This is a genomic window from Nocardia sp. A7 (assembly GCF_046549215.1).
GTDB lineage: Bacteria > Actinomycetota > Actinomycetes > Mycobacteriales > Mycobacteriaceae > Nocardia.
On sequence record NZ_JAJPWE010000004.1, the window covers coordinates 627,168 to 738,491 of the forward strand.

Annotated in this window: 110 protein-coding genes, 1 tRNA gene and 1 other RNA gene (2 of these 112 running past the window's edge); 65 read left to right on the forward strand and 47 right to left on the reverse strand. The window is 67.1% G+C overall.

Annotated elements, in window-relative coordinates; genetic code table 11:
• The 4 genes from ACLJPD_RS24865 to ACLJPD_RS24880 form a co-directional block, all read right to left on the reverse strand.
• A protein-coding gene (locus ACLJPD_RS24865) for a tetratricopeptide repeat protein (protein WP_410875209.1) crosses the window boundary here: on the reverse strand, positions 1 to 1,009 show its 5' portion. 1,073 nt of this gene lie to the left of the window's left edge; 1,009 of the gene's 2,082 nt are visible here — the first part of the coding sequence; its start codon is at positions 1,007 to 1,009; its stop codon lies off the left edge, out of view.
• A gap of 107 nt (positions 1,010 to 1,116) precedes the next feature.
• The gene (locus tag ACLJPD_RS24870; protein WP_410875210.1) at positions 1,117 to 1,578 is read right to left on the reverse strand and encodes a hypothetical protein; all 462 of its coding nucleotides are present in this window, start codon (positions 1,576 to 1,578) and stop codon (positions 1,117 to 1,119) included.
• Between the two features lie 308 nt (positions 1,579 to 1,886).
• On the reverse strand, positions 1,887 to 2,363 hold the full coding sequence (locus tag ACLJPD_RS24875; RefSeq protein WP_410875211.1) for a DUF1772 domain-containing protein: 477 nt from the start codon (positions 2,361 to 2,363) through the stop codon (positions 1,887 to 1,889).
• 121 nt (positions 2,364 to 2,484) lie between these two features.
• The gene (locus ACLJPD_RS24880; protein ID WP_410875212.1) at positions 2,485 to 3,057 is read right to left on the reverse strand and encodes a TetR/AcrR family transcriptional regulator; all 573 of its coding nucleotides are present in this window, start codon (positions 3,055 to 3,057) and stop codon (positions 2,485 to 2,487) included.
• 122 nt (positions 3,058 to 3,179) lie between these two features.
• Here ACLJPD_RS24880 and ACLJPD_RS24885 point away from each other — a divergent pair, with 122 nt between their 5' ends.
• A complete protein-coding gene (locus tag ACLJPD_RS24885; RefSeq protein WP_410875214.1) occupies positions 3,180 to 4,199 on the forward strand; it encodes an aldo/keto reductase in 1,020 nt (339 codons plus the stop codon).
• A gap of 59 nt (positions 4,200 to 4,258) precedes the next feature.
• On the opposite strand, the gene ACLJPD_RS24890 is transcribed toward ACLJPD_RS24885, so the two are convergent.
• Entirely contained in the window at positions 4,259 to 4,501 is a 243-nt protein-coding gene (locus ACLJPD_RS24890; protein WP_410875436.1) for a nitroreductase/quinone reductase family protein, read from the reverse strand.
• Positions 4,502 to 4,640: 139 nt separating this feature from the next.
• Between ACLJPD_RS24890 and ACLJPD_RS24895 the strand changes: the two genes are divergently transcribed.
• From ACLJPD_RS24895 to ACLJPD_RS24920, 6 genes are all read left to right on the forward strand, one after another.
• Entirely contained in the window at positions 4,641 to 5,567 is a 927-nt protein-coding gene (locus tag ACLJPD_RS24895) for an ABC transporter ATP-binding protein (RefSeq protein ID WP_410875216.1), read from the forward strand.
• Positions 5,564 to 6,376, forward strand: coding sequence for an ABC transporter permease (locus ACLJPD_RS24900; protein ID WP_410875218.1), 813 nt, complete (start codon positions 5,564 to 5,566; stop codon positions 6,374 to 6,376). The genes ACLJPD_RS24895 and ACLJPD_RS24900 overlap by 4 nt, the downstream gene beginning before the upstream one ends.
• Positions 6,376 to 7,518, forward strand: a complete 1,143-nt coding sequence (locus ACLJPD_RS24905; protein WP_410875219.1) for a sensor histidine kinase — start codon at positions 6,376 to 6,378, stop codon at positions 7,516 to 7,518. Before ACLJPD_RS24900 ends, ACLJPD_RS24905 begins: the two co-directional genes overlap by 1 nt.
• A complete protein-coding gene (locus ACLJPD_RS24910) occupies positions 7,515 to 8,135 on the forward strand; it encodes a response regulator (RefSeq protein WP_410875221.1) in 621 nt (206 codons plus the stop codon). Before ACLJPD_RS24905 ends, ACLJPD_RS24910 begins: the two co-directional genes overlap by 4 nt.
• 51 nt (positions 8,136 to 8,186) lie before the next feature.
• Entirely contained in the window at positions 8,187 to 9,413 is a 1,227-nt protein-coding gene (locus ACLJPD_RS24915; protein ID WP_410875437.1) for a vWA domain-containing protein, read from the forward strand.
• 97 nt (positions 9,414 to 9,510) lie between these two features.
• The gene (locus ACLJPD_RS24920) at positions 9,511 to 9,999 is read left to right on the forward strand and encodes an FBP domain-containing protein (RefSeq protein WP_410875223.1); all 489 of its coding nucleotides are present in this window, start codon (positions 9,511 to 9,513) and stop codon (positions 9,997 to 9,999) included.
• Between the two features lie 158 nt (positions 10,000 to 10,157).
• Here the strand turns inward: ACLJPD_RS24920 and ACLJPD_RS24925 are convergent, their stop codons facing one another.
• A complete protein-coding gene (locus ACLJPD_RS24925; RefSeq protein WP_410875224.1) occupies positions 10,158 to 10,430 on the reverse strand; it encodes a hypothetical protein in 273 nt (90 codons plus the stop codon).
• 207 nt (positions 10,431 to 10,637) lie between these two features.
• Between ACLJPD_RS24925 and ACLJPD_RS24930 the strand changes: the two genes are divergently transcribed.
• The gene (locus tag ACLJPD_RS24930) at positions 10,638 to 10,928 is read left to right on the forward strand and encodes a hypothetical protein (RefSeq protein WP_056821229.1); all 291 of its coding nucleotides are present in this window, start codon (positions 10,638 to 10,640) and stop codon (positions 10,926 to 10,928) included.
• On the opposite strand, the gene ACLJPD_RS24935 is transcribed toward ACLJPD_RS24930, so the two are convergent.
• Positions 10,925 to 12,691, reverse strand: a complete 1,767-nt coding sequence (locus ACLJPD_RS24935; RefSeq protein WP_410875225.1) for a TerD family protein — start codon at positions 12,689 to 12,691, stop codon at positions 10,925 to 10,927. The two genes, ACLJPD_RS24930 and ACLJPD_RS24935, sit on opposite strands and share 4 nt — an antisense overlap.
• A gap of 439 nt (positions 12,692 to 13,130) precedes the next feature.
• On the opposite strand from ACLJPD_RS24935, the gene ACLJPD_RS24940 reads away from it, so the two are divergent.
• Entirely contained in the window at positions 13,131 to 13,625 is a 495-nt protein-coding gene (locus tag ACLJPD_RS24940) for a hypothetical protein (protein ID WP_410875226.1), read from the forward strand.
• A 3-nt stretch (positions 13,626 to 13,628) separates the two neighbouring features.
• On the opposite strand, the gene pabB is transcribed toward ACLJPD_RS24940, so the two are convergent.
• On the reverse strand, positions 13,629 to 15,677 hold the full coding sequence (gene pabB, locus ACLJPD_RS24945; protein ID WP_410875228.1) for an aminodeoxychorismate synthase component I: 2,049 nt from the start codon (positions 15,675 to 15,677) through the stop codon (positions 13,629 to 13,631).
• Between the two features lie 70 nt (positions 15,678 to 15,747).
• Here pabB and ACLJPD_RS24950 point away from each other — a divergent pair, with 70 nt between their 5' ends.
• From ACLJPD_RS24950 to ACLJPD_RS24960, 3 genes are all read left to right on the forward strand, one after another.
• Complete coding sequence (locus ACLJPD_RS24950) at positions 15,748 to 16,812, forward strand: phosphotransferase family protein (RefSeq protein WP_410875229.1); 1,065 nt, start codon at positions 15,748 to 15,750, stop codon at positions 16,810 to 16,812.
• Positions 16,813 to 16,883: 71 nt separating this feature from the next.
• The gene (locus ACLJPD_RS24955) at positions 16,884 to 17,408 is read left to right on the forward strand and encodes a DinB family protein (RefSeq protein WP_410875231.1); all 525 of its coding nucleotides are present in this window, start codon (positions 16,884 to 16,886) and stop codon (positions 17,406 to 17,408) included.
• Positions 17,409 to 17,512: 104 nt separating this feature from the next.
• Entirely contained in the window at positions 17,513 to 18,643 is a 1,131-nt protein-coding gene (locus ACLJPD_RS24960; RefSeq protein ID WP_410875233.1) for an NDMA-dependent alcohol dehydrogenase, read from the forward strand.
• Here ACLJPD_RS24960 and ACLJPD_RS24965 read toward each other — a convergent pair whose 3' ends face one another.
• Both ACLJPD_RS24965 and aztA read right to left on the reverse strand, forming a co-directional pair.
• Positions 18,644 to 19,000, reverse strand: a complete 357-nt coding sequence (locus tag ACLJPD_RS24965) for an iron chaperone (protein WP_410875235.1) — start codon at positions 18,998 to 19,000, stop codon at positions 18,644 to 18,646.
• 10 nt (positions 19,001 to 19,010) lie between these two features.
• Positions 19,011 to 19,688 (reverse strand): zinc ABC transporter ATP-binding protein AztA, encoded by a 678-nt coding sequence (gene aztA, locus ACLJPD_RS24970; RefSeq protein WP_410875237.1) that lies wholly within the window; start codon positions 19,686 to 19,688, stop codon positions 19,011 to 19,013.
• A 48-nt stretch (positions 19,689 to 19,736) separates the two neighbouring features.
• On the opposite strand from aztA, the gene aztB reads away from it, so the two are divergent.
• Genes aztB through aztD form a run of 3 tightly spaced genes read left to right on the forward strand, consistent with a single transcriptional unit; the run spans position 19,737 to position 23,989 of the window.
• Positions 19,737 to 21,833, forward strand: coding sequence for a zinc ABC transporter permease AztB (gene aztB, locus ACLJPD_RS24975; RefSeq protein ID WP_410875239.1), 2,097 nt, complete (start codon positions 19,737 to 19,739; stop codon positions 21,831 to 21,833).
• Positions 21,830 to 22,801: a zinc ABC transporter substrate-binding protein AztC gene (gene aztC / locus ACLJPD_RS24980; RefSeq protein ID WP_410875241.1), complete on the forward strand. Its 972-nt coding sequence runs from the start codon at positions 21,830 to 21,832 to the stop codon at positions 22,799 to 22,801. Before aztB ends, aztC begins: the two co-directional genes overlap by 4 nt.
• A 27-nt stretch (positions 22,802 to 22,828) precedes the next feature.
• Entirely contained in the window at positions 22,829 to 23,989 is a 1,161-nt protein-coding gene (gene aztD, locus ACLJPD_RS24985; RefSeq protein ID WP_410875243.1) for a zinc metallochaperone AztD, read from the forward strand.
• Between the two features lie 12 nt (positions 23,990 to 24,001).
• Here aztD and ACLJPD_RS24990 read toward each other — a convergent pair whose 3' ends face one another.
• On the reverse strand, positions 24,002 to 25,201 hold the full coding sequence (locus ACLJPD_RS24990) for a serine hydrolase domain-containing protein (protein ID WP_410875245.1): 1,200 nt from the start codon (positions 25,199 to 25,201) through the stop codon (positions 24,002 to 24,004).
• A 39-nt stretch (positions 25,202 to 25,240) separates the two neighbouring features.
• Here ACLJPD_RS24990 and ACLJPD_RS24995 point away from each other — a divergent pair, with 39 nt between their 5' ends.
• The gene (locus tag ACLJPD_RS24995; RefSeq protein WP_410875247.1) at positions 25,241 to 26,056 is read left to right on the forward strand and encodes a serine hydrolase domain-containing protein; all 816 of its coding nucleotides are present in this window, start codon (positions 25,241 to 25,243) and stop codon (positions 26,054 to 26,056) included.
• Positions 26,057 to 26,159: 103 nt separating this feature from the next.
• Positions 26,160 to 26,696 carry a DUF3145 domain-containing protein gene (locus ACLJPD_RS25000; protein ID WP_410875249.1) on the forward strand — a complete coding sequence of 179 codons (537 nt, stop codon included), beginning with the start codon at positions 26,160 to 26,162 and terminating at the stop codon, positions 26,694 to 26,696.
• Positions 26,697 to 26,757: 61 nt separating this feature from the next.
• Here the strand turns inward: ACLJPD_RS25000 and ACLJPD_RS25005 are convergent, their stop codons facing one another.
• Positions 26,758 to 27,129: a nitroreductase family deazaflavin-dependent oxidoreductase gene (locus ACLJPD_RS25005; RefSeq protein ID WP_410875250.1), complete on the reverse strand. Its 372-nt coding sequence runs from the start codon at positions 27,127 to 27,129 to the stop codon at positions 26,758 to 26,760.
• A gap of 93 nt (positions 27,130 to 27,222) precedes the next feature.
• Between ACLJPD_RS25005 and ACLJPD_RS25010 the strand changes: the two genes are divergently transcribed.
• Entirely contained in the window at positions 27,223 to 27,876 is a 654-nt protein-coding gene (locus ACLJPD_RS25010) for a TetR/AcrR family transcriptional regulator C-terminal domain-containing protein (RefSeq protein ID WP_410875252.1), read from the forward strand.
• Positions 27,877 to 27,887: 11 nt separating this feature from the next.
• Here ACLJPD_RS25010 and ACLJPD_RS25015 read toward each other — a convergent pair whose 3' ends face one another.
• Positions 27,888 to 28,775 carry a ribonuclease Z gene (locus ACLJPD_RS25015; RefSeq protein ID WP_410875254.1) on the reverse strand — a complete coding sequence of 296 codons (888 nt, stop codon included), beginning with the start codon at positions 28,773 to 28,775 and terminating at the stop codon, positions 27,888 to 27,890.
• A gap of 152 nt (positions 28,776 to 28,927) precedes the next feature.
• Here ACLJPD_RS25015 and ACLJPD_RS25020 point away from each other — a divergent pair, with 152 nt between their 5' ends.
• Complete coding sequence (locus tag ACLJPD_RS25020; RefSeq protein ID WP_410875255.1) at positions 28,928 to 29,689, forward strand: class I SAM-dependent methyltransferase; 762 nt, start codon at positions 28,928 to 28,930, stop codon at positions 29,687 to 29,689.
• A gap of 175 nt (positions 29,690 to 29,864) precedes the next feature.
• Entirely contained in the window at positions 29,865 to 30,131 is a 267-nt protein-coding gene (locus tag ACLJPD_RS25025; RefSeq protein ID WP_410875256.1) for a hypothetical protein, read from the forward strand.
• 43 nt (positions 30,132 to 30,174) lie between these two features.
• Here the strand turns inward: ACLJPD_RS25025 and ACLJPD_RS25030 are convergent, their stop codons facing one another.
• The 6 genes from ACLJPD_RS25030 to ACLJPD_RS25055 form a co-directional block, all read right to left on the reverse strand.
• The gene (locus tag ACLJPD_RS25030; RefSeq protein WP_410875257.1) at positions 30,175 to 31,503 is read right to left on the reverse strand and encodes a hypothetical protein; all 1,329 of its coding nucleotides are present in this window, start codon (positions 31,501 to 31,503) and stop codon (positions 30,175 to 30,177) included.
• Positions 31,500 to 31,886 carry a hypothetical protein gene (locus ACLJPD_RS25035; RefSeq protein ID WP_410875259.1) on the reverse strand — a complete coding sequence of 129 codons (387 nt, stop codon included), beginning with the start codon at positions 31,884 to 31,886 and terminating at the stop codon, positions 31,500 to 31,502. Before ACLJPD_RS25035 ends, ACLJPD_RS25030 begins: the two co-directional genes overlap by 4 nt.
• On the reverse strand, positions 31,883 to 32,077 hold the full coding sequence (locus ACLJPD_RS25040; RefSeq protein WP_410875260.1) for a hypothetical protein: 195 nt from the start codon (positions 32,075 to 32,077) through the stop codon (positions 31,883 to 31,885). The genes ACLJPD_RS25035 and ACLJPD_RS25040 overlap by 4 nt, the downstream gene beginning before the upstream one ends.
• Positions 32,074 to 33,933 (reverse strand): hypothetical protein, encoded by a 1,860-nt coding sequence (locus ACLJPD_RS25045; protein WP_410875262.1) that lies wholly within the window; start codon positions 33,931 to 33,933, stop codon positions 32,074 to 32,076. The genes ACLJPD_RS25040 and ACLJPD_RS25045 overlap by 4 nt, the downstream gene beginning before the upstream one ends.
• 233 nt (positions 33,934 to 34,166) lie before the next feature.
• On the reverse strand, positions 34,167 to 35,369 hold the full coding sequence (locus ACLJPD_RS25050) for a lipid-transfer protein (RefSeq protein WP_410875264.1): 1,203 nt from the start codon (positions 35,367 to 35,369) through the stop codon (positions 34,167 to 34,169).
• Positions 35,362 to 35,808, reverse strand: a complete 447-nt coding sequence (locus ACLJPD_RS25055; RefSeq protein ID WP_410875266.1) for a Zn-ribbon domain-containing OB-fold protein — start codon at positions 35,806 to 35,808, stop codon at positions 35,362 to 35,364. Before ACLJPD_RS25055 ends, ACLJPD_RS25050 begins: the two co-directional genes overlap by 8 nt.
• A 122-nt stretch (positions 35,809 to 35,930) precedes the next feature.
• Here ACLJPD_RS25055 and ACLJPD_RS25060 point away from each other — a divergent pair, with 122 nt between their 5' ends.
• Positions 35,931 to 36,692, forward strand: a complete 762-nt coding sequence (locus ACLJPD_RS25060) for a GTP-binding protein (protein WP_410875268.1) — start codon at positions 35,931 to 35,933, stop codon at positions 36,690 to 36,692.
• Here ACLJPD_RS25060 and ACLJPD_RS25065 read toward each other — a convergent pair.
• Positions 36,689 to 38,755, reverse strand: coding sequence for an alpha/beta fold hydrolase (locus ACLJPD_RS25065; protein WP_410875269.1), 2,067 nt, complete (start codon positions 38,753 to 38,755; stop codon positions 36,689 to 36,691). The genes ACLJPD_RS25060 and ACLJPD_RS25065 overlap by 4 nt on opposite strands.
• Before the next feature lie 63 nt (positions 38,756 to 38,818).
• On the opposite strand from ACLJPD_RS25065, the gene ACLJPD_RS25070 reads away from it, so the two are divergent.
• The 16 genes from ACLJPD_RS25070 to ACLJPD_RS25145 all read left to right on the forward strand — a co-directional run bounded on the left by ACLJPD_RS25070 (position 38,819) and on the right by ACLJPD_RS25145 (position 52,904).
• Positions 38,819 to 39,850, forward strand: coding sequence for a helix-turn-helix transcriptional regulator (locus ACLJPD_RS25070; RefSeq protein ID WP_410875438.1), 1,032 nt, complete (start codon positions 38,819 to 38,821; stop codon positions 39,848 to 39,850).
• 665 nt (positions 39,851 to 40,515) lie between these two features.
• Positions 40,516 to 41,607: a tyrosine-type recombinase/integrase gene (locus tag ACLJPD_RS25075; protein WP_410875271.1), complete on the forward strand. Its 1,092-nt coding sequence runs from the start codon at positions 40,516 to 40,518 to the stop codon at positions 41,605 to 41,607.
• 54 nt (positions 41,608 to 41,661) lie between these two features.
• Positions 41,662 to 42,492: a hypothetical protein gene (locus tag ACLJPD_RS25080; RefSeq protein ID WP_410875273.1), complete on the forward strand. Its 831-nt coding sequence runs from the start codon at positions 41,662 to 41,664 to the stop codon at positions 42,490 to 42,492.
• Positions 42,493 to 42,587: 95 nt separating this feature from the next.
• Entirely contained in the window at positions 42,588 to 43,268 is a 681-nt protein-coding gene (locus ACLJPD_RS25085; RefSeq protein ID WP_410875275.1) for a GntR family transcriptional regulator, read from the forward strand.
• A 372-nt stretch (positions 43,269 to 43,640) separates the two neighbouring features.
• Positions 43,641 to 43,790, forward strand: coding sequence for a hypothetical protein (locus tag ACLJPD_RS25090; protein ID WP_357373104.1), 150 nt, complete (start codon positions 43,641 to 43,643; stop codon positions 43,788 to 43,790).
• Positions 43,787 to 44,185, forward strand: coding sequence for a hypothetical protein (locus ACLJPD_RS25095; protein ID WP_410875277.1), 399 nt, complete (start codon positions 43,787 to 43,789; stop codon positions 44,183 to 44,185). Before ACLJPD_RS25090 ends, ACLJPD_RS25095 begins: the two co-directional genes overlap by 4 nt.
• Positions 44,182 to 44,490: a hypothetical protein gene (locus ACLJPD_RS25100; RefSeq protein WP_410875279.1), complete on the forward strand. Its 309-nt coding sequence runs from the start codon at positions 44,182 to 44,184 to the stop codon at positions 44,488 to 44,490. Before ACLJPD_RS25095 ends, ACLJPD_RS25100 begins: the two co-directional genes overlap by 4 nt.
• Positions 44,487 to 44,903: an RRQRL motif-containing zinc-binding protein gene (locus tag ACLJPD_RS25105; protein WP_410875281.1), complete on the forward strand. Its 417-nt coding sequence runs from the start codon at positions 44,487 to 44,489 to the stop codon at positions 44,901 to 44,903. Before ACLJPD_RS25100 ends, ACLJPD_RS25105 begins: the two co-directional genes overlap by 4 nt.
• Positions 44,900 to 45,685, forward strand: coding sequence for a hypothetical protein (locus ACLJPD_RS25110; RefSeq protein WP_410875282.1), 786 nt, complete (start codon positions 44,900 to 44,902; stop codon positions 45,683 to 45,685). Before ACLJPD_RS25105 ends, ACLJPD_RS25110 begins: the two co-directional genes overlap by 4 nt.
• Entirely contained in the window at positions 45,682 to 47,772 is a 2,091-nt protein-coding gene (locus ACLJPD_RS25115; protein WP_410875284.1) for a hypothetical protein, read from the forward strand. Before ACLJPD_RS25110 ends, ACLJPD_RS25115 begins: the two co-directional genes overlap by 4 nt.
• 28 nt (positions 47,773 to 47,800) lie before the next feature.
• Positions 47,801 to 48,310, forward strand: a complete 510-nt coding sequence (locus tag ACLJPD_RS25120; RefSeq protein WP_410875286.1) for a hypothetical protein — start codon at positions 47,801 to 47,803, stop codon at positions 48,308 to 48,310.
• A 172-nt stretch (positions 48,311 to 48,482) separates the two neighbouring features.
• Positions 48,483 to 50,255: a hypothetical protein gene (locus ACLJPD_RS25125; RefSeq protein ID WP_410875288.1), complete on the forward strand. Its 1,773-nt coding sequence runs from the start codon at positions 48,483 to 48,485 to the stop codon at positions 50,253 to 50,255.
• Positions 50,252 to 51,259 carry a hypothetical protein gene (locus ACLJPD_RS25130; RefSeq protein WP_410875290.1) on the forward strand — a complete coding sequence of 336 codons (1,008 nt, stop codon included), beginning with the start codon at positions 50,252 to 50,254 and terminating at the stop codon, positions 51,257 to 51,259. Before ACLJPD_RS25125 ends, ACLJPD_RS25130 begins: the two co-directional genes overlap by 4 nt.
• Complete coding sequence (locus ACLJPD_RS25135; RefSeq protein WP_410875292.1) at positions 51,256 to 51,579, forward strand: hypothetical protein; 324 nt, start codon at positions 51,256 to 51,258, stop codon at positions 51,577 to 51,579. The genes ACLJPD_RS25130 and ACLJPD_RS25135 overlap by 4 nt, the downstream gene beginning before the upstream one ends.
• Complete coding sequence (locus tag ACLJPD_RS25140) at positions 51,576 to 52,367, forward strand: DUF2637 domain-containing protein (protein ID WP_410875294.1); 792 nt, start codon at positions 51,576 to 51,578, stop codon at positions 52,365 to 52,367. Before ACLJPD_RS25135 ends, ACLJPD_RS25140 begins: the two co-directional genes overlap by 4 nt.
• A gap of 81 nt (positions 52,368 to 52,448) precedes the next feature.
• Complete coding sequence (locus ACLJPD_RS25145) at positions 52,449 to 52,904, forward strand: hypothetical protein (protein ID WP_410875296.1); 456 nt, start codon at positions 52,449 to 52,451, stop codon at positions 52,902 to 52,904.
• A 1,330-nt stretch (positions 52,905 to 54,234) separates the two neighbouring features.
• Here the strand turns inward: ACLJPD_RS25145 and ACLJPD_RS25150 are convergent.
• Positions 54,235 to 55,035: a hypothetical protein gene (locus ACLJPD_RS25150; RefSeq protein WP_410875298.1), complete on the reverse strand. Its 801-nt coding sequence runs from the start codon at positions 55,033 to 55,035 to the stop codon at positions 54,235 to 54,237.
• 899 nt (positions 55,036 to 55,934) lie between these two features.
• Between ACLJPD_RS25150 and ACLJPD_RS25155 the strand changes: the two genes are divergently transcribed.
• Positions 55,935 to 56,153, forward strand: coding sequence for a hypothetical protein (locus tag ACLJPD_RS25155; RefSeq protein WP_410875300.1), 219 nt, complete (start codon positions 55,935 to 55,937; stop codon positions 56,151 to 56,153).
• 89 nt (positions 56,154 to 56,242) lie between these two features.
• Here the strand turns inward: ACLJPD_RS25155 and ACLJPD_RS25160 are convergent, their stop codons facing one another.
• The 5 genes from ACLJPD_RS25160 to ACLJPD_RS25180 all read right to left on the reverse strand — a co-directional run bounded on the left by ACLJPD_RS25160 (position 56,243) and on the right by ACLJPD_RS25180 (position 58,906).
• A complete protein-coding gene (locus ACLJPD_RS25160) occupies positions 56,243 to 56,986 on the reverse strand; it encodes a DUF4145 domain-containing protein (protein ID WP_410875301.1) in 744 nt (247 codons plus the stop codon).
• A 179-nt stretch (positions 56,987 to 57,165) separates the two neighbouring features.
• A tRNA-Val gene (locus ACLJPD_RS25165) sits at positions 57,166 to 57,237 on the reverse strand.
• Between the two features lie 32 nt (positions 57,238 to 57,269).
• Positions 57,270 to 57,734 (reverse strand): peroxiredoxin, encoded by a 465-nt coding sequence (locus ACLJPD_RS25170; RefSeq protein ID WP_056821170.1) that lies wholly within the window; start codon positions 57,732 to 57,734, stop codon positions 57,270 to 57,272.
• 73 nt (positions 57,735 to 57,807) lie between these two features.
• Complete coding sequence (locus ACLJPD_RS25175; RefSeq protein ID WP_410875303.1) at positions 57,808 to 58,230, reverse strand: DUF3052 domain-containing protein; 423 nt, start codon at positions 58,228 to 58,230, stop codon at positions 57,808 to 57,810.
• 127 nt (positions 58,231 to 58,357) lie between these two features.
• Positions 58,358 to 58,906: a hypothetical protein gene (locus ACLJPD_RS25180; RefSeq protein WP_410875304.1), complete on the reverse strand. Its 549-nt coding sequence runs from the start codon at positions 58,904 to 58,906 to the stop codon at positions 58,358 to 58,360.
• A 317-nt stretch (positions 58,907 to 59,223) separates the two neighbouring features.
• Here ACLJPD_RS25180 and aceE point away from each other — a divergent pair, with 317 nt between their 5' ends.
• The 7 genes from aceE to ACLJPD_RS25215 all read left to right on the forward strand — a co-directional run bounded on the left by aceE (position 59,224) and on the right by ACLJPD_RS25215 (position 68,140).
• Positions 59,224 to 62,004 (forward strand): pyruvate dehydrogenase (acetyl-transferring), homodimeric type, encoded by a 2,781-nt coding sequence (gene aceE, locus ACLJPD_RS25185; protein ID WP_410875440.1) that lies wholly within the window; start codon positions 59,224 to 59,226, stop codon positions 62,002 to 62,004.
• Between the two features lie 44 nt (positions 62,005 to 62,048).
• Positions 62,049 to 63,350 carry a PucR family transcriptional regulator gene (locus ACLJPD_RS25190; RefSeq protein ID WP_410875442.1) on the forward strand — a complete coding sequence of 434 codons (1,302 nt, stop codon included), beginning with the start codon at positions 62,049 to 62,051 and terminating at the stop codon, positions 63,348 to 63,350.
• A gap of 127 nt (positions 63,351 to 63,477) precedes the next feature.
• Positions 63,478 to 64,392 carry an ACP S-malonyltransferase gene (locus ACLJPD_RS25195; protein WP_410875305.1) on the forward strand — a complete coding sequence of 305 codons (915 nt, stop codon included), beginning with the start codon at positions 63,478 to 63,480 and terminating at the stop codon, positions 64,390 to 64,392.
• An 81-nt stretch (positions 64,393 to 64,473) separates the two neighbouring features.
• On the forward strand, positions 64,474 to 64,779 hold the full coding sequence (gene acpM, locus ACLJPD_RS25200; protein ID WP_056821158.1) for a meromycolate extension acyl carrier protein AcpM: 306 nt from the start codon (positions 64,474 to 64,476) through the stop codon (positions 64,777 to 64,779).
• Between the two features lie 9 nt (positions 64,780 to 64,788).
• Positions 64,789 to 66,045 (forward strand): KasA/KasB family beta-ketoacyl-ACP synthase, encoded by a 1,257-nt coding sequence (locus tag ACLJPD_RS25205; protein ID WP_410875306.1) that lies wholly within the window; start codon positions 64,789 to 64,791, stop codon positions 66,043 to 66,045.
• Positions 66,046 to 66,166: 121 nt separating this feature from the next.
• Complete coding sequence (locus ACLJPD_RS25210; protein WP_410875307.1) at positions 66,167 to 67,597, forward strand: acyl-CoA carboxylase subunit beta; 1,431 nt, start codon at positions 66,167 to 66,169, stop codon at positions 67,595 to 67,597.
• A gap of 78 nt (positions 67,598 to 67,675) precedes the next feature.
• Positions 67,676 to 68,140, forward strand: coding sequence for a winged helix-turn-helix transcriptional regulator (locus ACLJPD_RS25215; protein WP_410875308.1), 465 nt, complete (start codon positions 67,676 to 67,678; stop codon positions 68,138 to 68,140).
• A gap of 14 nt (positions 68,141 to 68,154) precedes the next feature.
• On the opposite strand, the gene ACLJPD_RS25220 is transcribed toward ACLJPD_RS25215, so the two are convergent.
• On the reverse strand, positions 68,155 to 68,850 hold the full coding sequence (locus tag ACLJPD_RS25220; RefSeq protein WP_410875310.1) for a nitroreductase: 696 nt from the start codon (positions 68,848 to 68,850) through the stop codon (positions 68,155 to 68,157).
• Positions 68,851 to 68,954: 104 nt separating this feature from the next.
• Positions 68,955 to 70,775, reverse strand: a complete 1,821-nt coding sequence (locus ACLJPD_RS25225; RefSeq protein WP_410875311.1) for a vWA domain-containing protein — start codon at positions 70,773 to 70,775, stop codon at positions 68,955 to 68,957.
• Between the two features lie 173 nt (positions 70,776 to 70,948).
• On the opposite strand from ACLJPD_RS25225, the gene ACLJPD_RS25230 reads away from it, so the two are divergent.
• Positions 70,949 to 72,730: an Eco57I restriction-modification methylase domain-containing protein gene (locus tag ACLJPD_RS25230; protein WP_410875313.1), complete on the forward strand. Its 1,782-nt coding sequence runs from the start codon at positions 70,949 to 70,951 to the stop codon at positions 72,728 to 72,730.
• On the opposite strand, the gene ACLJPD_RS25235 is transcribed toward ACLJPD_RS25230, so the two are convergent.
• The 4 genes from ACLJPD_RS25235 to sigJ all read right to left on the reverse strand — a co-directional run bounded on the left by ACLJPD_RS25235 (position 72,698) and on the right by sigJ (position 75,351).
• Positions 72,698 to 73,321 (reverse strand): TetR/AcrR family transcriptional regulator, encoded by a 624-nt coding sequence (locus tag ACLJPD_RS25235; protein WP_410875315.1) that lies wholly within the window; start codon positions 73,319 to 73,321, stop codon positions 72,698 to 72,700. The genes ACLJPD_RS25230 and ACLJPD_RS25235 overlap by 33 nt on opposite strands.
• A 7-nt stretch (positions 73,322 to 73,328) precedes the next feature.
• Positions 73,329 to 73,517, reverse strand: a complete 189-nt coding sequence (locus tag ACLJPD_RS25240) for a hypothetical protein (RefSeq protein ID WP_410875317.1) — start codon at positions 73,515 to 73,517, stop codon at positions 73,329 to 73,331.
• 118 nt (positions 73,518 to 73,635) lie between these two features.
• Entirely contained in the window at positions 73,636 to 74,151 is a 516-nt protein-coding gene (locus ACLJPD_RS25245; RefSeq protein ID WP_410875319.1) for a gamma carbonic anhydrase family protein, read from the reverse strand.
• Positions 74,152 to 74,424: 273 nt separating this feature from the next.
• Positions 74,425 to 75,351 (reverse strand): RNA polymerase sigma factor SigJ, encoded by a 927-nt coding sequence (gene sigJ, locus ACLJPD_RS25250; RefSeq protein ID WP_410875320.1) that lies wholly within the window; start codon positions 75,349 to 75,351, stop codon positions 74,425 to 74,427.
• Positions 75,352 to 75,467: 116 nt separating this feature from the next.
• Here sigJ and ACLJPD_RS25255 point away from each other — a divergent pair, with 116 nt between their 5' ends.
• Positions 75,468 to 76,400, forward strand: coding sequence for a cobalamin biosynthesis protein (locus ACLJPD_RS25255; protein WP_410875322.1), 933 nt, complete (start codon positions 75,468 to 75,470; stop codon positions 76,398 to 76,400).
• Positions 76,401 to 76,445: 45 nt separating this feature from the next.
• On the opposite strand, the gene ACLJPD_RS25260 is transcribed toward ACLJPD_RS25255, so the two are convergent.
• Together ACLJPD_RS25260 and ACLJPD_RS25265 are read right to left on the reverse strand one after the other, a co-directional pair.
• The gene (locus tag ACLJPD_RS25260; protein WP_410875324.1) at positions 76,446 to 77,294 is read right to left on the reverse strand and encodes an SURF1 family protein; all 849 of its coding nucleotides are present in this window, start codon (positions 77,292 to 77,294) and stop codon (positions 76,446 to 76,448) included.
• Complete coding sequence (locus ACLJPD_RS25265; RefSeq protein WP_410875326.1) at positions 77,294 to 77,797, reverse strand: low molecular weight protein-tyrosine-phosphatase; 504 nt, start codon at positions 77,795 to 77,797, stop codon at positions 77,294 to 77,296. The genes ACLJPD_RS25260 and ACLJPD_RS25265 overlap by 1 nt, the downstream gene beginning before the upstream one ends.
• A gap of 44 nt (positions 77,798 to 77,841) precedes the next feature.
• Here ACLJPD_RS25265 and cobC point away from each other — a divergent pair, with 44 nt between their 5' ends.
• From cobC to ACLJPD_RS25290, 5 genes are all read left to right on the forward strand, one after another.
• Positions 77,842 to 78,927 (forward strand): Rv2231c family pyridoxal phosphate-dependent protein CobC, encoded by a 1,086-nt coding sequence (cobC, locus tag ACLJPD_RS25270; RefSeq protein ID WP_410875328.1) that lies wholly within the window; start codon positions 77,842 to 77,844, stop codon positions 78,925 to 78,927.
• A 66-nt stretch (positions 78,928 to 78,993) separates the two neighbouring features.
• Positions 78,994 to 80,109 (forward strand): Nif3-like dinuclear metal center hexameric protein, encoded by a 1,116-nt coding sequence (locus ACLJPD_RS25275; RefSeq protein WP_410875329.1) that lies wholly within the window; start codon positions 78,994 to 78,996, stop codon positions 80,107 to 80,109.
• A 142-nt stretch (positions 80,110 to 80,251) separates the two neighbouring features.
• Positions 80,252 to 80,989 (forward strand): zinc ribbon domain-containing protein, encoded by a 738-nt coding sequence (locus ACLJPD_RS25280; protein ID WP_410875330.1) that lies wholly within the window; start codon positions 80,252 to 80,254, stop codon positions 80,987 to 80,989.
• 16 nt (positions 80,990 to 81,005) lie between these two features.
• Positions 81,006 to 82,136, forward strand: coding sequence for a bifunctional RNase H/acid phosphatase (locus tag ACLJPD_RS25285; protein WP_410875331.1), 1,131 nt, complete (start codon positions 81,006 to 81,008; stop codon positions 82,134 to 82,136).
• 141 nt (positions 82,137 to 82,277) lie between these two features.
• Complete coding sequence (locus ACLJPD_RS25290) at positions 82,278 to 82,967, forward strand: S1 family peptidase (RefSeq protein ID WP_410875333.1); 690 nt, start codon at positions 82,278 to 82,280, stop codon at positions 82,965 to 82,967.
• Positions 82,968 to 83,033: 66 nt separating this feature from the next.
• On the opposite strand, the gene ACLJPD_RS25295 is transcribed toward ACLJPD_RS25290, so the two are convergent.
• Positions 83,034 to 84,245, reverse strand: a complete 1,212-nt coding sequence (locus tag ACLJPD_RS25295) for a polyketide synthase (RefSeq protein ID WP_410875334.1) — start codon at positions 84,243 to 84,245, stop codon at positions 83,034 to 83,036.
• Between the two features lie 160 nt (positions 84,246 to 84,405).
• On the opposite strand from ACLJPD_RS25295, the gene asnB reads away from it, so the two are divergent.
• Positions 84,406 to 86,253 carry an asparagine synthase (glutamine-hydrolyzing) gene (gene asnB, locus ACLJPD_RS25300; RefSeq protein ID WP_410875335.1) on the forward strand — a complete coding sequence of 616 codons (1,848 nt, stop codon included), beginning with the start codon at positions 84,406 to 84,408 and terminating at the stop codon, positions 86,251 to 86,253.
• Positions 86,254 to 86,267: 14 nt separating this feature from the next.
• On the opposite strand, the gene ACLJPD_RS25305 is transcribed toward asnB, so the two are convergent.
• Positions 86,268 to 87,155 carry an alpha/beta hydrolase gene (locus ACLJPD_RS25305; RefSeq protein WP_410875337.1) on the reverse strand — a complete coding sequence of 296 codons (888 nt, stop codon included), beginning with the start codon at positions 87,153 to 87,155 and terminating at the stop codon, positions 86,268 to 86,270.
• A gap of 36 nt (positions 87,156 to 87,191) precedes the next feature.
• Between ACLJPD_RS25305 and rnpB the strand changes: the two genes are divergently transcribed.
• An RNA gene (gene rnpB, locus ACLJPD_RS25310) (RNase P RNA component class A) lies at positions 87,192 to 87,599 on the forward strand.
• Positions 87,600 to 87,664: 65 nt separating this feature from the next.
• Here the strand turns inward: rnpB and ACLJPD_RS25315 are convergent.
• Positions 87,665 to 88,036 (reverse strand): hypothetical protein, encoded by a 372-nt coding sequence (locus tag ACLJPD_RS25315; protein WP_410875338.1) that lies wholly within the window; start codon positions 88,034 to 88,036, stop codon positions 87,665 to 87,667.
• Positions 88,037 to 88,447: 411 nt separating this feature from the next.
• Here ACLJPD_RS25315 and ACLJPD_RS25320 point away from each other — a divergent pair, with 411 nt between their 5' ends.
• Both ACLJPD_RS25320 and ACLJPD_RS25325 read left to right on the forward strand, forming a co-directional pair.
• Positions 88,448 to 88,780, forward strand: coding sequence for a hypothetical protein (locus tag ACLJPD_RS25320; RefSeq protein ID WP_410875340.1), 333 nt, complete (start codon positions 88,448 to 88,450; stop codon positions 88,778 to 88,780).
• A 19-nt stretch (positions 88,781 to 88,799) separates the two neighbouring features.
• On the forward strand, positions 88,800 to 90,284 hold the full coding sequence (locus tag ACLJPD_RS25325) for an RNB domain-containing ribonuclease (protein ID WP_410875342.1): 1,485 nt from the start codon (positions 88,800 to 88,802) through the stop codon (positions 90,282 to 90,284).
• Between the two features lie 3 nt (positions 90,285 to 90,287).
• Here ACLJPD_RS25325 and ACLJPD_RS25330 read toward each other — a convergent pair whose 3' ends face one another.
• The 4 genes from ACLJPD_RS25330 to panB form a co-directional block, all read right to left on the reverse strand.
• On the reverse strand, positions 90,288 to 91,145 hold the full coding sequence (locus tag ACLJPD_RS25330) for a CHAD domain-containing protein (RefSeq protein ID WP_410875344.1): 858 nt from the start codon (positions 91,143 to 91,145) through the stop codon (positions 90,288 to 90,290).
• A 4-nt stretch (positions 91,146 to 91,149) separates the two neighbouring features.
• Positions 91,150 to 92,112: a prolyl aminopeptidase gene (gene pip, locus ACLJPD_RS25335; RefSeq protein WP_410875346.1), complete on the reverse strand. Its 963-nt coding sequence runs from the start codon at positions 92,110 to 92,112 to the stop codon at positions 91,150 to 91,152.
• On the reverse strand, positions 92,112 to 92,453 hold the full coding sequence (locus tag ACLJPD_RS25340; RefSeq protein ID WP_410875348.1) for a hypothetical protein: 342 nt from the start codon (positions 92,451 to 92,453) through the stop codon (positions 92,112 to 92,114). Before ACLJPD_RS25340 ends, pip begins: the two co-directional genes overlap by 1 nt.
• A gap of 198 nt (positions 92,454 to 92,651) precedes the next feature.
• On the reverse strand, positions 92,652 to 93,518 hold the full coding sequence (gene panB, locus ACLJPD_RS25345) for a 3-methyl-2-oxobutanoate hydroxymethyltransferase (protein WP_410875349.1): 867 nt from the start codon (positions 93,516 to 93,518) through the stop codon (positions 92,652 to 92,654).
• Positions 93,519 to 93,716: 198 nt separating this feature from the next.
• Between panB and ACLJPD_RS25350 the strand changes: the two genes are divergently transcribed.
• The 3 genes from ACLJPD_RS25350 (at position 93,717) to ACLJPD_RS25360 (ending at position 99,761) form a co-directional block, all read left to right on the forward strand.
• Positions 93,717 to 95,249 carry an alpha/beta hydrolase gene (locus tag ACLJPD_RS25350; RefSeq protein ID WP_410875351.1) on the forward strand — a complete coding sequence of 511 codons (1,533 nt, stop codon included), beginning with the start codon at positions 93,717 to 93,719 and terminating at the stop codon, positions 95,247 to 95,249.
• Between the two features lie 121 nt (positions 95,250 to 95,370).
• Positions 95,371 to 96,711, forward strand: a complete 1,341-nt coding sequence (glnA, locus tag ACLJPD_RS25355) for a type I glutamate--ammonia ligase (RefSeq protein ID WP_410875353.1) — start codon at positions 95,371 to 95,373, stop codon at positions 96,709 to 96,711.
• A 38-nt stretch (positions 96,712 to 96,749) separates the two neighbouring features.
• Positions 96,750 to 99,761: a bifunctional [glutamine synthetase] adenylyltransferase/[glutamine synthetase]-adenylyl-L-tyrosine phosphorylase gene (locus ACLJPD_RS25360; RefSeq protein WP_410875355.1), complete on the forward strand. Its 3,012-nt coding sequence runs from the start codon at positions 96,750 to 96,752 to the stop codon at positions 99,759 to 99,761.
• Positions 99,762 to 99,819: 58 nt separating this feature from the next.
• Here ACLJPD_RS25360 and ACLJPD_RS25365 read toward each other — a convergent pair whose 3' ends face one another.
• Positions 99,820 to 100,023, reverse strand: a complete 204-nt coding sequence (locus tag ACLJPD_RS25365) for a cold-shock protein (RefSeq protein WP_056821080.1) — start codon at positions 100,021 to 100,023, stop codon at positions 99,820 to 99,822.
• Between the two features lie 221 nt (positions 100,024 to 100,244).
• Here ACLJPD_RS25365 and ACLJPD_RS25370 point away from each other — a divergent pair, with 221 nt between their 5' ends.
• Both ACLJPD_RS25370 and ACLJPD_RS25375 read left to right on the forward strand, forming a co-directional pair.
• Positions 100,245 to 101,258, forward strand: a complete 1,014-nt coding sequence (locus tag ACLJPD_RS25370) for a hypothetical protein (RefSeq protein WP_410875357.1) — start codon at positions 100,245 to 100,247, stop codon at positions 101,256 to 101,258.
• A gap of 103 nt (positions 101,259 to 101,361) precedes the next feature.
• Positions 101,362 to 103,878, forward strand: coding sequence for a DUF262 domain-containing protein (locus ACLJPD_RS25375; RefSeq protein WP_410875359.1), 2,517 nt, complete (start codon positions 101,362 to 101,364; stop codon positions 103,876 to 103,878).
• Here ACLJPD_RS25375 and ACLJPD_RS25380 read toward each other — a convergent pair.
• The gene (locus ACLJPD_RS25380) at positions 103,875 to 104,147 is read right to left on the reverse strand and encodes a hypothetical protein (RefSeq protein ID WP_410875361.1); all 273 of its coding nucleotides are present in this window, start codon (positions 104,145 to 104,147) and stop codon (positions 103,875 to 103,877) included. The genes ACLJPD_RS25375 and ACLJPD_RS25380 overlap by 4 nt on opposite strands.
• A 76-nt stretch (positions 104,148 to 104,223) precedes the next feature.
• Between ACLJPD_RS25380 and ACLJPD_RS25385 the strand changes: the two genes are divergently transcribed.
• Complete coding sequence (locus ACLJPD_RS25385; protein WP_410875363.1) at positions 104,224 to 105,174, forward strand: endonuclease/exonuclease/phosphatase family protein; 951 nt, start codon at positions 104,224 to 104,226, stop codon at positions 105,172 to 105,174.
• Positions 105,175 to 105,248: 74 nt separating this feature from the next.
• Positions 105,249 to 106,694 carry a metallopeptidase gene (locus ACLJPD_RS25390; RefSeq protein ID WP_410875364.1) on the forward strand — a complete coding sequence of 482 codons (1,446 nt, stop codon included), beginning with the start codon at positions 105,249 to 105,251 and terminating at the stop codon, positions 106,692 to 106,694.
• A gap of 1 nt (position 106,695) precedes the next feature.
• Here the strand turns inward: ACLJPD_RS25390 and ACLJPD_RS25395 are convergent, their stop codons facing one another.
• Genes ACLJPD_RS25395 through ACLJPD_RS25405 form a run of 3 tightly spaced genes read right to left on the reverse strand, consistent with a single transcriptional unit; the run spans position 106,696 to position 109,444 of the window.
• Positions 106,696 to 107,157 (reverse strand): 6,7-dimethyl-8-ribityllumazine synthase, encoded by a 462-nt coding sequence (locus ACLJPD_RS25395; RefSeq protein ID WP_410875366.1) that lies wholly within the window; start codon positions 107,155 to 107,157, stop codon positions 106,696 to 106,698.
• Between the two features lie 35 nt (positions 107,158 to 107,192).
• Positions 107,193 to 108,029 (reverse strand): alpha/beta hydrolase, encoded by an 837-nt coding sequence (locus ACLJPD_RS25400; protein ID WP_410875368.1) that lies wholly within the window; start codon positions 108,027 to 108,029, stop codon positions 107,193 to 107,195.
• Entirely contained in the window at positions 108,026 to 109,444 is a 1,419-nt protein-coding gene (locus ACLJPD_RS25405) for a M20/M25/M40 family metallo-hydrolase (RefSeq protein ID WP_410875370.1), read from the reverse strand. The genes ACLJPD_RS25400 and ACLJPD_RS25405 overlap by 4 nt, the downstream gene beginning before the upstream one ends.
• Before the next feature lie 120 nt (positions 109,445 to 109,564).
• Here ACLJPD_RS25405 and ACLJPD_RS25410 point away from each other — a divergent pair, with 120 nt between their 5' ends.
• Positions 109,565 to 110,308 carry a DUF4191 domain-containing protein gene (locus ACLJPD_RS25410; protein ID WP_410875372.1) on the forward strand — a complete coding sequence of 248 codons (744 nt, stop codon included), beginning with the start codon at positions 109,565 to 109,567 and terminating at the stop codon, positions 110,306 to 110,308.
• A 55-nt stretch (positions 110,309 to 110,363) separates the two neighbouring features.
• Here ACLJPD_RS25410 and ACLJPD_RS25415 read toward each other — a convergent pair whose 3' ends face one another.
• A complete protein-coding gene (locus tag ACLJPD_RS25415; protein WP_410875374.1) occupies positions 110,364 to 110,819 on the reverse strand; it encodes an RDD family protein in 456 nt (151 codons plus the stop codon).
• Between the two features lie 287 nt (positions 110,820 to 111,106).
• On the opposite strand from ACLJPD_RS25415, the gene glnA (ACLJPD_RS25420) reads away from it, so the two are divergent.
• On the forward strand, positions 111,107 to 111,324 hold the 5' end (the start) of the coding sequence (gene glnA, locus ACLJPD_RS25420; protein WP_410875375.1) for a type I glutamate--ammonia ligase. It continues 1,219 nt past the right edge of the window; the window shows 218 of its 1,437 coding nt (coding positions 1-218); the start codon lies at positions 111,107 to 111,109; the stop codon falls past the right edge of the window.

The window sequence follows — 111,324 nt, forward strand, 5'->3', positions numbered from 1 at the left end:
GAACTGGGCGAGCGGAATGGTGTTGTCCGTCGTCGGCAGCGACGAGGTAATCGAATGGTCGATACCCACGAACCCCTTGGTCATCGAGGTTGGCAGTAAGCAGTGCGGCAGTGCGGCCGGCACCTGGTGAAGGAGTGCGTGCGTGGGTGATAGCTGCGGTAACGGCGCCGTCGTCGACGTCGAGTTCTGGGCGCGTGTTCCGTAGTCGTTGCCTCACAAGGGCGAGCAGGACAGGTTCTGGTATCGGGTCGACACGTCCGATGCGGGCCCAGTCCACCGCCGTCGAGATCACCGTGTGCAACACGGGGTCGGCAGCTCGGGCATCGTCGTAGCATGTGAGCAGCTCCGGGGCCCCGGCAAGTTCCTCGCCCAAGCCATATCCGGCGCGAACCTGTTCGGGGTAGGCGTAGTTGGCCGCCGCGGTCTCGACCGGATCCTCAGCGGTCGATGCCATCTCAATTGTGCTCGCCTGACCCAGCAACCTCCGTATATCGGCGTGGAGTTCGCCGCCGCCACGCAGTTGGGAACGCATCTCCGACCGCAACGTCGCCACCACGATGGTGCGCCCGGGCCGGGACATCAGTTTCGACAGCAACCCAGGAGTCAAAGCGGCGGTGCCGGTCAAATATTCGTGGAGGTCGTCGAGCCACACCACCAGCACGCCTTCGAAGCCGTGGATCCGCTGATCGGCGACGAACACATCGAGGGTGCCGATACACGGCCACGCCACCCTCGCGGTGGGGTACACAGCCCGAACCGCTTCGTAAAGGCTGCGCGTTTTCCCAGCCTTCGACGGGCCGACCACCACCACCAACCTGTGACCGGTCAACTCCCGCGCCAGTCGGCGATCGACCTCGTTAGCGGTGCGCGCGACGTAACCATCACCGTTGCCGTAGTGGCCGTCGCGGCCGAAGACCGAGTTGGTCGCTCCCAAAAGGTAGGGATCGAGATCGCAGACTCGGGGTAGCTGTTCTGCCGAGGATGAGGCGACCTTGATCAGATCGGACAAGGCCAGCGAATTATGCCCGCCTGCACCAGTGTTCAGGTGGACAGGACCTTCGAACGTGTTCCCAGAGATGTAGGCGCCATACGCCGCGAGCGCGGGACTGTCGGGATTCAGTCCTGCGCCGAGGGAGGGACCTGCTGCGAGAATCCCGCCCGCACCCTGGAGAACTCCGCGGCACCGGTGATCTTGCTGTTGCGGACGCGCACCCCGTCACCAGCGGACTCGATGTCGGTGACCTTGAGTGCCTCAGCTACCAAGTTGTCGATATCCAGGCCGACCACGACCTGCGGTGCGTGCTCACGGGCAGCTTCGAGTACCGCCTGCGCGGGCGCAAGCAGCTCATCGTCCCCGGCAGCGCCGGCATCATCGAGATCCTCGGCCAGCGAGTTCCGCTTCGATTCCGAATCGGGTTTACGCTCCACCGGCGAGATATCCACATCGGCGTATTTGCGTGATAGCAGGCTCTTCAACCCGGCATAGGCGTCCTTGACAGCCTGAGACGCAGTGTCACCCACCCCGACCAAAGCGCCGGTTGCGATTGCTGAAACCACCAGGGCTGTCACAGGATCCATGACTGTAGATCTTTGCACGCAAAGGTTTCGCTCCCGCACCCGGATCAGCAGCCAGATGCGGAATGATGTGTGGTGAGTTGATCGCCGAGCTTGTCTATGTCAACGACCAACAGATTATGCTCAAATGCTCCGCTACTAGCAGTGTTTTTGCAGGTCAGCACAGCGCTGAAAGTGTTTGATCTCATAATCCGCTGGTCGTGGGTTCGAGCCCCACCCGCCCCACTCCTTTGAACAGTGAATATTCTGCTGTCGGCCGGCTCGGTCACCTCGATCCCGGCTTCCGCGAGCAAAGGCATCGGTACGCCGGGTCAGAACAGGATCAGCGCGGCGCACAGTCCGGCGATGGCGATGAACTGCAGGGTGACCCGGTACTTCAGGATGCTGTCCCACTTGTCCTGCAGCGCACGGGCATCGGCCGGAATGATGCCGCTCAGCGCGGCGGCGGTCTGCTGGGAATTGATCGGCTTGGCGATACGGACGTAGAAGGCGAGCCAGGTGAGCAGTGCCGCCACCGTGATCCCGGCCGCGACCGCGGCGCCGATCTGCCCGGCCACCAGCGCGATCAGCAGTGTGAGCACCGCGGTGACCACACCGCTCACACCGACGATCGGCATGCGCTTGTCGCCGTAGTAGTGCCCCCACCCCGCGCTCACGGTCACGGTCGCGTCATCGAGCTTTCGGTACACCGACCGCATGATCACGGCCCCGCAGACATCGGTGCCATAGACGACGGCATTGGCGAGAACGGCGATGGTGGCAATGATCTGACCGGTGAAGATGAGCATTTCGGCTTCACTTTCTTGAAAACTAGCGGCGCTAGAAACTGGAGCAACGGTAACACCCCGCCCGCTCGCATGTCTAGCGTTGCTAGATTTTGGATCGGCAACCCGCCGCCGTCGCGATCGTCTACTTCACGCCCAGCCCCGCGATGAGGAGGGCGACCATTCGACGCGGGTGGTAGCGGGGAGTGTCGCCGCCGATGCAGAGATTGCCGACGGCGCGCAGAAGTTCGTACGGGTCGGTATCGGGGCGGATTTCGCCTGCCGTGGCGGCGGCGGTGAGTAGGCCTTCGCAGGTGGGAACCAGGCGGTCGAGGAAGTAGGTGTGGAGGGTTTCGAAGGCGGTGGCGTCGGATTGAAGTGCTGCTGCGAGACCGTGTTTCGTGGTCAGGAAATCCGCGAAGAGGGTGATCCATTCGCCGAGGGCGGCGTGTGGGGAGCTGTGTGCCGCCAGGAGGGTGGGGCCCGCTTCGGCGCAGGCTTCGACCTGGTGTCGGTAGACGGCCACGATGAGGTCGGCTCGGGTGGGGAAGTGGCGGTAGATGGTGCCGACGCCGACGCCGGCTCGGCTGGCGATCTCGCGGACGGGGACATCCACGCCGGAGGCGATGAAAGCCGCGGCGGCGGCGTCTAGTAGCGCCTGTTGGTTGCGGCGGGCGTCGGCGCGTTGTCGCGGGGCCTCGGTCGGGTTGTCGACCATCGTGCACCTCCCTCTTGGCAAACGGAACCATGTTCCGTATGTTGATTAGCGGAACAACGTTCCGCTTGGTTGAGGATGCCAGAACCGGCGAGCCGAACCAAGCTCATCTGGGAGGAACCGCCATGCAGTACCGCACTCTGGGCCGTACCGGCGTTCAGGTCAGCACCCTCGTGCTCGGCGCGATGAACTTCGGCAAGCTGGGGAACTCCACGCAAGACGAGGTCACCGCCATGATCGACGTCGCCATCGACGGCGGCGTCAACCTCATCGATACCGCCGACATGTACGGCCACGGCGAGTCGGAGGAACTGGTCGGCAAAGCCATCGCGGGCCGTCGCGACGACCTCGTGCTGGCCACGAAGGCGAGCATGCCGATGAGCGAGGACCGCAACCATCGTGGGGGCTCACGTCGCTGGCTGACCACCGCGCTCGACGACAGCCTGCGCCGCCTCGGCGTCGACCACGTCGACCTCTATCAAATCCACCGCTGGGACCCCGAAACCAGCGACGAGGAAACCCTCTCGGCGCTGACCGACCTGCAGCGCGCAGGCAAGATCGGCTACTTCGGATCCTCGACGTTCCCGGCCTACCGCATCGTTCAGGCGCAATGGGCAGCCACGAGTCACCACCTGAGCCGATATGTCACCGAACAGCCCAGCTACTCGATCCTGCAGCGCGGCATCGAAACCCACGTCCTGCCGGTCACCGAGGAATACGGACTCGGCGTGCTCGCCTGGAGCCCCCTGTCCTCGGGCTGGCTCTCGGGCGCCATCCGCGCCGACCGCGAAATAGCCACCAGCCGTTCGACATTCATGCCGGACCGCTACGACACCACCATCCCGGCCAATCACGCCAAGATGGCCGCCGTCGAACAACTCGCAGCGCTGGCCGACCAGGCAGGCCTGACCCTGATCCAACTGGCCCTGGGTTTCGTCACCGCCCACCCCGCCGTCACCAGCGCCATCATCGGCCCCCGCACCATGAACCACCTCCACTCCCAACTAGCCGCCGCCGACACCGTCCTCACTCCCGACCTCCTCGACGCCATCGACGCCATAGTCGCCCCCGGCACCGACCTCGCCCCCCACGAAAAGCACGACACCCCACCATCCCTACTCGACCCCACCCTGCGCCGCCGCTGATGCGCAGGGTGCTTCCGTCATGAGGCGCGGCTGGGGTGCACCGGGAAGACCCGAGCCGGTCACCTACGTGGTGTGAGGATGACGATCGGGATCGTTCGGTTGCCTGCGTGGCGTTGGAAGGAGCCGTAGCTCGGGAAGGACTCGATGAACTGCGGCCACAGTCGATTGCGTTCGGCATCGGTTGCTACGCGGGCTCGGACGGGGTGCAGGTCGGCGCCGATTCGAATCGTGTTGTCCGGGTTGGCCTCCCATGCTTGCTCGTGAAGGTGGAGCCCGCTGCCACCAGTCGAGCCATCGGCGATCGTGTGGTGGCTCGTCCGGGATAGTGGTTAATTGTCAGGCTCCGATGACTTTTGTCATGCCCGACCCGTGCGAATCCCATCGGGAATCGGTGACTGCGCTTACTACTGGTGGCGCCCCGCGTCGAGCACCGTAGAAGGTATGAGAAACACAGATGTCATCACCGCACGCGGGTTGCGGCGAACGTACGGCCGTGGTGACGACGCGTTCGAAGCCGTTAAAGGCGTGGACCTCGAGGTGTGCGAGGGGGAGGTGTTCGCGCTGCTCGGGACCAATGGTGCGGGCAAGACTTCGACGCTGGACATGATAGAAGGGCTGGTGGCACCGTCGGCGGGCGAGGTAGAAGTGTTCGGCCTCGATCCGCTGCGGCACCGTGATCAGGTTCGGCCGAGGGTCGGCATCATGTTGCAGTCGGGTGGGTTGCCCGCCGAGTTGACCGTGGCCGAGACGCTGGAAATGTGGCGCGGGACGTGCACCGATCCGACCACCACCGAGGCTGTGTTGGCGCAGGTCGGCCTGACCGATCGCGCGGGGGTGCGGGTCGGCTCGCTGTCGGGTGGCGAGAAGCGCCGGGTCGACCTGGCGTGCGCACTGCTCGGACAGCCCCGGTTGCTGTTCCTGGACGAGCCGACCACCGGCCTCGATCCGGAAAGTCGGCGTGGGACATGGCAATTGCTCGCCGACCTCAAAGCGTCGGGGGTGACCATGGTGCTCACCACGCACTATCTGGACGAGGCCGAAGCGCTCGCCGATCAGATCGCGATCATGCACAAGGGCGCGATCGCCCGCAGGGGCACGCTGCGCGACATCGTCGACGACCACCCGGCGCGGATCGCCTTCGACCATCCCGGCCTGCCCGTGCCGCAGTTCCGTGGCGCCAGTGTGGAAGCGCAAGCGCGAGTCGTCATCAGCACCAACGACTTACAAGGCCACCTGTTCGAGCTGCTCGGCTGGGCGCGCGAAGCGGGGGTGCAGCTGACCGGGCTGGAGGCGCGCGCCGCATCGCTGGAATCGGTCTTCCTCGACATCGCTGAGGCAACCACTCCCACCTTGATCGGAGCACGATGACCACCACCATGCCCGCCAACGGATTTCGCCGCCGACCACTCACCGCGCTCGCCAAGGCGGAGTGGTTGCAGTTCCGGCGCAACAAGACTCTTGTCTACATGGCGACCGTGTTCCCGATCGGAATTCCGGTGGTCACCTTCTTCATCGCCCGCAAAGACGCCGAGCCGACAGCGGCGATGGCGGCGGTGACCTTCGAATTGCTCGCGCTGCTCGCCTTGCTGTTCGTGCAGTACTACTCGGTGCTGTCGATGGTGACCACTCGCCGCAGCGAAGGTGTGCTGAAACGGTTGCGCACGGGTGAGGCCACCGACTGGCAGATCCAGCTCGCTCCGGCCGTACCCGGTGCGATCATGACGCTCGCGTGCACTGCTGTGGTCACCGCCGTGGTCTACGGAACCGGCACACCCGCGCCGGTCAACCCACTGGCGATCGTGGTCGCGCTCGTCGGTGGAACGGTGCTGTTCTCACTGCTCGCCCTGGCGACCAGCGCCTACACCAAGAACGCCGAGGCCGCGCAGATCACCTCGCTGCCGGTGATGATCATCGCGATGCTCGGCATGTCCTCGATCCGTGGTGTGCTGCCCGACCGGCTGGCCCAGGTGGCCGACTGGACCCCCTTCGCCGCCGTCTCCGACCTCATCTCCCTCGGCACGGCGGGCACGCTGTCCGCGGTCGCCGAATCCGACGCCGCGCTCGGCTTCGCCGACACCGTCACCGAATCCGGCCGACCGTTTGCGACACTGGCGCTATGGACCGTGCTGGCGCTCGCGCTGACCCGCAAGAGCTTCCGCTGGGACGATCGCGGGTGATGCGTGCGACCGCCTGGTGGCACGAGTTGTCGGGGGCCGCCAAGTTCCGGCTCTACACCCGGCTCTCGTTCCAGGCGGTGATCGTCGTGCTGGTCGTCGTACTGGCGGTCAGCGCCGCGTCGGTGGTGCCGGTGCTCGGGATCGTCGTCGTCGGCATCGCTGCCTCGGCCGCACTGGAGGCGCAACCCGATTTCGCCACCGTCCCCGGGGTGGTGGCGCGGCCGCGGATGTTGCCGGTCGCCATCGTGGTGCTGGTCGCGCTGTGGGCGATCAGTGGAGTCGTCGCGCGCTGGGCGTCCGACGAGTCGACTGTCCTCAGCGCGCGCGCAGTGGGCTTGTCCGCGGTGTTCATGGCGATCTTCGCCGTCATCCCGTTCACTCGCCACAAGTGGTGGATCCTGATCGGGATCAGCGCGGCCACCCCGCTGCTGGTTTTCGGAACGCCGCTCGGTGCGGGCCTGCGGGGGGCCGTGGTGTGTCTGTTCACCGGGATATTCGCGATCCTGTTGACGCGGATCACGGTGTGGGGGCTGGGCATCATCGACGAGTTGGAACGAACCAAAGGTGTCGAGGCGCAACTGCAGGTCGCCGAGGAACGGCTGCGGTTCTCGCGCGACCTGCACGACGTCGTCGGCCGCGGCTTCTCGGCCGTCGCGGTGAAAAGCGAACTGGCGGTGGCACTGTCGCGAGCCGGTGACACCGATCGCGCGGTCGCGGAGATGGAAGAGGTCCGAACACTCGCGGTCGAATCGATGGGGCAGATGCGCACTCTGGTGCGTGGTTACCGCAATATCGATCTGCGCGGTGAGGTAGCGGGGGCGCGGTCACTGCTGTCGGCGGCGGGATGCGAACTCGTCGTCGAGGGCGATGCGGCCAAGGTGCCCGCGGCGTTCCACGAAGTCGCGGCCTGGGTGGTCCGTGAAGGCACAACGAACATCGTCGAACACTCGGCGGCGACGACCGCGACCCTCACGCTCGGGGGCTCGGGTATGTCGCTGCGCAACGATCGCCCGCAGGGCGCGATCGGTGAACGATCCGGGCTGCGCGGGCTCGGCGAACGTCTCGCGGCCGTTGGCGCGACTCTCGACATCGCCACGGCCGGCGACGAATTTGCCCTCGAAATCCATTGGGAGAAAAAGTGATTCCCGTATTCCTCGCCGATGACGAAACCCTCATCCGCGCCGCCATGGCAACGATGCTCGGCCTGGAACCCGATCTCGAGGTCGTCGCCCATGTCGGCTCCGGCGCGGAACTCGTCAGCGCGTGGCGCCACCGGGCCGAGGAGGGTGAGCCCGTCGCGGTCGCCGTCATCGATCTGCAGATGCCGGGCATCGACGGCATCGACACCGCCGTCGAACTGCTCAGAATCACGCCTGGCGCAGGCACTTTGATCGTCACCAGCCACGGCAGGCCCGGCTATCTCAAGCGCGCCCTCGCCGCGGGTGTGCGCGGGTTCCTGCCCAAGACGACCTCGGCGGCGACACTGGCCGAGGTGATCCGGTCGGTGCACAACGGTGGCCGCTACGTCGATCCCGAACTCGCGGCCGAGGCCATCAGCGCGGGGGATACCGTGCTCACCGCCCGTGAGGCCGACGTCCTCGAATTCGCCGCCGACGGAGCGTCGGTGGAGGACATCGCCAAACGCGCGCACCTCTCCCCGGGTACCACCCGCAACTACCTGTCCTCGGCGATGACCAAGCTCGGCGTGTCCAATCGCTACGAAGCTGCCCTCAAAGCCCGTGAGAAGGGTTGGATCTAGCTCGATTTCGCCTAGGGTGTGGGGCATTACGGTGCGATGAGAGGGATGGCGATGGCTGCTGCGCTGGTCAAAGGGCAGAACGCGGGCTTGGATTCGGACGAGGTGGTGCTGTCGGTTCGGGGCGGGGTCGCGGCCGACCTTTCGGCATTGTTGGTGACCGAAGCGGGCAAGGTTCGCTCGGACGCGGACTTCGTGTTCTTCAATCAGCCACAGGCGCCCGGTGTTCGGCTCAGCGGTGCCGGACTCGAGGTTTCACTGGCAGCAGTGCCGCCTGAGATCGCACAGCTTCGTGCGGTGATCACCGTTGCGGTGGACGGGGATACGTTCGGTACCGCAGGCGCTCCGGTGGCCTCGATAGCTGATCGCGCGGGAAATGTGTTGCACGAGTATGTGATCGACGGACTCGACAGTGAGTCGGTGGTGATCGCGCTCGAGTTGTATCGCCGGGGCGAGCAGTGGAAAGTCCGTGCTGTCGGGCAGGGATACGCGGGCGGGTTCGCAGACCTGGTCACCGACCACGGGGTGAGCGTCGACGGCGAGCCGGACGTGGTCCCGGAAGTTCGGACGGTTCCCGGCGAGGCTGCGCTGTCGTTCGAGAAGCGGCAGCAGCTGGACCTGCGCAAGCGTGAAGTCGCGAAGGTGCTGATCGACAAGAGCGCTTTCGGAACCAGGGCGCGGGTGGTGCTCGTGATCGACAAGACCGGCAGCATGGAGAAGATGTATCGCGGTGGGACGGTGCATCGGGTCGTCGAGCGAATGATCCCGGTCGCCACCCAACTCGATGACGACGGCACCCTCGAGGCCTACCTCTACGCACTGACCTACGTGAAACTGCCCGACATCACTGTCGCGGGCGGGGAACAGTGGGCGCAGACCTACCTCCACCTCAAGGGCACCCACCAGGGCATCGACTACAACGCCATCGGCGGCCGCAACGACGAACTGCCGATCATGCGCGCGATCATCGACACTCTCACCGAGCCGACCCTGGTGCTGTTCTTCACCGACGGCGGCTTCGCGAAGAAACGTGAGATCGCCACCCTGATGCGCGAGGCCGCCCACCTCCCCGCCTTCTGGCAGTTCATCGGCCTCGGCAAAGCCAACTTCGGCGTCCTGCGCACCCTCGATGAACTCGACGACCGCGTCGTCGACAACGCGGGCTTCTTCGCCCTCGACGACATCGACCAGGTCGACGACGCCGAACTCTACCGCCGCCTGCTCGGTGAATTCCCGGACTGGCTGCGCGCCGCCCGCGCCGCGGGCATCGTGAACTCGTAAGTTGTGGACCGCGCGGTCTTAAATCAGGTTGTCACTGACAGAGGGGATCGTTAGCGTGTCTACCGTTTGCTGTTCGGCAAACTGAAAGGACGAGCTCATGGAACCCCTAACCGAACGCGACATCAGGTCGTCGTTCGTCAATTGTTCGAAGGGTGACGCGAAGCGGTTGAATGTGCCGCGTGACCTGGCGGAACGGCCCTGGGAGGATCTCGACTTCCTCGGCTGGACCGATCCGTCGTACGCGGGGCGCTGTTATATCTCGGTGCCGCGGGAGGACGGGCTGGTGAGTGTCGCGTTGCGGCACGAGACCGGTGGGTCGGGCAAGACGCAGATGTGCACGATCTGTCTCACCACGCATTCCGGTGGTGGCGTTTCGCTGATGACCGCGAGCAAGGCGGGCGAGTCGGGCCGCAAGGGCAACACGGTCGGCAGCTACATGTGCACCGATCTGGCCTGCTCGCTGTATGCGCGCAACAAGAAGCGGCCGTCGATGGGTAGCCGGTATCGCGAGGACTTGACGCCGCAGGAGAAGGCGCAGCGGGTGGTGGAGAACCTGAACGCCTTCGTGGATCGGCTCTACACCTAGCCGACCCGACCCACTGATCGACAGGAGGTAGATGCTGTGCGCCGACACTCGATAGCCCACGGGACCCGAGTTCTGTTGAACACCAACAGAACTCGGGTGTTCCTAGCCGGTCGAGTGGGCCCGGGCCGGTCCCGGTCCCACTCGAGCGGAGCAGGAACCTAGAGCATTGCGTTCATGATGGTGCCTGCGCTGGTGGCGACCACCCCGCCGATCATCGCGCCCGCGACCATCTTCGGTGACTGCATCGACCCGCCGGTCCATTTCTCCCAGGCGAACTTTCCGCCCGCGACAGTGATGGCGATGATGCCGGACAACAGGATGAACCAGGTCAGATAGCTGACCATCTGCATGATCTTGTTCGCCAGTGGAGGTGCTTCGGGGGTCGGATTGCCGATCTGCGCCAAGGTATCGGTGACGGCGGCCAGAAACATGGGGTCTCACTCGGTATCTCGGAGGAACGGGAACGACGATGAACTCTGCACTGATGGTATCCGGTCATGTGCGACGATGTCGGCGCCCAGCTGGACCGAACCGATCGGTTTTGTTGGTGTGCAGGGGGTTCGCGCCCGTATCCTGGACCACGATCCAATACGGCAGGGCTGGAACGCAGTTCGCGTCACGCGATAGGGGAGCAGGCTATGAGCATCATTCTGACGTCGATGGCCGACACCATCACCACGTATGCGCAGATCGGCAACCCCACGCCGGAGGCGCCGCCGCTGTCGGACAAGATCATGAAAATGGTTCAGTACCTGACCTGGTTCATGATCCTGTCGGGTGTGCTCGCGATCACGGTCGCCGGTGGAAAGTTCGCCTGGGAGAAGTGGAACGGCAGCGCGATGGAGTCGCCGAAGATGATCGCGGGCGCGATGATCGGCGGCGTGGTCGCCACCAGCGGCGGCACCATCATGAACGCCATCCTCAGCTAGATCCGCGCGCCCTTGGCGCGATTGCAGGCCCGGCACAGGATCTGTAGGTTCGTCGCGCTCGTCGCACCACCGCGGCTGAGCGGGATGATGTGGTCGAATTCCAGGTAGTGGCCGTCGCCGCATTCGACGCACGCGCCACCGTCGCGTTGCCACACCTGGGCTTTCACGTCCTGGGGGATGCTGCGGCTGTCGAGCTGGCCAGGCGCCAGGACCAGGCGTTTCGACACCCGCAGCGCACCTTCCAGCGCCGCCGCCACATAGTCGGGGTCGGCGACGCCGAAGGTCGCACCGCCGCGCGCGGAGGTCGCGGCGAGTATTACAGTGCCGTGCTCGGGATGTACTGACACCACACGATTCCACAGCAGTTCGATGCCGGTGCCGTGGCCGACGAAGCGCAGCTTCTTGGAACTGCCGATCAGGCGGCCCTCGGTGTTGCGCGGGCCGCGCGCGAGCATGCGGACGTGGACGGCGGGCAGGTCGAGGTGCACGCGTTCGTCGGGGTCCAGGTGCAGGCCCGGGGTGTTGACGGTGGGCAGTTCGCCGGCGCGCAAGCGGGACAGCGTGCGGCCGCGGTGCATGCGGCGGCGCAGATCGTCGACGATGCCGCCCGACAGTGCCAGCTCGCTCACGACATGTTCGAACGCCGCCAGCTCCTCGGCGAACACCTCACCGTCGGCGAACGCGAAGGCGACCATCCGTTCGACCTGGGTCAGGCCCGCCTCGTGCAGCAGTGCTCGGCCGCGCTCGGCGTCGATGCGCTGGAAGCGCAGGGCGGCCCACACGTCGGTCCATTCCTGCGACATCGTGCCGGGGCCCGCGAGGACGCGCCTGGCTCTGTTGCGCCAGTGGGTGAGGAATTCCTCGATCTCGTCGGCACAGTTCTTGCACGGTCCGTGGCCACCGAACAGCTTGCGCCGCAGGGGATTACCGCAGCGGGTGCAGCGGGTGCGCTGATCGTGGACGTAGGGGTGGACGCTGGCGGTCCACTCGTCGCCGTCCCACCAGCGGAGTTGATCGGGGGTTTCCGGATCGGGGTGCCAGTCGGCGAGCTCCGGGTCCTCCGGTGGTGGCGGTGGGACGTCGATGACGCGACGGGTGAGTGCGGGGGCGTGGGTCGGCGGCGGGACTTCGTCGAGTGGGTATGCGGCAGCGGGCGTGATGGCTCGGTGTCGATGGTCGGGCGAGCCCTCGAACTGCCCCATGGCGGCGTGGGTCGGCCGCGTGGGGATGCTCGATCCGGCGTTGGCACGTCCGGCAGTGGGTTCGTCCACCGTCACCCCGAATTCGGTGGCCAACCCGGCCAGCCCGCCTGCCCAACCCTGGCCGATCGCGCGGAAACGCCATTGGCCGTCGCGGCGGTAGAACTCGCCGAACATCATCGCCTGGACATCCTCGATGCCGTCGATGGTGAACTGGGCGATCGGGCCGTCGGCGGCGTGCACGGTCAGGGTGAGTTCGGGGAGCTGGTCGAAGGTGGCATCGTCGAGGGATGCGCTGATGACGATGCGTGCGACGTCGGGTTCGGTGCGGGGCAGGGAGATGCTCAGGCGGGCGGTGCCGGGGGTGGGCTCCTGGTCCAGGGTTACCGCCTGGGAGGCGTGGCGGGGGGCGTTGAAGAAGACGAAGTCGCGGTCGCCGCGGACGAGGCCTGATTCGGTGACCAGCAGGGCATGCGCGTCTACCGTATGCGTCGATCGCCATGAAACGACCACGGCGAGAAGCGATGTCGGGACCGGCGCGTGCGCACCCTTGCGTAGTTCCATGGTGTTCGCATGATGTCATGTGGGTCTGACAGAGTTATTGGCGCGCTGGCGCGCGCGTGTCCGCGGCCCCAAGGGGCCGCCGGTTAGCCACCGGTGCTTGCTCCTTCGTCGCCTACGCACCGGCGGCTAACCGGCGACCCGGCCGCGGACCGGCCACTTCGTGGCCGTCCCTCCCTAGGGGTCGGGAGTGCGGGGGGTGGGTTTGGGTGGGTGTTGAAGACGGGACAGGCTGGGTGAACGGTGTGGGCGGGAGTGTGGTGGTGTGGAAGACGGGGACAGGCTGGGTGGAGGGTGTGGTCGGAGGGGTTTGGTGGATGTGGGAGGTGGGGACGGGCTGGGTGTGCGGTGTGGTTGGGGAGGGTGGCGGGGCTGGGGTGACACGAGGGGGTGTGGGGTGTTCATCCCTGCGTCCAGGGCGTGGTTGCGGCACAGTGGTGTTATGACGAACCCGAGGAGACGGGGGCGCGCGGCGGAGGTTGCTCCGGCGGCGCAGGCGCGGAAGGTGCCGGGGGCTGACTTGTTGTCGGCTGCTCAGGCTGCGGTGGGGGCTGCGCAGACGGCGGCGGGGCAGGCTATCGATGCTGCTCAGCAGACTGCGGGGTATGCCTTTGACGCGGCGGTTCGGTTGCCGCCCGCTTCGGCGCAGTTGGCGGCGCAGTTGCCGGATCTGGTGGAGAACTTGTCGATCGCGGTGGATCGGCTCAACAGCACGATCGATCGGCTCGATCGGACGTTGGCGCTCGCCGATCCGGTGTTCGCCACCTATGACCGGTTGTTGCCGCGGCTCGAGGCGATGATTTCGCTGGGGGAGGACGTGTTCGGCGCGGTGGCGAAGCTGCCGGGTGTCGGATTGCTCGGTCGGATCACGGGGCGTGGGGGTGAGGAACCCGCGCCGGAACCGGAGCCGGACAAGCGCGGTCGCCGCCGACGCTGACCCTCACGTCCTTGGCGTCAGCGCACGAAACGTCGCTGCCGCCTTGAGTACCATCTCCGCGTACTCGTCCTCGGGATCGGAATCGAGGACGATCGCGCCGCCCGCACCGATCCGCCACTCGTCGTCGTAGCGGACGGCGGTGCGGATGACGATGTTGAGGTCGGCGGTGCCGTTCAGACCCAGGAAACCGATGGTGCCCGAATAGATGCCGCGCGCTTGGGTTTCCAGTTCGTCGAGGATCTCCATGGTCCGCAGCTTCGGCGCTCCGGTCATCGAACCACCGGGGAAGCAGGCGCGCAGGCAGTCGATCACACCGGCGTCGGGGCGCAGCGTGCCACGCACGGTGGACACCAATTGGTGCAGCGTGGAGTAGGTTTCGGTGTCCATCAGCTTCGGCACGTGCACGGAACCGACTTCGCAGACGCGGCCGATGTCGTTGCGCAGCAGGTCGACGATCATCAGGTTCTCGGCGCGGGTCTTCGGGTCGTCGGCCAGTGCGCGACGCAGGCGCTCGTCCTCGTCGGCCGTGCGTCCGCGCGGGGCGGTGCCTTTGATCGGCTTGCTCTCGACCAGCCGGTCCCGGTCGACCTTGAGGAACCGTTCCGGCGAGGAACAGGCCACGTCCAGGCCGTCGAAGCGCAGGTAGGCGGCATACGGTGCCGGATTGCAGCGGCGCAGCCGACGGTAGAAGGCGAGCCCGTCGTCGGGTGCGGCGGCGACGGCGACCGCGTCGGTGAGGCAGATCTCGTAGGACTCGCCCGCGTGCAGCCGATCCTGGCACACCGCGATGTCGGCCAGATAGCGGTCGCGGCCACGCACCAGATGCGCCTGCACGGCATCGGGATCGGCGGGGACGGGCAGGTCGGCGGGATTGACCCAGGTCGGCAGATCGTCGAGGGCTGCAGCGGTCGCGCGCAGCCATTGCTCGGCGTCCTGCTCGCCCTCGGTCAAGGCGAGCAGGAAGGTGCGCCCCGCTTCGTGATCGACCACGATCAGACGGTCGGCGAAAATCCACTGGGCGTCGGGGGTGGGGGAGCGGTGGGCGGTATCCGCACCGCAGTCGGCCTTCACCTCGTAACCGAGATAGCCGACATAACCGCCCGCGAAATCGAAAGGCAGCGGCGGGGTTTCGCACTGCCTGGCCCGGAGCTCGCGGTCGAGATAGTCCAGGACGGTGCCCGTGACGGTGCGGGTGCCCGCGCCGTCCGTCACGGTGACGGAGCCGTCGCCCACCCGGTAGCCGACGATTTCGGCATGTGGCCCGCTCGCGTCACCGAGGAAGGAGAACCGGTCGAGGCCGGGTTCGACGTGTTCGCTGTCGAGCCAGAACGCGGTCGGCGCGTGGGCGTACAGGCGAAGGAAGATCGCTTCGGTGTCGATCGCGCGTTCGATCACCTTGTGCTGCAAGCGAAATGAGCGTTCAGGTGACACGGGGGCTGCTGTCGCGGGTCCGCGCACGAGCACCGGAGCGGAAACCTGGACCCGCGCTTTCGTCAGATCGGCGAAGTTGCGCAGCAGCGCGGCCCCGAACTCACTCGACACCGACTCGGGATGGAACTGCACACCCCACTGCGGCCGCTCGCGATGCCGCACGCCCATGATGACCCCGTCGCTCGTCGACGCGGTCACCTCGAGCGAGGCGGGCAGCGGCTCCCGCGCCGCGAGCGAGTGATACCGCACGACGGTGAACCCCTGCGGCAGACCCGCGAACAGATCCCGATCGTCATGGGTCACCTGATCGAGAAAACCATGCCTGGCCTGCGGCGCACGCTCCACCGTCCCGCCCGCGCCGAGCACGATCCCCTGATGGCCGAGGCACACGCCGAGCAGCGGCAGGTCCGTCTGCGCGATCAGCGCGGTCGACACCCCCATGTCGCGGGCGCGATCCGGACTCCCCGGTCCGGGCGAGATCACCACATTGTCGAAGTGCGCGAGATCCACCGGGCCCTCGTCGTTGCGCACGACGGTCGGCTCGCTCCCGTTGACCTCGCTGATCAGCTGATAGAGGTTGTAGGTGAACGAGTCGTAGTTGTCGATCAAGAGCGTGCGCATCGTGGCAGAGACATTACGCCGGGCGTGCGCGCACCCATTCCCGCGCAGCCCCCTCCGATGTCGGGGCACAATGTGCGGCATGGCTGTTTCTCAACCTGTCGATGTTGACCCGGCGATCGCCGATTTCGCGGCGATCGGACGGTGGATGGACGAACAGGGCTTGCCCGGGACGGAATTCGGCGCGGTCACCGCGCTCGGCGGCGGCACGCAGAACGTGATGCTGCGCTTCACCCGGAGCGGGCGCGAGTATGTGCTGCGGCGCGGGCCCAAGCATCTGCGCGCCAAGAGCAACGAGGTGATCGGCCGGGAATCGCGACTGCTCGGCGCGATCGCTGACACCGAGGTCCGCTCGCCCCGGGTGATCGCCGCCTGCGACGACGAGTCGGTGATCGGCGCGGTGTTCTATCTGATGGAACCCATCCGCGGCTTCAACCCGCAGACCGAACTGCCCGACCTGCACGCCGGGGACTCCGAGATCCGGCGCCAGATGGGTCTGTCCGCGGTCGAGGCCATCGCCCGCCTCGGCTCGCTCGACTATCAGGCGCTCGGCCTCGACGACTACGGCCACCCCGCGGGCTTCCTCGAACGTCAGGTCCCGCGCTGGCTGCGCGAGCTCGACTCCTACAGCACCAACGCGGGCTACCCCGGCCCGCAGATCCCCGGGCTCGAGCGGATCGGTGACTGGCTCGAACGGCACCGGCCGACGGACTGGACGCCCGGCATCATGCACGGCGACTGTCACCTGGCGAACATGATGTTCGACTACGACAGCCCCGAGGTGGCGGCGATGGTCGACTGGGAGATGTCGACGATCGGCGACCCCCTGCTCGACCTCGGCTGGCAGCTGGCGACCCGACCCGAAGTCGGCACCGTCGGCGCGGGCCTGATGGGCACGCTCGGCACAGTCGGCGGCCTGCCGAGCGAGGCCGAGATGATCGAGCACTACGGCAAGTTCTCCGACCGCGACCTCAGTGCGGTCACCTGGTACACCGTGCTGGCCTGCTTCAAGCTGGGCATCGTCCTCGAGGGCACCTACGCGCGGGCGTTTTCGGGCAAGGCGCCCAAGCCGGTCGGCGACTTCCTGCACGCGGTGACGCTGGAACTGTTCGAGCAGGCGAATCAGCTCGCCGAATGATGCCCGGATCTCGCCGATACTTGGCTCGATATTGATGGAGCGCAAGAAGAAGACACTTTAGGCTGACTCCCATGATCGTTCCCGACACCAAGAACTGGACCTGGGTCCTCGAACGTCCCTGCTCGGAGTGTGGATTCGACGCCGAGGCCACCGCGTACTCGGCCGTTCCCGAGATCGTCCTCGACAGCGCCACCCGGATCGGCTCGGCGCTCGAACGCGACGACGCTCGGGTGCGCCCGGACGAACTGACCTGGTCGGTTCTCGAATACGGCGCCCACGTGCGCGATGTGTGCCGGCTCTTCGACACCAGGCTCGCGCTGATGCTGGCCGGCGACGGTGTCGAGGCGCCGCGGTTCGAGAACTGGGATCAGGACGCCACCGCGATCGCCGACCGCTACGGCGAGCAGGACCCCGCGGTCGTCGCGCGGGAATTGACCGTCGCCGCCGACCAGGTGGCGGCCGCGTTCGCCTCGGTGCCCGCGGATCGGCTCGACCTGCGGGGTGCGCGCAGCGACGGCTCGCTGTTCACGGTCGATTCGCTGGGTCGGTACTTCCTGCACGACCTCGTGCACCACGTCCACGACGTGCGGGGATAGAAATTTCTCGATAAATTTCTAGAACGTGTTTCAGAAATCGGTCATTTGTCGTTAGGGTGAGTGCAGTCACAATGAGGCACGAGCTTGGCGAGAGGTCTACCGGCATGAAGACGAAGGGCGCGATCCTGTGGGGCACCGATCAGGAATGGTCGGTCGAGGAGATCGAGGTCGGCGACCCCGTCGCCGGTGAAGTGCAGATCCGGATGGAAACGGCGGGCATGTGCCACTCCGACCATCACATCGTCACCGGCGCGACGCCGATGCCGTCCTATCCCGTGATGGGCGGGCACGAGGGCGCGGGTGTCATCACCAAGCTCGGGCCGAACTGTCCGGCCGACCTGGCCGTGGGCGACCACGTCATCCTGTCGTTCATCCCCGCCTGCGGACGCTGTCCGTCGTGCGTGTCGGGCAACATGGCGCTGTGCGACCTGGGCGCGGGACTGCTGATGGGGCAGGCGATCTCCGACGGCACCTACCGCATCCAGGCGCGCGGCGAGAACGTCATCCCGATGTGCCTGCTCGGCACCTTCGCCCCGTACATGACGGTGCACCACACCTCGGTCGTGAAGATCGACCCCACCATTCCGTTCGAGGTGGCGTGCCTCGTGGGTTGTGGTGTACCGACCGGGTTCGGTTCCTCGACCCATGTGGCGCAGGTTCAGCCGGGTGAGACCGTGGTGATCGCGGGCATCGGCGGCGTCGGCATGAGCGCGCTGCAGGGCGCGGTGCTCTCCGGTGCGTCGAAGGTCATCGCCATCGACCCGAATCCGTGGAAGCTGGAACAGGCGCAGAAGTTCGGCGCCACCCACACCTACGAGAGCATGGCCGCCGCGATCATGCCGATGATCGAGGCCACCGAAGGGCGGATGGCCGAGAAGGTCATCCTCACCATGGGTGAGATGCACGGCGACTACGTCGAAGAGGGTCTGATCCTCACCGGCAAGGCGGGCACCCTCGTCGTCACCGCCATGGGTCGCATGGAGGCCAGCGACGTGAAGATGAACACCTTCCTGCTGTCGATGCTGCAGAAGACGGTGAAGGGCACCATCTTCGGTGGTGGCAACGCGCGTCAGGACGCGCCCCGACTGCTCGCGCTCTACAAGGCGGGCCAGCTCAATCTCGACGACATGGTCACCCGCAGCTACTCGCTCGAAGAGATCAACCAGGGCTACCGGGACATGCTGGACGGCAAGAACATTCGCGGGATCATCCGCTACACCGAAGCCGACTGGTAGTCAGCTCTGGCCCACCCGCTCGGCGAGGTGAACCGCCACCTGCGCGATCAGGTCGTACGGGATCGGTTCGCCGAGTGGGAATCTCAAGGTGCCACGGCCCGAGTCATAGGGCTCGATGGCAGTCGCGAGCGCCTCGTCCTCGTCGGGGGTGGGGTACACGCTCACGTGGGCTTTCCAGCCCGCGAAGAAGATGAACACCCGGCCGTCGATGGTGGCGGCCGGGATGGCGTAGCTGATCTTCTCGCCCGTGTTCGGCACCGCGCGGTGGATCGTGTCGCGGATCTGCTGCAGCACGGCGCGTTGGGCCGACGGCTGGGCCGCCAGATAGGCGTCGACGGAGTCGAATTTCTCGGTCATGCTCTCGACTTTAGGCTCTGACCAGCACTTTCTTCGGGTGACCCGCGGCCTTCAGCCGACCGTCGCGCAGCAGCAGGCAGTGGTCGGCCCTGCTCGCCTCGTCCAGGTCGTGGGTGGCTTGCACCACGGTCACGCCCGCCGCGCTGATCTGCGCCAGGGCGCGCGAGATCTCGGCCTGAGAGGTCTCGTCCAAGCCGGCCGCCGGCTCGTCGAGCAGCAGTAGATCGGACTCCTGCGCCAGCGCCTGCGCGAGCAGGGTGCGTTGGCGTTGTCCGCCCGACAGGGTGTCGAGTCGCCGAGTCGCCAACTCGGTGAGCTCCATTCTCTCCAGGCAGGTTCGCGCTATCTCGCGATCTGCGCGGGTCAGCCGCCGCCACGGCCCGCGGTGCGCCCAGCGCCCCATCGCGACCACCTCCCGCACGGTGATCGGCAGGGTCGGCGGAATCGCCGTGTGCTGCACCACGAAAGCGGGACGCCGGGCGGTGCCGCGGTGCACTGTCCCCGCCTGTGCCGTCACGGTCCCCGCGAGGACGCCGAGCAGAGTCGATTTTCCCGAGCCGTTGGGTCCGACGATCGCTGTCACCTGCCCGCGCGGGATCGTCGCCGACACCTCGCAGAGCACGGGCCGCCGGGGGTAACCGGCGCTCAGGTGCTCGATCCGGATTGCTACGTCATCTGTGTGTTGCATCTCACCTCAATTGAAACGATAATCATTTTCAGTATATCGTTCCGCGCTATGGATTGGCTGATCGCCCCGTTCGAGGTGGCATTCGTGCAGCGAGCGCTGTGGGGTGGGCTACTCGTTTCCTGCGTGTGTGCCCTCGCCGGGACCTGGGTGGTGGTGCGCGGCATGGCATTTCTCGGTGACGCGATGGCGCACGGAATGCTGCCCGGCGTCGCGGTCGCGGCCTTGCTCGGTGGGAATCTGATGATCGGGGCCGCGATCAGCTGTGCCGCCATGGCCGCCGGGGTATCGCTGCTCTCGCGCAGTAAACGGTTCGCGGCCGATACCGCGATCGGGCTGTTGTTCGTGGGGATGCTCGCGGCCGGTGTGATCATCGTGTCGCGATCGCAGTCCTTCGCGGTGGATCTGACCGGGTTCCTTTTCGGTGATGTGCTCGCCGTGCGCACCGTAGACCTGTGGTATCTCGTTGCGGCGCTGGCTGTTTCGCTGGTGATCGCTGTGTTCGGGCATCGGGCGTTCGTCGCGCTGACCTTCGATCCGCGCAAAGCGCACACGCTCGGGTTGCACCCGAAAGCGGCGCAGGTGGCGCTCGTCGGGTTGCTGACGCTGGCGATCGTGGCCTCGTTCCACGTCGTCGGGACGCTGTTGGTGTTCGGGTTGCTCATCGCCCCGCCCGCGGCCGCGGTGTACTGGTCGGATCGGATTCCGGTGGTGATGCTGATCGCCGCGCTGGTCGGCGGGTTCTCCACCGCTGCGGGACTGGTCGTTTCGTGGCATGCGGGGACCGCGGCCGGTGCGACCATCGCGGCCGTGGCGGTGGGGTCGTTCTTCGTGTCGGCAATTCTCTCGGCGGTACGGGAGCGGTTCGGGAAGGTCGGGGCGGCTTCGGTGGCCGCGCTGGCAGCGCTGCCGCTGGTCGGATGCGCACCGGCGGCGGAACCAACGGCGGTCGAGGAGACTGCGCACGGGTTCGTCGCCGGTGCGGAGGAGATGAGTGAGGCGCAGACGCGCCTGGTCGTCGCCGATGCGGCGAGCGCTGTGCGGGTGATCGATCTGCTGACCGAGAAGGTCACCTCGATCGACACCTCGGCGCCGGAAGGTGATCGAGCGCAGGTATCTCCGGGCGCGGGTTCTTCGCCGAGTGGCGGTGACCAGCGGGTGCCGACCGTGGGGGCAGTCGGTGACGGGCGGTTCGCATATCTGAGTTCGGGTGCGTCCGTTCGGATCGTGGACAGCGGGGGGTGGACGGTGGATCACGACGACCACCGGCACTACTACCAGGCACCGGTCCGAGACGTCGGTGTCGTCGCCGCGGCTGAAGGTGGTGCGCCCGGCGCCGGAAGTGCGCCGCCCGGACCGGGTGGTGCGGAGAGTGCCGGCGTCGTTGGTGCGTACAGTGACGCCGCCATCGCGTCGGTGGTGCTGGATTCCGGGTCGACGATCTTGTTCGACCGTCCGGCACTGGACGGCGGTGTCGCCGGGACTCAACGCCGGGTTGATGGCATCGCCGTGCCGTATGCCGAGCGGATCGTGGTCGCCGATGGGTCGGGTCGCGTCGAGGTGCGCGGGCGGGACGGCGCGGCGGGACAGGTACAGACCGCCACCTGTCCGCAGCCGAAGGGGCAGGCGGTGACCCGGCGCGGAGTTGTTTTCGGTTGTGCCGACGGCGCGCTCGTGGTGGCCCAGCGAGAGGGTGATTTCGTCGCCGAGAAGATTCCCTATCCGGCACCGGCCTCGGACCGGGCGAGCGCCTTCACCCACCGGCCCGGCAGCACCACACTGACCGCCCTCGCGGGTCGCGACGGTGTGTGGACGCTCGATATCAGGAAGAAGACCTGGACGCGGACCGCGATCGTCGACCCGGTCGCGGTGAACACCGCTGGTGAAGGGTCGTCGCTGCTGGTGCTCACCCGCGACGGGGTCCTGCACGGTCTCGACCCCGTGTCCGGCACGGAGACAGCGCAACTCGCTGTTTCCAGCGGGCCCGTCGAAGGGCAGCCGGTGATCCGGGTCGACCCGGATCGCGCTTACGTCAACGACATTCGTGGGCGCAAGGTCCACGAGATCGCCTACAACGACAACCTGCGTGTCGCTCGCACGTTCGAGTTGGACGTCGCGCCCTCGCTGATGGTGGAGACAGGCCTGTGAAGCGCACATCGAAAGCCCATCGAGCAGCACGGATGCCGGGCGCGGCGATCCGCCGGGCGATCCAAGTGCTCTGCGCGCTTGCCTTGCTCGTGCCGTCGGTGAGCGCCTGCACAGGCGGGACCGAGCGGTCCGGGATCGTGGTGACCACGAACATTCTCGGCGATCTGACCCGGGCGATCGTGGGTGACGCGGTGCCGGTGACGGTGTTGATGCAGGCGGGAGCCGATCCGCATTCGTTCGCTATTTCCGCACGCCAGGCGGCCGATATCGAGCAGGCCGCGCTGGTGGTGCACAACGGGCTCGGGCTCGAGGAAGGCGTGGCCCGGCACGTGCAGGCAGCAATGGCGGCGGGTGTGCCCGCGCTCGCCGTCGCCGAGCGGGCGAACCCGATCCGGTACGCCTCCGATGAGTCCGCGGGACAGCCTGATCCGCACTTCTGGACCGATCCGGCACGGGTGCGCACAGCTGTCGAGGCGATCAGCGCCGAGGTGCTCGCCCAGGTCGACGGCATCGATGCCGGCGCGGTGCAGGCGAATACACAGCGCTACCTCGGCGAAATCGACCAGCTGGATCGGTGGATGACCGACCGGTTCGCCACGATCCCGCCCGAGCGTCGACAGCTGGTCACCGACCATCACGTCTTCGGATATCTCGCACAGCGTTTCGGGTTCCGGGTGATCGGTGCGGTGATCCCCAGTGGCACCACCCTCGCCTCGCCGAGTGCGTCCGACCTCGACGGACTCGCCACCGCGATCCGGACGGCGGGCGTGAACGCGATCTTCGCCGATTCCTCGCAGCCCGATCGCCTTTCGCGGGTTCTCGCCGAACACACAGGCCTGCGGGTGCAGGTAATCGCCTTGCACACCGAATCCCTCACCTCGCCCGGCGAGGGCGCGGCGACCTATCTGGAGATGGCGCGCGCCAACACCGAGGCGATTACCCGTGGTCTATCCGGGCCCACACCGTAATTCACGCACGAAGAGATGGAGCAACACATGAACAGGTCGCGAACCAGCACGATGGTGGCGATGTCCGGAGCACTCGCCTCGGTGGTAGCGCTCAGTGGTTGTGGCGCGGACGACGCCGCTCCCGACCACGACCGCACCCCGGGCGCCGAACCGATCGCCCTCACCTATGACGGCGGCATCTACGTCCTCGACGGTGCCTCGCTCGCCCAGGAGGGTGAGGTGAAGCTCGAGGGGTACAACCGCCTCAACCCGGCAGGCGACGACGACCACCTGATGGTGTCGACCAAGGACGGCTTCCGCGTCTTCGATGCCTACGCCGCGGAGTTCACCGGAACCGACTATGCCGCAGCCAAACCCGGGCACGTCGTGCGGCACGCGGGCAAGACCGTGCTCTTCGCGGACGGTACCGGTGAGGTCACCGTCATCGACACCGACAAGATCGACAGCGGCAAGTCGTCCGAGGTCTACCGGGCTGCCACCGCGCACCACGGTGTCGCGCTCGAGCTGAGCAACGGGAACCTGCTGGTCACCCTCGGCACCGAGGACGCGCGGGTCGGCCTCGTGGCCCTCGACAAGGACCGCAAGGAGATCGCCCGCAACGAGAACTGCCCCGGCGTGCACGGTGAAGCGGCCGCCCAGGGCGAAGCCGTGGTCGTCGGCTGCCAGACCGGCGCCGTCATCTACCGCGACGGCAAGATCACCAAGGTGACCAGCCCGACGCCGTACGGCCGGATCGGCAACATGTCCGGCAGCGAGGTCTCCCCGATCGTGCTCGGTGACTACAAGCAGGACAAGGAAGCCGAACTCGAACGCCCGCAGCAGATCTCGCTGGTGAACACCGCCGACGGGAGCCTGCGCCTGGTCGATATCGGCACCAGCTACACCTTCCGATCACTGGGTCGCGGCCCGCAGGGTGAGGCCTTGGTGCTCGGCACCGACGGCAAGATCCACGTGATCGACCCCGTCGCGGGCAAGGAAGTGCGCGCCATCCCGGTGATCGGTACCTGGCAGGAATCGCTCGACTGGCAGGACGCCCGCCCTGCCCTGTTCGTCCGCGACGGAATCGCCTACGTGACCGATCCGGCGTCCAAGCAGGTGCACCGCGTCGACCTGGCCGATGGAAAGGTCACGGCCACAGCCACCCTCGCCGTCGCACCGGACGAGATCACCGGCGTCGCCGCACACTGAGAGATACTGGACCTACCGGTCGGCGCACCGCACGACGACCTCGCGCAGGTTGCGGCTGCGCACATCGTCGAGAATCGCCATACCGAGGCGGTTCATGCTGTAGCCGAAGCCCAATCCCGTTGTCGGGTCGGCGAATCCGAACGAGCCGCCCAAACCGGTAGTGCCGTAGGCGCGCTTGTCCGAACCGAAACGGAAAGTGCCGCGCGACTTGCGGAAACCGAGGTGGTATCGGCTCTTGGTGTGTAACACCAGGTCGTCGGCGGGCACATCGTCGGCGGTGTCGGCGGCGGCCAGCGAGTCGAGAACCTCGTCGCTGATCGGCAGCGCGCCGGTGCGGCCCGCGGCGGCGCCGTAGACCTTCGCCAGCGCGCGGGCATTGCCGACGCCGTTCATCCCGGGCCACTCGATTTCGAGGAACTCCCGCCGGGTGGCCCGGGCGGGGGCGCCGGGACGTGGATTGGTCAGTGCCGCATAGGAGTACCCGCGCTTGGCATAGACCTCACCGCCGATGCGCAGTGGCAGATCGCGGCGCTCGTAGCGCCAGATATCGAGTCCCTTGGTCGCCGAGAGCTCGGCGATCCGCTCCATCGACTCGGTCTCGGGCAGTCCGATGAACAGATCGGCGTCGACCGGGCCCGCGATCTCCTCGGCGAAGAAGCGCCCGAGGCTGCGGCCCGCCGGATCCACCCGCCGCAGCAATTCGCTCTGATACAGCCCCAGTGTGAGCGCGTGGTATCCGTGCCGGGTACCCGGCACCCATGCCGGTTTCTGCGCGGCGAGCAGCTCGCCGAGGGCGTCCCGGTCGATGAGCTCGCGCAGTTTCACGGTCCGGTCCAGCCCGGACAGCCCGGCCTGGTGGTCGATCAGCTGGCGCACGGTGATCCGCTCTTTGCCGTGCGCGCCGAACTCCGGCCAGTACTTCGTGACCGGCGCCTCGTAGTCGAGCAGCCCGCGCGAGACCGCCGTCGCCAGGGTGAACGCCGCCATCCCCTTCGACGAGGAGAACACCGGCACGATCGTGTCGCGCTCCCACGCCACCTCGCGCTTGCGATCGCGATGGCCCGCCCACAGGTCGACCAGCGGCTGGTCACCGGCGTAGACGGCGACGGCGGCGCCGATCTCGCCGTGATGGGTGAAGTTGCGTCGGAAAGCGTCGGCGACGGGGCCGAAACCGGCCGCCACGTCGCCGTGGATCGATGGTGCGGAACTCATGGTGTCCTCGATCGTAGCCGCGTCTCGTACGCTGCCGATATGCGATCGTTGCAGCAGGTTCAGGACTGGCCCGTCAAAAATGCCGCCGCCGCCGTGGTCACCGCGGGCGGTGTGTCGAGTATCGGCGATACCGAGCGGGTCTTCCGGCTCGCCTCGGTCACCAAACCGCTCGTCGCCTACGCCGTGCTCGTGGCACTCGAGGAAGGCGCCGTCGAACTCGACCAACCCGCTGGTCCGCCGGGTTCGACCGTGCGGCATCTGCTCGCCCACACTTCGGGCGTCGGGTTCGCTACTCCCGAAGTACTCGCCGAACCCGGCGCCCGCCGCATCTACTCGAGCGCGGGCTTCGAACTGCTCGCCGATTTCCTCACCGCGCAGACCGGAATCGAGTTTCCGCGGTATCTGCACGAGGCCGTTTTCGAGCCGCTCGGGATGAGCACCGCGGTCCTCGACGGATCGGCGGGCCACGCGGCCAGCGCCTCCCTCGCCGACCTCACGCTATTCGCCGGCGAGTTGCTGGTACCTCAATTGATATCTCGGCAAACATTGGACGACGCAACGGGTGTGCAATTCCCCGACCGCGACGGAGTACTGCCCGGATACGGCTCCCAGCGCCCCAACGACTGGGGTTTGGGATTCGAAATCCGTGACGGGAAAACCCCGCACTGGACGGGCACAGCCAATTCCGGCCGCACCTACGGGCACTTCGGCCAAACCGGCACGTTCCTCTGGGTCGACCCGGAAATCGGGGTGGCGACAATCGCGTTGAGCGACGAGAATTTCGGTGACTGGGCCAGAACAGCGTGGCCGAAATTCAGCGATTCCGTTATCGCAGAGACACATAACACGCAGTAAAGTAACACGCGCAACACCGCACACTTCAGTACACTCGTGCCACGCCAGACCACGACGGGCCGTTGGGGAAGACGTTCCTTGTCGAGGCTGGAGGTGTTGGTAAGTGCGCGCATCGAGTCAGTTCGCTGACGCGACGGCGGGTGTGGTTTACATCCACTCATCGCCCGCCGCGTTGTGCCCTCACGTGGAATGGGCGCTGTCCACCGCGCTCTCGTCGCCCGCGAAATTGCGCTGGAACACTCAACCGGCCGACGGACAACTCCGCGCCAGCAGCGATTGGGTAGGCCCCGTCGGCACGGCGGCCCGGATAGCCCAATCATTGCGCACCTGGCCCGTCCTGCGCTTCGAAGTCACCGAAGACCCCAGCGAGGGCGTCGACGGTGAACGCTACAGCTTCGTCCCCGCCCTCGGCCTCTGGCACGGATCCACCGGCGCCAACGGCGACGTGATGCTCGGCGAAATGCGATTACGCGCCTTGCTCCAAGCCGCCGCCGAACTCGACTCCCACGGAACCTTCGACCTCGCCACCGAACTCGACCGCGCACTCGGCTCACCCTGGGACGAGGACCTCGAAGCATTCCGACAGGGCACCGACAGCGTCGGCGCGGAAGTCACCTGGTTGCGACGGGACGTGGGTTGACCGCATCGAGTCCGAGCTCGTGAAGGACTGGCTCGGCCGGGCATGACGAGGTGGCCGGGTGTCAGTCGGCGAGGTCCATGCGGAGAAACTCGGTGATGCGCAGGAGTTTGGGTGGGCGGGCGATCTCCGGGGCCAGTGCCTCGAAGGCTTCGTCTCTGCCGACGACGCGGGGTGCGGTGAGAGCCACGTCCCGGCCGTCTTTGCGGAGTTGCGCGGTGCCCGCGGCGAGAATGTTCTGCACCCAGTCGGCGGCCGATCCGTAGACCAGGATGAAGAGGTAGCCGCCTTCGACGGGGTGGGCGTCGAGGGGGGTGTGGAAGGCCTTGCCGGAGGTGCGGCCGGTGTGGGTGAGAACCGGATATTTTCCGCCTGCGATCGCGCGGGGGTTGAAGACGCGCTTGTTGATGTGGCCCCACCAAAGCGGCATGGGCATGGGGTGCTCCCTTTTCGGGTCGGCGTGGCTTACACCTGTAAGGGTGACTTACGCTTGTAAGCTTGTCAACACTTTCGCCACCGAGGAGGTCCCATGCCCGTACGCCAACCACTCAGCCGTGAGCGCGTGCTGGATGCCGCGATTCGGGTCGCGGATCGTGGGGGAGTGCAGGCCGTCACGATGCGGCGGGTGGCGCAGGAGCTGGGGGTGGAGGCAATGTCGCTCTACAACCATGTGCCGAACAAGGACGCGATACTCGACGGGGTCGTCGACGTGGTGTTCGCGGCGATCGAGCTGCCGAAGACCGGCGGTGCGCACTGGCGGAATGCGATCCGGGACAGGGCCTGCTCGGCCCGCTCGGTGCTTGCCGGACACAGTTGGGCGCTCGGGTTGTTGGATTCTCGCCGCAATCCCGGATCGGCGACGCTTCGTCATCATGACGCTGTCCTGGGAGTTCTCCGGGAGGCAGGGTTCTCGCTGTCGATGGCCGCGCATGCTGTCTCACTGATCGACAGTTATGTCGGCGGGTTCGTCCTGCAGGAGGCGAACCTGCCGCTCTCCATGCCGGAGGACGTCGAGGAAGTCGCGGGCGGGATCCTCGCGAACCTTCCGGGGGACGAGTTGCCCTATCTCACCGAGATGATCGTCGACTACGCGCTGCAACCGGGGTACGACTACGCGAGCGAGTTCGGTTTCGGTCTGGATCTGATCCTGGACGGGCTGGAAGCGCGCAGAGGTCAGCGTTGAGGGCCAGCTCGTCAGACCGTGCGTCGTGCGGGGAGTGGGACGCGGTCGAGATCGTGGGCGAGGACGGCGCCGGGGAAGGCTGCCTGTTCCGTGAACAGGTGGTCCTCGCTGGCCGTGTAGCGCTCTGAGAAATGTGTCAGAACAAGGGTTTTCACGCCGCACGTGCGAGCGACCTCGCCCGCCTGACGTGCCGTGAGGTGGCCGCGTTCGTGTGCCTGCTCTGTCTCGGAGTCAAGGAAGGTGGACTCGATGATCAGCATGTCGACGCCATCGGCGAGCTCGAAGACGTTGTCGCACAGGCGAGTATCCATGACGAAGGCGACCTTCTGGCCCGGCCTCGGTGCCGAGCACTGCGCCAGCAGCGGCCCGGACAGGTCGCGAATCGCAGCGCCGGAGATGCCGTGCTCGCGCAGCTTCTCGGGCAGAAATGTTCGGCTGTCCGGTTCGGCGAGGCGATAGCCGTAGGTGGGGATGCTGTGGTCCAAGGGCAGCGCGGTGAGGGTGAAACCGTTGCCCTGCAACGTTTCACCGGGGCCGCTCACCGGGTGCTCGACGATGGTGGGCGAGCCGAAGTAGCTCGTCGCGTACCTCAGCCGTTCCCAGTACTCGGCGCCCTCTGCGGGGTAGACGGCGTGCACGTCGTGGGGCACTCCGTCGCGGCCGAGCCGTTGCACGATGCCGGGCACTCCCAGCGAGTGGTCGCCGTGGAAATGGGTGACACACAGCCAATGCAGTTCGGTCGCGGAAGCGCCCGCGTGCGCCATCTGGCGCTGCGTGCCCTCGCCGGGATCGAACAGCACACCCTGGCCGTCCCAGCGCAGGAGGTAACCGTTGTGGTTGCGGCGGCGGGTGGGCACAGCGCCTGCTGTACCGAGGACGACGAGTTCTCGTGTCGACATCGCCCCATCCTGGTCAATCGCCGCGTCGGTGTCACGTCGATAGCCCGCTGCCGCGATGGGGAGGGTGCGCGACAGCGGGGAATGGTGAGATGGATCGAGCGCGTGCCGCTCGCCGAGGCTCGCCCTGATGACCCGACTTCCGGAGGACGACAATGGCTCTGTTCGACTACGACGCCGAACTACGACTGCACAATGCGCACTTCTTCGCGGCTGCGCGGGTCGGTGCTGGTGATCGGGTCCTCGACATCGGTTGTGGGACAGGTCAGACCACGCGCGAGGCGGCCCGCGCGGCCGTCGACGGGAGTGCGCTGGGGGTCGATATCTCGGAGGTGATGCTCGACCAGGCCCGGCGGATCAGCGGCGACGAAGGACTGTCGAATATCGGTTTCGAGCTCGCGGACGCGCAGGTAACGGCTTTCCCGCCAACCACTTTCGATATCTGCATCAGCAGGTTCGGGGTGATGTTCTTCGCCGATCCGGTCGCCGCCTTCACCAATATCGCGGGCGCACTGCGTTCAGGGGGTCGTCTCGCGTGGCTGGTCTGGCAGGGCCGCGACCGCAACGAATGGGCATCGGTGTTCGGCGACGTCCTCGCCGCGCCGATCGCGACACCCGGTCGCGGGCCGTTCTCGCTCGCCGACCCAGCCGCCACCGAATCCATGCTGCTGGCAGCAGGTTTCATCGATGTCGGCTTCACCGAGATAGACGAGCCCGTGTACTACGGCCCCGACAGCGTGGCCGCCTACGACAACCTGCTCCGACTGACGGGATTCACTACCTTCCTCGCCGACCTCGAGCCCGCGAAAGCCGAGCGGGCCCGTGCGCGGCTGCGCGAAATCCTGGCCGACCATCAGACCGACAGCGGTGTGTATTTCGACTCACGCGCTTGGCTCATCACCGCGCGCCGATCTTGATCAGGGCGAGCCGATAGCGGTACGGCGGTCCTTTCGCCGGCCGGTACCGAGGCGGTCGGTTGTCCGCGGCGATGCTGGTCGGTACCGTACGGGACAGGGGGCGGGCAATCGGTACGGCGTGCAAGAGCCGTCCTCGCTGTCGTATTCACTTCACTTGTCGCACGGGGGTTTTCGAATGGCTCAGATCAATGCGCTGCTACCCGGCGTCCCCGCTCTCAGCTTGCTCATGGGATCGCGGCGGATTCTGCGCGGAGAGATCAACGGCACCGCCAGGGCGATGGGGATGTTGGTCGCCATCATCGGCCTCGTCTTCCTGGGGACGGTGGGCGCCATCATCGAAGGGCCTTGGCTTGCCAAGATTCTGATGGTCACGCTCGCAGGCGGGACTGTCGCTACCGCGGTCTTCGTCGACCGGGCTGACCGGGCGTTGAAGGGCCGATAGGGGAGGTATCACCGGCGCCTCCGAGTGGCCGGTGATCGGGCGGCTATCCCCCGAACAGCAGATACAGCCCGGTGAAGGTGAAGCCGACCATGGTCAGCATCAATGCCAGCTGGCCGGTCAGGCGGTGACGCGGGGGGAGAAGTAGCAGGCAGCGGTCGTGGGCGGCGGCGACGCCGAGGATGTGGCCGATCAGGACCGCGAGCACCTTGCAGGTGGCGAGCACAGTCGGATGACTGGACAGCACGTAGGCCACGTCTCGATCGGCCAGACCCGCGATGTTCCATCCGCGGTCGAGTGGGTCCGCGAACAGCAGCACCGTCGCCTGCCCTTTCTCGAGGAGGAACGTGAGGTAGTGGGCGACCAGGTAGCCCGCGACGATCGGGGTGAGGCTGAGCGCCAGCCGCCGGGGCAGCAGTGCTCGATCGGCGGGGGAGACACCACCGGTGGCGCGCGCGGCGACGGCGAACAGCCCGCCTACCACTCCGATGAAGACCAGCAGGCCGCCCGTGCGCACCAGTGTCGCGTCGACGAACGGAGCCAGGTCGTCGACCAGTTCGCGCCACTGCGGGAACATCGAGAAGCTGTCGAAGGCGGTGGATCCGAGCAGCGTCGCCGCGACCGCTACGGATCCGGCGATTCCGGGAGTCCCCGCGAGATTGTTCAGCGGCATCCGCAACACCGGCTGTCCCGCGCGGTCGCGGCTGAAAGGGCTCAGGTGCGCCAGCAGCGTGCTGTACACCTCGAGCGGGTCGGCCCGCTCTGCCCAGACGGTGCCGAACAACGCGAGCCCGATCGAGGTCACGACCAGATATCCGAGCAACCAGGTCAGCACCGAGCTCACCGATCCTGGTGCCCGCCAGGCCAATTCCAGCCACACGAAGGAGAACAGGCCGAGAGCCGCTGGGAGGTGACCCCATTCCTCGCGATAGCGGAGAAGTCCGTGCTCCGGGGGGCGTCGTAGGAGGAGGCAGCCGAATCGGTGGATCGCCCGCGCCGGGGAGATGACCTTCCAGACGGGTCCGATCAGCAGCGACGCCACCATGACCCCGACCCAGACGCCGATGTACAGCACTCCTGGCACCGGATTCAGGGCCGGATCCGGGGAACCGAACAACGCGACGACGAGCACGCAGGCGGTGACCACCACGCTCGCCACCGCGATGACCGTCCGTGTCACGCGTGCGTCGATCACCCGGCGCACCGGCGTGGGCAGCGGGAATCCCGGCGAGTCGGGGTCCAGCCGGGGCTGACGCCAGGCGAGGAACAGCAGCGCGAACGAGAAGGTCAGCGCCCACGCCGCACCGATCAACGCGTAACTGAGCGGAATCGGCAGGTCCGCGGCGCCGTTGAGGCCATGGGCGAGGGGACTCACCGGCGGACCAGCAGCGTCGTCACCGTCCGTCCGAGGTGGTGCAGTTCGATCTCCACCTGGCCCGGCACCGTCACCGTGAAGGCGAACTCCTGGCCGACAGCCGCGGCGACGGGAAAGGTGTGCGCGGGGGCGGAGTGGACATGCAGTTCGTCGGTGGTGTCACTGTCGACCCGCAACACGATGCGCTGCCCGACCTCGGCCTCGGTGCGCGTATTGGCCGGGGACACTGCGCCGTTCGCGATCCGGATGTCGATGGTGCGGGTACTCGCGGGCTCGTCGGCCGGGCCGGTCGTCGCCGCGGGCTCGTCGGCCGATGCGCAGCCCGTCAGCAGCGAAACCGCGGCGACCATCACAAGGCCGTACCGGAGCCGACGATGGGTCACGGATTCTCCTCGGTGCGGTCGGTGTGCGCGGATTGTGCTTGTGCGTCTTCGTTTTCGCGCTTCTCCGCGCGCCGGTCGCGCATCGCGATGAACAGCACCAGCCCGACCAGTGCGACGGCGGGCAGGAAAGCCGGGATCGCCAGCAGAATGGAGTGGTCGGCGAGAATGTCGACGTTCTCCTGGCGAATCACGGTTCGACCGTTGCCTTCTGGTCCGGTGTGCGGCCCGCCGCCAGATAGCGGTCGTTGACGCGGGCCGCGCCCCACGCCATCGCCGCGATCAAGGCCAGGCTGCACGCCAGCACCACCAGACTCGCGAGGCCGATCAGCCAGGACGGGTGGTCGAAGGACCGCTCGCGCTGCAAGACCGAGATCTCCTCGACGAACGGCCGCGTGAAGCTCGCGGGTGCCGACACCTCCGCGGCGCCGATGCCGGGATCGAGCGGCATGAAGATCGGGAGCGCGGATTGCATGCGCCCGTCCTGCAGGCGCAGCAACGTTTTCCAGCTGCCGTGCACGGGTACCGGCCGGGTGGAAACGAAGTGGTCGTCGCCGACGCGGACCAGTTTGTCCACGACGAGGCCGTGGCCGGGACTGCCGTCGCCGGTACCGCCCTGCCAGGCGAGGATTTCCACCCATTCCGGATCGGAACCGATCAGATCCGCGGGGGAGAGTCGGATGTCGGCGGTGACCATCCGCCCGCCCTGTTCGGGTGCGGCATCGGTGAGCGCGATGGTCGCCGACGCGTTCTCCGGCACCCGGATGATCAGCCCGTTCGCGGTGGCCGCGGCCGCGATCACCACCGCGGCGACCACGAGGCCACGCCGCACCGCGGGCTTGGGCAGCGCCTCGCCGCGCAAGACGGTGCCGAGCATCGCGCCGATCACACCACCGGCCACACCGACCGGCACCGCCATCGCGAGCAGTTCCGGCCACATCCCGCCGACCCAGGGATTGACGAACATCCGCTCGATCCACAGCGATTCGAGCCAGATGCCCACCGTCGCCACACCGAGCCCGGTGAGCGCACCCCACCAGAGCGGTCGCCGAATCAGCGGCAGGAGAGCGAGCAGTTCGACCACGATCGCGGCACCGAGGTAGAGCGGAAACACGTTGCGCGGCGCCTCGAATCCGGTGCCGACGAGGACCGCGACGATGTACCGCACGCAGAAGGCGAAGGCCACGAGCAGCAGCGTGCTGAACGGTCCGAGCGTCAACCGCGCCGAGATCAGCGCGATCGTGGCGGCGAAGACGATCAACATCGGTTGCAGGACCAGCCGGAACTGCTCGACGCCGAAGTCGAACTCGACCTGGAATACCGACAGTCCGATCACCAGACCGCCGAAAGCGAAGCCCTGAATCGCCCACAGCACCCGGCCGTCGGTTCGTTCGGGGTCGGGTCGGTTGTATCGGCCTTCGAGTTCGAGCAGCAGCACGCCGATCAGCGACAGACCCGCGCCACCGATGAGCATCAGGTGGGTGGGTCCCCAGAGGGTGACATCCTGGCCGAACAGCCGGTGCCAGATGTCGTCGAGCGGGAAACCGATCAGCGCGTAGAACCCGGCGCCCGCGATCAGGATGCCGCCGACGGGGGCGTACCAGTCGCGGGTGATCTTCACCGCCGCCCTACCCGGCTTCTCGTCCAGCGGCAGAATGACGGCCAACATGCCGGCCATGAAGAGGAAGAACAGGCCGACCAGGATGAAGTAGTGCGCCGGGTTGGCCAGCGGTCCGGCGTCGCGGCCCTTGCCGACGTGCAGGCTCACATCCCAGATGAAGCCGAGAAACGCGGTCAGGATGGTCGCGAGGAACATCGCGATCGGCAGCGCCACCCACCCGGGGCGGTTCATGAGGCGACCGCTGAAGTCGGCCAGCCGTTGCAGCCAGGTGATGCGTCGCGTCCGGTGCAGGTAGGCCACCCACAGCAGCACCGCGCCGACCACCGCGGCCGCGCCGGTCATCAGCGCGACCTGATCGAGGGCGGCGCCACCGCCTTCGGTGCCCTGCGCGACCGTGATCGTCGACGGATCGGTCATCGCTGTGGCCATGGCAGTCCTCCGATGTGTCGAAGCGCCCCGTCCGGGTACCGAACAGTATCCCGGATCTCGCGCGGCGCCGATACCCCCGCGCGCAGGGTATGCCACAATTCCGGTCTTCTGAAACATTCGCCGTCGACTGTCGGCAGCACGTCGGCTCAGTGGCGAAAAGCTGCGCGGTGATTCCGAAACCCCGGGCAGAAGCCGGGGTTTCGGAAAGCCGATCCGGGACGAATCCCCCCAGTTCAGCGCGTGGCGATGATGGCCGATCCATGACCGAAGAGGCCTTGATTCACCGCGATGCCCGCGCGGGCGTTCTCGACCTGGCGCCCGTCGGCCTGGCCGCGCAACTGCCAGGTGAGTTCGCAGATCTGGGAGATGGCCTGTGCGGGGATGGCCTCACCGAAGCAGGCCAGGCCACCGCTGGGGTTCACCGGGATTCGTCCGCCCAATGTCGTTGCACCACTGCGCAACAGCGTCTCCGCTTCGCCTGTCTCGCAGAGGCCGATGTCCTCGTACCAGTCCAGTTCCAGAGCGGTGGACAGGTCATAGACTTCGGCGAAGGACAGGTCGTCGGGACCGAGACCGGCCTCTTCGTAGGCGGCGTGCGCGATCGCCGACCGGAAGGTGCGCGACGGGGGCTCGACAGCCACGGCGGAATCCGTCGAGAAATCCGGCAGATCGAGCACCGTTTTCGGGAACGTCGGCGTGACCGTCGACAGCGCTGAGATACGCACCGGATCGGCGATGCCGTGGCGACGGGCGTAATCCATCGACGTCAGCACCAGTGCGGCCCCGCCGTCGCTGGTCGCGCAGATGTCGAGCAGCCGCAGCGGGTCCGACACGATCGCCGAGGCGGAGATCTCCTCGACCGAGACTTCCTTGCGGTAGCGGGCATTCGGGTTGTTCAGGCCGTGCCGGGAGTTCTTCACCTTGACTGCGGCGAAGTCGTCGAGGGTGGCGCCGTGCAAGGCCATGCGGCGGCGGGCGTAGAGCGCGAAATAGATGGGGTTGGTGGCGCCGAGCAGGTGGAAGCGCAACCAGTCCGGGTCGTCGCGGCGTTCGCCACCGACCGGCTGGAAGAAGCCCTTCGGGGTGGTGTCGGCGCCGACCACCAGCGCCACCTCGCACAGCCCGGCCAGGATCTGGGCGCGCGCGTTGGCGATGGCCTGTGCACCGGAGGCGCAGGCGGCGTAGCTACTGGAGATCTGCGCACCCGACCAACCCAGCGCCTGCGCGAAAGTCGCGCCCGAGACGAACCCGGGGTAGCCGTTGCGGATGGTGTCCGCGCCGGCGATGTAGCCGACGTCGCGGTGGTTCAACCCGGCGTCGGCCAGCGCCGCACGCGCCGCCACCAGGCCGTATTCGACGAAATTTCGCCCCCACTTACCCCACGGGTGCATGCCCGCACCGAGGACGGCGATGTCGCGACCATTCGTATCAGTCATTGACCGGCCTCCACATCCACACCGTGTGTTCGGCGTCCTCGTCCTCGTACAGCGTGCCGACGGTCAATTCGACCGGCATGCCCACGGCCAGATCGTCGACCGTGAGACCGCGCACGACCTGCCCGAGAATCACCATCTGCTCGACCTCGAGCTCCACTGCCGCAACGACATAGGGCTCGAAGGGATCGGCGGAGACGTAGGGCGCGGGTGGTTTGTATCGCGCGTCCGCGTACGACCAGATCCGGCCACGCGTGGAGAACAGGTACTCGACGAGCTCGGAGCCGTCGTGCGCACCGGTGCACTGGGGGTTGCGACAGGCGAGCGTGTTCTTCGGGAAGTACGGCGTGCCGCAATCATCGCAGCGGGTTCCCTTGAGGCGTACCTGGCCGTCGTCCGCAGTGAACCAGTCAGCCACGGCGGGGCGTTGTTCTTTCTGCACCTGGCCGACGGTATAGGAACACGTTCTACTTTGGGGCGGAATTCCGTTCCGGCGCCGATCGGGCGGAGGTACGGTGTGCGGATCGAGGATGCGATGACGTCGATCTGGAGTACCGCAACGCGATGGGCACCAAAGCTATTGACCCGCAGTCGATCCGCAATGTGACGATCATCGGCGATCCCGACGAGACGACACGAGTGGTCCACCGACTGCGCCGATGCTTCGGCGCCACGGAGAATACGGTCCACTGGTCGACAGACGGTCTCGAGCACACGATTCGCGTCGCCGCGCTATCGAGCGACGCACGCATCGCCGACCTGGAACGCTCCATCCGCGTAGCCGACGGCGTCATCGCGGTGGTGAACGCCGCCGTATGCGGCACCGCGCGGCTAGAAACCATGTTGCGCGTCGCCGACGATCACCAGGTCGCCCGCTTGTGCCTGGTCAACGGGCTCGATCAACCCACTGCCGACTTCGATCGCTGTGTTCGCACGATCGCCGAGACTCGCGGGGCAGCGCCGTTGGTACTGCAGATACCCATCGGCAGCGGCGCCGACTTCGGCGACATCGTCGACCTGGTCCCGGCACTCGACTCCGAGGCGACCGACCCCTCCGGAAGCCAGGGGAAAGCCGCCGAGTGGTGGTACCGCAAACTACTCGAGACCCTGGCTGAACAGGACCCCGCGGATTCGAACCCCCTCACCCTCCGGGACCTGCACAACCGCATCCGCCGCCTTACCCGCAATGGTGACATCGTCCCCATTCTGTGCGGCGCACCCCTCGCGAGCGACGACATCGCCTCACTCCTGGACGCCATCGTCCGCTATTTGCCGTCCCCCATGTACGTCTGCCAGCCAGAACACGCTCTCGACTGGCCAGGCTAGCGAGTCCCGTTCTCCCGCTGGGCTTTGCGCTTGGCCCGCGCCATCTGCAACAGATAGACCGGGGTCGGTGGCACCCATCCGAGCTGTACCGCCTGCCCGAGATCATCCCGGTTGGCCCAGTGCTCGATCACCTTGCCATCCGCGATCCGCAACCAATGCGACTGTGTGGCTGCGAAAGTCTTACCGGTCGGTGGGAACACCTGGTCCACCTGACCGTCCTCGCCGTAGGCCACGAACGGCCCGACGTGCCGCCCGCGCATAGTGGTGTGCAATGCCACCAGATCGCCTTCTACCGCCGCGGCTTCGATGGTGTGGTGCAGCTCGGCGTACGCGGCGCGCAGCCAGAGCGCCGTGGCGTAGAACGCGGCGGGTCCGCGTCCCCGGGCGGCGGGGGGCTCGGCCCGGGCTTCCCGGTTGGTCGCCGCAGGGTGGACTATCGCGTCGAAATCGGCGCGCTCACCGTCGGCGATGAGTTGCACCGAGCGGATGGCCAGGCCGCGCGCGGTATCGGCTGCTGTCAGGGGAATACGGTCCATGGGGACCTCGCAATCGAAGTGGTGCGAACTTGTCTCCCATTGTGTATCGAGCGCGAGGGGCTTCGGGTTCAAACCCGCGGGCTCCCTTTCGCTGTGCGCGGTGATCTTGCCGATTATGTGGGGATGACAATGGACCCGCAGTAGTTGCCGACGGCGCAACTGAGGGCAGCGATCGCGGATTCCACCAGGGTGGAGGAGCCGGAACCCAATGAGCTGCTGCCCGCCTCCGGGGCTTCCGCAGCGGCGGGACCGGCGGCGGTGACCAGTCCGGCGGTAATGGCGAGGGCTGCGGTTCCGGTGCGCAATGCGCGGGTGGTGAGAGTCATAGCGGAATCGTACGGTCGATCTGCGGGGACCGAACGCCCTCGAATCCTGGGGCACATGAGTCAGGAAATGCCGAGGAAGAAGGTGCGGATGTCGTCCGCCAGCAGGTCCGTCTCCTCCATCGCGGGGAAGTGGCCACCCTCGGTGAACTCGCTCCAGTGGCCGATCGCTTTCCCTGGGTCCATCGTGCGGCGGATGAGCGGGTGCGTGTCGAACACTGCCCAGCCGGACGGGACGCTGGAGGCCATGATCAAGTCGAGTTCGGAGTGCTCGCCCTCGTAGTAGAACTGCGCGCTCGACGCCACTGCGAGTGAACCAGTACAGGCTGATGTTCGTCAGGAGCTGGTCGCGGTCGACCGACTCGTCCGGCGTCCGATAGTCGCCGTCGACCCTGGTCTTGAACTTCTCGGCGATCCACGCGAGCTGACCGACCGGCGAGTCGGTGAGCGCCGCGCCGATCGTGTCGGGACGGTGGTTCTGCATCAAGAGATACCCGTGATCGGCCGCATCCTCGGTGCGCACTGCCTCGAGCTCGGCGATCTCGACTTCGGACAGACCTTCGGGGTAGGGGAACTTGTCCCCGACCAACCCGAGCAATCGGGGATCGCAGCCGATGTGCGTGCCGATGACGCGCTCCGGGTATAGCGCCGCGAGTCGCAGGGTCGTGCCCGAACCGATGTCGGTGCCGTGGGCCGCGAACCTCTCGTAGCCCAGACGCGTCATGATCTCGGCGTAGGCCTCCGTCGTCCGCGCCAGCTCCCAGCCGGTTCCTGACAGCGGAGTGGAGAAGCCGAAGCCGGGCAGCGACGGGATGACCACGTGGAACTCGTCGGTCAGTAGCGGGAGGAGTCGCTGGTACTCGACGAACGAGCCCGGCCAGCCGTGGTTCAGGATCAGCGGGGTCGCCTGCGGATTCGCCGATCGCGCGTGGACGACGTGGAACTTCTGGCCGTCCACGACCGTCGTGAACTGTTCGTACTCGTTGAGTTTCGCCTCCTGCGCACGCCAGTCGAACCCGTCGCGCCAGTACTCGGCGAGCTCCTTCAGGTACACCAGCGGGATGCCCCGGCTGAAGTCGGTGCGCTCGTCTCGGCCCGGCACGGGGAGCGGCCAGCGCGTGTGTGCCAGCCGGTCGCGAAGGTCGTCGACGTCGGTCTGCGGGATGTCGATGCGGAACGGGGTGAGTGCGGTGTTCTCGTTCATGACACCCACGATCGCGGGTAATGCGGCAGGCTAGCTTCCGCAATTGCTGAAATGATCGAAAACATGTTGGAGACCTCGGCCCGCCTGCTCGAACTGCTGTCGTTGCTCCAGCTCAAGCGCGACTGGACGAGCTCCGAGCTCTCGAGTCGCCTCGGTGTGAGCACGAGGACTGTGCGCGCCGACATCGGCAAGCTGCGCTCGCTCGGCTATCCAGTGGACGCGCGCCCCGGCGTCGCGGGCGGGTACCGGCTGGCCGCCGGGACAGCGATGCCCCCACTGCTGCTCGACGATGACGAGGCTGTCGCCGTCGCTGTCGGACTGGGTGCGGTCGCAACCCAAGGGCTCGGAGTCGAAGAGACATCGCTCACCGCGCTCGCGAAGCTGGAGCAAGTGCTGCCCGCGCGCCTGCGTCGGCGGGTCGAGGCGGTACGCGAGGCGACGAGCGTTGTCCCATCGACTCAGCCGCCGCTCGATCTCTCGGTTCTCGGCGCAGTCGCCGCCGCGATCCGCGGCCACGAACGGCTCCGGTTCGGATACACGAAGCCCGGACATAGCGAAGAGGCCCGCCACGCTGAACCACAACGGCTGGTGAGCTGGGGGCCGCTGTGGTACCTGCTCGCATGGGATCTCGACCGTGACGACTGGCGGATCTTTCGTGTCGACCGCATGGTTTCGCGCGTACCGACGGGTGCGCGGTTCCAGCCGCGCGTGATCCCGGCGGACGATGCCGTCGACTACGTCGTCAGACGCGTCAGCAAGGCAACCTGGCAGTACCGCGCCCGAATACTCGTACACGCTCCCGCCGCCGAGGTCGCCGCGAAGATCCCAATCCCGGTCGATATCGAGGTGGTCGACGAGTCCACCTGCCGAGTCGAGCTGGGTTCCGACGACCCGGACCGGCTAGCGCTGTGGATCACACAGCTCGACGTCGACATCGAGGTGATCGACGGAGACGAGCTGGCGGTGGCATTCGATCGCCTCGCGACGAGGCTCCGCCGCGCGGCGGGACGGACATGGGGCCGGTCCGAAGACAGTCTCGCGGGCGACAACGAAGAGGTCGGGCTCAGCCGGGGTCAGCGTCAGCGCGGGCACTAGTGCTCGCAGTCGGTGTGCATCGGCGGACTGTAGATCGTGGTGCTGCAGGCAAGACAGGTGTGGGTCCGATGGTGTCCGCCGATCCGGACGCATGGCAGGACGCTGACTATCGACCGACCCGTCCCGAGGCGGTGTCCATTGGGACAGAAGCGCGGAGCGGGCTCCGTCCAACGCCCATTGCGTAGGTAGAGCCTGATCGAATCGCACATACGTTCGATTATCCACGCTCGACGCCGGGCAGGCACACCCCGATGAGCAAAATCTGGTCGGCTGGGTCAGACACACGGCCAGGCCATATTCAGAACGTCCGGTTGCCCGCCGGAGCTGCATACGTCCAACGCATACCCGGTCAAGGGGCAGCTGACGAGCCGATGTGGGCGCAGAGGGGATCGAACCCCCGACCGCTGGTGTGTAAAACCAGAACGATGGCCCCGAGTCGGAATCGGGTTACACCAGCAAGGATGCGATCGAGAATCGCCGCAGGCCAGGCAATATTGCTGGTTTTGCGTAGTGACATTTGAGACTCAAGAAGACACGGAAATACATCTGTCTGCCCCACGATTTGCCCCATGTTGACCCACGGGCTGCCCCACGTAGAGTTGGTCCAACAACATGATCTGGGACGCCGAGCGCCAGCACCGAAGTGGCGGGGACAGGAGAGCGCGATGGGTTGGGCAGAGAAGTTGCCGAGCGGGCGGTATCGCGGTCTCTATCGTGACGCGGCCGGTGCGAAGCGAAGCGCCGGCATCTACACGAGCAAGGACATCGCGAAGCGCAAGGCCACCGCGAAGGAAGACGCCGAGCGCGAGAACCCAACGAAGGTCGCGCCTGCAATGACGTGGGGGGAGTGGCTTCCGAAGTGGACCGCGGTTCGGACGGTTGAGGAAGGAACCCAACTGATAGACACGCAGCGGATTCGGAAGCACCTCACTCCGCATTGGGGCCCGAAGCTCTTAAAGGACATCGACCAACAGGACGTTCAGGAATGGGTCGCTGACCTCCGAGGGCGGATGGCACCCACAAGCGTGGCGAAGTGCTACCACTTGTTGAGTTCGTCGATGAAGGCGGCGCGAAAGGCCAAGCTGATCGATGAAACCCCATGTCAGGACATCGACCTCCCGAAACCAGGGCCGTCTCCGGAGCGGTTCCTCGAGGACGAGGAGTTTATGGCGCTGCGGAAGCCATTGGACGATGCGGACCAATTGATCGTCGATGTCCTGCTGGGCGCAGGATTGCGGATGGGCGAAGCGCAGGGCCTCCACAAGGAGCACATCGATTTGAAGCGGAAAACGGTGTCGGTTGAGTGGGCCTGGGACAAGGCGGCGAAACGACTGAAGCCGCCGAAGGATGCCGAGAAGCGAGTGATTCCTATCGGGGAGACTCTCACCCGACTGCTCACGGAGGCGATCAAGAGAGATGGCCCGGGGAAGCCCGCGCCAGTGCCCTACGTCGCAGGACGTGCGGTGCGCACCGGTCTGTTGCTCGCGCACGTCGACGGGCGACCCTTTGACGCCGACAACTTTTCGAAGCGGTTCCAAGCGGCGGTTCGCGTTGCTCGAGTCGGAGAACGAGAGGAGCGACTGGGAAAGGTTCGGCCTCACGATCTTCGGCACACATACGCGGGTCGGCTTGTGCGTGCGGGTGTCCCGATCCAGCAGGTGCAGCACTTGCTGGGCCACGCATCGCTTCGTACCACCCAGCGATACGCGAGCCTGGCAGACAGTCAATGGGAGAGCGTCCGCGACGTTCTGGGCTGACAGCGCGCCCGTCGATCGGCTTCACCTCCGGTCGAATCCAGTCACAATCGACTGGTGACTGGATTCGTGCTGACGCCCGAGCGTCGAGATGAGCTAGCTGACCTACTCGAAGACGACAAGCACTTTCGCACAAGCTATCCCGCCGTTGCCGACTACCTGGATACGGCGCCCATGCTCAAAGGCACCGATGATGCCGCCGCCGACCAAGCTTTCGATCTTCGGATGCTCCACTTCATGGCGGGTGGCGAGAGCCGTAATCCACTGTGGGACATCGTTGGTCCGTTGGCACGCGTCGATGCTGAAACCGCCCGGCGGGTTATCCACGGCTCATCGAGACTCGCATACGCCCAGACTGTGCTCCAGGAAGCTTTCGCCTACGCCGTGCCATCGCCGGAGACAGTCAGCTGGGTTGTCGACCGAGTGGAAAGCCGCGGAGTGGTCGAGATCGGTGCGGGCCGCGGCTACTGGGCGAACCAGCTCCGAGCCGGAGGACTGGACGTTCTTGCATTCGATTCGCAACCTCCTGACCGACATGACAATCCGTCGTTCAGTAGGCAGCCCGAGGCTTCAGCGGTCTGGGGGCACGTCGGCGATCTCGATGAGCTCGCGGCAGCAGACGCGGCGGGTGCGCTCAAGAACCGCGTGCTGTTTTTGTGCTGGCCACCGGGATGGGACGACGCAATGTCACTCGATGCGTTGCTCGCCTACGAGCGCGCTGACGGCGATCGTGTGATCTACATCGGCGAACCGAGGGGTGGTCGAACCGGCTCGGAAGACTTTTTCGACAGGCTGTCATCTACCTGGGAATTGGTGGACGAAGACCCGCACTTCGTCACTTGGTGGAACTTGTCTGACCAGGCGCAATGTTGGTCGCGGCGGAAATGAAGTCGAACCGGCGAGTCGCATCGAAACAGTTGTGTGTATACCTAATACCCCCTACAAAGGGTTAGACAGTCCAGAGGCGACTACAAGGGGATGACATGGCTGAACCGGCATATGTGAAGATCGCGGGCGACTTGGCGCGCCAAATTCGAAACGGGGAGATTCCGCCCGGATCTCAGCTCCCGAGTCTCGACGACCTGGCGGAGATCAACGGTGTCTCGCGGATCGTTGCTCGGCAGGTATTCGAACTCCTGGTGAGTCAGGGTCTCGTTCGCACGGTGCGTCGGAAGGGGGCATTCGTTGTCGACAAGCCGAATCTGATTCGGGTGTCGCCGGAGCGCCAATACGAGGATCCTGAGGTGACCTTCCGGAACGAGGCCGTGGAGGAGGTCGAGGTGGCGCGGGATACCGAGACCCTCGCGGCCGATGTTCCGCTCTCGGAGGAGCTCGGTGTCGAAGTCGGCTCTGACGTTGTGCACGTGACCACTCGGGCAAGTATCGGTGGCCGCCCAGTGTCGATCTCGGAGTCATACCAGCCTGCGGGCGTTGAAGGCACGGAGTCGGCGGCGTTTTTGGAGGAGACTCTTTCGGACGTCGTGCCCCGACCGGATCATGCCGAGTGGCTCCAGCTGTCGCCGGCGGATGTCGTCAAGTCGGTATATCAGCGGTTCCTGGGGCCGTCGGATGACGTCGTGATGGTGTCCACGATCTCGTACCCAAGGGACCGCTATTCGGCGATGCGATTCCGCATGGCTCTCGGTAATTCCGCAGTCGAGTAGCAGCTTCTAACTCTCCGTAAAGGGGTCTGGCCTTGCTGGTCAGGCCCCTTTTCGCTGTCAATTTGAGAATAGGTATACCTAGACTCTTGTGCGCGCTCCTATCTAGGTCTACCGTCTTAGGTATACCTAGTGACACAACGTCAAAGGAGTGACATTCATGACCAGACGGAACAACGGCACCAGCGCCGATCGTGGGCTGATCAGTCTTCGAGATGCGGCAGAACTGGCGGGAGGCGTGCATCCCAGAACGGTCCGCAGGTGGGTTGAGAGCGGGCTCCTCGAGGGATTTCGAACCGGACCGCGGCTGATCAAGGTCGAGCGGAGTCAGGTTCTGGCTTTGGTTCGCCCCTTGCACGTGGAGGGGGTCGCCTGATGCGCGCAAAGACGTTCATGACCGCCGTCGCGCTGCTGTCGGTCGGGTGCATGGTGCTGATCGCGCCGGATGTCCTGGGGTTCGTCCTGATGGTCGTCGGTGCTGTGTGGCTGTGGCGTTCGTCGAAGCGGGCGGGGGTGCGGCGATGAGCATCGACGAACCGTTTTTCGATCCCGAGGACCTGCTCGACGAGTTGGACTCGATCATCCGCGAGCAGTCGATGTTGGAAGCCCGTACGACGGCGCTGCGAGCCCGCTACGCGGCACTGGAGCCCTTCGCGGACCGCTACAACGAGCCGAGCGGTAACCCGTTCATCGTGAAGGAGCACGGCTGCATCAATGTGGAGTACGCAGCGAAGTACCTCGACGACGCATCGCAGCATATGCAGCTCACCACGAAACACGGCCTGAAACCTGCTCGCAGGCTCGCGGAGAAGGTACGCGAGTACCCAGCTCCGGAGCGCGAGCAGGTCGGCCCCGGGACAGGCAACGCGTTTGCCGATGCGATCGCCCGCAGCACTGAGCGGGACGGCGTCGAGCGATGAGCGGCGGAGTGTTCCGGGCGGCTCATGAGGACCGCAACCAGGTCGGACGCAGCGCGCTCGGGTCAATGTCTCGGCCGGAGTTCGCAGGAATCGGCGCGGTCTACGCCCCGGTGAACCACCTGCCGCCTGCTCTGCGTCTGATCGTGCTGACCGTCTGTGTCCTGATCGGGATGGTCGGCTGCTCGGTCGCCTGGATTGACCAGCAGTCCTATGTCGAGTCCCCGAATATCTGCCGGGCACACGAGGTAGAGCGCACCGATTGCGTGCACGTGCAGCGTGTTCTGCCCACTCAGGTGACGCGATGAGCGAGGGAATCCCGACCTACGAATGGCGAACCGCCCCAGGGCATTTGCGGACCCGTCGCCAGTTGGCTGCTGAGGGTTTGCGCCCCAATGGCCAAGACATCGCGGGGCGGATCACCCGCTCGCGCGGCAGCCGTAAAGAACCGCTGGTGGCGCACCTTTTCGACGTGGAGAAGGCCGCGCCGAAGCGTCGGCCGAGTGAGGCGCAGCGAGCGGCGCTGGCCAAGGCCACCCGCGAGCACCAGCTGCGGGCCGCGGAACGCCGAGGTGTGGCCCGGGCCGAGTTCGACGAGCCGACCGGAGATCCCGGACCGGCCTGGACCACCAACGAGCCAATCAACGCGTTCACCGCGGCGCCGATAAACGCGTTCGCAGCCGTGATCGAGCGCAATCGAGAAGAAGGGATGGAGAGGTGAACCTGACCTCGCGCGAGATGGTGCTGCTGACGGTGCTGTCCGACATGTACGGCGCCCCACTGGATTTAGTGGCGCAGATGCTGGGCGTGAGCGAGTCCCGCGCGTACCGCATCGTCCGGAAGCTGCGCAAGGCCCGGATGGTGTCGGAGCTGGGGATGCGCCCGGTTCCGGGCCCGTCGTGGATCACCCCGACCAGGTCGACCGCTGACGCGCTGCTCGGCCGCTCGACGAAGTACTGGATGCCCAGCCCGAAGATGGCCGCGCACACCCGCACGGTCCTCGAAGTACGGCTCGCGCTGGTCGGCATGGACCTGGAGCGCTGGATTTCCGAGCGTCAGCTGCGGTCGGAGATTCCGATGGCGATGCCGGGTGAAACCCGCCCGCACATCCACGACGGCCGATACATCAACGCCAACGGCGAGCTGATCGCGGTCGAGGTCGAGCTGACCGCGAAGAACCTGCGCGCAGCGAAGTCCGCGATTGCCCAGGCAGTTCAGTCGGCACGAGCGGCCGAGTGCGCCGGGCTCACCTACTACTACCGCGGTGCTGGCGTGAAGTCGGTCATCACCAAGGCCGCCAAGGAACTGCGCGACGCGGGCCACTTCGAGAACGCCGGTCTGCGGATGCGGCTGGCCGACGTCGACGCCGAGCTGCTCAACAAGACCAAGCCTGTCGCGTCCGATCTGCGACCCGGTCTCCGGGTGATCGCGGGCGGCGCCGCTGATCACGAAATCCCCCAGGTCACAGACCCGAACGAGCATGGAGAGGCGGTGTCGTCATGACCTGCACCCCACTGATTACCCCAGCCGATTGCGCACCGTACGCGCCGACGCCGGTGCTGTCGGCTCAGCCGACCCCGACCGGATCCCCCGAGATTCACATCGATCCGAAGATGCCGCCGATCGGCCTGGACAACGACCCGATCGGGTGGATTCCCAACCTGTCCGAGATCTCGCTCGATGGCGTCGCCGATGGTGCGCTGCTGCTCGCGGCTGTCGTGGTCGCGATTCTGATCATGACGATCATGATCCTGGTCCCGGCGACCGCGCTGGGATGGAAGCCCATCCGCCTGCGGAACTGGCTGATCGGGTCGCTGCTGGCGATGCCGGGTGCGACCGCGTTGTGGGCTTGGGATGTGCTGGCGCCGGGCACGATGGCTACCGAAGCCAGCCGTCAGTTCATGGATGGGCAGTACACGGCCGGGATGCTCGGCATGGCCGTGGTCCTGGTCCCCGCGGCCTGGTTCGTCGCGACCGTCGCTCACGCCAACCGGCGTGTACAGCTGGCCACGGTCGGGTTGCAGTCGCCGGCGCGGACCGAGCGCGCTTTGTGGGCCCAGGCCCAGCGCGAGCAGCGGGCCGCGGCTCGCCTGTCGCGTCGCCGTCTGCCGTTCACGTCGGGCTACTGGTCCCCGCAGTTGGTGATCGGTCGGTTGGCGTCGGAGCAGACCCAGGCCCCGACCAAGTCCATGTTCCGGATGCTGTTGGGCCGCGCCGAGACTCGGCTGATCCTGCCGTGGATCGCGCTGGCCGAGCACGTCACCACGGTGGCGTCGTCCGGATCGGGTAAGACCACGCTGCTCAAGCGCACCGCGGTGTCGTGGTTCGTGACCGGGTGGACTCGTCACCGGCAGTGGTGGCGTGCCGACCGGCCCGGCCGCCCGCAGGTGATCATCGTCGACTGCAACGGTGGCCCCGAGTCGCGCAAGCTCGCCGAGAGCTTGGCCCGGTGGTTCATGGCGTTGGGTGTGCCCGCCGAGCGGATCGGCCGTTTCCCCGAGATCAAGTTGAACGTGTGGGGCACCAAAAACGTCGATGACCTGCGTTCGATCCTGTCGTCGATGGTGTCGGGCGGCAGCACGCCGACGACCGACACCGAGAAATATTTCTACGAGCTGCGCGAGACGTTGATCCACCTGATCGTCGATGCACCGGCGAAGGTCGAACTCGTCGACGGTGTGCCGACCGCGATCGGGTCGAACCCGCCACGCGATTGGGTCGAGTTCCTGCGCAGGTTCGACGAGCGGGTGCTGGCCCAGCTGTGGGGCGGGATTTACGACCCGAAGGTGCTGTGGGCTGGTGTGCCCGGGGTGGACCGCGAGATCGCGTCCACGATCGAGGGCAAGCAGCCGGTGATGTCTTCGGCGCGAGGCGAATTCGGCAACCTCTATCGCTCGCTCGGTGACGCGTTCGACGGTGACAAGGAGTTGACCGACTACGACCTGCTCTACATCACCTTGGAAGGCGTCAAGACGCCCGACCGTGCTCGTGCGCAGTTCGGCGCGATCGGGTCGATGCTCGAACAGCTCGCCGACAAGAAGCACGGCCGCAGCATCTTGATGGTCGTCGACGAGTTCTCTGCCGTCAGTGACGGAAAGACCCGCGCCGTGAAATGGGTCGAAAGGTTGCGCAAGGCCGGGATCGGGTCGTGGTGGATCGCGCAGTCCTGGCAGGGCTTGGGCCACGACGAGGACTCGCGCATGGGTCTGGTGTCGGCGGCGTCGGGTGGTTCGCTGCTGGGCCGTACGACCAACCCCGAGCAGATCTCCAACATTTACGGATCGCGCAAGAAGTTCGACCTGTCTCGCAAGCTCATCGGCGGTTCCTCGCTCGGTGACGAGGGCAACGTGCAGGCCGCTGATGAGCACCTGGCCCCGCCGAACAAGTTGCGCTCGATGGAGAAGGGCGACGTGGTCCACGTCGCAAACGGTCGCGCCGCTTGGGGTCGGGTGTCGGTGCTCAACGACACCGACCTGCCCCGTGTGCGCCCGCTGCCGGGCATGGCCGCCTCGCTGGCCCCGGCGCCCACCGAAGATCCCGACGCCGCTGTGGCGCCGGTGATCCCCATTACCAAGCGCCGCCTGGCCTGAAACCCGCTACACGGCAAGGAGATTCATCATGACTACCCCGAACCCGCTACCCGATCCGGACGAGCACGGCGAAGACTTGCTCGGCGGCGGCGGACTCACCCCCGCCCAGCAGGCGAACCTCGCCGATCTCGATGCCGACATGGACGGCACCGCAGCCGCGCAGCTGGCAGCGCAGTTGGTGCCGGTCAAGCAGGACGGCGGCCAGTTCGGTCGTGTCGCCAAGCCGCACGTCGACCGGGTCACCAAAGCCCGTGACTGGGCCCGGATCTGGGGTCCGGCCGTCGCCGGAACCGCGGTCGCTGGCACGGCGGTGGCAGTTCTGCCACTGCCCGGCCCGCTGTCGCTGTACGTGCTGGCTGTCGGCGCTTTCGGGTGGTGGCACTGCGCAGGCCGCCCCGGCGTCATCGAGTCGATCCAGATGTTCGGCTACGCCCTCGCCGATACCGGCAGCTGGATCCGCCGGCATGTCGAGGCGCTGGCGCACCGTCGCGCGCGCTACGAGACCCGCCGCACCACCAACAACCCCAAGGAGAACTGATGCCCGACAACAACATACAGCGCACATGCCGCCGCCAGTGCCCGCTCGATGAGTGCTACTGCGCCGAACCGACCTACCGCGACGCCAACTCCGTCTGCGCCAGCTGTGGCGGACATGACGGCGACTGCTACTGCGACGAGTTCTAACCCATCCACAAGAAGGAGATTCACAAATGTTCAATTTCACTGGCAGCCACACCGATACCGGCTCTGGATCGGCCACCGAGGACGAGATCGTGCGCGACACCAGTCGGGCACTGGGCCAGATCATGACCGCGGCCCGGTCCTGGATCCACACCCATCGCGGCCGTCGCGGCGCCGACGGCGTGCCGAAGCTTTCGCGTAAGGAGCGCCGGGATCTGGCCGAGTCGATCCGCGTGCAGGTCGGCGAGCAGAAGATCGCCGCGGCTTGGTACACCAAGCGGGTCAACGACTTTCACGCCGAAGTCGTGGCTTCGAACCTTCGTCGCGAGGAGCCCGGTTTTAGCGCGGTCGACGCCAAGATCGACCAGGCGCGTCTGGCCGGTATCCGGTACTCGATCGAGTCGACCCTGCACGAGACGCAGGCGCTGCCGCTAGAGCGTCGCGGGCAGGTCGCGATGGCGTTGGTCGAGGCTGAACGCAACCCGGACCGCCCCTACGGTGCGGTCTTCAAGCCGATGGACCGCGATCAGGAGCGGGTCGCGCGGTCGGTAGCGGTGCGGTCAGAAACCTGGGTCGCCGGGCGCCGCGAGGACAACGTCCGCCTGGTCGCCGAGCAGCGAGCCCTGGCCACCAAGCGTGCCGAGGAACGCCGCGAGGCCCGTCCGGCCCGCGACTACGAGGAGCTCACCTGGGCTCAGCGTGACGCGGTGCAGCTGATGCGTGCCACGCACCTGGGTGTCGATCGCAGCGGCAAGCAGATCCCCGCTGACCGTGTCGAGGCCGAGCAGGAGCGGTCCAAGGCCAAGGCCCGCGACTGGGGGCTGACCAAGAAAGAAATCGGCGAAGAGCTCGCCTACATGGCCGAAAACACCTGTTACGTGGCCGAATACGGCGACGATAAGAACTCGGTCCGGTCCTACTACCCGTTCCGGGATCAGGCGACGGCCGATACGAGACGGAATATGTCTGCCGATCCGCTGCTCAGTGGGGCCAACGTGTTCGCCGGCGTTCAGGCTCGTCCCGATGGTCTCGAAGCGTCCGATCCCGAGGTGCGCCGCACCTTCGGCGTCGAGCGTGCCGATGCCATCGCGACGGTGTCCCGCTGGGAGCGGGATCCCGAGCCCGAGGTCTCCGATCGTGGCGAGCCGTTCGAGGTGGCGGTGGCCCGGATCGAACCCGGTACCGGGCGGGTGCTGCACAGCGAGGTGTCCACGCTGGGCAGTGAGCAGGCCGCGATGGACCACGCGCACCGCGGCGTCACCGATGCGGGGCCCGAGGTCGCACGTATGCGGGTCGAGATCACCGATCCCGCGCGTCCGGAGACTCCGCGCTACCAGGACTACAACCTGCCGAGGACGCTGGCGGACAGTCTGTCTGATCTGCGGGTCGCTTCTCGTGAGCGGCTGCTCCACAAGGCCGATCGCGATCAGGCCGGCATGTCCGAGGAGTACCAGAGCTTGGACCAGCGTCACCGGTTGTCGATCGAGCACAACGCCGAGCTGACCGACCGCAACGGGGACCTGACGCGGCAGTTGGCGACGCTGCTCGCCGAGCGGGACCAGGCCCTCGCTGACCGGGACAAGTTCCGTGGTGAGCGCGACGAGGCGGTGCAGAAGGTGGTGTCGATGACCCCGCCCGAGAAGCGGTTCGGTAGCCCGGAGCGTCAGGCCGTGCAGGCTCGCGCGACAGCGACGAAGTCCATGCAGGAGCGTGCGGGGGCACCGGTGAATGCGTTCTCCAACGCCAATGCCTCGGTGAACGCGTTCGCCGCCGAGACCGAGCGCGAGGGGATGGAGCGATGAGTGTCGACGACTTGGACGACCCGTTCATCGCCCGCTACGCCGACCGAGTCGACGACGAGAACGAGGTGCTGTGGCGAGCCGACTTCGCCCGACTCACCGCAGACCCGAGGCTGCCGGAGTTGCAGGCAGCCGAGATCCGCGCCCGATGGGCCACCGATGCCGAAGTCGGGCCCCGGTGGCAGGAGCTCGACGAGATCTACAGCGCGTGGACCTTCGCGCCGGAAGCGATGCACCGCGCGCACGAGGTGACCATGCCGGGCGGATTGCGGCCGCCCGACATGGACAGCACCCGTTGGTCCTCTCACATGCAGGCACGCGAGCTGGCCGCCGAGGGCTACTGGCCCGGCTTTGAACCCACCTATTCGACAGACAGTTTCGAAAGGCACGAACCGATGAACGACATTACCCGCGCCGCTCACGTCCTCGATTCCGAGACCGAGACCGACATCGAGCGCCAGATGCGCACTGACTACGAACGCGCCGCGCAGCTCTACCGCGGTGACCCGGAGGAGTACGACCCCGCCGATCATCTCGACGCCGAGGAGTACACGGCGACGTGGACGAACCACACCGACCACCGGTTCGGCGACGAATGGGTCGCCATCAGCGAGGCCGAGAAGCTGTGGCGCACCGATCCCGACACCGCGGCGGCCCAGCTGGCCGACACCAGCACCACGCCGTTGCAGCGACGCACCCTCGATCAGGCTCGCGACATATCGCGCGGCATCTACGCCCGCGATGTCGACGAGGTCATCGACCGCGTGACCGACACCGCCGACAGCAGCTCCCCGCTCCCCGAACTCCCGCCGACCACGAACCCGCTGACTCACTTCGAGGCAGGGCTACCGAGCTGGGACGCCGCCCGCAACGATCCAGCACGCCCGGTACCGGTCTTCGCGGCCAGCGTCGCCGACCGCACCGGCGCGGTGAACGCGTTCAGCAACGCCCGCGCTTCGGTGAACGCGTTCGCACTCGACGCCGAGCGAGACGGGATCGAGCGGTGAGCGCGGCAGCGGTCGAGTCGACGATGCCGGCGACCGCGGTCGCCGAGCACGGCCAGGCCGTGACGCTGGCCAAGGTGATCCCGCTGCACCGCACGACGCAGGCCGAGATCGCCACCGACCAGACCGATCCGGCGGCCCGCATCGAGGCCTTGGAAGCACTGGTCGCCGATCTGCAAGACCGTAACCGCGAGCTTGCCAGCGACCTGGACGACGCCCTGGATCAGCTGTCCGGGCATGCCCTGCACGACCACCAGGAACGCCTGGTGCACATGCCTGTCAACGCGTTCAGCGCGATCGAGTGGGAAGGACACGACCGATGAGCACCATCCGTCCAGCCGCTGTACAGCCCGTCAAGCGACCGTCTACCGGTGGGATCGATTGGGCCGAGGGCACCGCGTTGGCGATGACCGTCGTGATCGCGTTGGGCGCGTTCGCGTGGTCTTTCGCGGCGCTGGCGGATCTGGCTGTCATGGCCGGGATCGACAGTCGTCTAGCGTGGATCGGCCCGATTTTCGTCGATGGCGCCATCGTCCAGTCCGCTGTGGCGTTGGTTTCGCTCCAGCGCCGGGCGCAGCAGGGCATCACGATCCCGATCGGGACGAAGGTGTTCTTCTGGGCGGAGCTGTTCGCCGCCGAGCTGATCTCGGTGGTCGGAAATGGGTTCCACGCTGCGGAATCCGATCAGCTGAAGATCCCCGCGATCGTTGCTGCGGTAGTGGCTGGCGCGGCCCCGCTGGCGGGTCTGGCCGCCACGCACGGCCTGACGGCGCTGATCGAGGTTCCCCGGACTCCGCCGAGCCCGGTAGACAGCCCCCGGACCGGACTAGACGGTGACTCGACACCGGTAGACGCCGAGTGGACAGCACTGGACAGTGACCGGACAGCACTGGACAGCGGGTCGACGACCGCGCTGGCCGCACTGGACAGCGCCCCGGTGTTGGACCCGCTCGCCGCGCGTGATGCCGAGATCCGGCGCCGCCATGCTGCGGGCGAGTCGTACCGCGAGATCGCTGACGCGGTCGGTCTGTCCAAGGCCCGGGTCGGTCAGATCCTGGCGTCTACCGAGCCGGTGGATACCGGAGCGGAGGTGTTCACGCTCATTCGCTGACCGGTTACTGCGGGGCGGGTGTCGAGCCTGCCCCGCCCTACTTCTCGCCTCAACCAACATACGAACGAAGGAACGAACATCATGACGAACGCACTGACCGACCTGGACCAGATCAACGCCGAGCTGATGGGCCAGGGCGCGACCAATCCATTCGGCAAGGACGTGAAGGTCGGCGACGGAGTTTCCGGCGAGATCGTCGCCGTGGTCCGTCGCCACCGCCACAACAGCCAGGGAATGCCGCTGTACTGGATCAACCGCAAACCGCAGGTGTCGACCGGTGGTGATCCGGTGATCGACTCGCAGCTGATCATCGAGATCGACGCCGCGGCTCGCGTCGACGAGCAGGACGAGGGTTTGCGCGCGGTCACGATGGACCGCGATGTACAGCGCGCCATCTCGGCCGGGGTGCGCCGGGCCCGCGCCGGCGGCGTCGCACTCGGTGGCCGGATCGAGGGTCTGCTCTACGTCGGCCCGCTCGCGAACAGCAGCTACGGCCGCGTCTACGACATCGGCAGCTACACCCCGCCCGCCGCGTAACCGCACCCCTCCTCGAGGAGCCTCCGACCTACGGGTCGGGGGCCTTTTCGTGCCCTCAGCCGTTCGGCAGTCGTGGAACTGCCCATCGGCCAGCTGCTCCCCCAACTGTTCCCCTGGCCCTTCCTCCGAAGGCCAAATGAGTTCGGATGCCGGAGCGGTCAAGGGTGGCCGCAGGCCATCGGCGCAGCCGACGCGCAGCGCCCTTGAGGGGTTCGGGAGCCGGACTCACGCTGAATGCCGAGGAAGGGCGGTCCCCGTCGTGTTTCGGCTCTCGGCTGGTTCGTGGCCGGGTTTTTGGTGCTGCCGCACTCGCTGCGCTCGATTGCCACGGAGATTCGATCTTGGTGCAGGTCAGCGGTGCGAAAAAGTAGCCAAAACCTCAGCAAACGTCGAGACAATAAGTGTCAGGAGTTGTGGCTAGTTTTTGGCGGTACGCTACTGACCTCGCAAGGCTCTGACCTGCGCTTACGCGCATATATTTTTGCTCCATCCCCCCCACCCCCTTCCACATCTCACTTCCACTACGTGAAACGAAAGTGAGATGTGGAAGGGGGTGGGGGGGATAAATCAAAAATATAGAAGAGAAAAAAAGAAAGAGAAAAGATAAAAGAAAAGAGAAAAAGAAAAAGACAAAAGAAAAAGACATGGGTTGCGTTAGGAGTACAGCGGTGGGTTATGGCGTGGTGCGTTGGGAGTCGGTGACGGTGGTGTCGTGTGCGCGGGGCGTTGGTCTAGTGCCGCGGCTGCTCGTGGTGGCGTGGCCGGTGTAGCGCGTGCACGGTGAGTGCGTGGTGCGCTGGCTCGTGTGACAGCGGGAGCTGTGCGGCGCGGCCTGGCGTCGGGTGGCGGGTATCGCGACCGAAGGTCGCGCGGTCCATCGCGGTGGCGTGGTGTCTGTCCCTCGCGGCGCGGCCTGCTCGATGGCTATCACGACGACAACGAGCATCAAGGGCGCCTGCGGCGTCGCTACGCGATGGCTGCGCCACCCTTGACGCGCGCCGCCGTCGTGATCGAGTCGCCATCAGGCCACACCGAGAGGGACAGACACCACACAGGCCGAGCAGCGCTCAGGACCGGGGAGATCGCGGCCGAGGCCGCGGAAAGATATCCGCTCGCCGCGGGGGCAGGCCGCCCAAAAGGGTGGGCAAGGCAAGGACCGATAAGCGGTCTACCGCAGCCCACAGGTAGGCGGGCCGATCCCGATCGGGCGAGGTAGCGAGCCCAGCAGCAACTTCACAGCACCAAGCAAGGTTACCGATGAGCGATCTACCGCAGCGCTACCGATCCGGCCCCGCCGACGAACCTGGGCGGCGGACCGGTCCGGCCGCCGTTAGTTCCCGGCGGGGAGGGCTGCCCACGCGAGCAGGACGGACGCGGGCCAGTAGTTCCGACCGAGAAACTGGCTGGGCTTTGGGAACGGTCGCGACTTCGGCTTGTCTCTCGCCAAGTAGCTTGTGATCGTTTTGGCCGGCAGTCCGGTGATGACGGTAGCACCGGCGATGTCGGCCCATACGTCGCCGTCCAACAGCGCGGGAAGCCCGAACAGGGCGCCGCCGGTGAGCGGTTGTCCGGACGCCCAGGACGCGCGCAGCGCTGCGACGCGGTCGGTAGCGGACACGGTCTCGGGTGCGCGGTCGGTGGTCACGGCCGCGACGGTAGCAGTCGCAGGACTGCCGAGAGCGTTGCGCCAAGGCATATCGCACGGCCCGGCCGGGGTCTTCCGGTAGGAAGACATCGGCGGTCGGCGTTCCGCCGGCGGGTGTCCGAGGCCGAGGGCCCACCAGATCAGCCTGGTCGTCTCGGGGTAGGTGCGGCCGCGCCGGTCGGCGCGCAGCTGCTCGCGCATGTCGGCGGGCAGCGTCGCGGCGTAGGCAGCGAGTCGGTGGCGGGTGACCTGGACGACGGGTGGAATGTCGGTGCGGCGGCGGCCGATCCACAGCGAGCCCTTGTGAGTGTCGTACCCGCATCCGCGCCAGGTGGGGCGCAGCATGAGCGCCAGGTCGTCGAGTGACCCGCCGACGTGGGAGTCCCACAGGGCCTCGTCGTAGCCCGCGAGGGCGTCGGCGATCATCCAGCCGCCCGCGGCGGCCAGCGCCAGGCGCTCGTCTTCGGTCAGTGTCGCAGTGGCCACGGTGCGCTCCCCGAATCGTGGGCAGTTCTAGAACTGCCCACAGGCTAGCAGTTCTAGAACTGCCATGGTGGCCGGATGAGATCAGTGCTCGCAATCCGCGTGGAGCGGTGGGCTATAGATGGTCGTGCCGCACGCGCGGCATGTGTGGATGCGGTGATGTCCGCCGATCCGCAAGCAAGCTATCGCGCCGACGAGAACCCGACCGGGGCCGAGGCGGTGCCCGTTCGGGCAGAAGCGAGGCGCGGGTTCAGTCCAGAGCCCGTTGCGTAGGTAGAGGCGCCTGGATTCGCACATACGTTCGATTATTCACGCGGGCGGAGGCGATGCCAATTCGACCCGATGATGCAGGACGCTGTCCGAAGTGAGGGTAGGACAATTTCCGGAATGTCAATTAGAGTTGACGTTCCGGAAATGATCTTGTCCTCTCGGTGGTAGTTCGTCCAGGCCAGGGCACCTAGCCGTTCGGCCGGTCTACCGCAACGCACATACAAATTTGTGTGTAGCCGCGAGCGCCCGCGGCTGCCTACTTTGGCTGCATGGGTATTCGCTCAGTGCGCGCTTCCACCGAACGTGATTCGGCTCCTACGCGCGACGACGTGGTCCGTCGCCGTGCGCGTTGGACGAGTGGTCTGACGGGCTGTCGCAACCGCTTCCGAAGGCTATTTGTCCCAGCCCGGAGCGGGGTAGGACAGCTCTGGACGACGAGCGACGGCTCTGGCTCCTCTTGTCCGAAAAGGAGTCACACCGGCTGTGGGAGTCCCGGTCAAACGCGGATTTTTGGCCCTACGGTCGAAGGTATGGATCACAACGCCGTCGAAGCACCGGCCCTGCCACCTGGCTACTGGACCAGTCAACACCGCTGCGAGGTGCGGTATTTCATACGAAATGGAACGTTTTGGGTGACCGACGGCGTCGACGTCGAGGCTGCGGGACCGAGGGAGATCGAGGTCATTCTCGCCGAAGGAACGACGCTGTCCGACGGGTGGATTGTGTTCCCGACGGAGTCTGGTGGGAAGACCGGCACTCGAAAGATCTGCGGTTGCCGCGCCGCGGAGCTGGACCTCGATCTGTGGTGCGTCGTTGTCGCCAATTCGCCGCGAGAACACCGCGAACCGTAGTAGCCAAAATGCCTGGCAGCCAGCGTTATTTGACCGGACTGGAAGTCGCAGAACGAGAGCGGTCGATTACCCACTCAGGTCGGCTCCGTCTAGTCGACCAGCCTCTTTGACGCCAGGATGCGTTCGATTCGTTCACGGACAGCCGAGGTGTCGTGTTGATAGAGCAGGTCCAGCGCAAGCTCGATGAATTCTGCGACATCCAAAAACGTCTCGATCGACATGTCAGCTGGGAGGTGGATGCCCTGGTTGCCGACCCACTTTGTGGCCAACAGTGGTTTGGCTGCCTCAGGTTCCTTCGCCTTGAAGTCTTCGAGGCGGGCGTGAAGGCTTCGGTAGCGGCCGTCCTGGTTCTGTGCCGGTATGGCGTATGCGTCCATCAGTCGTTCCACACTCGTCCGCAAAAGGCCGATGGCAGCCGATGGGTTCTGCCAGGCAACGGCGGCAGCGTCGACCAGAGCGGCGTCGACTGATTGGGGCGTCCCGTCTGGCACGTCCACTACGCGAATTGCCGGGTACAAGACGCGTACCTGGTAGAAGGTCTGGAACAGGTCGGCGTAGTTGTAGACGGTTTCATCAGTGAGGTCAACGGACACGTCGCCGCCGACCGCAACCGCGTCACCGCAGCTCGGATTGGTGCAAGTGAGGTGACCCCACATCGTGCCCCGGATGGTCGTCGGGTCTCCGTCTGCGTAGCGCACGGACTCTGCGCTGTTGTGGCAGGTTATGTCGCTGGGCTTCGCAGCTAGATGTCCGACCCGGCAGACAGGGCAGTCCAAAATGGGCCAGTCGTCGGCCAGGAAACGTGTGGCGAGGCGCCTGACCTGCTCCTTCATGGACTTCTCCTGAAGTGACCGGGATCGAGTGGTGTTCGCATTGCAGCCATGAACTGTTCGACGGTAGCGACTCACGGCCAAGCTAGAGAAGTGTTCTGTGCCCCATGTTTGCCCCACGTAGCTAGCGTGGGGCAGTCAATCTAGAACAGTTGCAGGCTGTCTACCTGCAACTTCTTCGGTGGGCGCAGAGGGGATCGAACCCCCGACCGCTGGTGTGTAAAACCAGTGCTCTACCGCTGAGCTATACGCCCTGGCACCGCCGGGGAGTACCGGCGGTGTCGGGTTATGAATCTAGCGCGGCGAGGGCTTTCTCCCAAGCCGCCTGGTCACGGGCTTGTCCGGGGCCGTTCATCTCCGCGAAGGTGATGTAGCCGGACTTGTCGACGACGAAGGTTCCGCGGTTGGGGTAGCCGGATTTCTCGTTGAAGACGTCGTAGGACTGGGTGACAGCGCCGTGCGGCCAGAAATCTGACAGCAGGGGGAACAGGTAGCCCTGTTCGGCGGCCCAGATCTTGTGGGTGGGTGGCGGGCCGACGGAGATCGCGATGATCTCGGCGTCGTCGTTCTGGAACTTGGGCAGTTCGTCACGGACCTTGCACAGCTCGCCCTGGCAGATGCCGGTGAAGGCGAGAGGATAGAACACCAGCAGTACGTTCTTCTTGCCGCGATAATCCGACAGCGTGACGGGCTGGTTGTTCTGGTCCTTGAGCGTGAAATCCGGCGCGAGAGTGCCAACCTCTAGCGGCATACTACGAATCCTCCGTCGTGTCGGGTCTCAGCCGGGCATGCGAGCCCAACTGAGACCCTAGCGAACGGCGGATTCAGCGCTGTTTCGATGGTGCCTTCGGCTGAACGAGCCGTGAGGCCGTCCAACTGCCGAGGCTGATGGTGGATGTCTGGGTGAGGCCGGCCGTGGGTGCGGCTTCGGCGATCTCGCTCGGATCGACATGGCCTCGTTGACCGGTTTTGGGGGTGAGGACCCAGATGAAGCCTTCATCGGCCAGCGGGCTGATGGCGTCCATCAGCTCGTCGGCCAGATCGCCGTCACCTTCTCGCCACCACAGCAGGACGGCGTCGACGACCTCATCGGAGTCTTCGTCGACCATTTCGCCGCCGCTGACCTCCTCGATCTCGGCGCGCAATGCGTCGTCGGTGTCCTCGTCCCAGCCCAATTCCTGAACAACCAAGCCGTGAGAAATGCCAAGCTTCTGAGCGTAGTTCTGCGCGTCCGCCGCGGCGACCACGGTGGTGTCCTCCCTAACTTTCCGACAGTAAGATAGGTGCAAGCGAACATGGTTATCGGCCGCAGCGCAAGCTGATCGGATGAATCGGTACCGTATGCCGCGTGTCGGAAGGGCAAAATCGACCCCCTCAACAGGCGTCGTGGACTGCGGTCCGAGCCTGGTTGATGGCGCGGCTGGCCTCGTTGAGCTTGCCGACGGGTGAGTTGTAGGTCATCTTTCTGGTCTGCGCGGAAAGCTCGCGCGCGGCGACGACATAGGCGGTGAACTTCTCGGCCAGCTCGGTCGGCAGCGCACCCGCCGCGGCGATGACGCCCGACTCGACTTTGGCCGCGGCGTTGTCCAGAGTGGTCGCCGCGGACTCGCGCTTGGCCGCGTAGTCGGGTGCGTTGGCGTCGTGCGCGGACACGAAGTCGTTGTAGGCGGTGACGCCGGCGCCGGTGGTGGTGGGGAACTGGCCGCAGTTGTCGGTGACCGCCCGCTCGCGCGCCGCGGCGGCGCGCGAGGACGCGGCGGCCGAGGACGACGCGGCGGCCGCGGTCTTGTAGGCGGCCACTTCGGCCGCGTCGGTCGTCGGTGAGCCGGGAATCTGCTCGGCGCACCCAGCGATCACCGAACCCGCGGTCACGGCGGCAAAGGCGCAGACCAGCCCCAGCCGACGCGCGTGCAGCACCCTCATCGTTCGGCGTTCCCTCTCCCTCACGTGCGCGACTGGTATTCCCCGCAGAACCTACCTAATGGTATTCCCGCTGAGGTGATGACCTCGGCACCCGTTTCGGTAAGGATGGGGGGTGCACCCGAGCCTTTCGTAACGGGTGGTCCGCACACCAAGCGGGCAGGCCCGGGGATAGCGACGCCGACCAAGCAGTTCAGCCCCCATCACGAGGAGCAGATTTGACCGACCTGATCCACTCTGCAGCTTCCAACGATCCAGTAGCGACCCCCACCGAGGGCGGTGAATCCACCACCAAACCAACCGGTGAACGGGTACGGGTCATCCGTGAAGGAGTGGCGTCGTACCTTCCGGACATCGATCCCGAAGAGACCAGCGAATGGCTGGAATCCTTCGACGACATGCTCGACCGGGAAGGCCCGGGTCGCGCCCGCTACCTGATGTTGCGCTTGCTCGAGCGAGCGGGTGAACGCCGTGTCTCGATTCCGGCGCTCACCTCCACCGATTACGTCAACACGATTCCCACCGAGAACGAGCCGTGGTTCCCCGGTGACGAGGAAGTCGAGCGCCGTTTCCGCGCCTGGATCCGGTGGAACGCCGCGATCATGGTGCATCGTGCGCAGCGCCCCGGAATCGGTGTCGGCGGCCATATTTCGACCTATGCGTCCTCGGCGGCGCTCTACGAGGTGGGTTTCAACCACTTCTTCCGCGGCAAGGACCATCCCGGCGGCGGCGACCACATCTACATCCAGGGCCACGCCTCGCCCGGCATCTACGCGCGCGGTTTCCTCGAGGGTCGCCTGAGCACGGACCGCCTCGACGGATTCCGTCAGGAGTACAGCCACGGCGGCCTCGGCAAGGGCCTGCCGTCCTACCCGCATCCGCGGCTGATGCCGGACTTCTGGGAATTCCCGACGGTGTCGATGGGCCTCGGCCCGATGAACGCGATCTACCAGGCCAGGTTCAACCACTACCTCACCGATCGCGGTATCAAGGACACCTCCGACCAGCACGTCTGGGCGTTCCTCGGCGACGGCGAGATGGACGAACCCGAGTCGCGCGGCCTGATCCAGGTGGCCGCGAACGAGGCGCTCGACAACCTGACCTTCGTGATCAACTGCAACCTGCAGCGCCTCGACGGACCGGTGCGCGGCAACGGCAAGATCATCCAGGAACTGGAATCGTTCTTCCGCGGCGCGGGCTGGAACGTGATCAAGGTGGTCTGGGGTCGCGAGTGGGACGCGCTGCTCGGCGCCGACCGCGACGGCGCGCTGGTGAATCTGATGAACTCCACCCCCGACGGCGACTACCAGACCTACAAGGCCAACGACGGCGCCTACGTGCGCGACCACTTCTTCGGCCGCGACCCGCGCACGAAGGCGCTGGTGCAGAACATGTCCGACAGCGAGATCTGGAATCTCAAGCGCGGCGGCCACGACTACCGCAAGGTCTACGCGGCCTATTCGGCAGCGATGGCGCACAAGGGTCAGCCGACGGTGATCCTGGCCAAGACGATCAAGGGCTACACCCTCGGCAAGCACTTCGAGGGCCGCAACGCCACCCATCAGATGAAGAAGCTGGCGCTGCAGGACCTCAAGGACTTCCGCGATCTGCAACGCATCCCGGTCAGCGATGCCGAGCTGGAGAAGGACCCCTACCTGCCGCCGTACTACCACCCCGGCATGGCCGATCCGGCCATCGAGTACATGCTGGCCCGGCGCAAGTCGCTCGGCGGTTTCGTGCCGGAGCGGCGCTCGGCCGCCAAGCCGCTGACGCTGCCGGGCGACGAGGCCTACCGCTCGGTGCGCAAGGGCTCGGGCAAGCAGAAGGTCGCCACGACCATGGCGCTGGTGCGCCTGATGAAGGAACTGTTGCGCGACAAGGAGATCGGCAAGCGCATTGTGCCGATCATCCCCGACGAGGCCCGCACGTTCGGCATGGACTCGTGGTTCCCGACGCTGAAGATCTACAACCGCAACGGCCAGCTCTACACCTCGGTCGACGCGGAACTGATGCTCGCCTACAAGGAGAGCACTGTCGGCCAGATCCTGCACGAGGGCATCAACGAGGCCGGTTCCACCGCGTCGTTCACCGCGGTCGCCACCTCCTATGCCACTCACGGTGAGCCGATGATCCCGCTCTACATCTTCTATTCGATGTTCGGGTTCCAGCGCACGGGCGACAGTTTCTGGGCCGCGGCCGACCAGTTGGCGCGCGGATTCGTGCTCGGCGCGACCGCGGGCCGTACCACCCTCACCGGGGAGGGTCTGCAGCACAACGACGGGCAGTCGCTGCTGCTGGCGTCAAGCAATCCCGCTGTGGTGACCTACGATCCGGCGTTCTCGTTCGAGATCGCGCACATCATCCGTGACGGTCTGCGCCGGATGTACGGCGGCGGCGAGGCACCGACGAGCCTGCTGCCGGGTACCGACGTGCCAACGGTCGGCACGTTCGGCGGGGAGAACATCTTCTACTACATCACCCTGTACAACGAGCCCTACCAGCAACCGGCCGAGCCCGACGACCTCGACGTGGCGGGTCTGCTCAAGGGGCTGTACCTGTACGAGCGCGGCGGTGAGGGTGAGGTTCGTGCCCAGATCCTGGTTTCCGGCGTGACCGTGCCCGACGGCCTGCGCGCGCAGGAGATGCTGGCCGAAGAGTGGGGTGTGGCCGCGGATGTGTGGTCGGTGACCTCGTTCGGCGAGCTCCGGCGGGAAGCGCTCGACAAGGAGATCACGGCGCTCAAGCACCCCGATGCCGATCCGGGTTCGCCCTACGTCACCCAGGCGCTCTCGGCCGCGCGGGGGCCGGTGGTCGCCGCGACGGACTGGATGCGCGCGGTGCCCGATCAGATCCGGCAGTGGGTGCCCGGCGACTACATCACCCTCGGCACCGACGGGTTCGGCTTCTCCGACACCCGCACGGCCGCGCGCCGGGTGTTCAACGTCGACGCGCAGTCGATCGTGGTGGCGGTGCTCGAAGGTCTCGTCAAGGACGGCACGTTCGACAAGGCCAAGGCGGTGGAAGCGGCCGCGAAATACGGCATCGACAGCGTGGCCGCCGCGCCGAAGCCGAGTGCGGACGCGGCAGAGGAACTCGCGTAGCGGACTATTGGACTGTGGAGCGCAAACCGCCGCGGCCCCGTCGGATCACCGAGGGCACCAGCGAACACGAGGTCTATCTGCCGACGGGGGCGCTGTCCCCGAATCGGCAGACCCGTGATCCGCTGCCCGACACGCTGCTCAGGCGGGTCAAGCAGTTCTCGGGCCGGCTGTCCACCGAGGCGGTGGGGTCGATGCAGGATCGGCTGCCGTTCTTCGCCGATCTGGACGCCGCGCAGCGAGCGGGCGTGCAGATGCTGGTGCAGACGGCGGTCGTGAACTTCCTGGAGTGGTTGCAGGATCCCGATTCCGACATCCGCTTCAGCCTGGACGCGTTCCAGGTGATTCCGCAGGATCTGGCGCGGCGGCTCACGCTGCGCCAGACGGTGGACATGGTGCGGGTGGCCATGGACTTCTTCGAGCAGTGGCTGCCCGCGCTGGCGCGCAACGATCGTCAGCTGGTGGCGCTCACCGAGGCGGTGCTGCGATACGGGCGTGAGCTCGGCTTCGCGGCCGCCTCGGTGTACGCCAGCGCCGCCGAGTCGCGTGGCGCGTGGGATACCCGCCTCGAGGCCCTGGTGGTCGACGCGGTGGTTCGGGGCGACACCGGTCCGGACATGCTGTCCCGGGCCGCCACGTTGAACTGGGACGCCACGGCGCCCGCCACGGTCCTGGTCGGCACGCCCCCGCTGGACCAGGGGGTGTCGACGGTCGGCGCGGTGCACACCATCGCGACCAAGCACGGCAGGGCCGCGCTGGCGGTGGTGCAGGGTGCGCGACTGGTGATGGTGGTCAGCGGGCACCTGGGGGAGTCGGGCATCGGCTCGCCGTTCCTCACCGATCTGCTGGCCGAGGTGTTCTCCGAGGGTCCGGTGGTGATCGGTCCGACGATGCGCACTCTCGGCGCGGCCCACGCGTCGGCGATCGAGGCGCTGGCGGGTATGGAGGCCGTTGTGGGCTGGCGTGGCGCGCCAAGGCCCGTTCACGCCACGGAGTTGTTGCCCGAACGCGCGTTGCTGGGCGATCGAGCTGCGATAGAGGCGTTGAACGAGTATCTTGTGCTCCCGTTGGCCGCTGCCGGATCTTCGTTATCCGACACACTCGACGCCTATCTGGATTGTGGCGGAGCAGTAGAAACTTGCGCTCGGCAGCTGTACGTCCATCCAAATACCGTCCGGTACCGACTCAAACGAATCGGCGAAGTCACCGGCCGTGATCCGATGAATCCTCGCGACGCGTATGTGCTCCGGATTGCAGCAACAGTGGGCCGTTTGACACGAACGCATAACGAATCGTCTCCTACTGTCACAGAAACCCCGCCCATCCCATTGGCTCACGACCCCCTGTAACGGGATCGGTGAATCGGTCGATCCCGACACCCCACCTCGGATTTTGTGGGACCCCTACAAAAGCGATCGGAAAGCTTCATTCGCGCCGACATCTCATGCGGCGGGGGTCACAGTGTTGTCTTAAGGGGTGATCGCGTTGCTTACCCCTGGACAGGGGTCCCAGACACCCGGCATGCTCACGCCGTGGCTCGCACTTCCCGGTGCGACTGATCGCCTCGAGCTCTGGTCGAAGGCCGCAGGCCTCGATCTGGTCCGTCTCGGTACCACCGCGACAGCCGAGGAGATCGTCGACACCGCGGTGACGCAGCCGCTCGTGGTCGCTGCCGCACTGCTCGCGTTCGCCGAAATCGCCCCCGGGTCGATTCCGGCGGATACAGTCGTCGCCGGACACTCGGTCGGCGAATTCGCCGCAGCCGCTGTCGCCGGTGTCATCACCGCCGACGAGGCCGTCGCCCTCGCCGCCATCCGCGGCCGGGAGATGGCCAAGGCCTGCGCACTGGAGCCGACCGGCATGTCCGCGGTGCTCGGTGGCGACGAAGCCACCGTGCTCGCACGGCTCGCCGAACTCGATCTCGTCCCGGCAAACCGCAACGCGGTCGGCCAGATCGTGGCAGCGGGCCGCCTGGAAGCTCTGGCGGAGCTCGCCGCGAACCCGCCGGAGAAGGCACGGGTCCGCGCGTTGCCCGTCGCCGGTGCGTTCCACACCGTCTTCATGGCCCCGGCACAGGAAGCTGTCGCCGATGCCATCGCCCAGATCTCGCCGAGCGACCCGATCCGGACGCTGCTGTCGAACTTCGACGGGCAGCCGGTCACCTCGGGCGCCGACGCGATCGAAAAGCTTGCCGCTCAGGTCACGCGCCCCGTGCGCTGGGACCTGTGCAACGAGACCATTCGCGCCGCGGCCGTCTCGGCCGTGGTCGAGTTGCCGCCGGCGGGCACGCTGGTCGGCATTGCCAAGCGGGAACTGAAGGGCACGCCCAATCTGGCCCTCAAGACCCCGGAAGACCTCCCCGTGTTGGCCGACCTGACCACCTCGGGCTAGCTTTCCCCCCGGCGGTCATGCACACCGAAGTGCGGGCCGTTCACGAACCCTACAAATAGAAACAAGAAGGGAGCCACCAAAGTGGCCGCTCTGACCCAGGAACAGATCGTCGAAGAACTCGGCAAGATCATCGAAGAGGTTACGGGTATCGAACCCTCCGAGGTGACCCTCGAGAAGTCCTTCGTCGACGACCTGGACATCGACTCGCTGTCCATGGTCGAGATCGCTGTGCAGATGGAAGACAAGTACGGCGTCAAGATCCCCGACGAGGATCTGGCCAGCCTGAAGACTGTCGGTGACTCCGTCGCTTACGTCCAGAAGCTCGAGGCCGAGAACGCCGACGTCGCCGCAGAGCTCAAGGCCAAGTTCGACAGCGCCGGCGAGTAGGGCCGAACTTTGACCACTCCTGCTCCCAGTACTTTGAACGGGAACTTCCCCAACGTCGTCGTCACATCGATGGCGGCGACCACGTCGATCGCTGGTGATGTCGATGCGACGTGGAAGGGGCTCCTCAACGGTGAGAGCGGAATCGACGTTCTCGAGGACCCTTTCATCGAGGAATACGACCTGCCGGTGCGAATCGGCGGTCACCTGAAGGTCAGCCCCGACACCCTGTTGACCCGGGTCGAGATCCGCCGCATGGCGTATGTCGAGCGCCTGGCGACCGTCCTCGGTCGTGAGGTGTGGAAGAACGCGGGCAGCCCTGAGGTCGACAACGACCGTCTCGGCGTCGCGATCGGCACCGGACTCGGCGGTGGCGACGCACTGATCGACTCGGTCGACAAGCTGAAGAACGGTGGCTATCGCAAGATCTCGCCGCTGGCTGTTCAGATGGTCATGCCGAACGGTCCGTCGGCGGTCGTCGGTCTCGAGCTGAAGGCTAGGGCAGGAGTGATCACTCCGGTCTCGGCGTGCTCGTCGGGTTCGGAGGCCATCGCCAACGCGTGGCGGATGATCGTGATGGGTGACGCCGACATCGTCGTCACCGGTGGTGTCGAGGGCTACATCTCCGATGTGCCGATCGCGGCGTTCTCGATGATGCGCGCCACGAGCACCCGCAACCATGATCCGAAGGGCGCGTCTCGGCCGTTCGACAAGGACCGAGATGGTTTCGTCTTCGGCGAAGCAGGTGCGCTCATGGTCATCGAGACCGAGGAGCACGCCAAGGCGCGCGGGGCGACCATCCACGCACGCCTGCTCGGTGCGGGTATCACCTCCGACGGGTACCACCTGGTGGCACCTGATCCCGCAGGGACCGGTGCAGGACGCGCGATGCAGCGCGCGATGCAAACCGCCGGCTTGTCCCCGCGTGACATCATGCACGTGAACGCGCATGCGACCGCGACTCCGATCGGCGACCTCGCCGAGAAGAACGCGATCCATTACGCCGGGGTGCAGCATGCCTCGGTGTACGCGCCGAAGTCGGCACTTGGTCACTCGATCGGTGCCGTCGGCGCCCTCGAGTCGATCCTCACGGTGCTCGCGATCCGGGACGGTATTGTTCCGCCGACACTGAACCTGGACAACCAGGATCCGGAGATCGATCTCGATGTGGTGCACGGGGAAGCCCGTCGCCAGGAAATCGAGTACGCGATCAACAATTCCTTCGGTTTCGGTGGGCACAACGTCGCGCTCGCCTTCGGTCGGGCGTAAACGCCGCAGACTGCACATCCGATCCCCGGGTGGGGGTCGTGCCAACTGAATGGTTCGACCCCCAACCGGCGGTTCGCCACAGCAGCCGCTGTCGCGGCAATTTTACGAAGGAGTGAGCGCGATGACCATCATTGCTCCCGCGTTTCAAGACACCACCACAGATCCGCGCGACCCACTGGGTCGGCTCCAACGTTTCTTCGATCCCGGCACCGTCCTGCCGCTGCATCCGCGCGACCGCTCCGGCGTGCTCGCCGCGATCGGCGAGGTCGACGGTGTCCGTACCGTGGCCTACTGCTCCGACGCCACCGTGATGGGTGGCGCGATGGGCGTGGAGGGCTGCAAGCACATCGTCGACGCGATCGATACCGCGATCGAATCCGGCATTCCCGTCGTCGGGCTGTGGCACTCCGGTGGTGCGCGCCTGGCCGAGGGTGTCGAGGCGCTGCACGCGGTAGGCCTGGTCTTCGAGGCCATGGTGCGCGCGTCCGGCCTTGTTCCCCAGATTTCGGTGGTGCTCGGCTTCGCGGCCGGTGGCGCCGCCTACGGTCCCGCGCTGACCGATGTGGTCATCATGGCGCCCGAGGGCCGCGTGTTCGTCACCGGACCCGACGTCGTGCGCTCGGTGACCGGCGAGAACGTCGACATGGCGACCCTCGGTGGTCCCACCACACACTTCAAGAAGTCCGGCGTCTGCCACATCGCCGCCGACGACGAGGCCGATGCCATGCACCGCGCGCGTCGACTGGTGTCGATGTTCGCCGAGCAGGGCGAGTTCGACCTGGTCGCGGCCCAGCACGGCGATGTCGACCTCAAGGCGATGCTGCCGGAGTCGGCCAAGCGCGCCTACGACGTGAAGCCGATCGTGCACGAGCTGCTCGACAATGTCGACGGTGAGTCCTCGTTCGAGGAACTGCAGGGTGGTTACGCCCGCAGCATGGTCACCGGCCTCGGTCGTCTCGGCGGTCGCACCGTCGGCGTCCTGGCCAACAACCCGCTGCGCCTGGGCGGTTGCCTCAACTCCGAAAGTGCCGAGAAGGCTTCCCGTTTCGTGCGTCTGTGCGACGCGTTCGGCATTCCGCTGATCGTGGTCACCGATGTCCCCGGCTACCTGCCCGGCGTCGGCCAGGAACTCGAGGGCGTGGTCCGCCGTGGCGCGAAACTGCTGCACGCCTTCGCCGAAGCCCGCGTTCCCCGCGTCACCCTGGTGACCCGCAAGATCTACGGCGGCGCCTACATCGCGATGAACGCCCGTTCCCTCGGCGCCACCGCCGTCTACGCCTGGCCAGGCTCCGAAGTAGCGGTCATGGGCGCCAAGGCCGCCGTCGGCATCCTCCACAAGAAGGCTCTCGCCGCCGCCCCCGAAGCCGAGCGCGAAGCCCTGCACGAACGCCTCACCGCCGAACACGAGCAGCTCGCGGGCGGCGTCGAACGCGCCGTAGCCATCGGCGTCGTCGACGAGATCATCGACCCCGCCAAGACCCGCAGCACCATCGCCGCGGCCCTGGCCTCGGCCCCCGCTCGCAAGAGCCACCACAAGAACATCCCGCTGTGATCTGACCTGCCACCAGGTCTCGGCGCAGTGCCGGGTTCGACTTGTGGCTCGGCGGTCGCTCACGCGCATAATGGCAGGGTGCGCTATGAGGAACTCGCAGACGTCCCGTGCTCGATCACGCGACCGCTGGTGCTCTTCGGGGATCGCTGGACCTTGCTGATCCTGAAGTACAGCTTCGCCGGAGTGCGCCGGTTCAACGCGTTCCAGGGCGCGCTGGGGATTTCACGCAGTCGGCTGCGCGACCGCCTCGATCGGCTGATCGAACACGAGATCCTGGTGAAACGGCCCGCCGACGACGGCGCCTACGAGGAGTATCGGCTCACCGAAAAAGGCCATGCGATCTATCCGATCCTGATGGCGATTCGCGACTGGGGCGATGCGTACATGGCTCCGGATGGGCCGCCGGTGGAATACCGGCATCGCGGCTGCGCGGGTGAAGCGCACGCGCATCTGACGTGCGACAAGTGCGCCGCGGAGGTCACCGCTCGCGATATCGAGCTGGAAGCAGGCCCCGGAATGACCTCCGCCGCGCGTCCCGCCTGACCTGGCCGCCCGGCTCAGGAGGTGTGCCAGGTGACCTGGTCCTCGAGCGGTGCTCGGGCGGTGCGGAAGGTGTTGATCGGGTGGGTGGTGTCGGGGTGGCCGAACGAGATGCCGAAGACGACCTTGCGGGTGTCGGGGATGTCGAAGTACTCGCGGATGAACGGCGCGTAGGAGGCCAGGGCGGCTTGGGGCGCGGCGCCGAGGCCGAGGGCTTGGGCGCCGAGGAGGAAGTTCTCGAGCCAGAGGCCGCAGTCGATGGCGCCGTAGATGCCGAGGTCGGCTTCGGAGGTGACGATGGCGACGTGCGGTGCGTCGAAGAATTCGAAGTTGCGCACCATCTGGCGCATGGTCTTCTCGTGGTCACCCTTGACGATGCCGACGCTGTCGTAGAGCTGGAACCCGCAGGCCCGGCGACGGTCGCGGTAGACGCCCTCGTAGGCGGCAGGGAACTCGAAATCTGGTGTGTTGCCCGCAGTTTGGATGTGGTCGAGCAGTTGCTTGCGGAACCGTTCGGTACCTTCGCCCGCGGTGACGACGACCTGCCACGGCTGGGTGTTGCACCACGAGGGAGTGCGCTGCGCGAGGGTCAGCAGCTGTTCGATGGTCGCGCGGTCGACCGGTTCCGAGGTGAACTGGCGGCAGCTCCAGCGTTCGTCGGCCAACCGCTGGAGGGTGGCGAAATCGCTGCTGTCGTGGTCGGTCTGCGCCATCGCGCGGCTCCTAGGGTGCGGCAAACTGGTCTCATTTTGAGACTAATTTAGCAGTTGGGTCACGGCGACGGAACCCACGAATCCGGTGGTCGGCGCAGCCTGACTCAGCCGCGTCGACGGGCGACAACCACTATCGCGATACCGATCCCGACCGCCACTGCCACGCCCGCGCCGATCAGGACATAGAAGGCCCACGGCCGGGCGACCGTCGCCGGTTCACTCACGGCCACAGGCTGTTGTGTCGGCTCGGCACTGGCACCGACGTAGGTCGGGCCGGGTTCGGCCGCACCCGACACGGTGACGTCGAGCTGTACCGGCGTCGGCGGCAGGGCGTCGGCGCCGGACGGGATGCCGACCTTCACGGCGAGGTGATACCAGCCGGCCATGGACTGCATGCGAACGTTGTAGCTGTCGCGGTTGGCGTAGCGGATCGGCACCGATGCCAGGCGGAGTTCGGTGCTCGAGCGGCCGGTATAGGCGTTGGTATCGTAGCCGATTTCAATGCCGAGCGGGGCGTACAGCGTGGTCGTCACGTTCGAGGCCGCAGTGCTGTTGGCGCCGCCGGTCTCGGCGAAACGTACCCGGTAGGCCAACCCCTGCCCCCACTCGAGTCGAACGCGGTAGAAGACGTACTCGCCCGACTGCACGGTGTCGGTGTAGCTGCCGCCGCCGGGCAGCGTAGCGGCGGTCGTGAACGAGCCACTGCCGCTGATCGTCTGGGCAGGCGACGTCGGTTCCGTGAACGTGGTTTTCGCGGTCGAGGCCGCCGGGCCGGGATCGGTGACGCCGGGTTCGATGCCGACGAGAATCTCCACGGGCAACCGATCGGGCGAACCCTCCGACACCAGATCCCAGGTCAGCTCGAAGGTGTAGCGACCGGCGCCGGTGCACTTGTCGGACTCGAACAGCGGTTTCGCCGCGCCGTCGAAGGCCCTGGCGACGGTGAGGGTGGCGCCGTCGCTCGACCTGGACTCGAGTTCCCGTTCGCGAGTGCCGCATTCCACGCTCTCGCGCCCGAAAAGGCGAAGGTCGAGTGCGTTCATGTCGTCGGTTGTCGAGGTGCTCCGGCCGCGGGGGAACGAGACGATCCCGGTGAAGTAGGCCGTGGCGCCCTCGGGCACGTCGACCGCGTAGTACCGCTTCTCCCGCTGACCGAGGGTGTCGAGGTACTGACCGGGCTTCGCGAGCGGTGCGGTGCCGATGGTGCCGGTGCCGGTGATGGGCGTGCCGGTGGCCTGGTAGTTGCGCAGCGCGGCCGAACTCACCCGCGGCAGAATGCGTTCCAGCGCGGCGCCGTCGTCGGCATCGCTGTAGGTGCCGCCGGTCGCCTGCGCCACGCAGGTGAGCTGGGCGCGCGCCTTGTCATCGACGGCGAACCCGATCGAATGCACGATCAGGTCGAGGCCGTGCTGCTTCAACTCCTTGGCGACCTCACACGGGTCGGGCGGTGAACAGGTGTCGTCACCGTCGGAGACGAGCACGATCGAGCGCGGCCCGGAATCGGGCAGCGCGTCGGCGGCCTGGCGCAGCGCGGTGCCCATCGGGGTCCAGCCGCGCGCGTGGATGCCGTCGACGGCGGTGGTGAGGGCGGGCTTGTCGATGGTTTTCGGCGGCGCCAGCACCTGGACGTCGCGGCAACCGGCCACCTTGTCGGCCTCGGCATTGCTGGTGCCGGTGCCGTAGGTGGTGAGTCCGACCGAGGATTCGGCGGGCGCCGAGGCGACGAACGAACGCACGGCCCGCTTCGCGGAATCCATCATGGTGCCGCCCTGGTCGGGCCGCTCCATCGAGCCGGAGGCGTCGAGGATGAGCATGGTCGGCGCGTACTGTCCTGGGTCCGCCTGCGCCATGGCCGGTAACGAGGCGGTCAGCACGGTGAGAGCTACGGCGGTGAGTGCGGCGGTCAGCGTGCTGAATCTCGGCATCGTCCTCGTCTTCGGTGCAGCGGGGTGAAACCGGACAGACGTTACCCATCGCCCTATTCCTGCGGAAGTGGTGCACACCATCGTTTGAAACACTCGATCACGTTCGGGCAGGTGAGGGCGTATCAGCTCGCGCCTGCGGCGGATCGGGACAGTTCCGGGGCACAATCGACCGCATGGCTTTGCAGGCCCGCGACGCGCAGGAGCGCAAGCGGCACGGCAGGCACTACACGCCACCGGAGCTCGCGCGGTTCCTGGCGCGCCGGGCGCTGCGGTACGCGCCACCCACCGGGGTGCTGCGTGTGCTCGACCCGGCCTGTGGGGACGGCGAGCTGTTGCTGGCGGTCCATCGGGAAATAGCCGCCAGCGCACCGGATGCCGAGATGCGCCTCACAGGTTATGACCTGGATCGACAGGCTGTCGAGGAAACCGCGGGGCGGGCTGCTGACCTCGGCGTCGAAATAGATTGCCGTGCGGGCGATTTCCTGGCGACGTCCGCTGATCTGGCCGACGGCTCGTTCGACCTGATCATCAGCAATCCGCCGTACGTGCGGACCCAGCAACTGGGCGGTGCGACCGCTCAGTTGCTGAGCAAACAGTTCGGCCTGCGTGGACGGATCGACCTCACCCATCCCTTCGTGGCCATCGCACCGCGGCTGTTGGCTGCCGGGGGAGTGCTCGGATTGCTCTGTGCCAACCGGTTTCTCACAACCAGGGCGGGGGCGAACCTCCGTCGGATCCTCACCGGTGAACTGACTCCGGTGGAGCTCTACGACCTCGGCGACACCAAACTCTTCGCCGCCGCGGTGCTGCCCGCGATCACCGTGGCCCTGCGCGCTACCGGCCCGACCGGCTGTCGCTACGTCTCGGTCTATGAGGAACTGGGTGTCGAACCCGATTGCGCTGTCGAGCTTTTCGAGGCGCTGGCGGGCGACGACGCCTGTCTCGTCGGTGTCGGGGGGCGGGTGTTCGCGGTGGAGGTCGGCGTACTGGCGACGGGCGAGATCGTGGCGCGCGATCCGGCCACCGGCGGGCATGCGGTGGCGAACCCGCCGAATGTGGGGCTGGTGAGCGCGGAGCCGACGTCGCAGGCGGTCGACGGTGTCCGGTTCGACCGTCACGGTGACACCGCCTGGCGCATGTCCCGCCCCTCGGTAGACCACTGGCTCGGGCGGATCGCCGATCGCACCTGGCGCTCGTTCGGGGAGGCCGCGCGCATCAGGGTGGGGATCAAGACGACGGCGGATCGGGTGTTCATCTCGGACCGGTGGGATCAGATGGACCCGACCCCTGAGCCCGAATTGTTGCGGGAGTTGATCACTCACCACGATCTGCAACCCTGGCGAATCGCGATGGCGCGCGGCACGCGGGTGCTCTATCCCTACGATCTGCTGCAGCCCCGCCGCACTCCGATCGATCTCACCGATTTTCCTTGTGCCGCAGCATATTTGCAGTCCCACGAACAAGCTCTCTCGGGCAGGCGCTACGTCCTCGACGGTGGCCGGAAGTGGTTCGAGATCTGGGTTCCGCAGCGCCCACATCTCTGGGGCGCACCGAAATTGGTTTTCCCGGACATCAGCGAACGTCCACGGTTCGCCCTCGATCGGTCGGGCGCGGTCGTCAACGGTGACTGCTACTGGATCTCGCTCACCGACCTCGGAGATTCGGCCACCGATCTTGCGTATCTCCTGATGGGCGTGGCGAATTCGGCGCTGGGCCTGCGGTTCTACGACGCGGTCTGCGGCAACCGGCTGTACTCGGGCCGACGCCGCTGGATCACCCAGTACGTAGCGCGACTGCCGCTGCCCGATCCGGGCTGTCCGGCGGCGGGTGAGGTCGTACGAAGGGTGCGCGCGTTACTGGAAGATGGCGTGTCGGTAGCCGATTCGGGCATCGATGAGGTGGTCGAGGCGGCGTTCGGCGTCTCAGTGGATGTCGCGGATGCCGACCATCGGTAGCAGTGTGCGCCGCGCGAACTCGCGCCCGGCTTCGGCGTCGTCGAGCGGGATGAGGCCGTCCGGGGTCAGTGCCAGCGACAGGGCGAGCCGCGCCATGATCTCGGCGACCAGATCAGGATCGAATTCCGGCACCGGCGCGCTGACCTGGAGCTCGCGCAACTTCTCCGCCAGATACGCGCGCCCGACGGCGAGGATCGGCCCGGCTTCGGTGGTGAGGCGGGGCAGAATGATCTCCGGCTCGGTACTGAGCAACCGGCGCAGCAGCTCATTGCCCGCGATGGTGGTGACGAAGGCGACGAAGATCTCGACCAGCTGTTCGCCGGGTTCGGTGACAGCGCGCACCCGCTCGTCGATCTCGGTCACATAGCGCTGCGCCTCACGCACGCCGACGGCTTCGACCAGATCGTTCTTGGATTCGAAGCGCCGGTAGAGGGTGGCCGGGCTGATTCCGGCCCGCCGAGCGATCTCGCCCATGCTCGTGCGTTTGATCCCGAAATCCAGAAACGCCGACAGCGCACTGTCGAGCAGCTTCTCGCCGTCGGTGACGGGCTTGTCGAGTATCCGCGCGAGGATCGACGAAACGGTAGGCATTACCCCATTATCCCTGTGGGGGTAGATCCAATGCGGCCATCTCCTGCTCGATCGCATTGGCCGCGAAATGTACCCCGCGAGAACGGAGTTCGTGAACGCGGGATTGGAGTGCTTCGATCCCGCCGGGCTGGGCCGCGATATCGGCCACGCTGAGCCGCCCTGCCGGTCGGCGCACACCGGAATGCACGTATGCCACCGTGATACCTCCTGCCTCGCGTATCCGGTGTCGATCGCCATTCTCATGATCGGCCACGAAGTACGCAGGACAAAATGCTATCAGGGTTCCCTACTGGTCACTTGCTCAGTGTGACGGGTCACAACACCTCGGCGTCGCGATGGTTGGTCAGATTGTGTAGGTATACCGCCGCGTTGAGCTTGATCCCGTCCTGCTGGGCCGGGGTCAGCTCGCGACGCACCTTGCCCGGCACACCGGCCACGAGCGAACCGGGCGGAATCTGCGCACCCTCGGGAATCAGGGCATTGGCCGCGATCAGGCTGCCCGCGCCGATCACCGCGCCGTTGAGCACCGTCGCGCCCATGCCGACGAGAACATCGTCGCCGATGGTGCAACCGTGCAGAATCGCGTTGTGTCCCACTGAGACTCCGGTGCCGACGGTGAGCGCGAAACCGGGGTCGGCGTGCAGCACGCAGCCGTCCTGGATATTGGTGCGCGCCCCAATGGTGATCTGTTCGAGGTCACCGCGCAGCACCGCCGAGTACCAGACACCGACCTCGGCACCCACCCGCACCCGGCCGATCACGGTCGCGTTCGGCGCGATCCAGGCCGTGTCGTCGATTTCAGGCGTGAAGCCGCTCACCTTGATGATCATGAACCGATTATGGCGCTGCCCCGCGACACCGCGCGCGGTGGGCTGCGCCGCCGCTCCGGCGTAGGCATGGCGGCGACACGCGATCGAGGCCGCATCCGCCGGCCTCGCGGCTGTCGACGGCACGCTGTTGTCGCCCGAAGTCGCGGCCGCACACGGGTATTCCCTCGGCGCATGACCGGCGCGGTCAGCTGGACGTGTGATCACCAGGCCATGGCGTAGGCATCGTCCGAGAACAAGAATCCGCCACGGCCTGATGATCTTGGTCCGGTCCGTCTACTTGCCGCCGCCCAGGTACCAGTCCGGTGCGCCCTCGATGGGCAGGTCGCGCAGCTTGTCGGGGTTGCGCACGACAGTGATCGCGGTGACGCGGCCTGCGTCGACGACGAACGAGAAGACGCCCGCGTGGGTGCCGTCGAAGACGATCAGGCCGGGCATGCCGTTGACCAGTACGGCCCGGCCCCAGCCGTCCGCGGTGTTGTACCAGCCGAGCAGCATCTTGGCGATGAGTTCGGCGCCGCGCACCGGCTGACGGATGGCGGGCACCTTGCCGCCGCCGTCGGCGGTGAGGACCACGTTCTCGTCGAGCACCCCGAGCAGCGAACTCAGGTCACCGGAGCGCCAGGCGAGCGAGAATGCCGAGACGACCTTCTCCTGTTCGACGGGGGTAGCGGGAAAACGTGGGGTGCCGTTCTCGACATGCTTGCGGGCGCGGGAGGCTAGTTGCCGGACCGCGGCGGGGGTGCGCCCGACCACCTCGGCGACCTCGGGGCCGGTCATGCCGAACACATCTTGCAGCACGAACGCGGTGCGTTCGGCCGGTGAGAGCGACTCGAGCACGACCAGGAGCGCGGTGGTGACGCGTTCGTCCTGGGAGATGCGGTCGGCCGGATCGTCCCAGGAAGTGACCTCCGGTTCCGGTAGCCATTCGCCGACGTACTGTTCGCGGCGTACGCGGGCGGACCCGAGCTGGTCCAGGGCGAGGCGGCCGACGACGGTGGTGAGCCAGGCGCGCAGGTTGTCGATCTCGTCCGACTTGCCCGCTTCGAACTGCCGTTGCAGGCGCAGCCACGCGTCTTGGACGACGTCCTCGGCGTCACTGATGCTGCCGAGCGTGCTGTAGGCGAGTCGGCGCAGGTAGAGGCGGTGTTCCTCGAAGCGGCGGGCCAGTTCGGCCTGATCGAGAGGCTGCGGTGAGGTCATGGTGTGCGCCGTTCGGTTGATCTTGCTCGGTCCCGGCGAGTCTAGAAGCGCCGTCACAGTGATGACGAACCAGCGGCGCCGGGTGTGACATTCCCGGCTGGGGATACCCTCGGCCGGTGCGGAAAGGGACGTCGACGGCGGCGGGGCTGGTGCTGGGATTCGTGATCGATCGGGTATTCGCCGATCCGCGGCGGTGGCATCCGGTGGCCGGATTCGGTTCGGCGGCAGTGGCATTGGAGAAGTCGACCTATGCCGATGATCGGCGTGCAGGGGTGGTGCACGAGGTTGTCGCGGTCGGGTCGGTCGTCGGAGTCGGTGTGCTCGCCTCCCGCGGTAGGGGGTACGGCGGTGTGCTGGTGACCGCGCTGGCGACGTGGACCGCGCTGGGCGGGCGCAGCCTCGTCCGCGCCGGACATGCCATGGCCGACCGACTCGAAGCCGAGGATCTCACCGGTGCGCGCGAACTGTTGCCGTCGCTGTGTGGACGCGACCCGTCGGTGCTCGATGCCGAGGGGCTCGCGCGTGCCGCGCTCGAATCCATCGCCGAGAACACGTCGGACGCGGCTGTCGCTCCGCTGCTGTGGGGTGCGGTCGCGGGTGTGCCGGGAGTGCTCGGTTATCGGGCGGTCAACACGCTCGACGCGATGATCGGCTACCGCAACGAGCGGTACGAGCGGTTCGGCTGGGCTGCCGCTCGTACCGACGATGTGGCCAATCTCGTCCCAGCCCGTGTCACCGGGCTGCTCACCGCTGGTCTCGCGTCGCTCGTCGGTGGGAAGCCGTCGGGTGCGTTGCGCGCATGGCGACGCGATGCCGCTGAGCATCCGAGTCCCAATGCGGGAGTTGTCGAAGCGGCCATGGCCGGTGCGCTCGGGATTCGGCTCGGGGGTCGTACCCAGTATCGCCACGGGATCGAACTTCGCCCGACCCTCGGCGACGGTCCGACACCGAGTCCCGCGGACTTGCGGCGCGCTGTGCGGATGTCGGCGGGTGTGCAGGTCGGAGCGCTCGCGGTGGCTGTCGCGATCAGTGCCTTACGTAGGCGGTAGGTGCGACGGCAACCCGGTGATCATGCGGGCCGGGCAGGTGGACAGTCAGCGGCCGTAGCGGTCGGCGAGGCGGGCTTCGGTGCTGGGCGCGGCGGGTGTCGAGGTGGAGGTCGACTCGGTGGGCGCCGATTGCGCTCGGTCTCGGCGGCGGGCTCGGAGCTCGGCTACGACGAAATAGCCGAGGCCAAGCGGGGCCATGAGGCCGAAGGCCAACCACTGGAGGCCGTAGGAGAGGTAGGGGCCCGCGTCCAGTTGGGGGAGCGGAGTCGGCTTGAAGGCGCCGGGTTGGCCCTCGGCCAGTTGGAGGTAGCCGCCCTTGTCGGTGCCGGTGGGCAAGGGGGTGAGGGGGGTGCCGAGGACGGTGGATTCCTGGGTGGTGTCGACCGTGTACACCTGGCGGAAACCGTCCTGGGTGCTCGGTGCCTTGTCGGGGACCACGCCCTCGGAGGCTCGGACCCGGGCTTCGATGCGTTGTTGTCCCGGGGGTGGGTCGGCGATCGCGGGTGGGCGGGTGCCGTCGACCGAGGCGACCAGGCCGCGGTCGACCAGGAGAGTGCGGCCGTCGTCGAGGCGGAAGGCGGCGAGGACGGCGTATCCGGGGGCGCCGTCCACGTGGCGCAGACGCACCAGAACGGTGGACTCGGGGACGAAGGTGCCGGTCGCGGTCACCTTGCGCCATTCCGTATGGGTACCGGAGTCACCGTCGAGGACCTCCGTCACGGCCACGGGGTCGGCCCGCACGGAGTCGGCGATCAGCTGATTGCGGTGCTCGGTGCTGTCGTTCTTGCCGAGCTGCCACGGCGCAAGGACGGTGAAGCACAGGTAGGCGAACGCGGCCACGATCACGGCGAGGATCAGCCAGCTTGGGCGCAACAGAAAGGTGAGTTTGCGCATCAGCGTGGCACGTCGGCGGGGTTGCGGGCGTCGAGTTCGGCGTGGACCCAGTCGAGCAGGCCGGGGATGGCGGCTTCGATCTGGTCGCGCACGAGGTCGAAGTCGGACTGGTCGCCGTAGTACGGGTCGGGCACATCGCGGCCGTCGGCAGCGCGATCGAAGCTGCGCAGGAGCCTGCGCTGGTCGGTGGGGACGCCGCGGTGCGCGAGCTCGCGGTCGTGCCCGGTGTCCAAGGCGACGATCAGGTCGGCGTCGCTGTGCTCGGGACCGAAGGTCGCCGCGACATGCTCGGTCGGGTAGCCGGCGCGACGCAGGGTCGCCTCGGTCCGCGGGTCGGCCGGATCGCCGACATGCCACGAGCCGGTGCCCGCACTGCTCACCCGCACCCAGTTCGCGAGACCGGCTCGGTAGAGGTGCGCCTCGAACATCTTCGCGGCCATCGGCGAGCGGCAGATGTTGCCTGTGCAGATGAAGGTCACGTGCAACGGTTCCACGCGACCCATTGTCGCCGGTGCTGCGCGATCGCCGCCACGTAGGGTGTTCAGTTGTGCTCGAGGACTCCGTCGACCCCGCGATGTTGCGCCACCACGGCGACGTGGACGCCCGCCCCGGCATGCTCGATTTCGCGGTGAACGTGCAGGGCCTGGCCCCACCCGCTTGGCTGCGCGAACGCCTCGCGGCCCGCCTCACCGACCTGGGCCGCTACCCGAGCGCCGCCGACGAGCACGCCGCCCGCGCCGCCGTCGCCGCCCGCCACGGCCGCTCACCCGACGAGGTACTTCTGCTGGCAGGCGCCGCCGAGGGCTTCGCGATGCTGCCCCGCCTCGCTCCCCGCCTCGCCGCTGTCATCCACCCGTCCTTCACCGAGCCGGAACTCGCCCTGCGCGAGGCGGCCGTCCCGGTCACCCGCGTGATCCTGGACCGCCCGTACACCCTCGACCCCGCCCTGGTTCCGGACGAAGCCGACCTCGTAGTTCTCGGCAACCCCACCAACCCGACCTCGATCCTGCATCCCGCTGAGACGATCGAAGCGCTGCGCCGCCCCGGTCGGATCGTCGTCGTAGACGAAGCGTTCGCTGACGCGGTCGCGTCCTCCGGCATGAGCTCTGCCCTTCGCGGGGCGAGTCCGGGCGCTGTGGGTGAACCGGAGTCGCTGGCCGGTCTTTCGGCCCCTGATGTCCTCGTTCTCCGCAGCCTCACCAAGACCTGGGCGCTGGCGGGCCTGCGCTGCGGCTATGCCCTCGGCGCCCCCGAAGTCCTGGCCCGCCTGACCCATGGCCGCCCCCACTGGCCGCTGGGCACCCTCCAGCTCGAGGCGATCATCGCCACCGCCGAACCGTCGGCCGTCGCGGAGTCCCGGCGCTACGCCGACCGCATCGCAGCCGACCGCACGGCCATGATCGACCGACTCACCGCACTCGGCCTCGACGTCCACACCCCGGCCACCGGCCCGTTCCTCCTGCTGCGCGTCCCCGATGGCGCACTCCTGCGCAAACGCCTCGCCGATCACGGCATCGCGGTCCGCCGCGCCGACACTTTCCCCGGGCTCGGTCCCGACCACCTCCGCGTCGCGGTTCGTGGTGTCGGCGAAGTCGACCGGTTGATCGAGGCTGTGAATGCGGCACTGTGGTGAATCGGCACTACCCGAACACCGCGTGAGCACCGAGACGAACATTCCCACGAAACGAAGGAGGCGGCGGTGACCGACCTGGCCGAACTGATCGGGGTACTCGACGCGGCATACCCGCCGAGGCTGGCCGAATCATGGGACTCGGTGGGGCTCGTGTGCGGTGATCCGGCGCAGGAGGTCACCAAGGTGATGTTCGCTGTCGACGCGACCGCCGCGGTGGTCGATGAGGCAATCGCCTGGGGCGCACAGGCTTTGGTCGTGCATCACCCGCTCTTGTTGCGCGGCGTCGACACCGTGGCCGCCGATACGCCGAAAGGCGCACTGCTGCACCGGTTGATCCGATCCGGGTGCGCCCTGTTCTCCGCCCACACCAACGCCGACTCCGCCGATCCGGGTGTTTCCGACGCGCTCGCCGCCGCCGTCGGTCTCACTGTCACGGGCCCGCTTGATCCCAAACCGATTGTCTCCGTGGACAAATGGGTCATCCAGGTGCCCCAGACCCACACCGCCTCGTTGATGTCGGCCCTGTTCACAGCGGGCGCGGGCGCGATCGGTGACTACCGCGAAGCCGCCTGGTACACCTCGGGAACCGGTCAATTCCTGCCCGTCGCGGGCGCCAACCCGGCGATCGGCGCGATCGGCACGGTCGAAACCGTCACCGAGGACGCGGTCGAAGTGGTCGCGCCCCCGACCTCCCGCCTGGCCGTCCTCGCCGCCTTGCGCGCCGCGCACCCCTACGAGGAACCCGCCTACCACGTCACCGAACGCGCACCCCTGCCGTCCTCGCTCGGCATCGGCCGCATCGGCGAACTCCCGCAGCCCGAAACCCTGCGCGAGTTCACGGCCCGCGTCGGCGTCGGGCTCCCGCGCACGGTCTGGGGCGTGCGCGCCGCAGGCGACCCCGACCGCCTGGTCCGACGAGTCGCGGTCTGCGGCGGCGCGGGCGACTCCTACCTCGACAAAGCCATTCGCGCGGGCGTCGACGCCTACCTCACCTCCGACCTGCGCCACCACCCCGTCGACGAACACCTCCGCCGTGGCGGGCCCGCCCTCATCGACGCCGCCCACTGGGCCACCGAGTTCCCCTGGTGCGGCCAGGCCGAACAGTTCGTCAACATCGCCCTGCCCGCCGTGGAAACCCGGGTCTGCACCTTGCGCACCGACCCGTGGACGGTCAGCGGCTAGACACTCCCCGCGGCACCCCGAGGTAGACCGACACACACCGCGCACGCCCGGACCCGTTGTCTTCGGGTCTTGGCGAGATCACACCCCGCGGCGCGGTACGGTTGATCGATCCATCCATCCACTGTTCAGGAGTTCGTGCGCGTTGAATGTCGAACCGTCGGTCCAGACCAAGCTGTTGCAGCTCGCAGGAGTCGATGCCGAGTTGACGCGCATCGCCCACCGCCGTTCCGCGCTGCCGGAACAGCAGGAAGTGGCACGGCTGGCGGCCGAGCGTAACGGCTACAAGGACGCGGCCGTGGCGGTGGAGATCGGCATCGACGATCTGGATCGCGACATCCGCAAGCTCGAGGGCGAGGTCGAGGCTGTCCGCAAGCGTGAGGACCGCGACCGCGGCATGCTCACCGCGGGCACCGTCGCCGCCAAGCAGCTCTCCGAGCTCCAGCACGAACTGGGCAGCTTGGAGCGGCGCCGCTCGGTGCTCGAGGACGAGCTGCTGACCGTGATGGAGCAGCGTGAGGCGATGCTCGCCGACCACGACCACGCGGGTGCGCGGCTGAGCAAGGCCGACCAGGACCTCGAAGTCGCCGAACGCCTGCGCGACGAGGCGATGGCCGATCTCGAAGTGGCGCAGCAGCGTTGCGAGAAGGACCGCTCCGAGCTGATCGGCCTGTTCCCCGCCGAGCTGATCGCCGTCTACGACAAGCAGCGCTCGGCACACGGTGTCGGCGCGGCCCTGCTGCAGGCCCGTCGCTGCGGCGCCTGCCGGATCGAGATCGACCGCGGCGAGATGCAGCGCATCGCCAAGGCCGCGCCCGACGCGGTGCTGCGCTGCCCGGAATGCAGCGCGATCATGGTGCGCACCAAGGAATCCGGGCTGTGATCGGAGTAGCACGCCGATGAGCGAAGTGATCGTCGAAGCCGACGGTGGCTCGCGTGGTAATCCCGGCCCGGCCGGTTACGGGGCGGTGGTGTTCGCCGCCGATCATGTGCGGGTGCTCGCCGAGCGCAAAGAGTACATCGGCGTCGCCACCAACAATGTGGCCGAATACCGTGGTCTCCTCGCGGGTTTGGCCGCTTCGGCCGAGTTGGGCGCGCGGGTTGTCACGGTGCGGATGGACTCCAAGCTCGTCGTCGAACAGATGTCGGGACGCTGGAAGATCAAGCACCCTTCGATGATTCCGCTCGCCGAGCAGGCGCGGGCGCTGGTCGCCGGATTCGATCGGGTGAGCTTCACCTGGATCCCGCGCGCGCAGAACTCCCACGCCGATCGGCTCGCGAACGAGGCGATGGACGACGGTGAGCTCACCGGCACCGTGCGTGACGCCGTCGCGGCCGGACATGCCGCCGGTGACGCCGTCGCGGTGCCGAAAGCGGTTGACGCGAACAAGGTTTCGCCCGGCTGGACCGGCGCCGTCGGTAAGCCGACCCGCCTGTTGCTGCTGCGCCACGGCCAGACCGCACTGTCGGTGGAACGTCGCTACTCCGGCCGCGGCAACCCGCCACTGACCGATCTCGGTCGCGAGCAGGTCGAGCGTGCCGCGAAAATGCTTGCCGCCAGAGGCGATATCGCCGCCGTGGTGAGTTCGCCACTGCAGCGGGCGCGTTCCACCGCCGAAGCCGCCGCCGGTGCGCTGGATGTGCCGTTGCGCATCCTCGACGGCCTCACCGAGACCGACTTCGGTGATTGGGAAGGCCTCACCTTTGCCGAAGCCGCCCAGCGTGATCCGCTCCTGCACGGCGACTGGTTGGGCGACCCGTCGATCCCCGCACCCGGTGGCGAGAGTTTCGATCAGGTGCGCGAACGTATCGAAGGGGTGCGCCGCGATCTGGTCGCGCTGTACCCGGGCCAGAACGTCGTGGTGGTCAGCCATGTCACCCCGATCAAGACCCTGCTGCAGCTGGCGCTCGGCGTCGGCCCGTCGCTGCTGTACCGCCTGCACCTGGACCTCGCGTCGCTGTGCGTCGCCGAGTTCTATCCCGACGGTGGCGCTTCGGTGCGCCTGGTCAACGACACCTCGTACCTGTGAGCTGCCCGCTTGTCACCCGGGCACGGTACGGTCGCCCCGGCACACGGTCGGCGTAACGACGACGCCGCATTGCCCGAAACATTCTCGGGCGTGCGGAATGCCGCGGCCACACAGGAAAGGTACTTGATGAGGTTTCTACGGATGGCGGCGTTTGCGGCGGCCATCGCGGGGGTGCTCACCGCGTCCGCGGGTGCGGGTAGCGTGACGGCCGATCCGAGCGTGGTGCTCGGCGCGGCCTCGGGCATCGTCTTCGACAACAACTCCGGTTGTTCACTCACGGCCATCGGCCGCGACGGCGCGGGTCGACTCGTCGGTCTCACCGCGGGACACTGCGCACCGACCGGTGCGCGCGTCGGCGCCGAGCAGGCGCTCAAGGCAGGCGTGATCGGCACCGTCGCGTACTCCGACGACGGCGACTACCTGGATTTCGCTGTGCTGCAACTGGATGCGTCGAAGGTGATCCCGGTGCGCACCATCGGTCAGACCACCGTCGCGGGCATCGGCGCCGCACCCGGCCCCGGTGCCACGGTGTGCTCCGACGGCCGCACCAGCGGTCGCAGCTGCGGCGTGGTGTGGGGTGAACTCGAGGGCACCTCGATCAACCAATACTGCTCGCAGCCAGGCGATTCCGGCGGTCCCGTCGTGGTCGGCGACCGTCTGATCGGCATGAACCAGGGCCGCCTCACCGGCCTCGGCCCCGTCGACTTCGACGTACCGTGCACCGGCGGCGCCAACCCGATCCACTCGCCCGCCTACTTCCAGCCCATCCAGGTCATCCTGGACGTGCTCAACCGCGCGGGCGGCGTCGGAGCGGGCTTCCAGCCCATCTGAACCGGATAGACACCTCGACGGGGGCGCGGCACCACACGGTGCCGCGCCCCCGTTGTCGTACGGGCGCTACGCCTCGCCCAGTACGAGGTGGACGAAGGTGCCGGACAGGCCGTAGGTGTTGACGCCCGCGTATGCCGGGCCGGGCTCGGGCCAAGCGGTCGGTGTGCGCACCGGGGCGATACCGAGGCCCGCCCAGTCCACCGCCGAGGTGGGGTTGTCGCAGTGCAGGGTCGCCGGGATGTGGCGATGCCGCAGCGCGAGAGTCGTTTTGATCACCCCGGCCAGCCCGCCTGCGGCTTCGGGGTGGCCGATCCCGGATTTGACCGAGCCGACCAGACACGGCCGGTCGGCGGGGCGGTGGCGGCCGATCGCGGTGCCGATGGCCTGCAGTTCGAGATGGTCACCGGCGGGTGCGCCGTTGCCGTGTGCTTCCACGTAGCCGAGTTGTGCCGGGTCGAGACCTGCTGTGGCACAGGCACGTTCGATGACCTGCAGGTAACCCTCGATCGAGGGGGCGATGACAGCCTTGGCGGTGCGGCCCTTGCTCGCCTGAGCGCTGCCGTGGATGACGGCGTGGACGTGGTCGCCGTCGAGGCGGGCGAGGGCGAGCGGTTTGAGGACGAGCACGCCGGTGCCGTCACTGCGGACGAAGCCGTCTGCCTCCTCACTGCCGAATCGGCAACGCCCCGAAAGGGACAGCATGCCCGCCGCCGCGTACCCCCGAGTGTGATCCGTTCCGCGCACCAGGCTGACCCCGCCCGCGAGCGCGGTCTCGCATTCGCCGGTGCGCAGCGCTTGGCAGGCCAGGTGCACCGCGAGCGTCCCCGACGAGCAAGCGGCGTCGACGGTGGCGCAGGGACCACGCAGATCCCAGGCGTAGCTCAGCCGACCCGACGCCATGCTGCGGGCGGCAGCGCCCGCGATGGCATACATGTCGGCGAGGCGATCGGGATCGCGATTGTCCCAGTGCTCGGCCGTGCTCTGCCCCATGAAAATGCCGATGGACTGTCCCGCCAGCTGGTTCTCGTCGAGCCCGCTGTCACGCAGCGCGTCGCGCGCGGTGAGCAGCAGGGCCCGGTGCTGTGGGTCGAGTTCGGCGTTCTCTCGTTCGGTGATGTGGAACTCGTCCGGCCGGAAATCGGCGGTGCAGTCGGGGAACTCGCCCGCGGACAGCGCGTCGGTGCCGTCACGCAGCAACTGCCACAGCTGGCGATAGTCGGCGGCGCCGGGGAACCTGCAGCCCATACCCACGATCGCGATCGGCTCGTGCGAACTCATACAGACCGTCCGTTCTCTGGAAATTTTGCGCACGGGTGATAGACATAACAAGATCAACAGTACGATAGCGACGATCTATTGATCGCAGCGCACCTGATGATGGTCGGCGGTGCCGAGCCGTACCCCATCCTTCTTCCACTGCAGAAAAGGTGCCCGAAAAATGTGCGGTATCGCTGGCTGGGTCGACCCGTGCGGCAGGCTTCCCGACGGCGAGCGAACCGCCGCCGCCATGGCTGCGAGGCTGGCTCGCCGGGGGCCCGACGGGCACGGTTCCTGGGCCGATTCTCATGCCGCGCTGGCACATCGGCGGCTGGCCGTCATCGATCCGGACCATGGGCACCAGCCCATGGTCGCCGTCGATGATGCCGATCGCACCCGCGCGGTCCTGGCCTACACCGGCGAGGTGTCCAACCACGTGGAGTTGCGCCGCGAGCTCGAGCTACTCGGCCACAAGTTCACCACTCGCACCGACACCGAGGTGGTGCTGCAGGCCTGCCTGGAATGGGGCCTCGACGCGGTCCCTCGGCTGCACGGCATGTTCGCCTTCGCCTACTGGGACACAACCGCCCGCCGGCTGCTGCTCGTTCGCGACCGTCTCGGCATCAAACCGCTCTGCTACCGAATGGATGGCACCGGAGTGCGTTTCGGTTCCGAACCCAAGGCGCTGCTCGGCGCGGGGCCGACACCGGCGATCGACCTCGACGGGCTGCGCGACTTCCTGTCCTGCGTCCGCACGCCCGGCCGCACCCTGCTGCGCGATATTCGGGAGGTGCGCCCCGGCACCGTGCTCGTCGCCGATCCGCGCGGCGTCCGCGAACATCGGTACTGGCAGTTGGCATCCGCCCCGCACACCGACGATCTGAATACCACCGTCGACACGGTCCGCGCGCTGCTGGACGACATCACCACGAGTCACCTACGCGCCGATGTGCGGCTCGGCGCCCTGCTCTCCGGCGGTCTCGATTCCAGCGCGTTGACCGCGCTCGCCCAGCGCACGCTGCGGTCGACCGGCGCCGCCCTGCCGACGTTCTCGGTCGATTTCGCGGGCAACGCAGAGGATTTCGCGCCCGACGCGCTGCGGTCCACCCCCGACGCGCCGTTCGTCCGCGACATGGTCGCGCACTGTGGTTTCGACCATCGCGACATCGTGCTCGACGCTGCCGCCCTCACCGATCCGACGGTGCGCGGCGCGGTCGTCGCCGCCCGCGATCTGCCTGCCGCCGGCGACATGGACTCCTCGCTGTATCTGCTGTTCCGGGCGGTGCGCGAACACGCGACGGTGGTGCTGTCGGGCGAGTGCGCCGACGAGGTGTTCGGCGGGTACTCCTGGTTCCACGACCCGCGGACGATCGCCCGAACCGACTATCCGTGGCGCTATTTCGCGGGTCGTAGCGGCGCATGCCGAGCCCTGCTGCGTGACGATGTCGCCGCCGAACTCGACCTGACCGCGCACCGAGCAGCGCACTATCGACAGGCGGTCGACGAAACCATCGCACTCCCCGGCGAATCCGTGAGCAGGCGGCGGATGCGCGAGGCGTTCCGGCTGCACTTCACGCACTGGCTGCCCGATCTGCTCGACCGCAAGGACCGCCTGTCGATGGCCGTCGGCCTGGAAGTGCGCGTTCCGTTCTGCGATCACCGCCTGGTCGAATACGCCTATAACATCCCGTGGGAGCTGCACACCGTCGACGGCCGCGAGAAGTCACTGCTGCGCGCCGCCGTCGCAGACCTGCTGCCGCCCAGCGTCACCGCCCGCACCAAGGCGCCGTACCCGATCACCCACGACCCGGCCTATGACCGCGCACTGCGGACGCAAGCCGCCGACCTGATCGCTGCTGCGTCCGCGCCGGTGTGGGATTACCTGGACCGCAGTCGTTTACGTGACCGCCTGCATCGCCCGCTCGATGACCGCGCCACCCGCGCAGGTCTCGATTTCGCCCTCAATATGGACCTGTGGCTGCGTCACCTCGCGGGTGAGGCGATGCCATCGGGAGAACCGCTCCGATAGCCCGTCACTTCCGCTCACGGACGCAGGACCGACACCAGGAAGTCGGTCTGGTCGCGGACGACCTGTTCGAAGACATCGTCGAAATAGACGTCGAAGTGGCCGACCGGATACTGCTTGACCACAGCGTGTTTGGTGCGTTCGGCGGCCTTGCGGGTGGGGCCGGCGGGGGCGATCGAGTCGTTCTCGGCGATGGCGTAGAAGACGGGGACCTTCAGCGACTTGGCGCGACGGCCGGGGGAGTCGAACAGGGTCGAGAAGGCAACGCGGGCGCCGACTTTGGGGTCGTAGGTTTCGCTCTCCTCGGCCAGCCTGCCGTAGCCCTCCGGTACGTCGGTGGCACTCATCAACGCCGCGGAGCGTTTACGCCCGGCCAGCCGGATGCGGATGGGCTTGCGGCGGATCGGGCCGAAGATCAGGTCGGTGGCGGCGAGGATGGAGACCTTGGTGAGGCTGATCGGGCCCTTCGCCATCGCCGACGACCACCCGCTGGTGAACGGCACCTGGGCCACCACCGCGGCGAGGTAATCGTCGTCGGGCGCCACCGCGAGCACATGGCCACCGCCGAACGAGGTGCCCCACAGGGCGATCCGGGTGGCGTCGAAGCCGCGGACGCTGCGTGCGTAGGCGATTGCGGCCTTCCAGTCCTGCCGCTGCCGCGCGATGTTCAGTACCTGACGAGGGGAACCTTCACTGGCACCGAAATTCCGGTAATCGAAGGCGAGCACCCCCATGCCCGCGGCGACGAACCGCCGCGCATACCGATCCAACCCCATTTCGCGGGTCGCCCCCAGCCCGTGTCCCATGATCACCAACGGGCGCGGCCGAGGCGCGCCGTCGGGCAGGTAGAGCCACGCGGCGCACTGCTGGTCACCCGAAGGGAAACTGACGTCGACACGTTCCATGAGTCAATACCGTAGCGAGTACTCTGTACCGGCGGGCGAGTCGGCCGGGCGACCGCGGTAACGGGAACGGGCACGATCAGTGTCGCTGCCCGGTGCCGAGGAAAGTCCGGACTCCACAGAGCAGGGCGGTTGTTAACGGCAACCCGGGGTGACCCGCGGGACAGTGCCACAGAGAACAGACCGCCGCACGCGAGTGCGGTAAGGGTGAAACGGTGCGGTAAGAGCGCACCAGCGCCCCGGGTGACCGGGGCGGCTAGGTAAACCCCGCCCGGAGCAAGGTCAAAGGTCGCATCGGAAACGGTGCGGCTGCGCAGGTGTTCGAGGGCTGCTCGCCCGAGCCTGCGGGTGGACCGCTCGAGGCACCCGGCAACGGTGTGTCCAGATGGATGGTCGCCCCCCGGTGCGAATCGGGGACAGGATCCGGCTTACAGGCCGACTCGCCCGCCCACGAAACACGAAGGCGGCGGTTCCCACCGGGGAACCGCCGCCTCACTTCGCCGATGATCGGCTCAGCACATCATCTTGGACATCTGGTAGACAGCCGTGGCCTCTTCGGTGGTCGCGGTGACGGCGCCGTTCTTGGCGGCCTTCTGGATCGTGGCGATGGTGTCGGCCTCGGACTTGCCCGCCTTGATGTCGGAGCACGAGTGATTCAGCACCGCGGCCAGGGTGGCGTCGTCACGTCCTTCCGACAGCTTCGGGAAGGCACTGCGGTAGCTCACCACGAACATGCCCGCCTTGCTGGCCTCGACCTGGAAGGCGGGTGCGGCGGTGGTGGTGGCGGTGGGGGAGCCGGCGGAGGAAGAGTCGTCGCTGCAGCCGGCCAGAAGCAGGGCGAAGACGGTGGCGCTGGCCGCGATGGCGGCGGTAGTTCTACTCACGGAGCGGGATGCTAGCGGCCCAGGAAACACGCCGCTTCCCCTGTGGTTAACGGGAAGCGACATGTTCTGGTTGGAAGCGGTGAGCTATCCCGGGTTGATCGCCAGCAGATGTGCCCAATAGCTGGCCGCATCAGGTCCGAGGATCGGCGACAGGTAATCGAAAATCAGCCACGACATACGTTCGCAAACTCCCATTTATCGACGTGAGTGCCGCGCATCCCGGCAGCTGCCGGGTGCGCCGCCGCCACAGTAACAATTGCGCGCGATGTCGCGGCGCTCGTGTGTCGAGACGGTGAAAATGCGCTGGAACTCGCCGGGAACGTGAGCGAGGTCATAGAGTGATCGCCGTCGGCAGGGCTCGCCTCTTCCTCGAGCCCAACACATTCGATCGCGGAAGCAGGTCATATTTACATGCGGGTAGTTCGTTCCATTGTCGCCGGTGCACTGATCGCCGGAGCCGCTGCGGTTTGCGCAACGCTGGGTGCCGGTTCGGCGAGCGCGGTCGCGGTGACGCCGCTCTCCGGCGGGGTCCAGGTCGACCTCAGTCCGGCCGATACCGCCTGGGTCCACCAGACCCGGTTCGGTCTGACCCTGGCCGGTCTGCCGCATCCGTCGGCGGCCTCCTTCGGTCAGGCGCTCGACGCGGCCGCGACGGTGTCGTCCGCTGTCCCCAACGGCCGGGTCACCTTCACCGTGTACGGTCCGTTCGATCAGCTCAACGGCACCATGCTCGCGCTGCGCTGAGACTCGCTACTCTGCGAAGATGGACTTCGAGTCACACACGAGGGGCAGTTCGCAGAACCAGAGTCGGACGGCTCAACTAGAACTCCATCAGCGGATCGTCTCGGCGCCGGTCGACTTCGGCGCCATCCGTTCCGAATTCGGACTGGCCTCGGATTATCCGGCCGAGGCCGTCTCCGACGCCCGCGACGCGGTAGACGCGTTCGCGGGCACTCGGGTCGACCGGACCGACATCGAGTTCGTGACCATCGACCCGCCCAGCGCGCTGGATCTGGACCAGACGTTGCATATCGAACACACTCCCACCGGCTTCACCCTGCACTACGCGATCGCGGATCTCGGTGCGGTGATCGTGCCCGGCAGTGCGCTGGCCACCGAAGCCGAAGTGCGTGGGCAGACCTTCTATCTGCCCGATGGCAGTGTGCCCTTGCATCCGAGGGTGCTGTCCGAGGGCACCGCGAGCCTGCTGCCCGGTGTCGACCGGCCTGCCGCGTTGTGGACCATCGAGCTTTCCGATGATGCTGTGCCGCTGAGCTTTTCGGTGACACGGGCATTGGTTCGCTCCCGGGAGCGGTTCGACTACGCGCAGGTGCAGACCGCTGCCGACGCCGGGAGGTTGCCTCCGTCGTTGGCGGCGTTGCCCGAATTCGGGCGGCTACGAATCGAAGCGGGCTTGGATCAGGGCGCGATCTCGCTGCGGTTGCCCGCGCAGGAAGTGGTTCCCGACGGTGACGGCTGGCGGCTCGAGTTGGAGCCGCGGACCGCTGCCGATGACTGGAACGAGCAGATTTCCCTGCTCACCGGTATGTGTGCGGCACGAATCATGGTGGAGCACAAAGGGATCGGTCTGCTGCGGACAATGCCGCCACCGCCGCGGAGCGCGATCGAATCGATGCGGCGCACGGCCGCGGCGCTGGGCGTGCAGTGGCCTGCCGAGATGCCGGTGGGGCGAATGCTCGCCGGGCTGGACGCGAATACACCCGCTGCGCTGGTGTTGATGTCGGAAGCGACCGGGTTGTTGCGTGGCGCCAGCTATACCCTGTTGGCCGAGCTCGACGAGCCGTCGCCGGAGCAGTTGACGCACAGCGCGATCGGGGCACCGTACGCGCATGTGACGGCGCCGCTGCGGCGGTTGGCCGATCGGTTCACGACCGAGATCTGCCTGGCTCACTGCGCGGGAGTCGAGGTGCCGCAGTGGGTGGTGGACGGGGTGAAGGCAGCCGCCGAGACGATGCGCCGCACCGACAGTCTGGCCAACAAAGTCGATCGGGCGTGCGTCGATCTGACCGAGGCCACGGTGCTCGCGCCGCGGGTCGGCACCGACTTCTCGGCCGTGGTTCTGCGTGCTGCCAACGGTTCTCGGCCCGCCGAGGTCTTCGTCAGCGAGCCGCCGATTCTGGCGCGCTGCGAAGGGCAGCCGCCGGAAGGGGAGACGGTCGCTGTGCGGTTGGCCGTCGCCGATCCGGCGACGCGAACCATCGGGTTCGACTACGACGGGGCGCGTTGATGGTCACTTCGCCGCGGAGATGAAAGCCGCGGCCGCGGGGTAATGGGCGATGGCTCGGCCCGCGGCCGCTTCTTCGGTGTCGGCCAGGAGTTCGTAGACCGTGGACGCGGGGGCGTGGGTGCCCTCGGCTACCACCAGGATCGCTTCGCGGGATTCGACGGCGTCCCGGTGGTCGCCCAGGACGGATTGCAGGCGTTTGGCGCGAGCGCCGAGGTCGGTGGCGTCGGGGCCGAGGACCGTGCCCGCGGCTTCGCAGGAATACCGTAAACGCTTGGCGCCCTTGCGGATGTCGTGGAGCATCTCCACCCGGTCGGCGGGGGTGGCGGTGGGTTCGGCGAAGACCAACTTGCGCAGACGCTTTCGATCGCGGCGCAGAACGTCGTCGAAGACCTCGGTGGCCTTTTCGCGGGCGAGGCCCTTGGCGAGTGGAGGATCGGTGCGCCAGGCCTTGAGTACCTTGCGCAGGCGGCGGTAGCGCTTGCCGTCCAGTGCGGTCAGTACCTCCGCGTGGGCATCGGCGTAGGCCTGGCGGGCGGCGCCGACCAGTGCTTCGGTGATCTCGGCGGGGGCGTCGTCGAAGCCTGCCAGCAGATCGGTGAAGCGCTCACCGCGGACCTCGGCATCGCGGGCCACGCCGAGCAGATCGGCCAGCCACTTCAGTTCCGCTTCGGTGGCGGCGGCTTGCTCGGCGTCGAACAGCTTGCGGTAGGACCGCAGCACGCTGCGGAGCCTGCGCGTGGCCACGCGCATCTGGTGGACCGAATCGTCGGCGTCGGCGCGAACGTCGGGTTCGGCGGCGAAGAGCCGGTCGATGTCCTCGCCTAGTGCCGCGACGACGGCTTTTCCGGCCTTGGGCGCCATGATGTCAGCCTCGCTTTCCGAACGTGTCGGTCGCCTCCACCAGGTGGTGGGTGATGCCGGGCTCGTGCGCGGTGTGTCCCGCGTCCTCGACGATGTGCAAGGTCGAGGAAGGCCACGCACTGTGCAGCTCCCATGCGCTCACCGCGGGGCACACGATGTCGTGGCGGCCCTGCACGATCACGCCCGGAATGTCGGCGATCCGGTCTATGTCTCGCAGCAACTGTCCCTCGTCCAGGAATCCACCGTGGCGAAAATAGTGGTTTTCGATCCGGGCGAAGGCGAGGGCGAAGCGTGCCTCGGCGGTTTCGGCGACCCGATCCGGTTGCGGGAGCAGGGAACTCGTCGCCCCTTCCCACGTCGACCAGGCGACCGCGGCATCGAGCGCGACCTGGGGATCGGGGGAGTGCAGCAGCCGGTGATACACCTCGACAAGGTCGCTTTCACGTTCCTCGACGGGCACGGGAGCCAGGAATTTCGCCCACTCGGCGGGGTACACGTTGCCCGCGGCACCGTTGTAGTACCAGTCGATCTCCTTGCGCCGCAACAAGAAGATGCCACGCAACACCAGTTCGGTCACCCGCTCCGGGTGCGCTTGGGCATAGGCCAGGCCCAGGGTCGACCCCCACGAGCCGCCGAACACCTGCCAGCGATCGACACCGAGACGCTCGCGCAAGAGCTCCATGTCGGCGATCAGGTTCGGTGTGGTGTTGCCGTCGAGGCTCGCCCCATCGGCGATGTGCGGCATGGACTTTCCGCAGCCGCGCTGATCGAACAGCACGATCTTGTACACGGCGGGATCGAAGAAGCGCCGCTGCAGCGGGCCGGTACCGCCGCCGGGTCCACCGTGCACGAACACCACCGGCTTGCCGTCGGGGTTGCCGCTGACCTCCCAGTACACCGACTGGCCGTCACCGACGTCGAGGAGTCCCTGCTCCTTCGGTTCGATCTCGGGGTAGAGGCTGCGCATCAGAAGGCCAATCCCGCGGCGAGGGAAGGCAGATCGAGGGCGGTGAGCGCCTCGGTCCGCACGTCCGGGCAGCTCTCGGTGGTCACCCGGTCGATCATCGCCTTGTCGGCGAGGACGTGGCCGTTGATGCCGCCGTTGCGGAAGCCCCAGTCGTGCACCATGGCGTTGAGCGAGATCCGCCCGAGCGTCGGGCCCTGCACCCGGAAATTGGACAGCTCGGGCCTGATCATGTCGCACAGTTGCGCGCCGGACGAGGGACTGATCGTCAGAGTCCCGGCAGGCGTGGTCGTCGCCGCGGCCGAGGTCGTGGTGCCCGCGCTCCCGGTCGGTGCCGGTTGCACACCTCCGCACGCGGTCAGGGACGCGACAGCGAGCGAACCCGCCATCAACAGCACAGAACGAGAAATCCAACGGTTTCGCGGCATCGGTACCTCTGATAGTCGAACAGTGTCGACATCGAGTCTGCCATCAGCCGCTGACAAAGACCCTTCGCACGAAACGGCCGCCCCCTCGTCAGGGAGCGGCCGCACAGTGGGAACTCAGAAGCTGTGTTCGGGGCCAGGGAAGGTGCCCTGGCGGACTTCTGCGGCGTAAGTGGCCGCGGCGGTGCGGAGTTCGTCGCCTACGTTGCCGAAGCGCTTGACGAATTTGGCGGTCTTGCCGCTGGTGTAGCCGGCCATGTCCTGCCAGACCAGTACCTGGGCGTCGCAGTCGGCGCCGGCGCCGATGCCGACGGTGGGGATGGTCAGCTTGCGGGTGACCTGGCCCGCGATGTCGGCGGGAACCATTTCCATCACCACAGAGAACGCGCCTGCTTCCTGCACGGCGATCGCGTCGGCGACCAACTGCTCGGCGCCGTCGCCACGGCCCTGCACGCGGAAACCGCCCAGGGTGTTCACGCTCTGTGGCGTGAACCCGATGTGGGCCATCACGGGGATGCCCGCGGAGGTGATCAGCGCGATCTGCTCAGCGACACGTTCGCCGCCTTCGAGCTTCACCGCGTGCGCGCCGCCCTCCTTCATGAAGCGGATGGCGGTCGCCAGGGCCTGCTGTGGCGAGGACTCGTAGGTCCCGAACGGCAGGTCGGCGACGACCAGCGCGTGCGGTGCGCCGCGCACGACACCGCGCACGAGCGGGATCAGCTCGTCGATGGTGATCGGCACGGTGGTGTCGTAGCCGTAGACGACATTGGCGGCGGAATCGCCGACCAGGAGAACGGGGATACCGGCTTCCTCGAACAGCCGGGCGGACGAATAGTCGTAGGCCGTCAACATCGACCAGCGCTCACCCTCGACCTTCATCTGCTGGAGATGCTGGACGCGGGTCTTGCGGCGTGGCTGCTTGGTTGGGACAGTGGCGGCGGGAGTGGCACCGTAGGCAGGACTCTGCTCATCGGATACGGACATCATCGTCCCTTTCGTCTGGTTCCTCGAGGCCCATACCGGGTCCCCGGGCTTTTCTGACAAGACCAGTGTGCACCTGCGCACGCGCGGTTTTAAGCCCCGGTGCCGGTGTGATCGGTCACATCGTCGATTCGGCTACCGTGGTGCGAGCCCGAACGGGCGCATCGTGTGCGCCGCAGGGCGCGGAAAGGTGGGCCCACTGTGCAGCGTGGCCGGCTCGTCGTGCTCCTCGGCGCTGTCTCAGCATTGATCGCCACCGGATGCGGTACCGGCCAGGACAGCGCACCGCGCGCTGAACTGCCGCCGCCACCCCCGGGCCTGAACACCTTCTACGACCAGCGGATCGACTGGGGCTCGTGCGAGGGCTACGGCAGCCCGGAGGACCGGCTGCCGCCCAAGACCGAGTGCGCGCGGATCACCGTGCCGATCGATTACGCGCGCCCGGACGGCCCGACCGCCCAGATCGCGCTGTCGCGGATCCCGGCCACCGGCGAGAAGGTCGGTTCGCTGCTGATGAATCCGGGCGGGCCCGGCGTTTCCGGGCTGTCGATGGTCGGCGTCGGCAATCGCACCGAACTGGCCGCGAAGTTCGACCGGGTCGGGTTCGATCCGCGTGGTGTCGGCTCGTCACTGCCCGCGATCGTCTGCCTGACCCCGCAGCAGGCCGATGCCGAACGCGCCGAGCCGCCCACCGAGAACACCCCGGCGGGTATCGCCGACGCCGAAGCCGACAACCGTGAATACGCCGACCGCTGCGCCCAGCGCTCGGGCGTCGACCTGCTCGGCCACGTCGGCACTCGCGAGGTGATCCAGGACATGGATGTCATGCGGGCAGTCCTCGGCGACGCGAAACTGAGCTACCTCGGTTACTCCTACGGCACCCGTCTGGGTTCGGCCTACGCCGAGAAATACCCGCAGAACGTGCGCGCGCTCGTCCTCGACGGTGCGGTCGACTCCTCGCAGGACCCGATCCAGGAGTCGCTGCGCCAAGCGGCGGGCTTCCAGGGGGTGTTCACCGCCTACGCCACCGACTGCGCGAAGAACGCGGACTGCCCACTCGGCACCGACCCAGCCAAGGCCGTCACCCGCTTCCGTGAGCTGGTCGGGCCGCTGGAGCGGACTCCGGCGCCGACGACCGATCCGCGCGGCCTCAGCTACAACGACGCGATCACCGGCGTCCAGCAGGCGCTCTACAGCGACGAACTGTGGGAGATCCTCACCCAGGGCCTCACCGAATTGCGCGGCGGCAACGGCGACACCCTGCTGCAACTGGCCGATATGTACGACGGCCGCCGCCAGGACGGCACCTACGCCAACACCCAGGACGCCTTCAACGCGATCCGCTGCATCGACGATCCCCGCATCACCGATCCCGCGGTGACCGGCCGTCAGGACACCGAATACCGCAAGGCCGCCCCGTTCCTCGACGACGGCAAGGGCACCGGCGCCGCCCCACTGGAACTGTGCGCCGCCTGGCCGGTCGCCAACACGAGTTCTCCGCACCGTATCTCGGCACCCGGGCTGCCCAAGACGGTGGTGGTCTCGACGACCGAGGACCCGGCCACGCCCTATCAGGCCGGTGTCGACCTGGCTGCCCAGCTGGGCGCCGACCTGATCACTTTCCGCGGCAACCGGCATACCGCCGCGCTGGTCGCGGGCGATCAGTGCCTCGACGACGCGGTGATCGATTACCTCGTCGATCTCGCCACGCCCGCTCCCGGTCTCACATGCTGAGAGTGACTTTTTCTCACCGCGCCCCGTCGTAGCCGGTGAGATGTGCGAACGATGTGACGAGATCGCAAACCAGTCAGCGTATGTAACACGGATTTAACGCCGGGTGCTTACGCTCGCCGGTATGGATCGCCAGAAGGAATTCGTGCTGCGGACGCTCGAAGAACGGGATATCCGCTTCGTCCGTCTCTGGTTCACCGATGTGCTGGGCTACCTCAAGTCCGTCGCCATCGCCCCCGCCGAGCTCGAAGGCGCCTTCGAGGAGGGCATCGGCTTCGACGGCTCGGCCATCGAAGGCTTCGCGCGCGTGTCCGAGGCGGACATGGTGGCGCGGCCCGATCCGTCGACGTTCCAGGTGCTGCCGTGGGCCAGTTCCAAGGGTCACCAGCACTCGGCGCGGATGTTCTGCGACATCACCATGCCCGACGGTTCGCCGTCCTGGGCCGACCCGCGCCACGTGCTGCGCCGTCAGCTGAACAAGGCCGCCGATGCGGGCTTCAGCTGCTACGTGCACCCCGAGATCGAGTTCTTCCTGCTGAAGGACCAGCTCAAGGACGGCTACGAGCCGACCCCGGCCGACAACGGCGGCTTCTTCGACCAGGCCGTGCACGATGCCGCGCCGAACTTCCGCCGCCACGCCATCGACTCGCTCGAATCGATGGGCATCTCGGTCGAGTTCAGCCACCACGAAGGCGCCCCCGGCCAGCAGGAGATCGACCTGCGCTACGCCGACGCGCTCTCGATGGCAGACAACGTGATGACCTTCCGCTACCTGATCAAAGAGGTCGCGATCGACGAGGGCGTGCGGGCGACGTTCATGCCCAAGCCGTTCTCGCAGTACCCCGGCTCGGCCATGCACACCCACATGAGCCTGTTCGAGGGTGAGAACAACGCCTTCGCCGATCCCGACGACCCGAACAACCTCTCGAGCACCGCGCGCTCGTTCATCGCGGGCATCCTCGAGCACGCCCCCGAGATCAGCGCGATCAGCAACCAGTGGGTCAACTCCTACAAGCGCCTCATCCACGGCGGCGAAGCTCCGACCGCGGCCTCCTGGGGCCGGTCCAACCGTTCGGCGCTGGTGCGTGTGCCGATGTACACCCCGAACAAGTCGTCCTCGCGTCGCGTCGAGATCCGCAGCCCTGACTCGGCCTGCAACCCGTACCTGACCTTCGCGGTGCTGCTGGCCGCCGGTCTGCGCGGCATCGAAAAGGGCTACGACCTGCCCCCCGAGGCCGAAGACGACGTGTGGTCGCTCACCGACGCCGAGCGTCGCGCCATGGGCTTCCGCACCCTGCCCGGCACCCTCGACGAGGCCCTGCAGGCGATGGAGCGCTCGGAGCTGGTCGCCGAAACCCTCGGCGAGCACGTCTTCGACTTCTTCCTGCGCAACAAGCGCCGCGAATGGGCCGACTACCGTAGCCAGGTCACCCCATGGGAGCTCAAGGAGTACCTGAGCCTGTAAGCGGTCAACCCGCGGCACCAGCCGCTAGAGTTACAGCTATGGTCCGGCCACCGACTGCCCGCTCCGCTGTTCCCGGCGTCGGTCGGCTCGGTCTACTCGAACCGGCCGCGGCGGACTCACTGCACCAGCTCGGCTGGGACAACGTCGACGGTGTATCCGTACTGTGGGCACTGTCGCGTTCGCCCGATGCCGATCTCGCGCTGTCCACGCTCGTGCGGCTGCGCGAATCACTCGAAGACGCCTGGCCCGAGCTGGATTCGGCGATCCGTTCCGATACCACGTTGCGCGGCAGGCTGTTCGGTTTGCTCGGGTCGTCGACGGCGTTCGGTGATCACCTCGTCGCTGTGCCTGCGGCGTGGAAAGTGCTGCGTAAGACCGAACTTCCCACCCGGGACGAGCTGATCGCCGATCTGCTCGACGCCGTCGACGCGACACCGGAGACCGGACCCAACGCAAGCCCGATGCTGTTGCGTGCCGGTATCGCCGGCCCGGAGGCGGTGGCGTTGCTGCGCAGCAGGTATCGCGATCAGCTGATGCTGTTGGCCGCGGTCGACCTCGCCTCCACGGTCGAGAACGAACCGGTCCCGCCGTATCTGGTGGTCGGCAAGCACCTGTCGGATCTGGCCGATGCCGCACTCACCGCCGCCCTGTCGGTCGCGGTGGCCAGGGTGTGTAAGAACGGCCCGGTCTCGGTGCGTCTCGCCGTGATCGCGATGGGCAAATGCGGTGCGCGCGAACTGAATTACGTCAGTGATGTCGACGTGGTGTTCGTCGCCGAACCGGCCGACGCGACCGCGACCCGGCTGGCCGCGGAGATGATGAGCGTCGCGAGCTCGGCGTTCTTCGAGGTCGACGCCGCCCTGCGCCCCGAGGGCAAAGCGGGCGCCCTGGTGCGCACCGTCGAGTCCCACCTCGCCTACTACAAGCGGTGGGCACGCACCTGGGAGTTCCAGGCGCTGTTGAAGAACCGGCCGATGACCGGCGATCTGGAACTCGGCAAGCAGTACCGCGACGCGCTGATGCCGATGGTCTGGACCGCGTCCGAACGCCCCGACTTCGTCGCCGACGTCCAGGCCATGCGCCGCCGCGTCGAGGACCTGGTCCCCGCCGACATGCGCGAGCGCGAACTCAAACTCGGCGCGGGCAGCCTGCGCGATGTCGAATTCGCCGTGCAGCTGCTGCAATTGGTGCACGGCCGGGTCGACGACGCACTGCACGTGACCAACACCATCGAGGCGCTCACCGCCTTGGCCGCGGGCGGTTACGTCGGCCGCGACGACGCCGCCAACCTCGCCGCCTCCTACGAGTTCCTGCGCCTGCTCGAGCACCGCCTGCAGTTGCAGCGGCTCAAGCGCACCCACACCCTGCCCGCCGCCGACGACGCCGACGGCATGCGCTGGCTGGCCCGCGCCGCCCACATCCGCCCCGACGGGCGCCAGGACGCGGTCGGTGTGCTGGACACCGAAATCCGTCGCAACGCCGTGCGGGTGCGGCGCCTGCACGCGAAACTGTTCTACCGCCCGCTGCTCGACGCGGTCGCCCGGATGGACTCCGACGCCCTGCGCCTGAGCCCCGACGCCGCGGTCCGTCAGCTCGCCGCCCTCGGCTACGCCGCACCGGCCAACGCGCTCGGCCACCTCAAGGCGCTCACCGGTGGTGTCTCGCGCAAGGGCCGTATCCAGGCGCTGCTGCTGCCGACGCTGCTCGAATGGCTCGGTGACACACCGAATCCCGACGCGGGCCTGCTCGCGTACCGCCGGGTGTCCGAGGGTCTCGACGACCAGATCTGGTTCCTGCGCGAACTGCGCGACGAGGGCGCCATCGCCCAACGTCTGATGATCGTGCTCGGCTCGTCGGAATACCTGCCTGATCTGCTGATCAATGCCCCCGACACGATCCGGATGTACGCCGACGGACCCGGTGGCCCGCAACTGCTCACCACCCAACCCGAAGATGTCGCCCGCGGCATGGAGACCGCGGCCGCCCGCTATGACGACCCGAAACGTGCTGTCGCGGCGGCACGTTCGCTGCGCCGCCACGAACTCGCTCGCGTGGCCTCGGCCGACGTGCTCGGCATGCTCGACGTTCCACAGGTGTGCGCGGCCCTGTCCTCGGTCTGGGTCGCGGTGCTGGAGGCGGCACTGAGCGCGGTCATCCGCGCCTCGGAGGCCGAACGCGGCGCACCGGCGCCCGCCGACTTCGCGGTGATCGGCATGGGCAGGCTCGGCGGCATGGAACTGGGCTACGGCTCCGACGCCGACGTGCTGTTCGTCTGCGATCCACGCCCCGGTGAGGACGAGGCCGCCGCCGTGAAATGGGCCAACGGGATCGCCGAGCAGGTCCAGCGGCTGCTCGGCGCACCGAGCGTCGACCCACCGCTGCAGGTGGACGCGGGCCTGCGCCCCGAGGGCCGTAACGGGCCCCTCGTTCGCACGCTGGCCGCCTATCAGGCCTACTACGCCCAATGGGCCCAGCCCTGGGAGGTACAGGCGCTGCTGCGTGCCCACCAGGTGGCAGGCGATCAGCACCTCGGCGTGCGCTTCCTGCACGTCATCGACCCGATCCGCTACCCGGTGGGCGGGGTCTCGGAGGAATCGGTCCGCGAGATCCGCCGCATCAAGGCCCGCGTCGACGCCGAACGCCTCCCGCGCGGCGCCAACCCGGCCACCCACACCAAGCTGGGCCGTGGCGGCCTGGCCGATATCGAATGGACCGTCCAGCTGCTGCAGTTGCGCCACGCGCACGAGGTCCCCGCCCTGCACAACACCTCGACCCTGCAGGCCCTGGACGTGATCGAGGTCGAAGGCATCCTCGAACCCGAAGACGTCGCACTGCTGCGCGAATCGTGGATCACCGCCACCGCCGCCCGCAACGCCCTCGTCCTGGTCAAGGGCAAGGCCACCGACCAACTCCCCGGCCCCGGCAAACTCCTGTCGGCGGTCGCCCGGGTAGCGGGCTGGCCCAACGACGACGGCAGCGAATTCCTCGACACCTACATGCGCATCACCCGCCGCGCCAAAGCGGTCGTCGAGCGGGTGTTCGGGGGATAGTCCGGACATGAAAAAGCCCCGCACCACTAGTGCGGGGCTTTTTCAGTTCACGCCGAAATCAGATGGCGCGGACGTCCTGGGCCTGCGGGCCCTTCTGGCCCTGGCCGACCTCGAACTCCACGCGCTGTCCCTCTTCGAGGGACTTGAAGCCCGAGCCGCCGATAGCCGAGTAGTGAACGAAGACGTCGGGGCCGCCTCCGTCTTGGGCGATGAAGCCGAAGCCCTTTTCGCCGTTGAACCACTTGACGGTGCCTTGAGTCATGTTTTAAAAGTCTTTTCCGTAGGTGAGCCATGGCGATCACTTGCGATCAGCCCAGTCTCAGCAACCCACTATGCCATACTCGCCAGCAAACCGCGCCTTGCGGATTGTCACACCGCCATGTGGGCGGAGTTTGCCGTCGATCTACGGCGTGTCGCGCCCGCGGGGAGCCAATGCCCGAGGCCTGTTCACATCGCGCCGCGGACTGTGCCAATCTGGGCGGTATGGGTGAGACGAACGGTGGTCATGTCGACCTGGCCATGCGAGTGCTCGACGCGCATGTGGCGTTCACCAAACAGCAGTTGCGCGAGCCCGCCGGGTTTCTCGAGTTCGTCACCGAGGAGGTGGACGGCGCGCTCGACGAAGCCTCGGAGCTCACCCTCGCCGAGGCGGTCACCCGCGAGCAGATCAAGGCGGTCGCGCACAAGTTCGCCGTGCAGGTGCCGGTGGAGGGCGCGATTCCCGAACTCGTCGGCGAGATCGCGACCCGGTTGTACAACCATCGTGCCAACGACGAGGTCGAGGTCGGTGACCTCGTCGACAACCGCCGCTTCGACGAGCTGATCGATGCCGTCGCCGATCTGGACCTCACCCACCGGCTCGTGCGGCTGGTGCTCGACAGCCCGGTCACCGTCGACGCGTGTGTCGAGGCGGTCCAGCGCGCGGTGGTCACCGCTGTCGACGACGGCTTGCACCCCGACGGCGGCGGACTGGCCGCAACGCTGCGCGGCGCGCTGTCACGACTGGCCGAACCGGCGATGCCCGCGATCGAGAGCGGCATCGGCATGCTCACCCGCACCGGTGCGCGATTCGTGTTGCGCGGCAACAGCAGTGACGCCGACGAGGTGCTGTTCGACAGCGCCCGCGAGACCTGGCGCAAACACACCGGCGTCGCGGTCGGCTCGTTCCGTGATCTGGTCTCGGCCGACGATGTCGAAGACATCGTCGTGCTCGTCTTTGAATTCTGGCGCACGTTCCGCGACACCGACTACTTCCATGCCCTGCTCGACGAGGGCGTGGACCACGTCTTCGACAAATACGGCGACACCCCCCTTGCCGAATTGCTGGCTGAGCTGGGCGTCGGGCGCGCGGACATGATCGAGGAAGCGCTGCGCTTCGGCCCGCCGGTTCTCGAAACACTCGACGAGCGCGGCTATCTCGACACCGTGCTGCGCCGCAGGTTGGCTCCGTTCTACGCCTCGGACGCCTTCCGGGCCGCGGTGTCCGGGATCGAGTGATCGCACCAGTTCCGTTCGGCCGCTGGCATGTCGGGATGTGTCGGTACGATCCGTGCAACGATGGGGCGCTTGTCCGCCACCGGATCTCGATCGAAAGGCTGCCGTGACACGTCTGTCCACCCTGCTCGACCAGATCGACTCCGGTGCTGTGTTGTTGCCCGAGTTCCAGCGTGGGTACGTGTGGAACCGGGACCAGGTGCGTGGACTCATGCGGTCGCTGTACCTCGGGTATCCGGTCGGTGGATTGCTGGTGTGGGAGACCGGGTCCGACGAGATCGCGGTGCGTGGGGGGACGACCGGCTCGGGGCTGCGGCAGTTGCTGCTCGACGGGCAGCAGCGCATCACCACGCTGTACGGGATCGTGCGGGGAACGGCGCCGTCGTTCTTCGAAGGTGACGAGATCGCCTTCACCGGGCTGCATTTCGAGGTCGAGCGTGAGCTTTTCGAATTCCAGGTGCCCGGTCGCGATACCGCGCCGGCCTGGATCGATATCACCGAACTGTTCGCCCAGGGCCCGATGCACTATCTGTCCAGGTTCCCCGACGCGTCGCCGGAAACCCTTGCCCTCTATCTCGATCGGCTGAACAGGGTTCGCGAGGTCACCAACCGCGAATTCAATGTCGAGACGATCACCGGATCGGATCGCACGGTCGACGAGGTGGTCGACATCTTCAACCGGGTCAACTCCGGCGGCACCAAACTGTCCAAGGGCGATCTCGCGCTGGCCACCCTGTGCGCGCAGTGGCCGCAGGCGCGCGGCAACCTGCGCGACCACCTGATCCGCTGGGACAAAGACGGTTACACCTTCACCCTGGACTGGTTGCTGCGCAATGTGATCGCGGTCGGCAACGGGCGCGCCCACTTCGACGCGCTCGGTGATCTGGACCCCGTGCAATTCGAGCAGGCGCTGGTCTCCACCACCGAGCAGGTCGACACCTTCCTGGACACGGTGGCGGGCAGGCTCGGCCTCGATCACGACCGAGTCCTGATGGGGCGCTATGCGATTCCGGTGATCACCCGGCTGCTGTTCCTCAACGGCGGTCGCTTCGAGAACGATCTGCACCGCGACCGGGTGCTGTACTGGTACGTGCATTCGGCACTGTGGGGCCGGTTCAGCGGCTCCACCGAGACGTTCCTGCAGCAGGACTACGACACCCTCGAACGTGGCGGCGTCAACGCACTGATCGGCTCGCTGGAACGCTTGCGCGGCGGCTCGCTCGACCTGTGCGCCGACGATTTCGCCGGCGCCACCCGCGGTTCCCGGTTCTATCCGCTGCTGTACATGCTGACCCGCGTCGACGGTTCGCGCGATCTCGGCACCGGCTCGGAGCTGGGCATCGAGCAGTTCGGTGAGCGCACGCCGGTGCAGGTGCACTACCTCTTCCCGAAAACCCTGCTGCGCGATGCCGGTTACGAACGTAACGAGATCAACGCGATCGCCAACTTCTGCTTCCTGAGCCCCGGTTCCGAGGCCGAGCTCGGCGAGCGCGAGCCCGGCGACTACTTCGCCGAGATGGAGCGCCGCAACCCGGGTGTGCTCGCCTCCCAGTGGATTCCGACCGACCCGGCGCTGTGGCGGGTCGAGAACTACCGTGAGTTCCTGCGGGCGCGTCGCAAGCTGCTGTCCGTCTCGGCCGATGCCTTCCTCGAAAAGCTGCGCACCGGCAAGCTGCACCGGCCGACCCTGCTGACGGTCGGTGTCGCCGGGGCGACGATCGGCGATCCCGCAGTGGACCAGGTGAACGCGCTCGTCGACGATCTCATCGCCGACGGCTTCGGTTTCCCGCTGCTCGACAGCGAGGTCTCCGACCCGGTCACCGGCCGCGAACTCGCGGTCGCCGAAGCCTTTTGGCCGGAGGGCCTGCAGCCGGGTGTCGGCATGCCGGTGGTGCTGGTACTCGAACCGTCCAACGCCGACCTCACCCGCTTCGCCCAGCTCGGCTACGCGGTGTTCACCTCGGTCGACGCCCTGCGCGGCTACGTCGACAACCTGCGCGTGGAGGCTTCCGGGGACACCGGCGTCGACGACGGTGCGGTCGCCGACCTGGCCGCGCTGGCCGACCGCCTGCCCGCCACCTGGGTCGGCAATTCCGAACAGGTCTGGTTCCGCTTCGCCTGGAACCAGCTGGAGAAGGACCGCGCCGACGGCCCGGACGCTCACCTCGGCCCCGAACAGCTCGCGCTGCGCTACATCGCCCTGTGGGCGCTCACTCGCACCTTCTACATCCACGCGTTCGACCAGGGCAATCCCGGCGAGTGGCGCTACTACCTCGGCGACGCCATCGGCCCGAGCCCCTTGGTTCCGCGCGCCTGGCTGGCCCAGCGCGCCGTCGGATCCGGTGCGCTGGCCCCCGGCATGCCGCCCGGGGACGAGGACATCGCGATCGCGCTGGTCCACGGCGTTCTGGAAACTGTCGACGACGTAGCCGCCGCCCTGTCCCACATCCTCGGCGGCCCCGGCCTCTTCGCGTCACTGTGGGCGTCCGCGGGCGCTGCCGAACACTACGGCTACCCCTTGTCCACCGACCAGGTCAACGACCTCATCAACCAGGTCGTCAACGACCCCGCCTCCCGAAAGATCCAGGCCTACAACTGGATCGAAGCGGGTCTGCCCCTCTAGGGCGTGCCGGTCGCGCGCTGGAAGGTCGTGATGAAGTCGGTCAGCGCGGTGCGGTTCTCGAGGTCGGCCCCGCGGCCTACTTCGACGGTGATCGAGCTGCCCGCGCGGACGGGCAGCTCGTCCCAGCAGACCGGGAGAACCGGTAGCTGCACGGTGCGCTCGCCGACGGTCAGGGTGATCGCCGAGGTGTATTTGTTCGCGACTGTCATCAACTCTTCGACGGCCCGCTCGGTGAGCGGTCCCGCGGCGGTGAATTCCTCGATGTACACGGCGGCAGTGTAAGCCTCAGGAAACCTTCAAGTCGGCCACAAGGCAGCGGTAAGTGGGCCCGCCTAGGGTGGCCGCATGATGGGTAAATGGGTACGGCGAACGTTGCTGGTGCTGGGGTGGGGCGCGGTGGTCGCGGCGGTGGCCGGGATCGTGTTGCATGTTGTGGACTGGCCGCAGAAGTCGATGGTGTTGCTGGCGTCGGGGGCGATGTGGTTGATGCTCGGTGCGGTGGTGGGGCTGGTGCTGCTGCTCCTCGCGCGGGGGTGGCGTAGCTCGGGAGCGGCGGCGCTGGTGCTGGCCGGTGCCGCGTGGTTGGTCGTACCGTCCTACATTCCGGAGGCCAGGGCCGCCGCTGGGCCGGAACTCGTTGTGCTGCAGTCGAATATCCTCTTCGGGCTCGCCGATCCCGCGGCGGTCGTCGCGACCGTGCGTGACAACAACGTCGACGTGCTCACCGTCGAGGAACTGACCGACGGATCGATCGTGCGCCTGCGCGAAGCGGGGCTGGAAGAGCGGCTGCCCTACTTCTACACCGAACCCGCCCGGTCGGGTGGTGGTGGCACCGGCATCTACAGCCGATACCCGCTGCGCGACACCAAGAAATACGACGGCTTCATCATGAGCAACATCTCCGCGACCATGGATCACCCGCAGCGCGGCCCGATGTCGGTGTTCGCCTTTCACCCGATCCCGCCGAACCTCGACTTCGCCTCGTGGTCGGCGGAGATGCGCACGATCGACGAAATCCTCGCGGTGACAAGCGCACCCGCGATCGTCGGTGCGGATTTCAACGCGACACACGACCATTCGGAATACCGGGCCCTGCTCGACGGCGCGTTCGCCTCGGCCGCCGACCAGACCGGCGACGGAGTCCTGCTCACCTTCCCCGCGGATCGCCGGTGGGGACCGGTGATCGGGATCGACCACATCCTCGTCGCAGGTGGGGTCGCAGAGCAGGTCCGCACCCTCACCATCCCCGGTTCCGACCATCGCGCGGTGCTGGCCACGATCCGAATGGACCTGTGACAGTAGTCGTTTACCATGTGATCGCTCGATTGCGGACCGTACGGCGTCCGTGTCATTTCCGGGGAGGACAGCGCATGAGAAGACATCGGTTCGGCGCGACCATGGCAGCTTTGGTGAGTATCGGCATGCTCGTATCCGGTTGCGGCACAACAACAGTCGTCAGCAATCAGGCGCAGCCGGCCATGGACAACCCGTGGGAGCTCACGGGCGCGGTGTCGTCCACCGGCCCCAGCGGATCGCGTCCCGGTGTGCCCGACACCGACCGGAAGGCCGAGAACGGCGACAACGGCAAGATCGACAAGCTCGCCCTCAACGCCATCGCCGACATCGAAGAGTACTGGCAGACAGAGTATTCCAAGACTTTCCGCGGCGCCTTCAAGCCCGCCTCGAAGGTCATCTCGTGGTCGGCGCGCGCCACCGAGGCGGAGTCGGTGCAGTTCTGCAAGTCCAGCACCTACAAGCTGGTCAATGCCGCCTACTGCCCGCTGGATCACACCATCGGCTGGGACCGCGCCGTCCTGCTGCCACTGCTGGTCGACAAGTACAAGGAGATGTCGGTTGTGATGGTGCTGGCCCATGAGTACGGCCACGCCATCCAGTCCCAGGCCGACCTGTTGCGCGGCTTCTTCACCGACGCGCTGGTCAAGGAGCAGCAGGCCGACTGCCTGGCCGGGGTGTTCCTTCGCCATGTGGCAGAAGGCAATTCGAAACACTTCACGCTCAACACCACCGACGGCCTCAACGGCGTGCTCGGCGCGACCGTGGCCGTGCGCGACCGCGACCCCAACGACCCTGACGCCGTGCACGGTTCGGCATTCGAGCGGGTCAGCGCGGTGCAGATGGGATACACCGACGGCGCGAAGTCCTGCGAGGGCATCAACGAGGCCGAGATCGAGAAGCGTCGCGGTGGCCTGCCGGTCACCTTCGACGACGGTGAGAAAGACGCGCAGCTGCCGGTGAACAAGGAAAACCTGACCACCCTGGCAGCCCAGCTGAGCAAGTCGATGCCGATACAGAACGCGCCGAAGTTCGATTACGCGGGCGTCACCCGCAAGTGCGCGTCGACCACCACCACCGAGCCGGTCTCCTACTGCCCTGGCTCGAACACCATCGGCACCGACATTCCCGCCATGGCCAAACGTGCCGGCGAAGGCGCGAGCGGCAAAGAAGAACCGCTGTCGGCGGTCGTCACCGGCGACTACAACGCCGCGGCGGTCTTCGTCTCCCGCTATGCCCTCGCGGTGCAGCAGGACCGCAAGCTGTCACTGACCGGCGCGGAATCCGCGGGCCTGCGCACCGCGTGCCTGACGGGTGTGCTCACCACGAAACTCAGTGAGCCCAACAGTGATCCGCGCCTGTCGGCGGGCGATCTCGATGAGGCGGTCTCGGGCCTGCTCGCCGACGGTATCGCCGCCTCCGACGTCAACGGCAAGGTGGTGTCGAGCGGGTATCAGCGCCTCGAGGCCTTCCGCACCGGCGTCCTCAGCGGCGAACAGGCCTGCTTGACGCAGTTCAAGTAGGTCAGTGCGAGGTAGGCAGTGATCGCAGGGAGCTGAGGGTGTTCGCCACCGCGCGGGCAGCCTCGGCTCCCTTTGTCACGAAGTGGTTGGTGTAGTAGTCCACGTGCTCGCTGTGCTCGTGGAAGTGGTGTGGGGTGAGCACCACCGAGAACACCGGCACGTCGGTGTCGAGCTGCACCCGCATCAGTCCGTCGATCACCGCGGAGGCGACGAAGTCGTGGCGGTAGATGCCGCCGTCGACGACGAGGGCCGCGGCGACGATCGCGTCGTAGCGGCCGGTCCTGGCCAAGCGCTTGGCGTGCAGCGGGATCTCGAAGGCACCGGGGACGTCGAACACCTCGACGACCTCGGGGTCGAACCCGAAGCCGGTGTATTCGGCGAGGAAGCCTTCGTGTGCCTTGTTGACGATGGAGCTGTGCCAGCTCGCGCGGATGAAGGCAACGGCGCCGGTAGACGTGGTCATGGGTGATGAGTCTACTAGGTCACCCGCGCGAGAACTTACTGACCGGTAACATGTGCCGTCAGCCATTCGGTGACATCGCCGAGCACCTGCGCTCGCTCGGGCTCGTTGAACACCTCGTGGTAGAGCCCCGGGTAGCGCAGCACCGTCAGGTCGACCGAGCCCGCGTCGCTTTCGAGCAGATCGGCGCTCGACGGTGACGCGATGGCATCGGCGGTGCCGTGCAGCACCAGCAGCGGCGCGGTGAGCGCGCCGAGGCGCCGTTTCACCAGCGCGGTGTGCTCCAGGATCTCCACCGCTGTGCGTGCGGGCAGCTTGCCGCGGAAGACCAGCGGGTCGTCGTCGTAGGCGCGAACCACCTCGGGGTCGCGGCTGATCGTGGACGAATCCAGTGTCAGCACACCGAGATTCGGCGCGAACCGGGTGAGCAGGGGAGCGGCGAGGCGCTGGATCGCGTTGCCGAGCGGGATGTCGAGGGGCGGTGCGGACACCACGATGCCCGCCACGTCGACCGGCCCGCGGGTCGCCAGGTGCAGAACCACCAGGCTGCCCATCGAATGGCCGAGCAGGAACCGAGGGACACCGGGGTGGGCGGCCCCGGCGACATCGAGCAGGGTCGCGACATTGTCGGCGGCGCCCTGCATCGAATCGATATTGGCCGCCGCGCCTTCGGACAAACCGTGCCCGATGTGGTCGAGTGCGTAGACCGCGAAGCCGGCGTCGACCAAGGCGGCGCCGACGTGCTCGTAACGGCCCGAGTGTTCTGCGACGCCGTGCACCAGCGCCACCACCGCGCGCGGTGCGGACTCGGGTTGCCAGGCGCGCCAGGCGATCTTGCCGCCGTGGCCCGCGAACTCGCCGGTGTCGGTCGTCATCGTGGCGCTCCTGTGGTGTCGGGCGCCGCGGCGAGCCGCTCGATGAGACGCCGGTTGAACTCGATCAGCCGAGCGTAGTTGAGTCGCGAGATCCGTTCGTCTGTTCCGTGGATCCGTTCCAGATCCGCCGGGGTCACCACGATCGGCGCGAAGTTGCAGCGGGTCGCCGCCAGGCCGTCGTAGTGGCGGGAATCGGTCGCGCCGGGCACGATGCCGGTGGTGGTGACGATCCCGGGCACCACGCTCGAGGCCAGCTCGGCGACCATGTCGAAAGCCGGGCCCGGATCGGTGAACCGCGAGGGCTCCGATGTGGGTCCGACGAGGTCGATCGCCACGCCGATATCGCGGATCACCTTCGCGCAGTGCGCGAGCACCGCCGCCACCGAATCACCGGGCAGGATACGGAAATTCACCAGCGCCTCAGCGCTCTGCGGGAGCACATTGGCCTTCACGCCGCCGCTGATCACTGTCGGCGCGGTGGTGGTGCGGACGAGAGCCTCGGTGGTCGGGCCCGCCGCCATGATCCGGGCGACGAGGGGTTCGGCCAGTTTCGCCAGCCCGCGCGAGTCGGTGAGTCCGAGCAGTGTGCGTCGCGGTTCGGGCAGCGCTTCGCGCATGCGGGCGAGCATGTCGCTGATCACCGGCGTCAGCCGCAGTGGCATCGGATGATCCTGCACCCGCGCCACCGCGCGCGCCAACCGGCCCACCGCGGTCTGCTTGCCGGGCATCGAGGAATGTCCACCGGTCTCGGCGACCGAAAGCCGCACCGTCGCATAGCCTTTCTCGCCGAGCATGATGCTGGCCACCGGCCGGTCCACCCCGTCGGCGACGCCCTCGGTGATCACCCCGCCCTCGTCGAGCAGCAGTTCCGCGCGCACGTCCTGCTCGCGCAGGTGCTGCGCCATCCGCACCGCGCCGCTGTCACCGAAGACCTCTTCGTCGTGACCGAAGGCGAGGAACATGGTGTGGCGCGGGCGAATTCCGGCCTCCAGTGCCCACTCGACCGCCTCCAGCACGGCGAGCACGCGGCTCTTGTCGTCGATCGCTCCACGGCCCCAGATGAATTCGTCGTCGACGACACCGGCGAACGGCGGATGGGTCCAGCGTTGCGCGTCGTCGACCGGGACCACATCCAGGTGAGCGAGCAGGATCGCCGACACCGCGTCCGGCTCGGCGCCGTCCCAGCGGTAGAGCCTGCTGTGGCCGAAGCTCGTCAAGGTCAGCTCGGAGTGCACGCGGGGGAACGCCGTCTCCAGGTGGGCGGCCAAGCGGGCGAACTCCGCGTCGGCGGTGTGCGCGGGGTCTTCGGTCGACACCGTCACGCACTGCAACGCGACAGCCAGGCGCCGGGCGACCTCGTCGTCGACGCCCTCGGTGACGGGGGACAGGGCAGGCTTCTCGGTGATCGGGCGCACCTGCGCCATTGTGGCCCGTGCTGACGCCGTTCGCCCGCGGAAGGCGCGGCGAAACGCCGGGATCGTGGCGCGGTGTGATGCGGTCTGACGGCCTGACGGCGCGCCATCTAAGCTGGCACCATGGCAGGAGGCAAGGGCGGCAAGCCGTCGAAGGAAGCCAGGGCCGCGGCTAAAGCGGCCCGTAAGCAGGCATCACGCGAGCGTCGTCAGCAGTTGTGGCAGGCGTTCAACATGCAGCGCAAGGAAGACAAGGCGCTGCTGCCGCTGATGATCGGCGCACTGGTCGGCACCACGGTGATCTTCTTCCTCATCGGGCTGATCTTCGACATGCAGTGGTTCCTGCTGCCGCTGGGTCTGCTGCTGGGTGTGCTGCTGGCATTCATCCTGTTCGGGCGCCGCGTGCAGAAGAACGTGTACCGCAAGGCCGAGGGTCAGGCGGGCGCCGCGGCGTGGGTGCTGGAGAACTTGCAGGGCAAGTGGCGGGTCGCCAACGGCGTCGCCGCGACCACCCAGCTCGACGCCGTGCACCGCGTCATCGGCCTGCCCGGGGTGATCTTCGTCGCCGAGGGTTCCCCGCAGCGCGTCAAGTCGCTCATCGCGCAGGAGAAGAAGCGCACCGCCCGGCTGGTCGGTGACACCCCCATCTACGAAGTGATCGTCGGCAACGAGGAAGGCCAGACTCCCCTCAAGGAGCTGCAGAAACACCTCACCAAGCTGCCGCGCAACATCGACGTCAAGCGGATCGACCAGATCGAGGGCAGGCTCTCGGCCCTGAGCTCGCGCAGCGGTCCCGCGATGCCGAAGGGCCCGATGCCCCCCGGCGCGAAGATGAAAGGCATGCAGCGCGCGATCCGTCGCCGCTGATCCGCACTACCACCACGAGCCCGTCCCCTGATCGCAGGTGGCGGGCTCGCGGCGTTCAGCGGGCGTTGACTAGGGACGTCCCGGTCGCCCGGTCGTGCATGCCGCGCCCGTCGGCATCGGTGAACAACGCGGGCACCACGAACACCAGCAGCGCCTGTCGGGCCAGCGCGCGCACGAACCCCACCGCCACCGGTGCGTCGATGCGCAGCACCCGCAGCTTCATGAAGTACTGGCCGGGGGTGAATCCGAACAGCGTCACCGCGGCCACGCCGACCACGAACCACACCAGCAGCGGCACCGACGACGACACGAAACTGCGGGTGATCACCGCCGCGATCCCGACCGCGATGAACCAGTCGATGAACAGCGCGACCACCCGGCGCCACGTCGGTGCCAGTGATCCCGCACCCTCGCGCGGCAGCCCGTACAGCTCACCGGGGTAGCCGGAGATGTCCGAGTCGCCGGGTTCGCCCGGGGAGCCGGAGAGCCATGTGCCGGTAATACGCGCCATGGCTCCCAGGATAGAGGCGCGCGATCGGTCGCCGACGACCGCATTAATGGAGGTCACGTCAGCGCGGGATCGCGCGGATGGCAGGATTAGCCTGAAGGTCGCGCCCGGATGGCAGACATCACCAGCCATCTGGTTCGCGTAACACTGGCGAAACACAGCCTTGACTGTTGGGAAACACCGCGTCCTTAGCGTCAGGTCGCGACGAACCCCTTCGTGGCGACTGCGCGCAGGTCGTTCGAAAGGGCCAGCATCGCGACTGGCTGGGAACCGATTCGTAAGGAGAGCAAGTGACGTTCAGCACGGCCGAAGAGGTCATTCAGTACATCAAGGAAGAGGACATCGCCTACGTCGATATCCGCTTCTCCGACCTGCCCGGCGTCCAGCAGCACTTCTCGATCCCGGCCAAGGCGTTCACCGCCGACCTCGCGGAAGAGGGCCTGGCGTTCGACGGCTCCTCGGTGCGCGGCTTCCAGTCGATCGACGAGTCGGACATGCTCCTGCTCCC

What these genes read in the sequence shown, in the direction of transcription:
- ACLJPD_RS24870 (WP_410875210.1), bottom strand. Translation starts at nt 1,578, where the DNA reads ATGGATCCTGTGACAGCCCTGGTGGTTTCAGCAATCGCAACCGGCGCT.
- ACLJPD_RS24875 (WP_410875211.1), bottom strand. Translation starts at nt 2,363, where the DNA reads ATGCTCATCTTCACCGGTCAGATCATTGCCACCATCGCCGTTCTCGCC.
- ACLJPD_RS24880 (WP_410875212.1), bottom strand. Translation starts at nt 3,057, where the DNA reads ATGGTCGACAACCCGACCGAGGCCCCGCGACAACGCGCCGACGCCCGC.
- ACLJPD_RS24885 (WP_410875214.1), top strand. Translation starts at nt 3,180, where the DNA reads ATGCAGTACCGCACTCTGGGCCGTACCGGCGTTCAGGTCAGCACCCTC.
- ACLJPD_RS24895 (WP_410875216.1), top strand. Translation starts at nt 4,641, where the DNA reads ATGAGAAACACAGATGTCATCACCGCACGCGGGTTGCGGCGAACGTAC.
- ACLJPD_RS24900 (WP_410875218.1), top strand. Translation starts at nt 5,564, where the DNA reads ATGACCACCACCATGCCCGCCAACGGATTTCGCCGCCGACCACTCACC.
- ACLJPD_RS24905 (WP_410875219.1), top strand. Translation starts at nt 6,376, where the DNA reads ATGCGTGCGACCGCCTGGTGGCACGAGTTGTCGGGGGCCGCCAAGTTC.
- ACLJPD_RS24915 (WP_410875437.1), top strand. Translation starts at nt 8,187, where the DNA reads ATGGCTGCTGCGCTGGTCAAAGGGCAGAACGCGGGCTTGGATTCGGAC.
- ACLJPD_RS24920 (WP_410875223.1), top strand. Translation starts at nt 9,511, where the DNA reads ATGGAACCCCTAACCGAACGCGACATCAGGTCGTCGTTCGTCAATTGT.
- ACLJPD_RS24925 (WP_410875224.1), bottom strand. Translation starts at nt 10,430, where the DNA reads ATGTTTCTGGCCGCCGTCACCGATACCTTGGCGCAGATCGGCAATCCG.
- ACLJPD_RS24930 (WP_056821229.1), top strand. Translation starts at nt 10,638, where the DNA reads ATGAGCATCATTCTGACGTCGATGGCCGACACCATCACCACGTATGCG.
- ACLJPD_RS24935 (WP_410875225.1), bottom strand. Translation starts at nt 12,691, where the DNA reads ATGGAACTACGCAAGGGTGCGCACGCGCCGGTCCCGACATCGCTTCTC.
- ACLJPD_RS24940 (WP_410875226.1), top strand. Translation starts at nt 13,131, where the DNA reads ATGACGAACCCGAGGAGACGGGGGCGCGCGGCGGAGGTTGCTCCGGCG.
- pabB (WP_410875228.1), bottom strand. Translation starts at nt 15,677, where the DNA reads ATGCGCACGCTCTTGATCGACAACTACGACTCGTTCACCTACAACCTC.
- ACLJPD_RS24950 (WP_410875229.1), top strand. Translation starts at nt 15,748, where the DNA reads ATGTGCGGCATGGCTGTTTCTCAACCTGTCGATGTTGACCCGGCGATC.
- ACLJPD_RS24955 (WP_410875231.1), top strand. Translation starts at nt 16,884, where the DNA reads ATGATCGTTCCCGACACCAAGAACTGGACCTGGGTCCTCGAACGTCCC.
- ACLJPD_RS24960 (WP_410875233.1), top strand. Translation starts at nt 17,513, where the DNA reads ATGAAGACGAAGGGCGCGATCCTGTGGGGCACCGATCAGGAATGGTCG.
- ACLJPD_RS24965 (WP_410875235.1), bottom strand. Translation starts at nt 19,000, where the DNA reads ATGACCGAGAAATTCGACTCCGTCGACGCCTATCTGGCGGCCCAGCCG.
- aztA (WP_410875237.1), bottom strand. Translation starts at nt 19,688, where the DNA reads ATGCAACACACAGATGACGTAGCAATCCGGATCGAGCACCTGAGCGCC.
- aztB (WP_410875239.1), top strand. Translation starts at nt 19,737, where the DNA reads ATGGATTGGCTGATCGCCCCGTTCGAGGTGGCATTCGTGCAGCGAGCG.
- aztD (WP_410875243.1), top strand. Translation starts at nt 22,829, where the DNA reads ATGAACAGGTCGCGAACCAGCACGATGGTGGCGATGTCCGGAGCACTC.
- ACLJPD_RS24990 (WP_410875245.1), bottom strand. Translation starts at nt 25,201, where the DNA reads ATGAGTTCCGCACCATCGATCCACGGCGACGTGGCGGCCGGTTTCGGC.
- ACLJPD_RS24995 (WP_410875247.1), top strand. Translation starts at nt 25,241, where the DNA reads ATGCGATCGTTGCAGCAGGTTCAGGACTGGCCCGTCAAAAATGCCGCC.
- ACLJPD_RS25005 (WP_410875250.1), bottom strand. Translation starts at nt 27,129, where the DNA reads ATGCCCATGCCGCTTTGGTGGGGCCACATCAACAAGCGCGTCTTCAAC.
- ACLJPD_RS25010 (WP_410875252.1), top strand. Translation starts at nt 27,223, where the DNA reads ATGCCCGTACGCCAACCACTCAGCCGTGAGCGCGTGCTGGATGCCGCG.
- ACLJPD_RS25015 (WP_410875254.1), bottom strand. Translation starts at nt 28,775, where the DNA reads ATGTCGACACGAGAACTCGTCGTCCTCGGTACAGCAGGCGCTGTGCCC.
- ACLJPD_RS25020 (WP_410875255.1), top strand. Translation starts at nt 28,928, where the DNA reads ATGGCTCTGTTCGACTACGACGCCGAACTACGACTGCACAATGCGCAC.
- ACLJPD_RS25025 (WP_410875256.1), top strand. Translation starts at nt 29,865, where the DNA reads ATGGCTCAGATCAATGCGCTGCTACCCGGCGTCCCCGCTCTCAGCTTG.
- ACLJPD_RS25045 (WP_410875262.1), bottom strand. Translation starts at nt 33,933, where the DNA reads ATGGCCACAGCGATGACCGATCCGTCGACGATCACGGTCGCGCAGGGC.
- ACLJPD_RS25050 (WP_410875264.1), bottom strand. Translation starts at nt 35,369, where the DNA reads ATGACTGATACGAATGGTCGCGACATCGCCGTCCTCGGTGCGGGCATG.
- ACLJPD_RS25060 (WP_410875268.1), top strand. Translation starts at nt 35,931, where the DNA reads ATGGGCACCAAAGCTATTGACCCGCAGTCGATCCGCAATGTGACGATC.
- ACLJPD_RS25065 (WP_410875269.1), bottom strand. Translation starts at nt 38,755, where the DNA reads ATGAACGAGAACACCGCACTCACCCCGTTCCGCATCGACATCCCGCAG.
- ACLJPD_RS25070 (WP_410875438.1), top strand. Translation starts at nt 38,819, where the DNA reads ATGTTGGAGACCTCGGCCCGCCTGCTCGAACTGCTGTCGTTGCTCCAG.
- ACLJPD_RS25075 (WP_410875271.1), top strand. Translation starts at nt 40,516, where the DNA reads ATGGGTTGGGCAGAGAAGTTGCCGAGCGGGCGGTATCGCGGTCTCTAT.
- ACLJPD_RS25085 (WP_410875275.1), top strand. Translation starts at nt 42,588, where the DNA reads ATGGCTGAACCGGCATATGTGAAGATCGCGGGCGACTTGGCGCGCCAA.
- ACLJPD_RS25090 (WP_357373104.1), top strand. Translation starts at nt 43,641, where the DNA reads ATGCGCGCAAAGACGTTCATGACCGCCGTCGCGCTGCTGTCGGTCGGG.
- ACLJPD_RS25095 (WP_410875277.1), top strand. Translation starts at nt 43,787, where the DNA reads ATGAGCATCGACGAACCGTTTTTCGATCCCGAGGACCTGCTCGACGAG.
- ACLJPD_RS25100 (WP_410875279.1), top strand. Translation starts at nt 44,182, where the DNA reads ATGAGCGGCGGAGTGTTCCGGGCGGCTCATGAGGACCGCAACCAGGTC.
- ACLJPD_RS25105 (WP_410875281.1), top strand. Translation starts at nt 44,487, where the DNA reads ATGAGCGAGGGAATCCCGACCTACGAATGGCGAACCGCCCCAGGGCAT.
- ACLJPD_RS25115 (WP_410875284.1), top strand. Translation starts at nt 45,682, where the DNA reads ATGACCTGCACCCCACTGATTACCCCAGCCGATTGCGCACCGTACGCG.
- ACLJPD_RS25120 (WP_410875286.1), top strand. Translation starts at nt 47,801, where the DNA reads ATGACTACCCCGAACCCGCTACCCGATCCGGACGAGCACGGCGAAGAC.
- ACLJPD_RS25125 (WP_410875288.1), top strand. Translation starts at nt 48,483, where the DNA reads ATGTTCAATTTCACTGGCAGCCACACCGATACCGGCTCTGGATCGGCC.
- ACLJPD_RS25130 (WP_410875290.1), top strand. Translation starts at nt 50,252, where the DNA reads ATGAGTGTCGACGACTTGGACGACCCGTTCATCGCCCGCTACGCCGAC.
- ACLJPD_RS25140 (WP_410875294.1), top strand. Translation starts at nt 51,576, where the DNA reads ATGAGCACCATCCGTCCAGCCGCTGTACAGCCCGTCAAGCGACCGTCT.
- ACLJPD_RS25145 (WP_410875296.1), top strand. Translation starts at nt 52,449, where the DNA reads ATGACGAACGCACTGACCGACCTGGACCAGATCAACGCCGAGCTGATG.
- ACLJPD_RS25160 (WP_410875301.1), bottom strand. Translation starts at nt 56,986, where the DNA reads ATGAAGGAGCAGGTCAGGCGCCTCGCCACACGTTTCCTGGCCGACGAC.
- ACLJPD_RS25170 (WP_056821170.1), bottom strand. Translation starts at nt 57,734, where the DNA reads ATGCCGCTAGAGGTTGGCACTCTCGCGCCGGATTTCACGCTCAAGGAC.
- ACLJPD_RS25180 (WP_410875304.1), bottom strand. Translation starts at nt 58,906, where the DNA reads ATGAGGGTGCTGCACGCGCGTCGGCTGGGGCTGGTCTGCGCCTTTGCC.
- ACLJPD_RS25210 (WP_410875307.1), top strand. Translation starts at nt 66,167, where the DNA reads ATGACCATCATTGCTCCCGCGTTTCAAGACACCACCACAGATCCGCGC.
- ACLJPD_RS25220 (WP_410875310.1), bottom strand. Translation starts at nt 68,850, where the DNA reads ATGGCGCAGACCGACCACGACAGCAGCGATTTCGCCACCCTCCAGCGG.
- ACLJPD_RS25225 (WP_410875311.1), bottom strand. Translation starts at nt 70,775, where the DNA reads ATGCCGAGATTCAGCACGCTGACCGCCGCACTCACCGCCGTAGCTCTC.
- ACLJPD_RS25230 (WP_410875313.1), top strand. Translation starts at nt 70,949, where the DNA reads ATGGCTTTGCAGGCCCGCGACGCGCAGGAGCGCAAGCGGCACGGCAGG.
- ACLJPD_RS25235 (WP_410875315.1), bottom strand. Translation starts at nt 73,321, where the DNA reads ATGCCTACCGTTTCGTCGATCCTCGCGCGGATACTCGACAAGCCCGTC.
- ACLJPD_RS25245 (WP_410875319.1), bottom strand. Translation starts at nt 74,151, where the DNA reads ATGATCATCAAGGTGAGCGGCTTCACGCCTGAAATCGACGACACGGCC.
- sigJ (WP_410875320.1), bottom strand. Translation starts at nt 75,351, where the DNA reads ATGACCTCACCGCAGCCTCTCGATCAGGCCGAACTGGCCCGCCGCTTC.
- ACLJPD_RS25260 (WP_410875324.1), bottom strand. Translation starts at nt 77,294, where the DNA reads ATGCGCAAACTCACCTTTCTGTTGCGCCCAAGCTGGCTGATCCTCGCC.
- ACLJPD_RS25265 (WP_410875326.1), bottom strand. Translation starts at nt 77,797, where the DNA reads ATGGGTCGCGTGGAACCGTTGCACGTGACCTTCATCTGCACAGGCAAC.
- ACLJPD_RS25285 (WP_410875331.1), top strand. Translation starts at nt 81,006, where the DNA reads ATGAGCGAAGTGATCGTCGAAGCCGACGGTGGCTCGCGTGGTAATCCC.
- ACLJPD_RS25290 (WP_410875333.1), top strand. Translation starts at nt 82,278, where the DNA reads ATGGCGGCGTTTGCGGCGGCCATCGCGGGGGTGCTCACCGCGTCCGCG.
- ACLJPD_RS25295 (WP_410875334.1), bottom strand. Translation starts at nt 84,245, where the DNA reads ATGAGTTCGCACGAGCCGATCGCGATCGTGGGTATGGGCTGCAGGTTC.
- asnB (WP_410875335.1), top strand. Translation starts at nt 84,406, where the DNA reads ATGTGCGGTATCGCTGGCTGGGTCGACCCGTGCGGCAGGCTTCCCGAC.
- ACLJPD_RS25305 (WP_410875337.1), bottom strand. Translation starts at nt 87,155, where the DNA reads ATGGAACGTGTCGACGTCAGTTTCCCTTCGGGTGACCAGCAGTGCGCC.
- ACLJPD_RS25320 (WP_410875340.1), top strand. Translation starts at nt 88,448, where the DNA reads ATGCGGGTAGTTCGTTCCATTGTCGCCGGTGCACTGATCGCCGGAGCC.
- ACLJPD_RS25325 (WP_410875342.1), top strand. Translation starts at nt 88,800, where the DNA reads ATGGACTTCGAGTCACACACGAGGGGCAGTTCGCAGAACCAGAGTCGG.
- ACLJPD_RS25330 (WP_410875344.1), bottom strand. Translation starts at nt 91,145, where the DNA reads ATGGCGCCCAAGGCCGGAAAAGCCGTCGTCGCGGCACTAGGCGAGGAC.
- pip (WP_410875346.1), bottom strand. Translation starts at nt 92,112, where the DNA reads ATGCGCAGCCTCTACCCCGAGATCGAACCGAAGGAGCAGGGACTCCTC.
- panB (WP_410875349.1), bottom strand. Translation starts at nt 93,518, where the DNA reads ATGTCCGTATCCGATGAGCAGAGTCCTGCCTACGGTGCCACTCCCGCC.
- glnA (WP_410875353.1), top strand. Translation starts at nt 95,371, where the DNA reads ATGGATCGCCAGAAGGAATTCGTGCTGCGGACGCTCGAAGAACGGGAT.
- ACLJPD_RS25360 (WP_410875355.1), top strand. Translation starts at nt 96,750, where the DNA reads ATGGTCCGGCCACCGACTGCCCGCTCCGCTGTTCCCGGCGTCGGTCGG.
- ACLJPD_RS25365 (WP_056821080.1), bottom strand. Translation starts at nt 100,023, where the DNA reads ATGACTCAAGGCACCGTCAAGTGGTTCAACGGCGAAAAGGGCTTCGGC.
- ACLJPD_RS25370 (WP_410875357.1), top strand. Translation starts at nt 100,245, where the DNA reads ATGGGTGAGACGAACGGTGGTCATGTCGACCTGGCCATGCGAGTGCTC.
- ACLJPD_RS25385 (WP_410875363.1), top strand. Translation starts at nt 104,224, where the DNA reads ATGATGGGTAAATGGGTACGGCGAACGTTGCTGGTGCTGGGGTGGGGC.
- ACLJPD_RS25390 (WP_410875364.1), top strand. Translation starts at nt 105,249, where the DNA reads ATGAGAAGACATCGGTTCGGCGCGACCATGGCAGCTTTGGTGAGTATC.
- ACLJPD_RS25395 (WP_410875366.1), bottom strand. Translation starts at nt 107,157, where the DNA reads ATGACCACGTCTACCGGCGCCGTTGCCTTCATCCGCGCGAGCTGGCAC.
- ACLJPD_RS25400 (WP_410875368.1), bottom strand. Translation starts at nt 108,029, where the DNA reads ATGACGACCGACACCGGCGAGTTCGCGGGCCACGGCGGCAAGATCGCC.
- ACLJPD_RS25410 (WP_410875372.1), top strand. Translation starts at nt 109,565, where the DNA reads ATGGCAGGAGGCAAGGGCGGCAAGCCGTCGAAGGAAGCCAGGGCCGCG.
- ACLJPD_RS25415 (WP_410875374.1), bottom strand. Translation starts at nt 110,819, where the DNA reads ATGGCGCGTATTACCGGCACATGGCTCTCCGGCTCCCCGGGCGAACCC.